We start from the raw sequence: 113,259 nt of genomic DNA, 5'->3' as shown, positions 1-113,259 counted from the left end.
CGATTCCACCGTCGCACGTGCGAGTTCGGGCTCGTCGAGCGTCGACGGATCCCGTCCGCAGAGATGCCCGAGCCGCTGGCGCGCGGCCGGCAGGTCACCACCGCGCAGTGACCGGCCCATCGTCTTCGCCTCGTGGCGCAGGCTGCGCCCGCCCAGCGCCGCCCAGGTGCCGGCGGCGACCAGCGCGGCGCGGGCAACCGGCCGGTGCCGGGTGCCGATGGTGGCGGCCACACCCATCACCACCGGCGCACCGACGCAGAGCGCGGTGAAGACCCCACCGGCCAGTCGGTCCGGACGGTAGAGGCGACGTTCCAGGGCGGCGGCGGCCCGGCCGAACCCGGCCACCGGGTGGCCCCGGCGTGGGTCACCGAACAGTGCGTCCAGCGCGTAACCCGCGACGAGTCCCGTCGCGTTCGCCACCGCACCCGCGTGTCGCACGGCATGTCACCCCCGGGCGGTCAGCCTAGCCGAGCCGAGCACCCGGATCGGCCCGGCGGACCCGCTCCCCCGAGTGCCGCCACGATGGGCTGGCGGGTGACCGGGCACGTTCACCGGCCCGGTCACCTGATCACCAGTGGCGAGGCGCACACCCTCAGGCGCGCGCCGACCACCCAGCCCCAGGGGCCAACCTCCGCACCTCGTCAGACGGGCTGTGGCAGCCGTCCGCGCCCTCGACGACCACGCCCGGTCGCGGCATCGCCCGCCCCCGATTCCTCCGGGCGCACCGCCAACTCGGCCTCGGTCTCGGTGGCATCGGCGGACACCGGGGCCAGTTCGCCGGAGTCGGCGAATTCGCCCAACTCCCCCGTCGACAGCTGGTCGTCGCCCGACGACTCGGACCCGCCCGCCGAACCCGGGTCGAATCCGTCGAGCCGACCTGAGTCGAGGTTGCCGGCGAGACCAGCGTCGAAGCCGGACATGTCGGGCAACTCGAAGTCGTCGTCGACCGGGCGGTGGTCGGGCCGGGCCGGCGCCTCGTCGTCCGGCACCGGCTCGGTCGGTTCCCCGTGCACCCGCCGCTCCGCGTCGGCGTCGGAGACCGTGCTGGTGGTCAGGGTGGGCCGGTTGCGCAGGAACCTCCCGCGCCCCCGGGACAGGTCGTGCCCGACCGCGACGGCCTCCAACTCGTACAGGGTGCGGTGGTTGCCCGCGTCGTCGACCCAGTCACGGGTGTAGAGCCGACCACAGACCACCACCGGGTCGCCGACCATCACCGAGGCGGCGACTCCCTCGGCGAGCTTGCGCCAGCAGTTGACGCGTACCCGCAGGCTGTTGCCGTCGACCCAGCGCCCGCTGTCGCGGTCGAGGCGTCGGGCGGTCGAGGCGACCTTGAAGTTGGCCACCAAGGTGTTGCTCTGGGCGGTGCGGCGCCACTCCGGCGCGGTGAGAACATTTCCGACAATCGTCATATAAGTATCAAACATCGTCCCTCCTTCAAGGTTCGGGGCGTGGCTAAGGCGAGTCGACTCGGCACCGAGCCTGCCGCCCGTAGCTCGCTCCGGACAGCCCAGAAGGCGGCACCTGTGGACGACCGGGCCACCTGTGGACAAACACCTGATCAAGGTCCCTGTGTGGTAGGCCGATCGCCTCTGACCCGCCGACCAGCCGGCCACCGATGATCAATGGGAAGCGGAAATGGTCACGTTCCGGACGGAGCCGACCTGGGTAGGGATCTCTGCAAGCGCACCCGTGAGCACGACGTCGAACGAAAGGTCAGCGATCATGATGATGACCGGCACCCGTTCCACCCGCCTTACCGGGCAGGTGCGGCGATGAGCGCCGTGCAGAACCCCGCCACCGTGGCCAAGTGCCTCCGGCTGGGCGCGGGCTTCTCCGACCGGGAGCGGAACCGCATCGTCGAGCAGTTCACCACGCTCGACGCCCGGCTGGCCGGCTTCCACGCCGACGCCACCGACATGGAGCTGTCGGTGAAGGACCGGGAGGCCAAGGGCCAGAAGGTCACCCTGGAGTGCTGGATCGCCGGCCGGCAACGGGTCGTCGCGACCTCGACCGAGGAGGACCTGCACGCCGCGCTCAACGACGTCCGCGACGACCTGCGTCGCCAGTTGAACGATGCGAAGACCCGGCAGGAGCCCCGCAACAACAAGCACCTGCGGGTCAACGAACCGCCCGGCCCGGCCGCGCCGACCGACGAGTTGGCCGGCGCCGGGACGACCGACGAGAGGTGATCGCGTGGCCGGGCGGTGGAAGGGCCCGGCCGACGCGCCGCCGTGGAGGTGAACGACATGCCCAACGTGCAGCAACCCGAGATGCGCCGCAGCGGAGAGACCCGACTGGTCCAGGACAGTGACGGCCCGATCGAGGGCGGAACGTCCTCGGCCCGACGGGAGCACCGCTCGGTGCCGGTCGACCAGGTGTCGCCGTACGGTCCCGATCGTGGACGGGCCTCGACCTCACACGAGCCCTCCGGCCGAGAGGCCGTGGGCGACTGACAGCGGGTAGCCCTCGTCCGCCGGGTGCGGGCGGGCGGGGGCTACCGCCCGGTAGCCAGCCGCAGTACCGTCGGTGGGGTGGAACCGGACGTGCTTGGCCCGCCCTACGAGCGGCAGATCATCGACCTGGGCGGGGACGACGAGGGTCCGGTGGTGGCGACGCTGGTGCGCCGCAGGTCGGAGCGCCCCACCGGGCGCGCCGTGCTCTACGTGCACGGCTTCGTCGACTATTTCTTCCAGACCCACGTGGCCGACTTCTTCGCCGCGCGTGGCTGGGACTTCTACGCTCTCGACCTGCGCAAGTACGGTCGTAGTCTGCTGCCGCACCAGACCCCGAACTTCTGCCGCGACCTCGGCGACTACTTCCCCGAGCTGGACGCCGCCGCACGGATCATCCGGGACGAGGACGGGCACGACACCCTGCTGGCCATGGGCCACTCCACCGGCGGCCTGATCATCTCACTGTGGGCCAACGACCGCCGTGACGCCGGGCTGGTCGACGGGCTTGTCCTGAACAGCCCCTTCTTCGACCTCAACGCTCCTTGGTTCGTGCGGCGACCCCTCGCGGCCGCCGTCGCACGCCTCGGCCGCAGGGCGCCGCACCGCATCCTCCCGTTCGGGCTCGGCACCGTGTACGGCGAGAGCCTGCACGCCGATCATCGCGGCGAGTGGACGTACGACCTGTCCTGGAAGCCGCTTGCCGGTTTCCCCGTCCGGGCCGGCTGGCTGGACGCCATCCGCACCGGTCAGCGGCGGCTGCGCGCCGGACTGGACATCCCCGTGCCGGTGCTGCTCGCCTGTTCGACCCGGTCGTTCCGAGGCACGAAGTGGCAGGACGCGGCAACCCTGGCCGACGCCGTCCTCGACGTCGAACACATGGTCCGCTGGGCACCCCGGCTCGGCCAGCACGTCACCCTGTCCCGCTTCGACGGCGGCCTGCACGACCTCACGCTCTCCGGCCCCGCCGTACGCGAGAAGGTCTTCGCCGAGGTCGGCCGGTGGGCCGAAGCCTTCCTCGGCGCCGGACCGACGAGCACCCGCCTGGCCCCGCCGCAGCCCCGGCCCCCGGCCGAGGAGCAACAACCGGCGGCGGAAAGCCGCTCCGCCGCGGACGCCTGAACCTCGCCGACACCCCCGTCGCCGGGCCGACCCGCCAGTGACGACGCCGGCCCTCACCACCCGTTCCACCGGCCGACGCCCTGGCGGCGGTACCCTTCTCGCGCGATACCACGTTGCGCCCGTAGCTCAGCGGATAGAGCAGGGGACTTCTAATCCCAAGGCCGCAGGTTCGAATCCTGCCGGGCGCGCCCTCACTCCCCAGCTCAGTGGCTTGCCGGTCCCGGCTGCGTCGATCACCACACCTCCCGTACAGCCATCCGTACAGCCAGGTCAGCCGAAGAGGTGCCTCGCGGCCTCATCGACGGCGGCCCGCTCGATCTCCGGCAGGACGTGGGCGTAGGTGTTCATGGTGAGCCCGATCTGACTGTGACCGAGCACCTTCACTGAGCGTTGTGGCATAGCGAGAGCGAACGTCGTCGGACCTCGGAAGGGCAGCGTTCGGTGGTTCACGCTACGCCGAGGTGGCTCCGCAACCCATGACACTCGCACGGGTAAGTCGTCTAGCTGACAATCGGCGAGGGTGAGGCTGGCGCTTCCGTACGGTGACCTACCGTGCGTCTCCCGACCGTAGCGACTCGAATCGGTCTCGCGGTGGCTTCGATGGTGGCAGGATTCGTCGGAGTCGCCCTGGCCCTCGGCGCGCCTCAACCACCCGATAACGGGCGCGCTACCCCTACGCCCGGACCGACAGCACACTGGTGGCAGGACGTAGACCACCCGCCGCGCGGCGTGTTCGTGAGGGCGCGGGTTGCGCAAGAGAAGGACGCCGATCCGCCGGTTAAGGCAGATGTCGACTACGAGTTGGTCCTGCAGGCGGACGATCCGCTGCTGGCCCTGGTCACCGCAGGGGAGGTATCCGGTCCGGAACTCGTCGACCGCCTAGTTGGGGGCAGGGTAGCCGATGGCGGCATGCCGACCGTAAAGCGAGGTGGCACCGGCCCAGCACGCGTACTAGTGAGTGGAAAAATCTCACCCAACGAAATGACGTTCTCGGCCAGCCGCCTGCGAGTTCCCATTCCATTTGAGGCTGCGCCCCAGGACCTTGAAGATGCGCCGGCGCTGGCGAGCGTGGTGACGCGCCGGTCCCTGACCGTCGAGGTCACGGGCATGGACATCGTGGCGGTATCCGGCACCGAGGTCGTCGAACAAAGTCCGACGATGGTAAGGCTCGAAGGACGGCCGGGCTCCACGAATGTCACCGTCGAGTTAGAACGTCCAAATTCCTATGATGTCGCTCGATCGTACCCTTTTGAAGATCTTGAGATGCCTGAACTCAGTACGATCGTTTTCTCCGGGCTGGCCCTGCTGGCTCCGTGGCTGGCGCTCTTAATGGCCGCCTGGTCGATCCGCAGGGATGGCGGGATTGGGAAGATCATCTGGCTGGGTGCGCTGATAATCACCGTCGGCGGAGCACTCATCCTCGTCGCGGCGAGCATGCTCGACTATTCGACCCTCCCTGTATGGGGTGACCCGCTGAGCGGCATCACCGTCGTGTCGGCCGCTGTATTCGTTGCCAGCAGTGGTCGGGCACTGCGGGGTTTGTCAGCATGGGACAGGTCCTCGTATCGACGGCTCCTCGTCGGGTGCGCGGCACTGACGGCGATCGCGGGATGCGTCGCATGGGGCCAGAACGATCTATGGATTAAGCCGTCGCCAACGGAGTTGCTGGGTTACTTGCTCCTTGTCGTCGCCGCCGCAGTCTTGGCGGCGGTGTACCGGCGACGTTTGGCCCTCCAGGGCGCTGGGGTCGGCTTATCCGCGGCGTCCCTTCTCGCCATATCCCCGGTGCTGACGGAAACCTACCTAGCCGTGGGATCGGTGTCGTTCCTAGCGATGACGCTGACGCTCGGCCTGGTTTGCGTATACATCGCGGAGGCATTGGCTCTCGCACCTCGGCTCCCGCAATACGCGGAGACCACGCGGCGGATGCTGTACGTGACCGGCGCGCTGCTGTTCCTGCCCGTCCTTCAGTTGGCCGCCAGCCCGTACTCGGTCGAGTTGGTGCTCGAAGGTGAGTTTGGCGGTCTCACCGTCGCCCTAGCGATGTTGGGCGTAGCGCTCGTCACGGTGACCGTGGTTCTGGCCCGTCAGCGGGGCCGGCACGCCGAAGGGGTAGGTGACGTTGTCATATGGACCCTCGCGCTGGCGAGCACCCTGGTCGTCGTCGTCGATCTCGGCCACCTCGTGCAGTTCAGCGCCCTCGCCGCAGGGTCGTTCCTGCTGCTCTGGTGGCTGCTGGTCCCGCGCCGCCGGCTAACCAATGGGATTACCCTAGCTAGGGTCAGTCCCTTCACGCACACCGCCCTTGTCAAGGCAGAAATGCGGCGCCGACTGATGGAGCTGAGCGCCCACGACGTGTACCGCTCGGCCCGAGCCTTGCTGCGCGACGGCAGCATTAGCACCCGTGAGTACTACCGGCGACAGCAACGCATCGACGATGCGGCTGCGGCCAGGGGACGGGTGATCGCGGGAGTGCCGGTAAGCGACGCGCTGGCCACGGCGGGGGGCCGGCCGCCGTGGGACGGCGCGCTCGCGGCGATGCTGTATGCCACACCCATGTTCGTGCTCATCGTTGGCTACGAGCTGGGGCTTCCGTCGGTACCGTATGTTTTGATCTTCAACCCACCGTGGCAGGTGGCCCTCATATTGGCGCACATCCTGCGTTGGATCGCGTACGCGGCCATCTTCGGATACTTCTACTCACTGATCCGCGGCCAAACCCCGGTCGCTAAGGCCATGGTCCTCGTCTTGCTCATCCTGCCGGCAGAGCTCCTCTCCGTGCTGTCGATGATCGAGCCGGCGGGGGAATCGGCGGCTGGAAGAGGCATCACCACCGCAGGCGAATTGCTGCTGGCGCTGGGCATTAGGACCGGCCAGGCCCTCGTATTCTGTACCGTCCTCGGCCTCGCGTGGGAGCGGCGGATGGCGATGCTGGCTGGCTATCGCTGGGATCGTCTCCGGAACATCAGGAGCCTGCGTGCGCTCGCGACTCCCGCCGGCACCGTAATCGTTGCCATCGCTACGGCACTGGGAACGGCGTTGGCCAGCACGGCCGTCGCCGCCTTGCTGACCACTGGGCCCAGCGCCTCACCGGCTCCGCAATCGACACCCAATCCATCGCAGAGCCCCACCAAGTAGCGCCCCAATCTGGAGTTTGACCCCACCGCAGGGAACACGATCCACGGCATCGGTTGCCCACGCCACGACGTGTGACGCGTCGGCGCGACATCCGCGTCCTGGCAGAGCGCGCAGTGTCGCTCTGATGTGCCGCCTCGTCGCTGGTCCGACAGTGCGACGGAACGGGGGCATTTCCAGCGATCGTGGCACGCGCGGCACGGCGACGATCACGGCCCTTCAGGGTCTTGAGTTCCTAGATAACGGAGCGTCGCAGCGCGTTGACTGAGCGGGACTGATTGCTGAACCACTTGCAAACCCCACCCGAAAAGCACCGAAGACTTAAGTCGCTGCCATGTGAAATGGCCGAACCTCATCCGGCGGTGACGACTCCGGCCGAGTGCAGTGGGACCCTGAGCGGTCCCTCCGTCTGAATGCGTGGTTGAACTGTCAACACCTTCGAGCAGCGAACGGTATTCCGTCATCCGGGCGAATCGCCGCCAGAGGATAGAATGCCCGAGCACAACGAGTGGCCATAGTGGATCACTGGAGGCGAACTGGTGCTGTGGCGAACGGCGGCGATGTGCGACCCGCGCCAACCGCTCCGGCTGTCCGAGCGGGCCGGCGCGCCGGCGGGTCGGTGTCATCCCCCGCGCGCGGCATCGTCGGCTTGCCGGGCGCCGGCGAGAGCCTGGCCAACGCGGGCCATGTTCGCCGGACTGGTGAGTCTGCTGCTTGCCGGTTGCACCACCGGACCGGAGCTGACCCGACTGGACGGCACCGATCAGATCATCGAGCCGACGGTCAGTAGTGCGGCGCCGCCCGGCCCTGAGTTCGACCTGGCCCGTCGGAGTCTCGCCGGCGCCCAGCTCACCCGGGACGGTAAGTATCAGGCCCAGCTGACCGGCGGCTGGGTGGTCATCTCCACCGCTGGCGGTGCCGAGTTCGACCGGTTCGGCACCGGTGCCGAAGACGCCCGAATCAGCATGGACTTCTCTCCTGACGGGCGATACCTCGCGGTCGGACTACCGGACTCGGTAGTCCTCTACGATTTCACCACGAAGGACCCCAAGGCGCTGCCCCTGCCCGAGGAGGTAAAGCGGCCGGACGGCGCACTCCAGCCGCGCGCCGGCAGGTTACGCTTCTCGGCCGACAGCGGCCATCTGGTGGTCGAACTGTTCGATGAACGGGACAACAGCCGCTACTGGCTCCACGATCTGCACAGTCGCCATGAGATCGTCTCGCCGCTTCCGTCGGGCATCGAGGTCCCGAGTGATCCGGGTGTCATCCTGTACGTGGCAGGGCTGGCCGTGGTCAACGGCGGAAAGCGGGTGGTGATCGCGGGTCAAGAAGGCTTCCTGGTTTGGGTGCCAGACAAGCAGACATTCCAGTGGCGGCTCTGCGCCTGCGGTAGCACGCTGACCAGCACAGTGGACCGGCAGGCTCGGCATGTGGCATTCCTGACCCTGAACGACGAAGTGGTGCTCTGGGATCCGGGCCCTCCCCAGGAGGTTGGACACTGGAAGGTGCCGACCGTGCCCCCTGGAGCCAAACCGGCCGTGAACCCCACCGAGCTGGAGTTCACCGAGGACGGCAGCTGGCTGCTGGCCGGCCCGGAGTACGGCCACGTGTGGTCAGTCCCGGACGGCAAGCTGGCGGGTTCGTGGCAGGGGTCCGGGTCGTGAGCGGCCGCAAACCGAAACGGCGGCGCGGCACCAGCGGTCTGGACCGGAAGAAGGTAGTCCGGGGCGGGCGTTCGACAGCGGCCCAGGACAAACCGGGCGGCGATCAGCCTGTACCGCGGCTGCGCCGGGTGCTGGGATCGTTACATCGGGCCTGGTGGTTCGTGCTGGGCACTGCGGTAGCCGCCCTCCTCGGCGCCGTCGCGAGCATCTACGTTCTCAGGTGGGTTGACCATCTGGACCCACAGGTCGTCGCGGTACACGTCGTGGCGAATCCGGCCACCGTGGACACCTGGGGCACCGCTGAGTTCGCCATGGTGCTGCCGAAGGATGCCCGGCCCTCCGATGATCCACCGGTGGGCTGCGCGGCGCTGATCGACTGGGCGCGCGCCCTCGGCGCGGTCGATCACAAGGTGAGCCGGGTGCGCGTCGTCGTGCAGGGCGCCGGCGACCAGGGGGTGCTGATCGACAACATGCGTGCCCGCGTGATCCGGCGCAGCCAAACTCCGGAACCGGCCGGTGTGCAACTGCGCTGCGGCGGCCAGCAGGGAGCCGCCGAACCACGGGACGTCGAGATGGACCTGGACGCTCCCCAGCCAACCGCCCGCTACCGCACCCTGGTTGAGGGGCGCAGGCCACTCTTCGGGTTCACCCTCGCCAAGGGCGAGACCGAGGTGTTCGACCTGACCGCGTTCACCACCGGCACGGTGGAGTGGAATCTCGAACTCGACCTGGTGGTCGCTGGGAAACGAAAGCGGGTCGAGGTGACCAACCGAGGTCGGAGCTTTGTCACGACGGCAGCACCCGGACCCCGGACCTACCAGGTACCCCCGGGCGGCGACCACTGGATCGAGTGTGCGCAGACCCCCCGCCGGGCCTGCTCGAAGGTCGGTCCGCCGGCACACTTCCGGTACGACGCCTGACGGCTCCTCAGCCTTCAGGGACGGTTCTCCTCCGTTTTGACGACCACCAAGTAGGCCAGCGCTTTGCCGCTGGCCGAAGCGGGCTTGGCGTCAGGAAAGATCGCATCGAGTACTGTCCGTAGATCTCTGTGCGCCCGTACCTGCAGCAGCGCGTTGCAAAGGCCTGGCCGGAGGTTGGCTCAGCCGGCCAACCGCTGACCGCCTCGACAACCAGGATCAACGTCAATCCGGCACTCCCGCGGTTGACGTCGGTAGGCCACACTGCTTGATCTTCAAACCCGCATCCTGAAAGAGTTGTACTGGGGGTGGACCCGCGAACTTGTCCACAACGGAGTGTTGCCAGGTCTGCGGATCTCGGCATGACCAGCGTGATGATCTTCATTTCGACGGCGTGCCGGCGCGAATGCGGCATCCCCAAGAGCTACCGACGCAAGGCCGAAGTCGGAACCCGCCGACCGGCAGAGGGGACACACAACGTGCGAGCAAGCAACAACGGGACGGGAAACAGGGTCGGCACCGCGAAACGGATAGCCGTCACCCTGACCCTTGCGCTCACTTCGACCCTCGGGGTTGTCACGGTCACCGCCTCACCAGCACAGGCGCTGCCGACGAACTGCAACGGCACCCCCGGCACCGCCACCTACGGGGTCATGTGTCGGGGTGGCACCGGCTTCTACCGTGCCTGGACCGAGTGCAAGCACGTGAGCACAGGCAACAAGAAGACCGCCTACGGCAACGGTGTGGGTATCGGGGGGTACTCCAAGGCAAACTGCGGGTCCAACTACCGCATCACCAGCAACCGCGGGGTTACGAAGTCCAACTACCTCCCCCCGAACTGGTAGTCAAGACCGCACAGATGCACCACGACCGACGATCTTCAGCGAGATGCCGGTCGTAACTCTGGATGCTGCCAGTGGCTCTGCCCGAGGATGAACCCGTCGGGCAGAGCCACTGGCACGCTCGGTCAGATCGTCCTCGGCGAGGAACTGCGTCAGTGCAGGAGCGCGAGTAGGCCGTGGCCGTCCTCGGTGCGGGCGTCCGGTCGCAGGTCGGGGTGGGACGGCTCGCGGTCGGTGCGCGGTGAGCGCATCAGGATCGCGGCACCGGCACCAGCCCGACGAGCACAGGCCACGTCGCGGTGCATGCTGTCGCCGACGAACCAGCAGTCGCCGATCGGTACGCCGACGGCGTCCGCCGCCAACCAGGCCAGGCGGGGGTTGGGCTTGCGGAGCCCGGCCTCGTCGCTGTAGAACTCGGCCACGAACAGGTCGGACAGCCCGGCAGCGGCGAGGAAGTCCCGATGCGCCGCGCCGCAGAGCGCGTTGCTGACCACCGCCATCGGCAGACCCGCCTCGGCCGCGGCCCGCAGCGCCTCCGGAATCCCCGGGCGGACCTGCCACTCCGGTCGCCACGCCCACGCGTACGCCAGCGGGGTCGCCGCTTCCTCGACCGCCGTGCGGGCCGGTTCGGGCCAGGTACGGGTCACGAAGTTCGCCCACACCTGCGCGTGCGACAGCTCGATCGGATCATCCGAGCGGCCGACGTCGTCGCGCCACAGCGCGTAGGCCCGGCCGCCCTCGGTCAGGTCGGCGGCGATCTGCTCGGCCGACACCGCACCGCCGACCAGGTCGAACAGCCGAGTCACCAGCTCCGGTGGCGCCGGTGGCTGTCGCGGAGCGTCGGCCAGGACACCGCCGAAGTCCAGCAGGAGCGCGCGAGGTGATCGCAGCATGCCCCCATCCTCGCGTACCTCGGTTGTGCGGACCGGACGGGGAGGGGCATCCGCGCCGCCGGCCAACGTCACCGTCAATCTTGGACAGTTCCCGTCAGCGCTGACAGTCAGCGAAGAACGGAAACTGTCCAGGATTGACTCGACCTGACACCCCGATCCCGGTGGTCAGCTCGGCTGGCAGGGGGTGCCGTTGAGCTGGAAGTCGGTCGGGCGGTCGTTGGCGCCGGAGTACGTGGCCTGGAAGCCGAAGCTCACCGTGCCGTTGGTCGGCAGGCTGCCGTTCCAGGCGGCGTTGCGTGCGGTCACGTTCCTCCCGGACTGCGTGACCTGCGCGTTCCACGCGTTGGTGATCTGCTGGTTGCCGCTGAACGACCAGGTCATGGTCCAGCCGGTCAGGGCGGCACCTCGGTTGGTGACACGTACGTCCGCGGTGAAGCCGGTGTTCCACTGGTTGGCCGTCCAACTCACCGTGCAGGCGGCCGGCCCGGTGGTCGGCGGCGGCGTGGTGGGAGGCGGCGTCGTGGGGGGTGGCGTGGTGGGCGGGGGTGTGGTCGGAGGGGGTGTCGTGGGAGGGGGCGTGGTGGCGTCACGGGGCGGGAAGCGGAGGATGCGGTCGTCGGTGGCGGCCGGGGTGCCTCGGCCGTCCCGGTTGCTTGTGGTGACCCAGAGCCAGCCGTCCGGGCCGTACTCGACGGTGCGCAGGCGACCGTAGCTGCCGGCCAGCTCGGCGGTGGGGGTATCGACGCCTCCGGACCCGTTCAACGGCACGTTCCACAGCCGGTTGCCGCGCAGGCTGGCCACGAAGAGCCGGTTCCCGGCGATTGTCGCACCGCTCGGTGACGCCTCCGCCGGGGTCCAGGTGAGCAGCGGATCCCGGAAGCGTGGATCGTTGGCCCGTCCCTCCACGGTGGGCCAACCGTAGTTGCCGCCGCCGACGATCAGGTTGATCTCGTCCCAGGTGTTCTGACCGAACTCGGTGGCATAAAGCCGGCCCTGGGCGTCCCAGGCCAGCCCCTGCACGTGACGGTGACCGAGGCTGTAGACCGGTGACCCGGCGATCGGGTTGTCCGACGGAACGGTGCCGTCGGGCCGGATGCGCAGGATTTTTCCGTTGCGGCTCTGCGGGTCCTGTGCCGAGGCGGTCTGTCCGGCGTCGCCGACGCCGACATAGAGCATCCCGTCCGGTCCGAACGCTATCCGGCCGCCGTTGTGGATGGCCGCACGGTTCAGCCCGGTGAGGATCGGCTGCTGGGTCTGCGGTGCGGTGAGCCGGAACCGGGCGATCCGGTTGTCGGTCGCGGTGGTGAAGTAGACGTAGATCCAGCCGTCCTGGGCGTAGGTTGGCGATACGGCCAGGCCGAGTAGGCCGCCCTCGCTGACCGGAGTCACGCCGGAGACGGTGACCACGGGCTCCGGCGACTGGCCGGGCCGGACCCGCACCACCTGCCCGGTGGGTCGCTGGGCGACCAGGGCGCTGCCGTCGGGCAGGAAGTCCATCCCCCACGGCACCTGGAGACCGGTGGCGACCGTCTCGGGTCGGGAGAAGTCGAAGTCGCCGACGGCGAGCAGCGCGGGCGGCGCGTCGTTGCCGGCACCGGACGGACGTTCGGCGTTCGGGACCGCGCCGGCCAGGCCGGCGACGCCGACACTGCCGGCGACCAGACCGGCGGTGAGTACGGCCCCGACCGCGAGTCGGATCTTCATGCCACCCCCTAAAATATCTATATCGGTAAATTAGCACGTCGTTTCGAACTCGCTCGGACACACGCCCGCCGTACCCGATCCTCGGCGGAGTTCCACCGCGCCCGAGTTGACCCGGGTTGCCGACCTGCCAGACCCGGCCGACCACCCGACGTTCCGGCTCGACCCGCCCGAGCCCCCCGCGCTGACCTGACGCCGGCTGTCACCGCACCACCGGATATCAGTGGTCCGGGCCGCGCCGCCGACCGTATGGTCACCGGCATGCAGCTGCGCGACGAACTGGTAGCCGATCGGGATGCCGTGCACGAGTTGCACCGGCTGGCCTTCGGTGACCACGGAGAAGTGGTGGCGGCTCTCGTGCGGGCCCTGCGGGACGACGACCCGGAGGCCCTCAGCCTGGTCGCGGAGGAGGACGGCGAGGTCGTGGGGCATGTGCTGTTCACCCACAGCCTCCTCGACGCTCCGCGTCGACTCGTACCGGTGCAGGTGCTCAGCCCGCTCGCGGTCACGCCGGGCCGGCAGCGACGCGGTATCGGGGGCGCTCTGATCAGACACGGGCTGCGCCTCCTGGACGAGCGCGGCGTGCCGGCGGTCTTCCTGGAGGGCAACCCCGGGTACTACGCCCGCTTCGGCTTCGTCGCCGCCGGTGATCTGGGCTTTCGCCGGCCGTCGCTGCGCATTCCGGCACCCGCCTTCCAGGTGGCCAGGCTCTCCGGGTATGAGCCCTGGATGACCGGAACCTTCGTCTACTCGGCCACCTTCTGGCAGCAGGACTGCGTCGGGCTACGCGAGGACGTCACTGGCTGAGCGTGACGAATGGACGACTGAGGGTCGATTTCGACGTCACCCACGGTCATCAGCACCGCTGCCGTGTGTTATTCTCCGGCGTCGATCTCCGCAGCGCGGACCCGGATCGGGTCGTTTGTCGCAAAGGACGCCTTCCCGATGCCGGCCCTGCCCAGCCCGATCACGTCACCTGCCCTGGTGGACCGTCCGGCCGCCGGCGCGTTCGCGTTCATCTTCACCCGGCTGCCGGCGCTGCTGCGGCTCTCCTGCGGCCTGTTCTGCCTCGTGGTGGCGCTCGCCGTGCGTACCCCGCCGGTACGTCCGGAACTGCTGCTGCCGACCGTGGCGGTGCTGACCGGCTGGTCGCTCTGGTACGCGCTGCACGCCTGGCGCGACGGCGTCCGCGCGCCACTCGTCGCCGGCGACGTGGCGCTTACCAGCGCCGCGTGCCTGGCGATTCCGGTCCTGGTCGCACCCGAGGTGCTGCCCGGTGAGGCCAGTTGGATCGCCGTACTGGCCAGCACCACCGTGATCAACGCCCAGGCGACCGCCCCGGCCCGCTTGTCGATTCCGGCCGGGCTGCTGGTGACCGCCGCGTACGCGACGGGTGCGCACACGGCCGGGAACTCGACCGAGGCCAGGGCCCACGCGGCCACCCTGCTGGCCCAGACCGCCTGCACGGCGATGATGACCGCGGTGATGCGCCGACGCATCGCCCGGGCGGACACCGCCTTCGTCGCCGCCCAGCGGGCCGCCCGGGACGCCATGGTCGCCCGGATCGCGCGCGAGGCGGAACGACGGCAGAACCGCGACCTGCACGACACCGTGCTGGCGACGCTCACCATGGTCGGGCAGGGCGCGGTGGGCGGGCCCTCCACCGCGCTACGCGAGCGGTGTGCCGCCGACCTGCGTACCCTCGCCGCCCTGGCGGAGGCGCGCTCGGTGCCGCACGACGCGACCGCCCGGCTGGACGAGCGTCTCCGGGCCGTGCTCGCCCGGCTGCCCGGCCTACCGGTCGCCGCCGACCTACCACCGTGCACGGTGGCGGCGCCGGTCGCGGAGGCCGTCGCGGAGAGCGCATACGCCGCGCTGGTCAATGTGGCGAATCATGCCCGCGGCGCGCGGGCGACGCTGCGACTGCGGCGGTACGCCGGCACCGTCACGGTCGAGGTGGTCGACGACGGTCCCGGTTTCGACCCGGCCACCGTGCCGGCGCACCGGTACGGTCTGCGCGAGTCGGTCCACGGCCGGATGACGACGATCGGCGGACGTGCCGACGTCAACTCCGCACCCGGCCGGGGCACCCGGATCCGGTTGGAGTGGTCCGATGTCGGCTGAGCGGCTGACGGGAAACCCGGGGGCAGGCGAGACGGGGTTCGGGCGGGGGGCCGGCACGGCCACGTTCCTGCCACAGCGGACCAGGCCAGTTCCGGTGCCGGAGCCGAGGGTCGGGCCGGCGTCCGACGAGGTCGGTGCGGTCCGGGCGGCCGCCGCGGTGGCCCGCACCTCCGATCGGGGTGCCCGGATCGTCGCGGTCACCATCGCGCTGGTCTGGCACCTGGCCATCGGGCTGCCCGCGGTGCTTCACGCCGGGTCGACGCTGGCCGTGCCCGAGGTGGTGCTGGGTGGCTGGTTACTCGTGGCGGCGCTCGGCGTGCTCGCCGGGATCCGGTTGCTACGCGACACACCGCTGCCGGCGGCGCCGCTGGCCGGCCTGCTGCTGGTCGTCGACGTGGCGGTCTTCGCCACCGTGGGCCGACCGCACCTGTTCAGCCCGGCGAACTGGGTGTGGGGCACCCTCGCCTGGTTTTTTCTGGTGGTGCTCTGGGGGCGACCGGTGCACCGGCTGCTCGTGCTGCTGGCCGCTCACGCGGCCACCGCACTGACCGCGGTCGTGCTGCACGGCGCGACGGGCGCCGCCGACCTGGCCCGGGCCACGATGGCTCTCTACGGCACGTCGTCGCTGCCGGTGGCGGTCTTCGCCGGTGCGGCGGCGCTTGCCACGCTGTCCCGGCAGCGGGCCGCCACGGCAGCGGCCACGAACGCGACGGTGGCCGAGCGGGAAGCCGCCGAGCGGGCCCGGCACGAGCGGGGCGAGCGGTTGAATCTGGTCGGTCGCGCCGCCAGCGAGGTGCTGACCGAGCTGGCTCGGGGGCGGGCCGACCCGGCCGACCCGGAGGTGCAGCGCCGCTGCGTACGGGCCGCCGCCCAGTTGCGTCGCCTGATCGCCGAGTCCGACGACGTGCCCCATCCGCTGCTGCACGAGCTGCGGGCCGCAGCCGATCTGGCCGAGCGCAACGGCCTACCGATCGACCTGGTCACAATTGGTACACCGCCACCGTTGCCGGTGCGGATTCGCCGGAGCCTGGCGGATCCGCTCACCGCCGGCCTCGCGGACGCAGAGGACTGGGCCCGGTTGACCGTCGTCTCCGGCCCCGACGAGGTGGTGGTCAGTCTCGTCACACCCGACCGGGAGGGCCCGGACACCACCGGGCATCCGGCGGAGGACGACGGGCAGGTGGAGCACCTCTACGAACGGGACGGGAACATCAGATGGACGCAGACGCGCTGGCACCGGTGACGCCGGAGCGGCCTGTCGGTGTGGCTATCGTGGACGACCACCCGGTGGTCATCGACGGGGTGCGCGCCTGGTTGGCCACCGAGCCCCGGTTGACCGTGCTGGCTACCGGCGACGATCCGGACGAGGTGTTGCGAGCGGCGCCGCAGGCCGATGTGGTCCTACTCGACCTGCGGTTGCACGGCCGGCTGGTGCTGGACAAGCTGGCCGAGCTGAGCTCGGCCGGACGCCGTGTGGTGGTCTACTCCGAACACTCCGATCCGGCCACGATGCTGGCCGCGCTGGACGCCGGGGCGGTGGCGTTCCTCGCCAAGCACGAGGGGCGGGAACACTGTGTGGCGACGGTGCTCGACGCGGCGAGTGACCGACCGTACGTCGCACCGGCGCTGGCCGGCGCGATGGTCGGCGATCCCCGGCCGGATCGGCCGGTGCTGTCCGACAAGGAACGTGAGGCGCTGCTGCTGTGGTTCCAGTCGATGTCGAAGGCGTCGGTGGCCCGGCGGATGCGGATCAGCGAGCACACCGTCAAGCAGTACGTCGACCGGGCGAGGATCAAATACACGCGGGCCGGCCGACCGGCCGCCACGAAGGCGGCGCTGCTCGCCCGGGCGATCGAGGACGGACTCGTCCGACCGGAGGAAATTGGTATCTACCGGTCGCGGGCGTCGACCGATCAGCCGACCCCCTAACGGGCGTCATGACAGCAGCGGACGCCTCGGCGAGGCTCGTACGTAGATGCCGTCCGCACCGGAGGTCCCGACGATGCACGATGACGTCTCCCCGTTCTTCATCGCACCGCACCGGTTCGACGCGGCGGACGACGGCACGGGCCCGGTGCTGGACCGGCGGCACGACCTGGTGCCGGAGGGCGGCGAGCAGGTGCTCGATCGTCATCGGGCGGACGTGGCCGGATACCTGCTCGGTCCCAGCGACGCCTACCGTGCCTGGGCGCTGCCCGCACCGGTAGCCGTCACCGTCACCGACCGCCGGATGGCGTATGTGGGCGGCGGAACGCAGCTCGCCCTCGTGGGGGCCGGTCGCCGTGGGGCGGCCCGGCTGCCCGGGCTGGTCAGCGGGCAGATCCGCTGGCAGTGGCCGTCCCGGCTGGAGTTGTTGCCCGCTGCCGGCGGCAACCCGGCGACGTTGCTGGTGGTCTGTGACGCCCTGCGGACGATCCGGCAGCCGGCACTCGCCCTGGTCGGTCCCGACGACCGGATCGGCGCACTCGCCCGGCAGCTGCGCCACGCAGTCGCCACGTTCCGGCTGGTCCGGCCGGAGCTGGTGGACCTGTCCCCGCCCGAGCGGGACGCGCTGGCCCGCCTGACCCGGACCGCATCGCCTTGCGGCGCGGGGCGGGTGCTGCTGCCCGGTGCCCTGCCGGTGGAGTTCCACTCCCGGGACGACTACTACCGGCCGAGGTACGCCGACGCGCCGCCGTACGACGCGGCGTCCGGCCAGCGATAGGCCGCCGGCACCTGAGCGGTAACCCGTGGACCGATCGAACCGAGGTGGTCAGGGAGTCGCGGAACGCCGGTCGTCGGCGTCGAGCACGGCGGCCTCCTGCGGGGTCGGCGCGCTGCCGCCGAGATGCGTTGGCAGCCACCACCGGTCCGTTGGCGTGGCGGGCTGGTCCGGGTACTCCCGCTGAGCCCGGTCGACAAGCGCGCTCAGCCGGGTACGCAGATCCTCGGTCATCGTGGCGGTGTCCGGGTACGCGGTCGGATCCATCGGTTCGCCGACCAGGATGGTGACCGGGGTGTGCCGGCGGGTGAGCGTACGTGGGCGCCCCTTCGTCCACAGCCGTTGGGTTCCCCAGAGCGCGACGGGCAGCACCGGTACCTGCGCCTCGCGGGCCATCCGGGTGGCTCCGCTCTTGAGTTCCTTGACGGTGAAGGAGCGGCTGATCGTCGCCTCGGGAAACACGCCGACCACCTCGCCCGAGCGCAGCGCCGCCACGGCGGCGGCGTACGAGTCGGCGCCGGCACGCCGGTCCACCGGGATGTGTCGCATGCCGCGCATCAGGGGCCCGGACACCCGGTGCCGGAACACCGAATCCTTTGCCATGAACCGGACGAGACGTCGGGATTCGAGGGCGCCCAGGCCGCAGAAGATGAAATCGAGGTAGCTCACGTGATTGCTGGCCAGTACCGCCCCGCCGGTACGGGGAACGTGATGGTCGCCCTCGACGGTGAGCTTCAGGTCGAGGACCCGGAACATCGTCTTGGCGGCGGCGATGACGGGCGGATACACGAGTTCCGGCATCCCGGAACTTTACCCCGAGTAGGTTACGCGCCGGTAGGGACGGTGGTCACCCCGACCTGCGGGGGCGCGGCCGGGTCGCCCGTCGCCCGGTTGGGCGACCCGGCCGCGCCGGTCACCCGGCGAGCGAGTGCAGGTCGACCCGGCCACGTGCGAAGGCGTCCACCAGGCCCCAGCGGCCGGGGATGTCCAGCACCTCGATCCGGCCCATGCCGACGGGCAGTCGCGGCTCGACCGCCAGGTGCCCCTCGTGTGGCTCCAGGCCGAGCATCGTACGCAGCAACAGCAGCGGGGCCCCCGTCGACCACGCCTGCGGACTGCACGCCGTCGGGTACTCCACCGGGAACTTCGTCTGCTCGCGCGGGTAACCGCCGAATGCCTCGGGCAACCGTCCGTCGAAGTACCGGGCGGCATCCAGGATGCCATTGGCGATCATGGCGGCCTCCTCGGCGAAGCCGTACCGGCGCAGACCCCAGGCGCAGAACGAGGTGTCGAAGGGCCAGACCGTGCCGTTGTGGTACCCGATGGGGTTGTAACGCACCTCGCCCTCGGCCAGGGTCCGCACTCCCCAGCCGGTGAACAGCCGCGGTCCGGCCAGGTGGTTGGCGATCTGCTCGGCCCGGTCGCCGTCGACGATCCCGCTCCAGAGCAGGTGGCCGATGTTGGAGCTGAGCACGTCGCACTGCCGTCCGTCCGGATCGAGCGCGAGCGCGTAGTAGCCGCCGTCCTCGACCCACCAGTCCCGGTTGAACCGCTCCTTGAGGGCCGCGGCCTCCCGCTCCAGCTGGTCGGCGTACGCCGGGTCACCCCAGAACTCACGGGCCAGCCGCGCGCCGCGCATCTTCGCGTCGTACGCGTACCCCTGCACCTCGCAGGTGGCCCGGGGAAACGGCGGCAGTGTGCCGTCGCGGTAGGAGATGGAGTCCCAGGAGTCCTTCCAGCACTGGTTCTCCAGGCCGGTGTCGGTGTTACGCCGCTCGTACCAGATGTAGCCGTTGCCGACCAGGTCGGCGTAGTCGTCGATCCACTTGAAGGCTCGGCGGCACTCCTGCTCCAACTCCTTGACCAGCGCGGCGTCGCCGCTCCACTGCTCGTACTCGTCGAGCAGCACCACGAACAGCGGTGTCGAGTCGACCGCTCCGTAGTACGGCGAGTGTGGCTGCTCCTCGAACGCGGCGCTCTCGCCGTACCGCATCTCGTGCAGGATCCGACCGGGATCCTCCTCCCGGAAGTCGTCGAACCGGGTGCCCTGCAGGGCCGCGAGGATCCGCAACGTCGTGGCGCTCATCTCCGGTGTGAACGGCAGTGTCTGCAGACAGGTCAGGATACTGTCCCGGCCGAACATGGTCATGAACCAGGGCAGACCGGCGGCGGGCAGGGTCTGACCACCCAGTGACAGCGGCGAGAAGCGCAACGCCGCCAGGTCGACGATGCACCTGCGGTACGTCGCGGCGAGTTCGTCGTGCTCGCTGTTCACCTTCGGCGCCTTGGCGATCCACTCCTCCAGGTCGTGTTGCAGAGCGAGCCGTTCGTTGCCGTGCACCTGCAACCCGAAGCGCAGGTCCCGACCGCCCGGGCCGAGCGCCAGCGTCTGCACGTCGATGTCCGTGGTCCACTGCTCGTTCGGTTCCAGGTGGATGGAGTACCCGAGGCCGTTGCGGTCGTACCGGGCCGGCACGGACGACGAGATGATCGTTTCGCGCTTGAAGTTGCCGCGGCGGTAGCCCAGGCGGAGTCGGTCCGGCTCGGCCTCGGCATAGATTTCGCCCTTCTTGTTGAGGATCTCGTCCTTGACCTCGAACAGGTCGGCGAAGTCGCAGCCGGCGTCCATCCGGATCTCCAGGTCGACCGCCTTCTCGTCGTGGTTGAGGATGGTGATGTGTTCCCGGAAGCTCCCACCGACCGCCCGCTCCCGGATGATCGACAGTTTCGCGTCGACGTAGTGCGTGGCCAGCCCGGGCACCAGGAAGAAGCGCGACTCGTAGTACTGGAGGTCGTCGTAGGAGAGGGCGTTCAGCCGCTCGCCGTTGACCGTGAGCACCCACTTGGAGAGAAAGCGGGTGTCGATGGAGAACAGGCCGGTCGGTTCGGTAGGTGTCGCCTCGATGTCCCCGGTGGCCTCGCTGACGACGAAGTTGTTGCCGTCGAGAATCCGTACGGTGTGGCTGGGCGCCATCACTGCACCCCCTTCCGGTAGCGCTGCGGTCCCCTGGCGTACGGCGACCCGGGAAAGATCCGTTCGACCTGCACCACCAGGCGGGCGTCACCGGTGACGGTCATGTCCCCCCGGAGCAGCGCCGCCAGTCCGTTCTCGCGGCCGGTGACCAGTTCCTCGAAGAGCGCGGGGCTGGTGCCGACCACCGTGTCGGCCTCCATGTCCTGCCGGCTCACCTGGATGTTCCCTCGATCGATCCGCATCAGCCAGTGCGTGGTCTGCGGCCCCTCGTGCAGGTCGAAGCGCAGGGCTCCGGAGGTCTTCGCCAGCAGAGGTTCGTATCCCTGCTGGTCGAGGTCCTCGAAAAACCGCGTGGTCGCGTCCGCCATCGGGCCCCTCCTCCCGGTCGCTCAGGTCCCGCAGGAGGGGTCCCCGACGCCCGGTGGCTCAACCTCACCCGCTTCGGGTGAGCCCTCGGGGTGGGAGGCGGGCCGGGTGGGACGGTCGCAGGCGCCGGTGTTCCGGACGGCGGCACCACACAGCACGAAGCCGGCTCCCGATGGCTCGGGAACCGGCTTCGCCTCTGCGGAGGCGATCAGTTGTTGGGATCGTCCGCGCTGATGTCGGCCAGCACCGACTGGGGCTCCCGCTCGACCGCCAGATCACCCATGGACACCAGGCCGATCAGCCGGCCGTCCTCCACCACGGGCAACCGCCGCACGGCGTACGTCCGCATCAGGTCGGCGGCGGCGACGGCATCGTCGTACTGACTCACCGTCACCACGTCCTTGGTGGTGATCTGGTTCAGCCGGGTGGTGTCCGGGTCCATGCTCTCCGCCACACCTCGGACCGTGATGTCCCGGTCCGTGACGATGCCGACCACGTTGTCCCCGTCGGTCACCACCACGTCACCGATCGCGGAGTCGCGCATCTCCTGGGCCGCCGCGACGAGCGTGGCGTTGCCGTCCATGGTCACCAACCGGGTCGTCATGAACTCTCCGACAGTTGTCATGGCACCTCCCTCTGGGTGTCGGGCAACCAGGGGTCTACCCGACCGCCACAGTCAGTAACGTGGCCGGTCGCCACCCAGGCGCTCCACGCCCAGCCGGGGCGGTCGGCGGTCGGCGGTCGGCGGTCGGCGGTCGGCGGTCGGCGGTCGGCCACCGTGGCCCCGTGGAAGTCGTCGTCCGGTGTCGGTGCTCAGCCCTCGGCGGCGACCAGCTCGGCGAGCTGCACGGCGTTGAGCGCCGCACCCTTGCGCAGGTTGTCGTTCGAGCAGAACAGCGCCAGGCCGTGCTCGACGGTCTCGTCGGCGCGGATCCGGCCCACGAACGTCGGATCCTGCCCGGCCGCCTGCAACGGCGTCGGCACGTCGGAGAGCGCGACGCCGGGCGCGTCGGTGAGCAGCTCGTACGCCCGCTGCGGGCTGATCGGCCGGGCGAACCGGGCGTTGATCTGGAGCGAGTGACCGGTGAAGACCGGCACCCGTACGCAGGTGCCGGAGACCTTCAGGTCGGGGATCTCCAGGATCTTGCGACTCTCGTTGCGAAGCTTCTGCTCCTCGTCGGTCTCGGCCGACCCGTCGTCGACGATCGAGCCGGCCAGCGGCAGCACGTTGAAGGCGATCGGCTGGGCGAACGAACGGGGGGCGGGAAAGTCCACCGCGCCGCCGTCGAAGGCTAGCCCGGAGGCGGTCTCGGCGACCTTGCGGACCTGCTCGTCCAGCTCGGCGACGCCGGCCAGGCCGGCACCGGAGACCGCCTGGTAGGTGGAGACGACCAGGGCGACCAGCTCCGCCTCGGCGTGCAGCGGACGCAGCACCGGCATGGCGGCCATCGTGGTGCAGTTCGGGTTGGCGATGATGCCCTTGGGTCGGACGGCGGCGGCATGCGGGTTGACCTCGGCCACCACCAACGGCACCTGCGGATCCATCCGGAACGCCGAGGAGTTGTCGATGACGACCGCACCCGCGGCGGCGACCCGTGGCGCCAACTCCTTCGCGGAGCCCTTGCCGGCCGAGAAGAGCACGATGTCCAGCCCGGAGTAGTCCGCGCTGGCTGCGTCCTCGACCGTGATCTCCTCGCCGCGCCACGGGAGCGTACGCCCGGCCGAGCGCGCCGAGGCGAACAGCCGCACCTGGTCCGCCGGGAAGTTCCGCTCCGCCAGCACCTGCCGCATCACGCCACCGACCTGGCCGGTGGCTCCCACAATGCCGATCCTCATGCCCGCGAGGCTACCCAGCCCGGTGCCCGGACCGGGAACGCTTTCCCACCGCCGGGGATCCCACCGGCAGAGCCGAGCCGGTCCGGTCCGGGACAGTCGCCCCTCGCCGGCCGGTTCGGCCGGAAGAACACCGCCGCGCCACCGTCGCCGACCGCAGCATCTCAGCCCGGCCCACCTTCGCCGCGACCGACGTCACACTCCCGGCCGGCGGGGCCGATCAGGCCAGCGGCGGTCAGCTCGCCGACGGGTGGTCGATCAGCTCACCGAGACCGGTGGCCACCAGCTCGTCCCTGATCACCGCGGCGTCTCCCTCCACCACCAGGGTCAGCGACTCCGGGCGCAGGTGGGTGGCGGCGGCCGCCGAGACCTGGGCCACCTGAGCACCGAGCAACTCCTCGCGCAGCCGGGCGTGGTAGTCGTCCGGCAGGTCGTGCACCACAAGCGTGCTCAACGCACCGGCGATGGCCCGTGGGCTCTGCAACTCGACCGAGAGCTGGCCCGCCCGCCAGGACCTTGCCACCGCCAACTCGTCCTCGGTCACCCCACCGGCCCGGGTACGCGCGATCTCGCCGACCGCCTCGACCAGCGCCGGTGCGGTGACGGCGGTCTGCACCCCCGAACTGACCGCGAACCGGCCGAACCGGCGGGAGGAGGCGAAGTCGCCCCGGATGCCGTACGTGTAACCGCGAACCTCCCGGATCAGATGGTTCAGCCGGGAGGTGAACGCCCCGCCGAGCACCGTGCCGGCGAGCGAGATCGGCACATGGTCCGGGTGCGCCCGGTGCGGTCCGGGGTGACCGAGCCGCAGCGTGGACTGCACCGATCCGGGCCGGTCGACGAGGATGATCCGCCGCTCGGCGCGCACCGGCACGTCGATCGGTGCGCCCCGGTCCACCGGCCCGCCGCCGGTCCCGGTGAACGCCGTGGCGGCGAGGGCGTCCAGGTCGAGCCGGTCCAGGTCGCCGGCGACGACGAGGGTGCCCGGACGGATGAACCACTCCGAGTGGAAGACGGTGACGTCCTCCACGTCCAGACCGGCCACCGAGTCGGGGTCGCCGTACATCGGACGGCCCCAGCGGTTGCCGGCGCCGAACAGGTCGGCGCGCAACGCCGCGTCGGCTCGCGGCCCCGGGTTGGCCCAGTCCATCCGCAGTGCGGTCACCTCGTCGTCGCGGACCCGCCGGACGTCGTCCGAGTCGAGCCTCGGGGTGCGCACCGCCTCGGCGAGCAGTTCCACCGCCGCGCCCAGCCGGCCCACCGGCACCTGCACGCTCGCCTGGAAGGTGTCCCAGTCCAGCCCGGTCACCAACTCGGTGCCGAGCGCCTCGATGGCCAGCGCGTACGCGGTGGCGTCGCGTTGGGTGGTGCCCTCCTCCAGCGCCTTGGCCAACACCCCGCCCAGCCCCTCGCGGCCCACCGGTTCACGGCCGGCGCCGGCGTCCAGCAGCAGCATCGCCACGGCGAGGTTCTGACCCGGCAGGTGCGCGGCGACGACCTTGCCACCAGCGACGGAGCGGCGGATCACCTGGGGAAAACGGTACGGGCGGGCCGCACCCGGGCCGGGCCGGTCAGCGATCAGGGTCACTGAGGGCCGCTCACTGCTCGCGCTCACAGCTTCTCCTCGGGAAGGTAGGTCAGGGTCGCCCGGTTGTCGGCGGCGAGCGTGTCGGCCGCCACCTCGGCGATCTCCTCGGCGGTCACCGCGAGCCAGGCCGGTAACCGTTCGGCCACCGTCGCCGGATCACCGAACTGGGTGGCGTACCGGCTCAGCGCGTCCGCCCGGCCGTCCACGGTGGACATCTGCCGCCACCAGGCGGTGGTCAGCAACGCCTTCGCGCGGTCCAGTTCGGCGGCGGTGACCGGCACGCTCGCCAGTTCGTCGACCACCTCGGCGAGCCCGGCGGCCAACCGCTCGCCACTCACGCCCGGGCGGGCGGTGGCGGTGGCGATCAGCGGTGCCGGTGCGTGCGCCAGATCCACCCCGTACGCCCCGACCAGATCGGGCTGGGCGATCCGTTCACCGTCGGCGAGCCGCTGGTAGAGCCGACTGCCCCGACCGCTGCCGAGCACGGTGGCCAGCACGGTCACCACGTCGTAACCGGGGCTGCCGAACGGGTGGGTGCGATGCGCCACGTACACGCGGGGTGCCGGAACCTCGGTGACCACCGTCTCCTCGGCGGGCACTCCGGTGGCCGGCACGACGCGACCGTCGGGCGCCGGGGGGATCTCCGGCCGGGGCGGGATGCCGCCGAAGTACTTCTCGGCCAGGGTGACGACCTCGTCGACGGTGGTGTCGCCGACCACGGTGAGCACGGCGTTGTTCGGCGCGTAGTAGGTCTGGTGGAACGCCTGGAACGTGGCCAGGTCGGCGGCGTTCAGATCGGCCATCGACCCGATGGTGGCGTGATGGTACGGGTGACCCGGCGGATAGAGCAGCGGCAGCAGCCGGAGCCAGGCGTCACCGTAGGGCACGTTCTCGTAGCGCTGCCGGCGTTCGTTCTTGACCACGTCCCGCTGGTTGTCGAGCGTCTCCTGGGTCAACGCCGGCACCAGCCCGCCCATCCGGTCGGCCTCCAGCCAGAGCGCCAGCTCAAGGTGCTCCGCCGGGACCGTCTCGAAGTAGTTGGTGCGGTCCGGGTTGGTGGTGGCGTTCAGCGAGCCACCGGCCCCCTGGACCAGCTTCATGTGCTCGGTCTTCGCGACGTGCGTCGAGCCCTCGAACATCAGGTGCTCGAAGAGATGGGCGAAGCCGGTCTGTCCGACCGGCTCGTGCCGGGAACCCACGTCGTACCAGAGGTTGACCGCGACCGCCGGGGCGGTGCGGTCCTCGCTGACCACCACGCGCAGGCCATTGTCCAGTCGGGTCGTCGAGATCGGCCAGGGGTAACCGCTGTCGGGCATGGCACCGACGCTATCCGATCTTTCGCCCCGGCAGGCCCCGGGACGCCCACCGGCGAGCCGTGCCGACGGGTCGCTGACAGACGCGACGGCGGCCCGTGACGCGGCAGTACCGGAAGGCGGCATCGACGGTACGGCCCTGGGTATGCGGAAGGCATGCCGACGACTCCCTGGCCACAGCCTGCCGTCATCACCGAACGAGCGGCACGGGCCCTGGCCCGTCTCCGCCGGGGCCGGATGCTGCACCCGGCTGGCCGGTCCTTCGCCGGGGAGGTGCTCGTCTGGGGTACGTCCGGTCCGCCGACCGGGGTCCGGCTGCTCGACCGGCCCGGGCACTACCCGGCCATCGTCCGCCTCTCCAAGGGAACGCCCACCCCGGACGCCTGGCCCGACGTGCTCGGCCTGGCGGTGCGGATCCACCGCCAGGCCGGACGTCCGTTCGACCTGCTGGTCAGCTCCAGCGCCGCCGCGCCGGTGCTGCGACACCTGCCGCTGCCCCGTCGCCGGTTCACCGGCACCTACAGCTCGATCATGTCGTACCGGACCGGTCGGCGGCGGCTCTGTTTGGCCGCGCTGGCCGACCCGGAATCACCCGACCTGGGCCACGACCTGGCCGGCCTGTCCACCGCGGTGGCGGCCGGCCGGCCGGGGCTGGTCCTCGCCGTCGCCTCCGCCGCCGGGCCGTGGCGGCCGTTCGGGCAGGTCACCATCGGCGATCAGCTCAGCGCGCGGGACGACGCCGCACTGGCCTTCGACCCGGTGGGCAACATCCCGGAGGAACTGCGGTTGGCCGGCCCCCTGGCCTGGCTGCGCCAGCACACCTACCGAGGCTCCCGCCGCGGGCGTGGCGCCACCGCTCAGTCCGGCGGTTCGACGGGGTTGACGGTCTGATCCGAGGTACGCCGCTCCAGCACCGTGTCGGGGGCGACGTTCTGGTCGGCCTCCCGGGCGTCGGACTCGGCGAGGATCGCGCCGGCCTGGGCATGCGCGTCGTCGCTGCCGGCCGCCGCCTCCTCCGGTAGCAGGTGGGCGCGGGACTCCACCCGCTCCTGGTCGCTTCGCTCGTCAGTCATGCCGCTCCTCATACCCCGCCCCCGTCTCCCGCACTCGGGCAGGGCCGGGCCCCTTCTTGGCGACGGAGGGGCCCGGCCGGTCACCTCGAAGCTCGGCTCAGCGGAACGGCCCGCGCACCTCGTAGGTGATGCCACCGGACGAGGAGCCGGAGGTGCCGCGCTGCGACGAGAAGTACAGCCGGGTGCCGTCCGGCGAGAACGCCGGCCCGCAGATCTCCGAGGAGGACTGGCCGGTGATCCGCAGGAACGGCGCGACCACCCCGGCCGGGGTGATGATGTTGATCTCCATGTTGCCGCCGTCCTCGGCCACGAAGAGGTCGCCCGAGCCGGTGCCGGTGATGTTGTCCACCCCGGTCAGCGGCGCGGAGCCGGAGACCAGCGAGTCGTCGTACGCCAGGTCGATGCGCTGGTTGACCGCGTCGTACGCCCACACCCGGTTGTCGCCCTTGGTGGTGAACCAGCAGGTGCCGTCGTCGTACCAGCAGCCCTCGCCACCGTTGAACCGCTTGGCTCCGGAGACCTGGCTGCGGGTCACCGTCGGGGACCCGTCCGGGTCCGGTACCCGCGCCCAGGTCACCGGGCCGCTGGTGGCGGTCCCCGCGACCAGCACCTCCAGGGTGCCGGCGGAGAGGTTGCCCCAACTGTTCGGCCGGAACCGGTAGAAGCAGCCGTTGCTCTCGTCCTCGGTCAGGTAGATCACCCGGCGGTCCGGGTCGCAGGCGGCGGCCTCGTGCTTGAACCGTCCCATCGCCGGCCGCTGCACCGCGGCGGTGCCGCCCTGCGGGTACGTCTCATAGACGAACCCGCGGCTGACCTCCTCGCAGGAGAGCCAGGTGCCCCACGGCGTGGCTCCTCCGGCGCAGTTCTGGTTGGTGTTCGAGAGGATCCGGTACGCCGAGGCGATGCTGCCATCGGCGTTGAAGCGGACCGCCGAGGCACCGCCGCCCGGGGTGATCTCGGAGTTCGAGACGTAGATCCAGCCCGTGCCGGCGACGAAGCAGGCCCCGCCGTCGGGGGCGTCGTGCCAGGTGTACGACGTCCCGGAGACGGTCCGGCGGGACCGGGCGATCACCCGGCTGGTGAATCCGGTGGGCAACTGGATGCCGTTGGCGTCGGCGCTCCGGAGCGAACCGTACGGGCTGGGGCCGGGCTGGGCGGGTGCGGCCACGGCGGCACCCGCCCACAGGCTGCCGGAGAAGGCGGCGGCACCACCGGCGACGGTGGCGCGCAGAACGGTACGACGATCCATGGGGGACCTCCGGATGATCCGCGTTCGGTGACGCTGGAAGTACCGGGGAGTTTTATCGATGCCGATGAACGCGAGGCGAGGCTTTGTCGACGAGGGGATGAGCGCTCGGGCGCGGTCGGGTACGCTTACCGCCGTGACGCACTCGTATCGATGGTTTAGCCAGCCGGCTCGCAGGCCGGTGACTTCGCCATGATCTGACGTCACCGTTGTCGAGCCGGCCGGGCAGGAGCTTTCGTTCCTGCCCTTTCGCGTACGAGCAGCCGGCTCGACCCGGGCACCGGCCCCGGGTGCGGTCGGCGGAAGGATGCCCACCGTGACGACCCCGGAGAACCACCGGGTCATCGACCAGCGGATCGACCGTGTCGTACCGCTGACGACCCCGGCCCTGCTGCTGCACGAGTTGCCCCTGGACGACGCCCTCACGGCGGCCGTACTGGCCGGCCGGCGGGCGGTCGGCCAGGTGCTCGACCGGACCGACGACCGGTTGCTGGTGGTGGTCGGGCCGTGCTCGGTCCACGACCCCGCCGCTGCCCTCGACTACGCCCAACGGCTCCAGGCGGCGGCCCAGCGGGTCGACGAGGACCTACTCGTCGTGATGCGGGTCTACTTCGAGAAGCCGCGTTCCACCGTGGGTTGGAAGGGCCTGATCAACGATCCGGGGCTGGACGGTTCCGGAGACGTCAACACGGGTCTGCGTCGGGCCCGGGCGCTGCTGCTCGACGTGCTGCGTCTCGGCCTGCCGGTGGGCTGCGAGTTCCTCGACCCGATCACCCCGCAGTACATCGCGGACACCGTCGCGTGGGGGGCGATCGGGGCGCGCACCGTGGAGAGTCAGGTGCATCGCCAGCTCGCCTCCGGGCTGTCCATGCCGATCGGCATGAAGAACCGTCCCGACGGCAGCATCGCCACCGCGGTCGACGCGATCCGGGCCGCCGGCGTGCCGCACGTCTTTCCCGGCATCGACGTCTCCGGCACTCCGGCGATCATGCACACCCGGGGCAACGCGGACGGGCATCTGGTGCTGCGGGGCGGCGGCGGCCGGCCGAACTACGACGCCGCGTCGGTGGCCGGCGCACTGGACCTGCTGCGAGCCGCTGGGCTGCCGGAACGTCTCGTGGTGGACGCCAGTCACGCCAACAGCGGCAAGGACCACCGTAACCAGCCCGCGGTGGCCGCCGACGTGGCCGCGCAGATCGCCGCCGGTCAGCGGGGCATCGTGGGGATCATGCTGGAGAGCTTCCTGGTACCGGGTCGACAGGACCTCGACCCCACCCGCGAACTCACCTACGGCCAGTCGGTCACCGACGCCTGCATCGGCTGGGACACCACCGACGAGGTGCTGGCCGACCTGGCCGCCGCCGTCCGCGCCCGCCGCGCCACCACCTCCCTCCCCACCCCCGCCTAACCTCCCCCTCCCCCTCACCCCTCCCCCCACCTTCGTGTTGATCATGAGGTTAGCGGCAGTGTTCGATCTCCACGGTGCCGCCAACTTCATGATCAACGCGACGGGGCGAGGGGTGAGGGCGAGGGAGGTGGGGTGGGGGGTGGGGGGTGGGGTGGGGGGTGGGGTGGGGGGTGGGGGTGGGGTGTTTTGGCGGGGTGGGGGCGGGTAGGTCACGCGGGTGACCGACGACGTACCCGTGACCGAGGCAGCCACGGCACCCACGACGCAGGCTCGGCTACCCGACGCCATCCTGGCCGACGTGCCCGTGGTCGACACCGCCGGGCTCGATCCGCCCACCACCGACCTGCCCGGCACGGCTGCGGCAGTCGGTGACGAGGTGGAGACCGATGAGGTGGACACCCGTCCGCTCGACGAACTGCTCGACGATCTCTACCACGGTCAGGAGCGGATCAGTCAGGTGGACATCTACCGCCGCGCGGTCGCCGCGGAGCTGCCGGCACAGCTGCTGTCCCGGCTCAACGCGCTGCCGCAGGGCGAGTACGCGGTCGACGAGGTGACCGACCTGCTGGGTGGCTCGGCGGGGTGACCAGCCCGCCGGCACCGGCGACGAGGAGAGGAACACGATGACGCAGCGCGAGGAAGACCAGCACCCCCATCCGCCCGCGCTCGGCCAGCCACCGGAGGGGACGGACACCCTGCCGGAACCCGACTTCGCCAACGAGCACGACCGCACTGCCGTCGACCGGGACATCATCACCGGTGCCGACGAGGACGAGCGGGAGCCGGAGTCGCCCCGCGGCTGGTCCGGAATGCAGCGCTGAACCGCCGTCCCGCCGCTGCCTGAGGCCCCGCGCGACACGCCAGGCAACCTGAGTCGACCGGGCACGTGCCGCCGGCAACCGGTCAGACAGCAGCAACGGCGAGGCCGACCCGCTTCCCGGGTCGGCCTCGCCGTACCTACCGTCAATCCTCCTCGCCACCGCCCTCGGCCGCCTGCTGGGCCACCGCGTACCCCATCTGCAGGAAGTCGGAGGCCGCCACCGCGGTCAGCGCCGTGGCGACGAGCCGGGTCAGTCGCGGCGCGAGCACCAGCCCGCCGGTGAGACCGGTGGCCACCCACACGGCCAGGCAGAACGGGCAGCTGAGCAGCTCGCCGATGGCATGGCGGGTGGAGCTGCCCGAGTCGCGTACCTGCTCCATCACCTCGCCGCTGCCGATCGGCCGGTCGTACCGGGTGAAGGGGGCGCGCAACGGACTGGTCACCGCGTCCTTGGACAGCAGCCGGCTGAGCTTGTGGGTGGCGATGGCGAGCAGCACCACGTCCGACGTGGCGGGTCGCTCGGGCACGCTTCGCCCGGTCACCTTCACCAGGCCGGCGATCGCGCCGGTCACCCCGGCGTAGGTGCCCATCGCCGCCAGGTAGCCACCGAGCGGGCGGTGCTCGTGCGGCGCGTACGCCTGGCGCAACCGCGCCACCTTCTGCTTCAGATCGCTCACCCGGCCTCCTCTTCGGGTCACGCTTCGATTTCGCCGCGGTCCGGCGGCGGGTCCGATCGAATCAGCGCCGGCCGAGTCAGCCGGCCTGCAGGTTGTCGGCCACCTCGCGGGCGAGGCTGTTCAGCGCCTCGTCGGCGAGCCGGTCGACGTTCTCGCCACCCCCGCCGAGTTCCAGCCGGAGCCGCGAACCGCCCGCGTCGACCGGTTCCACGTGCAGTTCGGCCGACCAGTCGGCGCCACGGGCAGTCCAGCGGGCCCGCAGTTGACCGGCGTCGCCCTCCCGGGCCGGGTCACTCGACAGCAACGGCTCGGGCAGCCAGGAGGAGATCCGGTCGGGATCGGTGGCCGTGTTGAACACCACCTCCGGGGGCGCGGACACCCCCCGCTCCGCGTACGCCATCACGCGTCCCGCAGCCGGCTCGGGTCGACCTCGCGCCCCGGGTGACGAGCGAGGTACTCGGTCTCCAACTCGGCGGTGCGCCGCAGGTGATTGGCGAGCGCCGAGTCGGTGGCGTGGCGCAGCGTGTCCAGACGGGTGCGATGCAGACTCTGCATCTCCCGAATGAGATCCTCCTCGCCCAGCTCGGCGGGATCGATGCCGAGCAGGTCGGCTTCGGGTGCGGGGGCCGGTGTCCGGTCGTCGCCCCACTCCGGGATCCGCTGCTCGGGGCTCACCTCCGTACCGCCGGTGGGAAATCCGTCCGGTCGTCCCGATGCCGTCATCTCGCCCCCTCATCCGTCCTGGGCTGGCGTCTGTACGGTTGCCCACCCCGGGTGTGGCCAAACCCCGCCGCACTACGACACCGCGTCGGAGAAGGCGGTCGGTTTCGGTACCCTCGTGGACATGAAGCGGCTCTGGACCCCGGCGTGGATCGCTCGCCACGTGGCCATGGTCGTGCTGGTGACCACTTTTCTCGGTCTGGGTTGGTGGCAGGTCAGCCGGGCCGCAGCGGGTAACGCCATAAGTTGGGGTTACGCCGTGGAGTGGCCGATCTTCGCGGGCTTCGTGGTCTTCGTATGGTGGCGAGAGGTACGCCACACGCTACGCACGGTCATCCCGCCGAACCGGGACCCGGTCGTCCTGGCGTCCGCCGGTCGTCCGGCCGACTCAGCCGAGCCCGACGTCACCGCCTCCGGCTCGGCCGACCCCGCCCGCACCGACCAGCCACGGACTGGGATCCGACGCCCGGTGCGGGTTGCCCGGGTCTCCGCCGGCCCCGGTGAGGACGACGCCGACCTGGTCGCCTACAACCGCTACCTGTCATGGTTGAACGCCAATCCGGGCGCGAGGCCCGGCGACTATCCCGGCTGAGCCGGGCCCGGAAGGACGGACGAGAAGTGCGCGCTGCCCTCACCCGCTACCGCGTGATCGCCTGGGTCGTCGGCGTGGTGCTGATCCTGCTGGTCGTGATCGGCATGCCACTCAAGTACGGCTTCGACAACCCGATCGTGGTGGAGACCGTGGGCCAGGCACACGGCTTCCTCTACATGGTGTACCTGGTCGCCGCGTTCGACCTGTCCCGGCGGGCCGACTGGCCGCTCAAGCGCATGATCCTGGTGATGCTGGCCGGCACCGTACCGTTCGTCTCCTTCTGGGCGGAGCGGCGGGTGAGCGCACTGGTCACGGCCGAGCAGCGGGAGCGGGAGCAGGCGCAGGCGCAGGCGCCCGAGCCGATCGCCGGCTAGCGGCCCGGCCTCATCGTCGCGGTCGCCACGGGTCGACACCGGCCAGCGGGTCCTCCCAGCCGCCGTAGCTGTTCATCTCACGGGCTCGGCGCAGTGCCCGGCTCACCTGGCCGAACTGGTGCTCGTCGTCGCTGCTGAACAGCAGCTCGTCGGTCCCCGCCCGGCGGCCCCACAGCTCGTAGGCCGGTGGCCGCCAGCGGTCACCCGCCGCCGCGAGCAGCACCGGCACCAGGAACACGGCACCGAGCAGAAGGTACGCCCCGGCGGTGAGCCGTTGCAGTCCTCCAGTGAACCCCAGCAGCAGTCCCACCCCGCCGATCACCACCGTCGAGACCAGCACTGCCCGGGTCGCCGCCCGGTCGTGCGGGCCTCGGGTGCTGTGCAGATGGGTCAGCTCGGCGACGCGCCAGCTGCTGCGGCCGACGGTGAACCGGTCGACCGTGACGATGATCCCGGGCCGGGCGTAGAGCAACGTCGGCCCGGTGCCGGCGCCTCGGGGTGTCCGTGGCGTCCGCGTTGTCGCGCCATCAGGATTCACGCCCCCTCCTCCCACGGCTGGTGGCACCGGGTCGGTCTCCGTCGGCCTTGCGCATTGACGCCGGTTGACGGGATTCCCGGTCGCGCGATTCATTGTGGGCCGCCCGCGCCACTCCGGCCGCGACGTTTCCGATGGTCAGGGGCTTGCGAGCGGTCGACGGCGCCGGAAAGAGCCCGTCAAGTCCGGCTTGTCGGTCAAAACGTCCCTGCATCCGACGTCATATGCCGGGAGCGACCAGTCCGACATGTCGCCGATAACCTGCTTGACGCTGGTTGTCGCTGCGTGTTCCGCCACAGCACTCCCAGTGGTCCCGGCTTTCTCTGCGGATGACTCCCGTCCCGTACTAGGTTGGGCAGGTCGGCCCGGCCGGCCGCCGTCCACCCGGACGGCACCGGGCCGTCGCCGTCGCGGAGCCTCATCCGCCCCGCGCCGGCCCCCGGGAGAGGAGCATTCGGGCTCTTGTCGTCCCTGACGCACACGCTGCGAGCCCTGACGGTCGCCGCCCTCACGCTGGCGCTGCTCGTGCCGGCGACGGTGGCCCGGGCCGAACCTTCCCCCGCCGACCTGACCCGGCGGATCGAGAAGGCCTCCGTCGAGTTGGAACGCGTGGTGGAGGCCCACAACGAACTGCGGGAGAAGATAAAGGAGAACCGCGCCGCGGTGGAGCGGTTGCAGGACCGGATCGGCCCGCTGGAGCAGCAGGCCGAACAGAGCCGGGCGGACGTCGGCGAGTTGGCGGTGACCGCGTACAAGACCGGCAACCTCGGCACCGTCGACGCGTTGCTGCACGGCGGTGACTCGACCTCCGTGCTGGACCGGCTCGGCACGCTTGACCACCTGACCCGGCAGCGGCAGTCCACCATCGCCAGCTACACCGCCGACCAGCGGCGGCTGCTCGACGAGAAGACCCGGCTGGACGTCACGCTCAGCCGTCAGGCGGCGCAGTCCCGCGAACTGTCCTCGGCGAAGAAACGGATCGAGCGCGATCTCGCCAAGCTCTACGAGATGCGCCGTCAGGCGTACGGCCGGGCGACCGAACGAGCGACGAACCGGGCCAGCAGCGCCCAGGACGCACCCGCCGTCTCTGGCAAGGCCGGCGTCGCCGTCCGGTACGCCTACGGCGCGCTGGGCAAGCCGTACGCCTGGGGCCAGGACGGGCCGGGCAGCTACGACTGCTCCGGGCTGACCTCGGCTGCGTGGCGGGCGGCGGGCCGGTCCCTGCCGCACAACACCCGGATGCAGTGGGGCGTGGTGGCCCACATCAGTCGCAGTGAGCTGCGCCCCGGCGACCTGGTCTTCTACCGCAGCCTCGGCCATGTGGCCATCTACGTCGGCGACGGGCAGGTCATCCACGCGCCGACCTTCGGCCGCAACGTGGAGAAGCGATCCGTGGACCTGATGTCACCGTACGGTTACGGTCGGGTGCGTTGAGCCGCCGGTCGTGACGTGCCGTTTTCGGCGGCGGCGCAACCGACAACGAAGAACGGCGAACGGCCGGCGTCCGCTGTCGGACGCCGGCCGTTCGCCGTTGTTGTCGCCTGATCAGGCCGCTTGCAGGCCCTCTGCTCGGGCCAGTTCGCGGAGCCGGCCGAGCGCCTGGATCTCCAGCTGCCGGATCCGCTCCCGGGACAGGGAGAACCGCGACGCCACCTCGGTCAGCGAGTGCTCGCGGCCGTCCTCCAGCCCGTACCGGGCCCGCATGATGCCGGCCGAACGGTCGTCCAGGTGGTTGAGCAGCCCTTCGATTCGCTGCCGCTCCAACCCGGTGAGGACGATCTCCTCCGGGGAGGGTGCGTCGCTGTCGGCGACCAGGTCACCGAGGTTGGTGTCGCCGTCGTCGCCGACGGGCGTGTCCAGCGACACGGTGTCCTGCGACCAGCGGACCAGTTCGTTGACCCGCTCGACGGTCACCCCCAGCGCCGCCGCGATCTGCTCCGGCTCCGGGTCGCCGCCCAGCTCACGGGTGAGCTGCCGGGCCACGTTACGCATCCGGTTGACGTCCTCCACCAGGTGCACCGGCAGCCGCACGGTGCGCTCCTGCTGGGCGATCGCCCGGCTGATGGCCTGGCGGATCCACCACGTCGCATAGGTCGAGAACTTGTAGCCACGCTCGTAGTCGAACTTCTCGACCGCCCGGACCAGACCGGTGTTGCCCTCCTGGATGAGGTCCAACATGGGCATGCCGGAGCGGACGTAACGTCGGGCGATCGACACGACCAGTCGCAGGTTGGCGCGGATGAACAGGTCCTTGGCCCGCTCACCGTCGGCGACCAGCCGCTCCAGTTCCTCCCGGGTGACCCCGTCGGGGACGCGGTCCTCACCGAGCAGGTGCTCGGCGTACAGGCCGGCCTCGATGGCCTTGGAGAGGTCGACCTCCTTGGCGGCGTCCAGCAGCGGCGTCCGGGAGATCTCGTGCAGGTAGACTCCGACCAGGTCGCGCTCCTCGGCGACCTCGTCAGTTCGCATTCCGATGTTCTTGTCCACGGTGCCCACGGTCCCCTCGCTCGCGCCGGTTGCCCGGTTCCTTGCCATCCCCACGCCCATCAGCCCTCCCCCGTAACCTCCGCTGTGCCCATCGGTGCTGACATCTACACAACAGATGAGACGTGTCGGGGATTCCATGTCGTGGGTCGAAAGTGTCACGAATGCCTGATAATCCGCTGAGAGCAGCGTCCACGTTTGCTGTCAGCACCCTGCCTGACTGTCGTCGGCAGGCACCCCGTGAGGTCGACGGATCGACGGATCGCCGTCCGTCCCGGTCCATGGCAGCACTGCCCGGCCGATAGTCGCAGCGACCCGGGTCACCGCCGTGCTGCGATCCTGGTCACTGCCTGATACGCGTACGTGGACCGCTCGGTTCATCCACGCCGGTGGTAATACCCCACGCCCTGATGAACAATCCGCGCCCCGGTCCTATGCCCGCCACGGTCGGGCGCCTCGACTGGCTGTCCCGTTGCTGACGCGAGCCGGGGCACCGGCCGCGTACCTGATCAGGGCAGTGGGGACCGGCGACCATCTCCGGTCCGGTGTCCACCGGATGAAGGCGTCCACGGCCCGGCGGACCGACGTCTCCGGATTCGCGCGGAGCAGCGCACTCGCGGCACCGTTGGCCCGGGACGCGGCGACCGCACCGAGGACGTACGGGATGGGCCCGCGCACCGTGTCCCCCCGGGATCTACACGGTTGCCCGCCTCTGCGGCGTCCCGCGCCGCATCGTCCGCCCCGGCCCGTCCGGTCGGTACGCCGGCCCGGACGGGCCGGACGGCCGCCGTGGGTGGGGATGGTGCGGCGCATCGGCTTCGGCCGTCACACTCTCCTCCGGCGGGAGTCCACCCGGTGGGAACGGACCGCCTCGTCGGTCGCCTCCAGCGCCTTGCGGGTTCGAGGCCGGTTACGCAGGGCCACCCCGACGAAGAGGCAGTCGACCACGGTGAGCTGGGTCAGTCGGCTGGCCGTCGCGCCGGACCGGTAGGTGGTCTCGCGCGCGGCGGTGGTGAGGACGTGATCGGCGACCTCGGTGACCGGAGAGCGCGGAAAGTTGGTGAGCACCACCGTCGTGGCGCCCCCGGACCGGGCCTGCCCGAGCACCTCGATCACCTCCGAGGTGGTGCCGGTGTGTGAGATGCCGACGGCGACGTCGCCGCGGGCGAGCAGGGCGGCCGAGGTCAACGCGGTGTGCACGTCGGGGAAGTAGCAGGCGGTGCGGCCGATCCGGTGCAGCTTCTGCTGGAAGTCCGAGGCGACGAGGCCACTCGCACCGGCACCGTAGATGTCGATCCGGTCGGCCCCGACGATCGCGTCCACCACCCGCTCGCAGACCGCTGGGTCGAGCTGATCGGCAGTGTCCTCCACGGCACGGGCGTCGCTGAAGGCGATGGTCGCGATGATCTGGGCCAGGTCGGCGCCGGGCGGGATGTCTCCGCCGACCACCCGCGTGTCCGGCGGCTCGACGCGCCGGGCGGCCTCGGCGGCCAGCCGGAGCCGCAGTTGCGGGTAGCCGTCCATGCCGACCGAACGACAGAACCGGATCACCGTCGCCTCGGAGGTCTCGGCGGCGGTGGCGAGGTCGGTGATGGTCCGGCGGGCGGCGTCGGCCGGGTCGGCGACCACCAGCCGGGCGACCCGCTGCTCGGCCGGCGTCAGCGCCGGAAGCAGACCGCTGATGTGGACGACCAGCCCAGCGGGCCCGGGATTCGCGGAAACCTTCGGGCTCTTCGCCACCTTTGAAACTTACTTTCAGTAATCCGGGAGGGTCAACCGTGACGTGCACCGATGCGGCCGGCCCAGCCTGTCACCCGCCGCTGCCGAACCGCCTCCCCCGCCGGGCCGGGTCCATCCGGTCGGGTGGGGCTCCGCACCCGCCGATCGGGCACCGCACTAACCTCAGGTCATGGCGAATCGCAGTGTGTTGGTCACCGGGGCCACGGGCGGACTGGGCACGGCGGTCAGCGCCGCGTTCGTGGCCGCCGGGTGGCGGGTGGTCGCGCCCCAGCGTCGGCAACCGGACCCGGTGGGTGGACCCGAGGTCAACGCTCCCGTCCGGATCGTCGCGGACCTGACCGACCCGCAGGACGCCGCCCGGGTGGCCGAGGTGGCGGCCCGGGATCCCGAGGCGCCACTACGCGCCGTGGTCAACCTCGTCGGCGGGTACGCCAGCGGCGGTCTGTTGCACGAGACGCCGGTCGAGGACTTCGAACGGATGCTCACGCTCAACCTCCGCCCGACCCACCTGGTCACCCGGGCCGCGCTGCCGCACCTGGTCGCCGCCGGTGGTGGCGCGGTGGTCTGTGTCGCTGCCCGGGCGGCGGTCACGCCCTTCCCGGGAGTCGCCGGCTACGTCACCGCGAAGGCCGCCGTGCTCGGCTTCGCCGCCGCCGTGGCGGTGGAGTACAAGGCGGCCGGGGTCCGCTGCAACACGGTGCTGCCGAGTGTCATCGACACCCCGACGAACCGCGACTCGATGCCGGACGCCGACCACACCCGCTGGGTGGACCCGGCCGAGATCGCCTCGGTGATCCGCTTCCTCGCGTCGGACGAGTCGGCGCCCACCAGCGGCGCGGCCGTACCGGTCTACGGGCGGGCCTGAAGCGGAACCAGTTCCGTCACCGGCGCGGTGTCGGTCGGCTCGCCCGGGGCTGCCAGCCAGGCGTTCAGGTGCCCCCGGATCTCCCGGGCGATCTCCTCGGCCGGGAGATCGGCATTGACCGGCACGAACGTCGGGTACTCCGGCAGGGTGCGGTAGGCCAGGTCGGCGGCGGCCAGGAAGCCAAGGCTCTCGTGGTCGGTGCCCCGGCGCTCGATCCGCCGGTACGCCTCGGTCGGCTCGACGGTCAGCAGGAACGTCACCTGCGGTCGGGGGAAGAGTCGGTAGGCAGCCCGGACCAGCCGCTCCCAGCGATGCCCGCCATGTGCCCGCAGGCTCGCGTACTGGCAGGCCGCGTAGCGGTCCATCACGGCCACCCGCCCGTTGAACAGACCACCGAGCAGTGTCATCGCGATGGCCAGCCAGCGCAGCACGGACTCCATCAGGAGCATTCCGTCCCGTCCGAGGAGACTCTGGGCATCCGGCCGACCGAGTCGGTGTGCCGCCCGGCCGAGCCAGCGCCGCCCACCCGCGTTGCGGTGGTAGGTGGCCGGGAACCCGGCTGCGGTGAGCGCCTCGGCGAGCCGGTACGCCTGGGTGGTCTTGCCTGAGCCGTCGATGCCGATCAGAGCTACGGTGCGGAGCCGGCCCCGGGCACGGCGGACTCCCGTCGAAGCGGGCGCTCCCATCGATCTGGCCACCCTGGAAAGGCTATCCGACGGGTGCACGACGGGTGCACCATAGATCCGGTTTCAGACCTGTTCATCCCGTTGCACGTGCGGCGCAGGTGTGGACGACCGGAATGCCGGGTACCGATCGGAGATCCCACCGGTGGCACCCCCGACGAGGCGACGGGAGAGGCGAGATGGCCGAGCGCGACGACGAGACTCTCCTACACACCCTCAAGAAGGTCGCCGCCGTGTTCAAACAGTCCGAGATCCCATTCGCTCTCGGCGGCAGCTTCGCCGTGTACGCGCACGGAGGGCACTCCAGCGAGCACGACGTCGACTTCCTCATCCGCGAGTCCGACGTCGAAGCCGCGCTGGAGGCGCTGGGGCAGGCCGGCTTCACCGCCGAGCGGCCGCCAGAGGACTGGCTGGTCAAGGTCTACGACGGCGGCCGGATGGTGGACCTGATCCACCGCCCGATCGAGACGCCGGTGACCGAGGAGACCTTCGCCGACACGGTCGTGCGGCCGGTGGACGCCATCCACATGCCGGTGCTGTCGGCCACCCAACTGATGGTGCACAAACTGCTCAGCTTCTCCCAGCACTACTGCGATTTCGCCCGCGGGCTGCCGCTGGCGCGCTCGCTACGTGAGCAGATCGACTGGGAACGGGTACGCAAGGAGACGCAGCACTCGCCGTACGCCGAGTCGTTCCTGGTGCTGCTGGACAGGCTGGACGTCGTGCCGCACTCCGGCACGGCCGACGGGAAGGGGACAACGTGACCGCGCACCTCGACTCCGGCGCCGGTCCGCCCGACGAGTACGTCGAGGCGGAGATCCACCGGCTGCTCACCGAAGATCCGGCCGTCGCCGAACAGGGCATCACCGTGGTCCGCACCGAACGCGCTCTCGTGCTGCACGGCGAGGTCGAGAGCGCACACCGGCGGGAGGAGATCCTGCGCCGGGTGACCGATCGCTTCCCGGACGTCCCGATCACCAGTGACATCGGGGTGATCCGCGTACAGGCGCCCACGGAGATCGAGCAACTGCCCTGAGGGAGGTTCGATGGTTATCCGGATCGCCGCCGTGGGCGACGTGCATCTGGACGAAGACGTGGTCGGCCGGTTCCGGCCGACCCTGGAGCAACTGCCGGGCAGCGTCGACGCGCTGCTCCTCGCCGGCGACCTGACCCGGCACGGCACCGAGGCCGAGGCCCGCTGCGTCGCCCGGGAGTTCGGCGGCCTGGGTGTACCGGTGATCGCCGTGCTCGGCAACCACGATCATCAGTGCGACCAGGTGCCCCAGGTGGTCGGGGCGCTGGAGGAGGCGGGCATCACCGTACTGGAGGGCGACGGGGTGGTGCTGGACTGCCCGGGTGGCCGCCTCGGCGTCGCCGGGGTGAAGGGCTTCGGTGGCGGTTTCGCCGGCCGGTGCGCCAGCGACTTCGGCGAGCCGGAGATGAAGGCGTTCGTACGCACCACGACCGAGAGCGCCGACCGGTTGAGCGAGGCGCTGCGCTCGCTGGACTGCGACGTGCTGGTGGCACTCACCCACTACGCCCCGGTGCCGGACACCCTGGCCGGGGAGCCGTTGGAGATCTACCCGTTCCTCGGCTGCTACCAGCTGGGGCAGGCGGTCGACGCCGCGCCGACCGCGCTCGCCCTGCACGGGCACGCCCACCACGGTTCCGAGCGGGGCACCACCCCGGGAGGAGTACGCGTGCGCAACGTTGCCCACCCGGTGATCAAGCAGGCGTACAGCATCTTCCACCTGGGCGATCACCTTGATCAGGGCGAGGTTTCCGAAGTCGCCGCCGGGGGTATTCAGCAACCATGGAGCTGATTCTCTGGATTCTCGCAGTCGTACTGGTGGTCGCCGGCATCCTCGCGCTGTTCCGCCGGCAGATCCTCTGGGGCATCGTCCTCATCGTTGTCGGGCTGCTCGTCGGCCCGGGTGGGGTAAGCATCTTCAATTGACCTGGCGGCGCAGGGCGTCGCTCACCGGACCCGCCGGGGTCGTCGCGCCCGGTACTCCGTCCTCCCGACAGGAGCTACCGGACGCGGCGACCCCGGCGTGCTTGTCGTCAGTCGGTCGGGGGACCGTGCCCGCCCCTGGTCGCCGCTGACCCGCCCCGCAACAGCACGGCCTGGCACCCCGCCTGCGGCCTTACCAGGGCAGTTCCCCGGCCTCGTCCTGGAAGGTACCGGTCGGGCCGTCGACGCCGAGGGTCGCCAGTCGCACGACCGTTCTGGCGCTTTCCGCCGGAGGTCGTCCGCCGCCGACCGCCGCGGTCAGATCGGTGGCGGTGAAGCCCGGCTCGAGTGCGTTGAACCTGATGGCCGGCTGGGATTTGGCGTACTGGACCGTCAGCATGGTGGCCGCGCGGACAGCGTGGGACGACGATCCGGATCGACCATCCGCAGGTCGGCGAGCTGACCCTGAACCGAGAACGACTGGGCATCGGCGGGGCCGAGCACCTGATGCTCGTCGTGTACCACGCAGACGCCGAGTCAGACGACGCGGACAGGTTGGCCCTGCTTGCCTCGGCGGGCCTACCCACCACGCCCCGGGTCGACAGCTTCGGATAGATCAATAACCGACACGAGGGCGAGGGCGGCTTTCCCGAAGCGGTTGAGCCGGCCACTGGGCTGTCCGGGCCCACTGGAGGTGGCCCTGGGCCCGACGAGGACCGTCCGGAAGGTTTGCCGCCCCCGCTCAGCGGAGAACCACCGACCATGCGGACGAGTGCGGAACAGACCCGACGAAGCGGTGCCGGCCAGTGGTGGGCCCTCGCCGGGTTCGCGGTGGCCGTGCTGGCCGCCGCCGTAATCGGCAACCTGGCCGCGTCGGGCGCCGCCGACCAGTACGCGAACCTCGACCGGCCCGCGTGGTCGCCGCCGTCCTGGCTCTTCGGCCCGGTCTGGACCGTCCTCTACGTGGCGATCGCGGTCGCCGCCTGGCTGGTCTGGCGCCGGGTGGGCTTCGGTGCGGCCCTCGGCGCGTGGGCGGTCCAGCTCGTGCTCAACGCTGCCTGGACGCCGCTCTTCTTCGCCGGTGACCGGTATGGGCTGGCGTTCGCCGAAATCGTCCTGCTGTGGCTGGCGATCGGTGTGACCGTCCTGCTGTTCGCCCGGGCGAGTCGGGTGGCGGCGGCGCTGCTGCTGCCCTACTGGGCGTGGGTGACCTTCGCCGCGGCCCTCAACTACTCGATCTGGCAGCTGAACAGCTGACCGGCCCGGGCCCGACCTGGGCCGCGGTCGGGGACGGCGCCGGCGGTGCCGACCGGCCCGGCAGTGGCGCTCCACTGCCCGCCAGCCAACCTTCGCCGCGGTAAGCCTCCCCACGCCCCGTCGCGGTCGGCGGAAGTATCCGCTGATAGACGGGGCTCTTTCCAGCAGATGGGCGCGGATCCTCGGCTGCTTGCCAGGTTTCCGGATTGTTACTCGCTCGTGTCCCTCCAGGGGTGGACCCCGGGGAGATGCAAGCGCTTACATGTGAAAACGCCCATCGGACCGGCGCCAGGTCAACCGGATGCGATCCCGGCCGGCGCCGGACAGGAAGGAGGACGGCATGGCGGTCTCTGCCAGGCCACGCCAGGCTGTCGCGATCGTTGGCGCGATCGGACTGGCACTCAGCGCCACCGCTTGCGGCACCGGAAGCAGCAGCAACGGCGGGAGCAGCAACGCCGATTCCGCGGAGTGCGCCCCGTACGAGAGCTACCAGGGCCACGAAGGCAAGACGGTAAACATCTACTCGTCGATCCGGGACATCGAGGCCGACCGGCTGGCGGAGTCCTGGAAGCAGTTCGAGGACTGCACCGGCATCACGATCAATCACGAGGGAAGCGGCGAGTTCGAGGCCCAGCTCCCCGTACGGGTCGACGGCGGCAACGCCCCCGACCTGGCCTTCATCCCCCAGCCCGGCCTGCTCGCCCGGTTCGCCGAGCGCAACCAGCTGAAGCCGGCCAGCGCCGATACCAAGGCGATGGCCGAGCAGAACTACTCGCCGGACTGGCTGAAGTACAGCACCGTCAACGGCACCTTCTACGGCGCGCCGCTCGGGTCGAACGTGAAGTCGTTCGTCTGGTACTCGCCGAAGATGTTCCAGGAGAAGGGTTGGACCGTTCCGACCACCTGGGACCAGATGATCCAGCTCAGCGACACGATCGCCGAGAGCGACGTCAAGCCGTGGTGTGCCGGCATCGAGTCCGGTGACGCCACCGGCTGGCCGGCCACCGACTGGATCGAGGACGTAATGCTGCGGACGCAGACCCCCGAGGTCTACGACCAGTGGACCACGCACGAGATCCCCTTCAACGACCCGCGGGTCGCGGAGGCGCTGGACCGGGCCGGCACGATCCTGAAGAACGACAAGTACGTCAACGGTGGCTTCGGTGGGGTGCGCAGCATCGCCACCACCTCCTTCCAGGAGGCGGGCGTGCCGATCACGCAGGGCAAGTGCGCGCTGCACCGGCAGGCGTCCTTCTACGCCAACCAGTGGCCTGAGGGCACCCGGGTGGCCGAGGACGGCGACGTCTTCGCCTTCTACTTCCCGGCCATCGACCCGGCCAAGGGCAAGCCGGTGCTGGGTGGCGGCGAGTTCGTGACGGCCTTCGCTGACCGTCCCGAGGTGCAGGCGGTGCAGACGTACCTCGCCTCCGGCGAGTACGCCAACAGCCGCGCGAAGATCGGCGACTGGGTGTCCGCGAACAACAAGGTCGACCTGGCCAACGTCGCCAACCCGATCGACAAGCTGTCGGTGGAGATCCTCCAGGACGACAGCACGGTCTTCCGGTTCGACGGTTCCGACCTGATGCCCGCCGCCGTCGGCGCCGGGACCTTCTGGAAGGGCATGGTCGACTGGGTCAACGGGCGGGACACCGCCACCGTCCTCCAGGGCATCGAGAGCAGCTGGAAGTAATTCCGGTGGTGGGCCGGTCCGCATTCGCGGGCCGGCCCACCGGCTCTACCGAGGACCCGGGGAGGGTTGATGAACTTCGACTTTGCCGAGCAGACGCCCAAGTTGATGATGCTGCTGTGGGGGCTTGTCGCCTTCGCGGTGGTGGTGGGCGGCTTGCTCGTGCTGCTCGACGCGGTGCCGTCCTACTTCGCACGGCGACGTGAGGCGCAACTCGTGGCCGCGTCCGCAAGTGGGGCGCCGCTGCCCGGGCGGACCAAGTCCCGGGAGGGGCTGTTCGCCACGTTCTTCCTGTTGCCGACGGTACTGCTGCTGCTGATCGGCCTGGTCGTCCCGGCGATCCGGACCACGCTGCTGTCCTTCATGGACGGCGGCAGCCAGAACTTCGTGGGCCTGAACAACTACCGCTGGATGTTCGCCGACGACTCGATCGTGCGGGTGCTGCTCAACACCCTGGTCTGGGTCACCCTGGTTCCGCTTGTCGCGACCTCCATCGGCCTGATCTACGCGGTCATGGTCGACAAGGCCCGGCTGGAGGCGGTGGCGAAGTCGCTGATCTTCATGCCGATGGCGATCTCGTTCGTCGGCGCCAGCATCATCTGGAAGTTCGTGTACGCCTTCCGGGGCGAAGAGCAGGAACAGATCGGTCTGCTCAACCAGATCGTGGTCAGCCTCGGCGGCGAGCCCCGGCAGTGGCTGCTCGACTCGCCGCTGAACACGCTGCTGCTCATCGTGATCATGGTCTGGATCCAGGCCGGTTTCGCGATGGTGGTGCTGTCCGCGGCGATCAAGGCGATTCCGGCCGACATCGTCGAGGCCGCCCGGCTCGACGGGGTGAGCCCGTGGCAGATGTTCTGGCAGATCACCCTGCCCAGCATCCGGCCCGCGCTGATCGTGGTGGTGGTCACCATCTCGATCGCCACGCTGAAGGTCTTCGACATCGTCCGCACCTCGACCAACGGCAACTACGACACCAGCGTGATCGCCAACGAGATGTACAACCAGGCGTTCCGGTACGGCCAGAACGGCCAGGGCTCCGCGCTGGCGGTCTTCCTCTTCGTCCTGGTGATCCCCATCGTGATCTTCCAGATCCGCAACCTCCGCCAGCAGCGACGGGAGGGCTGAGATGACCACCACCACTCCCCCGGTCGCCTCCGGCGCACAGGACACCAGCGGGCGGCCGACGCCGGCGTCGCGGGTCCGCAAGCGACTCAACACCCACACCGCCACGCTTGTCGCCATCGTCATCGCGGTCGTCTGGACCATCCCCACCTTCGGCCTGTTCGTCTCCTCGTTCCGGCCGGAGAACCAGATCAAGACCACCGGCTGGTGGACCTTCTTCCGGGACCCGGAGTTCACCCTCCAGAACTACCAGGAGGTGCTGTTCGGGCAGTCCGCCTCGTCCGGGCAGCTCGCCAGCTACTTCATCAACTCGCTGGTGATCACCCTGCCGTCGGTACTGTTCCCGCTCGCGTTCGCGGCCATGGCCGCGTACGCGCTGGCCTGGATCAACTTCCGGGGCCGGGACTGGGTGTACATCGGCATCTTCGCGCTCCAGATCGTGCCGCTGCAGATGGCCCTGGTGCCGCTGCTGAGCTTCTTCTCGCGCGGAGTCAGCCTGGGCGGCATCACCCTGATGCCCGCCTGGAACCTCGACGGCGCGCAGAACTTCGCCCAGGTGTGGTTCGCGCACACCTGTTTCGCGCTGCCGTTCGCCGTGTACCTGCTACACAACTTCATCTCGCAACTGCCGAAGGATCTGATGGAGGCGGCCCGGGTCGACGGGGCCACGCACCCGAAGATCTTCCGCACCATCGTGCTGCCCCTGGTTGCCCCGGCGTTGGCCGCGTTCGGCATCTTCCAGTTCCTCTGGGTCTGGAACGACCTGCTGGTCGGGCTCATCTTCGCCGGCGGCAGCGACGTCACCGCGCCACTCACGGTCCGCCTCGCCGAGTTGGCCGGCACCCGTGGCAACGAGTGGCAACGGTTGACCGCCGGAGCGTTCGTCTCGATCGTCGTACCGCTGATCGTGTTCCTGTCGTTGCAGCGTTACTTCGTTCGTGGGCTGCTCGCCGGCAGCGTCAAGGGTTGATCCGTCGTGGTGCCGCCGCCACGGGCGGCGGCACCACGCGGGACGTGAGCGGGGTGTCACGTGACGAAGATCGACGATGTCGCCCGGCTGGCCGGCGTCTCCACGGCCACCGTCTCCCGGGCGTTGCGCGGGCTGCCGACGGTGTCGGCCGCGACCCGCAGCCGGGTGCTCGCCGCCGCTGAGCAGTTGCAGTACGCCGTGTCGCCCAGTGCGTCACGGCTGGCCGGCGGCCGGACCGGCACGGTGGCAGTGGTGGTCCCCCGGATCACCCGATGGTTCTTCGGCGTGGTCGTCGAGGCGGCCGAGGATTTCTTCCACCGGGCCGGATACGACCTGCTGCTGCACAACCTGGGTGGGCGGGAACAGAACCGACAGCGCGTCCTGCACGCCGCCCACCTGCACAAGCGAGTGGATGCGATCATGCTGGTCGCGACTCCGCTCCGGGCCACCGACGTGGCCGCGCTGGCGGCGCTGGACCTGCCCGGCGTCACCATCAGCTCCGGTACCACCGTGCCGGGCTGGCCCTGCGTACGCATCGACGACGTGGCGGCGGCGCGGACCGCCACCCGGCACCTGCTGGATCTGGGGCACCGCCGGATCGCGCACATCTCCGGTGATCCCGACGACGAACTCGCCTTCAGCGCCCATCTGGACCGGCGCCGGGGGCATCAGGAGGCGTTGCGCGCGGCCGGGTTGCAGCCGGACCCGAGCCTCGATGTGGAGTCCAGTTTCGACATCGCCGGCGGCACCCGGGCCACCGAGGAACTTCTCCGCAGAGGCGACCCGCCGACGGCCATCTTCGCCGCCTGCGACGAGATGGCGATGGGTGCGCTGACTGCGCTACGCGACGCCGGCCTGCGGGTTCCCCAGGACGTCAGCGTGATCGGCATCGACGACCACGCCCTCTCCGGCGTACTGGGGCTGAGCACAATCGCCCAGCCGGCCGTGGAGCAGGGCCGGTTGGCCGCGCAGTTGCTGCTCGACCCGCTCTGCGGACGGGCGGGCGACGCCAACATGATCAAACCGGATTCGTCGGTGATCCTGAACACTCGGCTGGTCGTGCGTGATTCGACCGCGCCCGCCCGGGCAAACTGAACGGCAGCCAGCACGCCGCCCAGGCCCGCCGGCCCGGACGGCTCGACCATGGGAGTACGCCCTGAACCACGACGCGACGCAGCAGACCCCACCGACCGGCTGGTGGACGGAGGCGGTGATCTACCAGATCTACCCCCGCTCGTTCGCCGACTCGGGTGGCGACGGCATCGGCGACCTGCCCGGGATCACCGCCCGCCTCGACCATTTGGCGGAGTTGGGCGTCGACGCGGTCTGGCTCTCCCCGTTCTATCCGTCGCCCCAGGCCGACGCCGGCTACGACGTGGCCGACTACCGGGACGTCGAGCCGCTGTTCGGCACGCTCGCCGACGCCGACGACCTGATCGCGAAGGCCCACGCCAACGGGCTGCGGGTGATCGTCGACCTGGTGCCCAATCACACCTCCTCGGCGCACGCCTGGTTCCAGGCCGCCCTGGCCGCCGGTGCCGGCAGCGCCGAGCGGGGGCGGTACATCTTCCGCGAGGGTCGCGGACCGGGCGGCGCCGAGCCGCCCAACGACTGGCTGAGCGTCTTCGGTGGCCCCGCCTGGACGCGGGTTCCGGACGGCCAGTGGTACCTGCACCTGTTCGACACCGCCCAGCCCGATCTGAACTGGGACAATCCCGACGTCCGCGCCGAGTTCCTGGACGTGCTGCGGTTCTGGTTGGACCGTGGCGTGGACGGCTTCCGGGTCGACGTGGCGCACGGTCTGGTCAAGCAGGCCGATCTGGCCGACTGGCAGGAACCGCAGGAGATCCTGTCCGGGCAGGAGGCGGACAAGCCCCGCCCGCCGATGTGGGACCAGGACGGCGTACACGAGGTCTACCGTGAGTGGCGGCGGCTGCTGGACGGCTACCCCGGTGAACGGATCCTGGTGGCCGAGGCCTGGGTGGAGCCGGCGGAGCGGTTGGCCCGCTACGTACGCCCCGACGAGATGCACCAGGCGTTCAACTTCGAGTACCTGCTCGCCGCGTGGACGGCCCCCGCCCAGTACGCGGTGATCACGCGATCGCTGGAGGCCACCGACACGGTCGGCGCGCCCACCACCTGGGTGCTCTCCAACCACGACGTGGTGCGGCACGCCTCCCGGCTCGGGCTGCCGATCGGTACGCCCCGACCGAACGGCATCGGTATCGGCGACGAGCAGCCGGACGCCGCCACCGGGCTGCGCCGGGCCCGGGCAGCCACCCTGCTGATGCTGGCCCTGCCCGGCTCGGCCTACCTCTACCAGGGTGAGGAGCTCGGTTTGCCGGAGCACACCACCCTGCCCGACGAAGCCCGGCAGGACCCGACCTGGGAACGCAGCGGGCACACCCAGCGGGGCCGCGACGGGTGCCGGGTGCCGATCCCGTGGGAGGCCGACGCGCCCTCGTACGGCTTCGGACCGACCGACGCGAGCTGGCTGCCGCAGCCGCCGGTCTGGGCCGAGTACGCGCTGGACCGTCAGCGTGGGGTGCCCGGCTCGACGTACGAGCTGTACCGGGAGGCGCTGCGGCTGCGCCGCGCGTACGGACTCGGTCGAGGCACCCTGGAGTGGCTCTCCTCCGCCGACGAGGTGTTGACCTTCCGCAATGGCGACCTGGTGGTGTCCACCAACTTCGGTCCCGCCGCCGCCCCGGTGCCCGAGGGCGAGGTGGTGCACAGCAGCGCCCCGCTGAACGAGGACGGTTCGCTGCCCACCGACGTCACCGCCTGGGTCAAGGTGTAAGGGAAGGCGAATCCTGGTCGGTGACCGCCCGCATGAGGGTGGTCACCGACCAGAGTCCATGTCCCTCGATTGAGCGGGTGGCGGGTCTGGGGACGGTTGCGCGGCGCGAGTGTGGAGTAGGTCGCGGAGGTCGGTGATGTCCTTGGGTGAGGTGCGGGCGGCGAGCCAGTACATGATGCCGGTGGGGATGAAGAAGAGCTGGAAGACAGCCAGCCCGACGGCGTAGTTCAGCGGCGGCGGGAAGGCCAGCCGCAGCCCGTTGAAGGCCACCCCGACCAGGCCGTTGCCGGCCGCCCGCCCCACCCCGTTGACCAGGTTGCCGAGGCTGTAGACGGTGCCCCGATGCTCCGGCGGGTTCACGTCGGCGATCAACGCGAACCAGTTGGGCGAGTTCGCCGAGGTCAGCGCCAGGGCCAGCAGGGCGGCGAGCAGGCTCAACCCGACCGTCGGCTCGCTGACCACGCTGCCCAGCACCGCACCGACCACCGCGCCGGTGCCGGCGCCGTCGGGCACGTCGATGCGCATCGGCACGAAGAACAGCACCAGATAGAACGGAAGCGCGGCGAAGATGCCGACGGAGGCGACCATCGCCCGGCCGGAGGGTGTACGCCGTTGCAGGGCGTCACCGATCAGCCCGCCGACGATGGAGAACACCCCGCCGAGTTGGAACAGGGCGGCGAAGACACTGCCCACCATGATGGCGGTCGCCGCGGTGTATCCCTGGTCCTCGGCCCGCTCTCGGAAGAGCACCGGCAGCCAGACCAGCGAACCGAAGGCGGCCTGTGCGGTGAGTCCCTGGAGGATCAGCCACCGGTTGGTCCGCCGGCCCAGGATGATGGGCAGGTCGGCCCGGCTGATCCGGTAGTCGTAGTCGCCGCCGGCGGCGAGCGCACCGGCCAGGGCCGGCTCGCTCTGGCCGCGCCGGATGTCGTACGTGAACAGGTAGGCCGCCATGGCGACCAGACCGACCACGGTGAGCACCAGGAACGGCCGACGCCAGTCGGCCGCGCCGAGCAGCCCTCCGACGAGGCCGCCGGCCACGGTGCCGATGCCCTGGGAGAGCCCCCAGAAGCTCATCACCAGGCCCCGACGGCGAGGCGTGATGAGGTCGGTGACCACCGAGAAGCCGACCGACCCGACCGCGCCGAGGCCCACCGCGGCGAGCAGTTGCGCGGCGAGGAAAGTGGGATAGTTCCCGGCCAGCCCGCTGCCGCCGGTGCCGGCCGCCCAGATCAGCGTGCCGATCATCAGTAACGGCTTGCGGTCGCTGCGGTCGCCGAAGTACGCCCAACCGACCGCCGCCACCGCGCTGACCAGGAAACTGATCGCGGTGACCAGGCCCAGCATCCGTTGTGGCACGTCGAAGGACTCGGCGATCGCGCCGTACAGCGGTGGCACCAGGCCGATCGCCACGTTGTCCAGGGAGGCGAGCAGCACGAAGACCACGACGCTGTAGTACCGGTGGGTCGCGCCGCCGCCCCACACCGGCCTGGGCCGGCCCGTGGTCAAGGTCATGTGGGCAGCCAACCAGGGCGGGATAACGAGCCGGTCACCGGGTCACGTCCGCGGCCCGGCCACCACTCCGAGCCGCGCGAAGGCCCGAACCGCGCGCAGATCCGAGCCGCGGGCGTGCTGGATTCGTGCTCGCTCCCGGATCGGGTGGCATCCGCCCGACGACGGGGCACCCGATCCGGGAGCGAGCGTGGTCAGCTCCGGGACAACCGGTCCAGATGGCGTTCCCGGGCCTGCGCGTAGCGCTCCCGGATGCCGGGCACCGGTTCGGCGGCGTACTCCTCAGTGCCGGACGGTGTCCAGGACGGCGGCTCCCCCGTGCCCAGAGCCAACCACGCGGCCTGCCGGGCGGCACCGTCGGCGACATACTCACCGGGCGGTGGGACGACCACCGGGCAGCCGAAGACCTGCGCCGCGATGCGACGCACCGCCGCCGAGCGGGCACCGCCGCCGACCAGGATCACCCGGCGTACGGTCGCGCCGTGGGCGGCGAGCGCGTCGAGACCGTCGGCGAGGGCGCAGAGCATCCCCTCCACGGCGGCCCGGGCCAGGTGCGCCGGGGTCGAGGTGCGCAGGGTCAGCCCGTGCACCGCCCCGGTGGCGTCCGGCCGGTTCGGAGTGCGCTCACCCTCCAGGTACGGCACCATGACCAGCCCGTCCGCGCCGGGTGGCGCGGACAGCGCCAGGTCGGCCAACTCGTCCAGACCCACCCGCAGCATCGCCGCGGCGGCGTCCAGCACCCGGGCCGCGTTCAGCGTGCAGACCAGCGGCAGGAACCGGCCGGTCACATCGGCGAAGCCGGCGACGATACCGCTCGGGTCGGCCGCCGGGGTGTCCGCGATGCTGAAGACCGTGCCCGAGGTACCGATCGACACCACCACGTCGCCGGGGCGCGCACCGACGCCGAAGCCGGCGGCGGCGTTGTCGCCCGCGCCGGGCCCGAGCAGCGCCCCGCCGGAGTCCGCAGCGGCCCCGGCACCGGACAGCGCCGCCGGAGCCAACCGGCCAGCGGCCTCGGCCGGGCCGAGCACCGTCGGCACCCGCACCGCCCGGCCGAGCGCCCGCTCCAGCAGGTCCGGCCGGTACTCGCCGGTGGCCGGGGACCAGTAGCCAGTGCCGCTGGCGTCGCTGCGGTCGGTGCGCAGCGCGTCCAGCCCGGGAGCGCCGGCCAGCCGCCAGGTCAGCCAGTCGTGCGGCAGGCAGACCGCCGCCACCCGGTCGGCGTTCGCCGGCTCGTTGCGGGCCAGCCAGCGCAGCTTGGTGACGGTGAAGCTGGCCACCGGCACGCTGCCCACCGCGTCGGCCCAGAACCGGCGCCCGGCCTGCCCCTCGCCCGCCTCCTGGATCAGCTCGGCCGCCGCACCGGCGGACCGGGTGTCGTTCCACAGCAGCGCCGGCCGGACCACCTCCCCGGCCTCGCCGAGGCAGACCATGCCGTGCTGCTGGCCCGCTACGGAGACCGCGGCGACGTCGGTCAGCCCACCGGCGGCGTCGATCGCCGTCTGGAGGGCCGACCACCAGGCTGAGGGGTCGACCTCGGTGCCGTCCGGGTGCGGTGCCCGGCCCTGCCGGACCAGGGCACCGGTCTCCGCGTCCCGGACGACCACCTTGCAGGACTGGGTGGAGGAGTCCACCCCGGCGACGAGCGGCATGTCGACCGCCTCAGCGCGCGCCGAGCAGGTGCTCGACGGCGAGCTGGTTCAACCGGACGAAGCCGAAGCCCTTGGCGGCCACCGCGTCGACGTCGAACTCCTCGAACGCGCTGGTGTCGGCGAGCAGCTCGGCGTAGCCCTCGCCGTCGCCGAGGGTCGGCACGCCCAGTTCGGCGACCTTGCTCGCGGCGAGCGCCTCGGCCACCTCCGGGTCGGCCCGGAACGCCGCCACCCGCTCCTTGAGCAGCAGGTAGGTGCTCATGTTCGCGGCTGCCGAGGCCCAGACCCCGGCGATGTCCTCGGTGCGGGAGGGCTTGTAGTCGAAGTGGCGGGGGCCGTCGTAGCCGGGGCCGCCGGCGGTGCCACCGTTCTCCAGCAGGTCGACCAGGGCAAACGCGTTGAGCAGGTCGCCGTGCCCGAAGACCAGGTCCTGGTCGTACTTGACGCCACGCTGACCGTTGAGGTCGATGTGGAACAGCTTGCCCTGCCAGAGCGCCTGGGCGATGCCGTGGACGAAGTTCAGCCCGGCCATCTGCTCGTGGCCGACCTCCGGGTTCAGCCCGACCCGCTCCGGGTGGGCGAGGGTGGAGATGAACGCCAGGGCGTGCCCGACGGTGGGCAGCAGGATGTCACCGCGCGGCTCGTTCGGCTTCGGCTCCAACGCGAAGCGCAGGTCGTAGCCGCGGTCGATGACGTACTGGCAGAGCAGGTCGACCGCCTCGCGGTAGCGCTCCAGCGCGGCCTGGACGTCCTTGGCGACGTCGTACTCGCCGCCTTCCCGGCCGCCCCACATGACGAAGGTCTTCGCGCCCAGCTCGGCGGCGAGGTCGATGTTGCGCAGCACCTTGCGCAGCGCGTACCGCCGGACGTCGCGGTCGTTGCTGGTGAAGCCGCCGTCCTTGAAGATCGGCTGCTGGAACAGGTCGGTGGTGACCATCGGCACCACCAGGCCGGTCTCGTCGAGCGCCTTGCGGAACCGGGCGATCTGGGCGTCCCGGGTGGCGGCGTCCGCGCCGAACGGCACCAGGTCGTCGTCGTGGAAGGTGACGCCGTACGCGCCCAGTTCGGCGAGTCGGTGCACCGACTCCACCGGGTCCAGCGCGTCTCGGGTGGCGTGGCCGAACGGGTCTCGGCCCTGCCAGCCGACCGTCCAGAGCCCGAAGGAGAACTTGTCGGCAGGGGTGGGACGGGGTGCCATGGCAGACCTCCGGTCGTGTCATCCGCTATTTGTTCAGTGGTTGAATTAAATGACTGTGGTGTGGCAGTGTCAAGGGGTGAAGCCACCCGCAGCCCCGGCCGGCGCGGTGCGGCAGGGCAGCCTGCGTGAGCTGAATCTCGCCCTGGTGCTCGGCCGTATCGCCGCCGCCCGTCGCCCCCCGTCGCGGGCCGCGCTGGCCGCTGACACCGGCCTCACCCGGGCTACCGTCTCGGCGGTGGTGGAGGATCTCGTGGCCGGCCGGCTCGTCACCGAAGCGGACCCGACGCCCCGGGCCGGTGCCGGTCGTCCGGCGCGTGGTCTGATGCTGGCCGGCGACGGTCCGGCCGGCCTGGGGCTGGAGATCAACGTCGACTATCTGGCCGCGTGCGTCGTCGACCTCGCCGGTGAGGTTCGGCACCACACGGTGCATCGGGTCGACCTGCGACCAGTTTCCCCGGTCGACGCGCTCGTTCGGCTCGCCGAGCTGGCCGGCCGGGCCCGGGCCGACGCCGACGCCCAGGGCCTGACTCTGGCCGGTGCGGCCCTGGGGGTGCCCGGTCTGGTCGACGACGCCGGTCGGGTCCGCCTGGCGCCGAACCTGGGCTGGCGGGACGTGCCCGTGCCGGAGCTGCTGGCCGATCGTCCCCCGCTGACCGAGACAGTCGACGGGGTGCCACCCCTGGTGGTGGACAACGAGGCGAACCTCGCCGCGTTGGGCGAACTGCACGCGGGCGCCGCGCCGGGCAGCTTCCTGCACATCTCCGGCGAGGTCGGCATCGGCGCGGGCATCGTCCTGGACGGCGCGCTGTTCCGGGGTACCCGTGGTTGGAGCGGCGAGATCGGTCACATTCCGGTCCGCCCGGACGGGCCGCCCTGCCGGTGCGGCGGCCGTGGATGCCTGGAGCTCTACGCCGGGCAGGAGGCGATCCTCTCGGCCGCCGGCCTGGCCGGAGCGGACCTGCCGGCCGACCGGGCGTCGACCCGGCTGACCCAGCTCGCCACCGCCGAGCACCCTGCCGTGCTGCGCGCCCTGGCCGAGGCCGGTACGGCGATCGGGGTAACCGTGGCGAGCGTGGTCAACCTGCTGGACCTCGACACGGTGGTGCTCGGGGGCGGCTACGCCCCGCTCACCGGCTGGCTTCGGCCACCCGTACTCGCCGAGATCGAACGCCGGGTGCTCACCGCAGCCTGGTCGCCGGTCACCGTCCGGCCGGCCACCCTCGGTGCCACGGCCGCCGCGGTGGGAGCGGCCGGTTCGGTGGTACGCCGGATCATCGCCCGCCCCGGCGGTTGGTTGGCCCGGCTCTGATGCTCTCCACAGGAGTGCCCAGGAACAGCTCGGTACGCTTGCTCCCAGGCAACCAACCGTGACCCCGAGGAGTGCACCGCCGGCATGCGTACTGGTCGACAGCGCCCGGCGCCCGGTGTCCGCCGGTGACCAGCACCCGACCGGGCGCCTTCGCCGGTGCGGCCGGCGAGTGGGCCGACGACGAGCGGCCGGGCCGCGCCGCCACCGAGGTACCGCACACCACGCCTCCCGTGGACTCCGGTCTCGCCCGTGAGCTGCTCGACGGGCTCGACGAGGCGGTGCTGACCAGCGACGACGCCGGGCTGGTGGTGCTGGTCAACACGATGGCCGGGCAGTTGCTGCCGGACATCGTCGTCGGAACCGACCTGGCCGGTTGTCCGCTGCCGGCGCTGGCGGCCGCAAGCGCCACCGGTGCGGATGACTTCGAGGGTGAACACCGCGGTCGGCGGTTGCGGGGAGTCCGCCGCGCTCTGGGGGGCAATCGGTCCGCCTGGTACGTGCGGGACGTCACCGACGAGCACGGTCGCGTGGCGGAACTGCTGGCCGAGCGTAGGCGTACCCGTTTCCTGGCCCGCGCCGGCCGTCGGCTCGGCCTGGCACTGGAACGTGACCAGGCGCTGCGCGCCGTTGCCACCCTGGCCGTGCCCTACCTGGCCGATCTGGCCCTGGTGGTGCACCTGCCACCGACGCCGACCGAGTACCGGCCGCACTGGGTCCGGTACGCCGCCGACGACACCGCACCGGTCACCGGCACGGTCGACTGGGACGTGGTCGCTGCCGTACCCGGCCTCGTCGAGGCCCTCGACGGCGAGACCACCGATCCGCGCCACTGGCCGGCCACCGGGCGGGAAAGGCTCGCCCCGTTGCTCCCGGCGGGCTTCGACCCGCCCGCGACCCTGCTGGTCGGCCCGATGCCCGGAGCCGGTCGGACGGCCGGCGCCCTGGTGCTGCTGCGCCGATCCCAGCGGGCCGGCTTCGACCGCCGCGACGTCGAGCTGGTCCGGGAGCTCGCCGCCCGGGCCGGCACCGCTCTGGCCACCGCGCAGTTGCACGACGAACAGAGCCACCTCGCCCGGGTGCTCCAGGACAGCCTGCTGCCGCCGAGGCTGCCCAAGGTGGCCGGGATGCGCATGGCCGGCGGCTACCGCGCGGCCGGGGGCGGCCTGCGCATCGGTGGCGACTTCTACGATGTCCTGCCGACCGGAGACGGCGCTCTGTTCGCCGTCGGGGACGTCTGCGGCAAGGGCGTCGGTGCGGCCGTGCTCACCGGCCGGGTACGCCAATCGTTGCAGACCCTACGTCTGGTCGAGCAGCAGCCGCGGGAACTGCTCCGGCTGCTCGACCGGGCGCTGCTCGACACTCCGGACACGACCCGACGCGGCCAGTTCACCACCCTGCTGTTGGGCACCGTGCGCGTCGGACCCGAGGGTGGGCTGCGGGTGCGGATCGCCGGTGGCGGACATCCGGCACCCCTCGTGATCCGCGCCGACGGCACGGTGACCGCGATCCGGGTGGGCGGAATGCCGGTCGGTGCGCTGCCCGGCGCCCGGTTCGCCACCGTCGACGTTCGGCTGAGCCCTGGCGAGCTGCTGTTCACTCGTACCGACGGGGTCGCCGAGGCCCGGGGCGGTCCGCGCGGCACAGAGATCTTCGGCGAACAGCGGCTACGCCGGACGCTCGCGGCCGGCGTCGGGCTGCCCCCGGCGACCGTCGTCGACCGCGTACTCCAGGAGGTCGACACGTGGTGTGCCGGGCACCGCCACGACGACATCGCGATGCTGGCGATCGGCCCGGCCGGGAACTGATCCGACGGTCATCCGGCTGAGCGGCACCACCGACGGCGGCGCACCGACGGTGCCCGATCCGGTGCGGTCGTCAGGCCGTCCGGAAGACGGAGGCGTCCCCCGCCGCCCAGCCACGCGACGCCGCCTCGACGGTATCCCTGCCCTCCACCTGTTCCACACGTGGTTCCTCGGCCTGCGGCACGAGCGGCGACACCGGACGCACCACCCGCGCGCGGGCGGCCTCGTCGAAGGCGCGCAGCCCGCGCAGCAGCGCCTCCCGGGCCTCGGGGGTCATGTCGGCCAGGATCGCCGCCAGCTGCTGCCGCCGGTCGTCGCGCAGCTCGGCCAGCAACCGGCGGGCCTCCGCGGTCAGATGCAGCGAGATCTCCCGCCGGTCGGCACGCCCCGGCTCCCGCTCCAGCATCCCGGCGGCCACCAGCCGGTCGCAGAGTCGGCTGGCCGAGGAGAGCAGCATGTCCAGTCCGGCGGCGAGGCGGCGCAGGTTGATCCCGTCCTGCCGTTCGACGAGCATGACGGCGCGAAGCTGGGCGGTGGAGATACGGTTGGCTGCCCGCTCCCGCGCACCGTCCCAGACCGTCAGCAGGGCACCTGCCGCGGTATCCAGCTCGGCAGCCATACTCATCTCGGGTCCCGGTGGACCATGCAGTTCCGCCATGGTGCGCCTGAGCGTACCCCGATTCCGTCGGCGGTTGGGCTTGTGATCAAGGAGAGACCATGACCGAGCCGGTCGACAAGGGCCGCGCGGCCATCACCGCCGCCCCCGTGGACCTCCTCGTGACGCGCGTCGGGGAGCTGTTCGAGCAGGAGTACGGCATCACCGGTACGGAGCTCTTCCAGGTCGACTACCGGCTCGCGGCGCTGCTGCCGCTGGGCGGTGGCGAGGCGGTGACGACGCCCGGACACCCGGCGTGGCGCTGCTTCGACCACCAGAGCCCGACCCACGCCGACGGCGTCGGGTACCTGCCGGTGAGCATGCGTGGGGAACGGCGGGGCGTACTCCGGGTGACGCCGGTCACCGACGTCCTACTGGCCGAGCTGGCGGAGGTCGCCACCGCGCTGGCCCACGAACTGGCCGCCGTCGACGCCGGCACGGACGTGTACCGCGTGGCTCGCCGCAGTCGCCGCCTCACCCTCGCCGCCGAGGTGCAGTGGGAGCTGCTGCCGGGACGCAGCCGGCTCCGTCCCTCCTTCAGCCTCGCCGGTCAGCTGGAGCCGGCGTACGCGGTGCGCGGCGACAGCTTCGACTGGTCCGACGATGGTGAGCGGGTCTGGCTGGCCACGATCAACGGAATGGGCGAGGGGGTCGTCGCGTCGATGCTCACCACCCTCGCCACCTGCGCGTTGCGCAACGCCCGCCGGGCCGGCATTTCCCTGGCCGACCAGGCCGCCCTGGCCGACCAGGCAATATTCGACCTGCACCGGGGTGAGCAGTACGTCGCGACCCTGCTGCTCCAACTGGACCTGCGCACCGGGCTGCTCACCGCCGTCGACGCCGGCTCGCCCCGGCTCGTCCTGCTGCGCGACGGCGAGGTCAGCATCCAGCCGCTGGAGGAGCAGTTCCCGCTCGGCATGTTCGAGGGGACCAACTACCGTGAGCAGTTCGTCCAGCTCCAGCGCGGCGACCGACTGTTCATGATCAGCGATGGGGTGATCGAGGCGACCGGGGGCGCCGAGCGGTACGGCCAGACGGCGCTGGACCGGATGTTGCGCCGCACCACACCGATGTCATCGCTGGACGCGGTCCGCTCCCTCCTCGGCGACCTACGGGCGTTCGTCGCCGGTGATCTCACCGACGACGCCGTCGTGGTCTGCCTGGACTGGCTCGGCCCGCAGCCGTGAACCCCTCCCGAGTCAGTAGGCGCCGCGGCTGTTGACCACCGCGCCGACGGTCTTCCACAGGATCGTCAGGTCGGCGGCCAGTGACCAGTTCTCCACGTAGTAGAGATCGAGCCGGATGCCGTCCTCCCAGCTCAGATCGGACCGTCCGCTGACCTGCCAGAGCCCGGTCATTCCCGGTTTGACCAGCAGCCGGCGGGCGACGTCTCCGTCGTAGCGGGCGACCTCGGAGGGCAGCGGCGGCCGAGGGCCGACCAGGCTCATCTGCCCCAGCAGGACGTTTACCAGTTGCGGCAGCTCGTCCAGCGACCATTTGCGTAACAGTCGGCCGACCCGGGTCACCCGGGGGTCGTCCCGCATCTTGAACAGGAGGCCGTCGGTCTCGTTGCGGGCGGCCAACTCCGCCAGCAGCACGTCCGCGTTGACCACCATGGTGCGGAACTTGAAGACTCCGAACTCCTGGCCACCCTGCCCGACCCGGGTCTGCCGGAACAGCACCGGGCCCCGGCTGTCCAGCTTCACGGCCAACGCGATGGCCGCCAGCAGGGGTAGCAACAGGGCCAGCGCGATCAGCGACATCGACCGGTCGACGAACCCCTTGACCAGTTTGCGGACGCCGCGAAACTCGGGGGCCTCCACGTGGATCAGCGGCAGGCCGGCGACGGGCCGGGTGTGGATGCGCGGGCCGGCCACGTCGGTAAGCGCCGGAGCCAGCACCAGGTCGATGCCGGTGCCCTCCAGTTGCCAGCCGAGCCGACGCAGCCGGGTGGCGGTGAGCTCGCCGCAGGCGGTGACGGCGACCGTGTCCGCGCCGATCGCGGCGGCGGCCTCCGGGATGGCCCGGAACGAGCCGACGACCGGCACGTCGCCGAGCCGCTGGGCGACCGGGGCGAGCAGGGCGTCCGGAATACAGGCACCGACGACCTGGTAGCCGGCGTACGGCTCACGGCGCAGGGTGTGCACCAACTCCAGCACATGGGCGGTGTCACCGACCACCAGCACCTGCCGTGACCAGCCTGATCCCTGCGACCGGGCGCGGTGCAGACGCTTACGGGCAGCGAACCGGGCCACCTCCAGACCGATCGTGCCCACCGCGAAGGTGATGGCCAGGAATCCTCGGGAGACACCGACGTCGGCGACGTAGCCAGCGATCGCGGTGGCGCCGGCCAGCCGCAGACTCGCCATGCTCACCCGTCGGTACTCGTCCGCGCCGTAGCCCACCACCCGGTCGTCGTAGCAGCGCAGCGCCTTCAGCGAGACCAACCAGGCCAGGACGAGCGCCGGCGCGACCAGGACGTACGGCACCGGGCCGCGGGGCGCGGCCTCACCGAACCGGACGGCGTAGCCGACCAGCACCGCCACCGCCAGCACGGCGGCGTCCAGCACGACCAGGGTCCGGACGTACGCCCGCTGGTCGGTGCGCACCGGTCGCCCCGGTGGCGGTGGGTCGTGCGGTCGCGATGACGATCTGACTGGGGTCAACAGCGTCGCCGAGGTCACCAGCCCTCCCACTTCCCCACTTCGCTCGCCGACGGCACGGGCCCGGCCGGATGGGCCGGGTCTGCCGATGCACGACGACATCCTGCCCCGACAACCATGACTACCAATTGCTTCCGACGTATTGCCGTCAGTTTCCAAGGCGTAGGACAACGAGAAAGGGGCCTGTGGTACCGGCGAAACCGGTACCACAGGCCCCTTTTCGGGGTGTCTCAGGTCAGGCGGGTGCCTTCCGCAGCGCGATCGCCCGGAGGAAGATGTCGCCGATCTTGGTGGGGTCGGTGGCGACGAACGCACCGCCACCGGCGCTCTTCGCGATGGTGTCCAACTCCGACTTGCTGACCTCGGTGCCGATGCCGATGATGATCACCTGGATCGGCTGCTCCGGGTCCTTGATCCGCTTCAGCTCGGCGAGCAGGGCCTTCTGGGAGATGCCGTTCGCGTCCTCGTTCTTGCCGTCGGTGAACAGCACGATCGAGTTGACCTTGCCCGGCTCCCAGTTCGCCTGGACGTCCTTGTACGCGGCCAGCAGCGTGTCGTACAACCCGGTGTCGCCGCTCGACGAGACCACCCGGTCCAGGCCCCGCTCCAACTCGCTGCGCTGCCGCGACAGCGGCGCGATCGGCACCAGCTCCCGGTAGTCCCGCGAGCCCACCAGGTTGGTCGAGAAGACCCACAGACCGATCGACCAGGAGTCGTCGAACAGGTTCAGCCCTCGCCGGGCCGCCTCCGTGGTGACCTGCTGTCGGGTCGCCCCGTTTGCGGTCGGCACCTCGGCCTTCATCGAGCCGGAGACGTCGATGACGCAGAGCATCCGGCCGGACAGCGTGGCGATGGACCAGCTGGAGACCGCCCGCTCCACGGCGTCCGGCGCCAGCCCACCGGCGGCGACGCCGCCCTGCGCCGGAGGTGCGACGGAGGCGTCCCCGCCGGCCGGGCTCGGCGCGCCCTGCGGCGCGTTGAAACCGGCACCCCAGTTGCCGTCCGGCGCGCGCAGCGACTGCGCGGCCAGCTTGTCCTTGAACGACGCCGTGGTCAGCGCCTCGAACAGCACCCCGGCGGCGGACGCCTTGGCCGGCTCGATCCCGGGCAACACCGCGTACGGGTAGTCCAGCGGCAGCGGCGCCGGCTTCAGGTAGAGCGCCGCCAACGGCACCGGAGGCTTCCGGGCGTTGTACTGGATGACGTCCTCCTCGGACAGCGCCGCCGCACCGAGGGCGCTGGCCAGGGTGGTGGCGTCGGTGGCCGTCGGGAACTTGGCGAGCAGATCCTGGCGCAGCGCCGAGGCACCCGAGGCCAACGCGCGCAACGCGCCGACGCGCTCCTGCTCGGCGGTCTCGCCACCGGTCGATGCCGCGGCGGTCATCATCGACAACAGGCCGGACAGCCCGGCGGCGTCGCGGGTCGGCTCCACGATGCCGGTTTTCAGCGGCCGGTCACTGTTGAGGCGCGTCAGCAGGTCGGTCCAGCCGAGTTCCTGCTGCGGCCAGCCCAACCGGGTGGCGATCGGCTCCGGCATGGCGACCACCACCGGGCTGCTCGCGATGGACGAGCCGTTGCCGGGCTCGAAGGCCGCCGCGCCGCCGGTCTTGAGTCGGAGCAGCCAGGTCGAGGAGTCCGGGATCCAGACATCCGGGCTCACCGCGGTGCCACTGGCCTGGCCCACCCCGGCCAGGATCGCGCCGTGCTTGGCGGACACCACCGCGGCCACCTCGACCGGGTCGGAGGCGGCGACCGTCACATCGATGCACGTTCCATCGACTGCGGCCCCCTTCTCCTCCCACTCGGTGGCCGCCTCGTCGACCGCCGGGGCGAGCTCGCTCGCCACCGCGACGGACAGCTCGATCTTGCCCGAGCAGTCCTGACCGGCGAGTTGGCGATACCCCACCCACCCACCAGCGGTGACGACGAGTACGCCGACCGCTGCTGCGGCGGCGGCACCGTGAATACTTGAACGCATGCGATGGCGGCCTGCTGACACGCAGACCATCTTGCGTATCCGACCGTTGTACTGCCATGGCCGTTCGGACGAAAGTTACAGAGGAGAAACAGTTTACCCCGATTCCGTAACTTTGAGTGATGAGTCAGCGCCGCAATGTGGATGTATCTATGCCCCAGGCCCACGATCAGGGCAGAACGCAAGTTGGGCTCGCAATCGGCAACGGCTCGCCGACCGCCACCGGCACACCCGTCGCCGGGTCGACCCGGAAAGTGCGCACCATGTCCGCCCGTTCGTCGGCTACGTAGAGGTGTTCCCCGACGAGCGCGAAGTGACGGGGCCACTCGCCGCCGGTCTCCACCTCCGCCACGAGTTCCGGCAGGCCCGCACCGAGGGCGAAGACGGTCACCGTGCCGACGCCCCGGTTGGCGACGTAGAGAAAACGGCCGTCGGGACCGATTCCGATCTCGGACGGCTGCACATGCCCGCCCCGGTCGCTGGCGTCGACCCGGCCCCGCTGGTGCAGCGCCCCGTCGATCAGGTCGTAGGCCAGCACCGAACCGTCCAGCTCACCTGAGACGTAGCAACGCCGCCCGTCGGGGTGCCGGGCCAGGTGCCGGGGGCCCACCCCGGCCGCGGTTCGCACCCGGGGCGCTCGTGGCACCAGACGCCCGGTGGCGCCGTCAAGGTCGTACCGGTAGATCGAGTCGGTGCCCAGGTCGACCGCCAGCAACGGCGACCCGCCCGTGCCCGGCGAGACCATGTGAGCGTGCGCACGCTCCTGGCGGTCGGGGTCGGCCCCGTGCCCCTGGTGCTCCACCACGTCAGTGCGCTCGCCCGGCACTCCGTCGGCGTCGAGCGGGAAGACCGTCAGGCTGCCGCCACCGTAGTTGGCCACGAACAGGTGCCCGCCCTCGGGCGCGACCGCCAGGTGGCACGGCTCCGCACCGCCGGTGGGCCACGAGCCGAGGGGCGACAGGTCACCGTCGGTCCCGACCTGCCACGCGCTGACCTGGCCGTCGGGCAGCTCGTTGACCGCGTACAGCACGGGCCGCGCCGGGTGGCGGGCGAGGAAGGAGGGCGACGCGGTGACCGCGACGGTGCCCAGCGACGTAAGCTCGCCCGTGCGCGGCTCCCGCCGGGCGGCGACGATGCCGGTGCCACGCCCTCCGCTGGGCGCGGTGTACCCGCCGATGTGAACGATCTCGCCCCGACCTGCCACCGGTTGCCGCCCTCCGCTCGTTTCCGTCGAACCCACCTCAGAAGCCTTCCCCCGACACCGGCGGATTAGACCTCCCCACCGCGACCCACCCGCCCGTTGCCACGCCGACCGCCACCCGGCCGGTCAACTCAGGCCGTCGGCACCGGCTCGCCCCGATGCCGGGCGACGTGCTCGACCAGGGAGATCAACACGGTCTTGCCGGACTGCCGGTCCCGGGCGTCGCAGAGCACCATCGGCACGTCCGGGTCCAGATCGAGGGCCCTACGCACGGCCTCCAGGCTGAACCGCCTTGAGTCGTCGAAGCAGTTCACCCCCACCACGAACGGAATGCCCCGCTGCTCGAAGTAGTCGATCGAGGGAAAGCAGTCGGCCAGCCGTCGGGTGTCGGCGAGCACCACTGCACCGAGCGCACCGAACGCCAGCTCGTCCCAGAGAAACCAGAACCGGTCCTGTCCTGGCGTACCGAAGAGATACAGCTGAAGGTCGTCGTTGATGGTGATCCGTCCGAAGTCCATCGCCACCGTGGTGGTCGACTTGGTCTCCACCCCGGAGAGGTCGTCGGTGTCGACGCCCGCACCCGTCAGGATCTCCTCGGTCTGCAACGGCCGGACCTCACTCAACGCGCTCACCAGCGTTGTCTTGCCGGCACCGAAGCCACCCGCGATGAGGATCTTCAGCGCGATGGGAACCCGATGCCCCCGCTGCTCGCCGTCATAACGCACGGAGTCCATCGACCACCGCCTTGAGGATGTCGTTGTCGGGTAGGTACGTGGCGCGCGGCGGCTGGTGCACGGCGACCAGCCCCCGAGACAGCAGATCACCAAGCAGCACCCGGACCACGCCGACCGCCAGGTCCAGGTCGGCGGCGAGTTCCACGACCGGGGTACCGCGGCCGGCCAGTTCCACCAGCAGCCGGTGCTCGGGATGCAGCTCCGGGTAGGCCGCGAGGTCCGGGTCCGGCTTCGCCAGCACGTACGCGACCAGGTCGAATCCGTCCGTGCTGGCACGGACGCGCCCCCCGGTGAGGGTGTACGGCCGCACCACCGGCCCGGCATCGTCGTCGAGCCACTCGTGTCGATGCTCGGGTAAGTCAGTCCGCATCGGTGGCACCCGCCGACGCTCGGGCCGGCGCTTGCAGGTTCTCGCCCACCCGGGTCACCAGCATCGCCATCTCGTACGCCACCAGACCGATGTCCGCGTCGGCGTCGCTGGCGACCGCCAGGCACGCGCCCTGCCCCGCCGCGGTGACGAAGAGGTACGCGGACTCCATCTCCACCACGGTCTGCCGGACCGGTCCACCGGTGAGGTGCCGGCTCGCGCCCCGGGCGAGACTGGACAGGCCGGACGCCAGCGCGCAGAGGTGCTCGGCATCGGCGGCGTCCATGCCGGCGGAGGAGCCCAGCAGGAGCCCGTCCGCCGACAGCACCACGGCGTGCCGCGCGGTCGGTACCCGCTCCAGCAGATCGTCCAGCAACCAGTCGAGATCTGCGTTCTGCCTCGTCGATTGCATCAGGCGTCCCTCTCAGTCGCGGTCGGGGAATCCACCGGTGCGGTGCCCGGCGGGGAGCCGGACGGTACGGTGGTCCGGTCTTGGTCCACCGGGCCTGCCCCGGTCCGGTCGGGAACCTCCACCGATGACCCGGCCTGGTCGGTCGGGCGCACGGCAGCCGCGCCGGCCTGGTGGTTCGGTTCCGCCGAGGTCGGCACGGCCTGGTCGGTCGCGTTCTCGGGTGGGGATCCACCCGGTTCCGGGTTCGAGGTGCGAGCGGCGTCACGCCGGCCCCGCGCGGTGCCCGCCTGTAGCGCCGACATGACCCGACGTGCCTCCTCCGGGCTTCGGGGTGTCGGATCACGGTGCGGCCGGGCCGCCGTCCGGGACGTCACCAGCGGTTGTCGGACGGTCGGACCGTCGATCGCGGCCGTCCGCGTGGGCGGTGCGGTCATCGCCGGCAGTTGAACGGTGGGCGCGTCCAGCCCGCGGCCACCGTTGCGTGGGTGGGCGGCGACCGGTCCGGCCGATGCCTCGACCCCAGGTCCGGGTGAATCGGCCCCGGGTGGCCGCGCCGGTGCGCGCTGGGGTTCCGTCCCGGTCCGGGCGGTGGGCGGGCCAGCGGGAGCCACCTCGGTACCGGACCGGACGACGGTGGCAGCCTCGGTGTCCGGCACTGGCGGCGGGCCCGATGAGTCGGCGGTGGGTGTGGCGGTGGCGGGATCGCGGCGACGGATCCGACGGGGCAGGCCGTCGGCCTCCGCCGGCCCGACCGTCGAACGTCCGCCCGGAGCCCGGACACCCGAGCCGGACGTCGGAGCGCCGGAGGCCGGGCCGTCGGACGATACCGCCGTGCCGCGTTCGACGGTGCGGGTCCGGGGCCGGGGCACCGTGGTCAGCCGCGTCGCCCGGACCAGCCTCCGCTGCTCCGGCGTGGCACCCCGGTCGTCGCCGGCCAGCGCCTCCGGGCCGGGCAACGGCGACGGTTCCTCGGTGATCAGCTCGGTCGGGATGAGCACCACAGCGGTGAGGCCGGTGCCCTCCGACCGACGCAGTCGCACCCGGACGTCGTGCCGGGCGGCCAGTCGCGCCACCACGAACAGCCCCAGCCGGGCGGTCTCGCTGGGATCGAACTCCGGCGACCGGGCCAGCTTCCGGTTCGCCTCCTCGATGGCCGCCTCGCTCATGCCGAGACCCTCGTCGGTGACGGAGAGGGCGTAGCCATGGGCCACGTGCTCGCCGGAGACCTCGACCCGGGAATCGGGTGGTGAGAACGTCGTGGCGTTCTCGATCAGCTCGGCCAGCAGGTGGATGATGTCGCCCACCACCCGGCCGACCGTGCCGGCGGGCTGCACGGTGGTGATGTCGACCCGGTCGTAGGACTCGACCTCGGAGATCGCCCCGCGGATCAGGTCCACCATGGCGACCGGGTTACGCCAGCCCCGTCCCGGTGCGGCACCGGCGAGGATGACCAGATCCTCCGCGTGCCGACGCAGCCGGGTGGCGAGGTGGTCGACGCGGAACAGCTCGGCCAGGTGATCGGGGTCCTCCGCGTCGCGCTCCAGCCGGTCGAGCAGGGCCAACTGCCGGTGCACGAGCCCCTGGCTGCGCCGCGCGATGTTCAGGAAGACGTCGTTGAGGCCGCGTCGCAGGCTCACCTCGACCATGGCCGAACGGATGGCGACCTTGTGTACCTCGGTGAACGCCTGCGCGACCCGGCCGATCTCGTCGGCGCCCCGGTCGGCCACCGATGCCTCCCGCGCCAGGTCGACCTGCTCCCCGTTGCGCAGCCGGTCCACCACCTCCGGCAGGCGCCGTTCGGCATCGGCGAGGGTGCCGCGTACCTGGGTCAACCGTTGCGCGAGGGAGCGGCCGACCCGGACCGCCACCACCAGCGAGAGCACGACGGCGATCAGGCCGAGCAGTCCGGCGGCGGCCAGCCGCACCATGGTCCGTACCGCCATCGGCACGGACCGGTCGGCCAGTCCGTCCGCCTGGGACAGTTCGAATTCCCGCAGCGACTGCTGCACCGTGTCGTAGCTCGTCTGCCACGCCTGCGGGTCGAGCCGGGGACGGGCCGACGGATCCGCCGCCACGATGTCGTCCTGCATCGCCCGCAGCCGACCAAACGCCTCCTGCTCGGTCAGCCGCTGGTACGCGGTCCGGTCCGCCTCGGGCAGGTCGGCCACCGCGGCGTCGGCCAGGAACCGCTGATTGCCGATGCCCTGCACGAGCAGGATGTGCTCACCCTCGGCGAACCTGCCGGCCGTCAGCACACCGGCCAACAGCGCGTCGGTCTGGCCCAGCAGTTCCCGCGAGCGACCGAGGCTGGTCAGCGCCAACGCCTCACGGTTGAGGTCGTGGTCCGGAAGGTTGGCCAGGGCGGTGAAGGTCTGGAAGGCGGAGGCGATCATTCCGCTGTAGAGGCCGACCGCACCGGCGCGGTCGAGATCCCGACGATCGATGAAGCCGCGACCGGCCGGCAGCGCGTCCAGCTCGCCGATGAACCGATCAAGCCGGGCTTCGAGCAGCTCTCCGGCGGCGTCCCGCAACTGCTCCCCGTCGACCCGTCGACGCAACTCGACGATCGCCGCGTCGGTGCGGGCCCGTTGTTCCACCAGGGCCGGTAGCACGCAGTTGGCCGGCGGCTGTCCACACTCGGTGCGGGGCGAGGCGAGATGCACCACGGAGAGCCGTCGTTCCCGTTGCAACTCGGCCACCACGGTCTCACCGGGCCTGCCGAGGTCGTACAGGAGAGTACGGGCGGCGAGCAGGTCGAGCGCCGGCCCGAAGGTGAGCGTGGTCGCGAAGATCCACAGTGCCAGCAGCGCGGTCACCGGCACGACGACCAACGCGGTCAGCTTCGAGCGGATCGGCCAGTCGCGGGTGTTCAATCGGACCTCGCCCGGAAGGGTGGCTGGAAGGGCTCCGGCGCAGCCGGGCAGCGCCGTCACCGGGGCGCACCCCGGTCGTCCCGCCGGGGACGCCGGCTCGGGCGCCTTGGGCAGGATACGTAATCCGCGCCGGTCGCACTACCGTCCGTCGAGACTACCGGTACGTTGCCGAACGTCCCGGTGACGAACCACCTGTCGCGTTCCGCCCCGCCAGCAACCAGGTCGGGCCAGGAAAATGCTCCGGAACGGGATTGGCGATCAGTGCGTGGCGGGAATACCTGCAGGCGAAGGAGGAGCCATGTCGCCCACGCAGATAGTCGTCACCGTCCTCGTCATCCTGGTGGTCGCCGCCATCGCCGCCGCCGTCGTCGTGGCCGGCCGCCGCCGGGCGCTCCGGCAGCGTTTCGGCCCCGAGTACGACCACGTCGTCGCCGAGCAGGACAGCCGCAGCGCCGCCGAGCGCGAGCTGCGGGACCGGGAACGCCGGCACGCCGAACTCGAACTGGTCCCGCTCACCCCCGAATCCCGTGCCCGGTACACCGAGGCATGGGAGGAGCTTCAGGTACGTTTCGTCGACTCCCCCGCCGAGACCGTCGGGCAGGCCGACGAACTGGTCAGCCGGCTCATCGCCGAACGCGGATACCCCACCGGTGAGTTCGACGACCAGATCGCCCATCTTTCCGTCGAGCACGCGCGCACGCTGGGTCATTACCGTGACGCGCACGAGATCCACCTGCGCAACTCCCGGGGCGAGGCCAGCACCGAGGATCTCCGCCAGGCCGTCGTCCACTACCGCGCCCTCTTCAGCGCTCTGCTCGGCGAGCAGCCGCCGGTCGCTGCGGGGACGCCGGAACAGCGCCAGCCCGACGCCGCCCACGACGCCACCAACCGCTGAGGAGATCACCATGCGGCAGGAAGAGCAGCAGCTAAACAACGACCACCCGGAGAACGTCCGTTCCGCCCCGGTGGCGGTGCCGGCCACTGAGGACGATCGGGAGTCGGGCGACGGGGTCGACACCGTCGACGAGCCGACGGACCGCGACCGGTCGGAGGCCGACCGGGGCCGCCCCTGGGACGGCCGCCCCGGCTCCGACAGCGAGCGGGCCGAGTTCCACGAGCCGGGTCCGGTGCCGACCGCCTTCGGCGCCACCACGGTCGGTGGCGCGGTCGCCGCGTCCGCGCTGGCCAGTCCGCGCCCCGAGGACGAGCGCGACCCGCGCGAGGAGGACACCGCCCGACCTGGTGACGGCGCGGTCGACGGGGAGCGGGAGGGACGGCGGGCGGACCCGACGGCCGAGTTCGACCGGACCGACGACGAGGTCGACGACGACTTCGACGACAACGACGGCGAGGCTTCGGCCCCCGCCGACGGGACGGCGGCCGACCGCCTGACCGACGAGCCCGTGGACGTGGACCGGGCGACGGACGACGACACCCGACTGACGACGGTGGACGACGACACGGCGGCGGCGGGCGGGGCCGGTTACGGCAGCGCCACCCCCGCGATGGTCGACCCCGACACGCAGACCTCGGGCGAGGGCACGGCCAGCCCCGGGGCGGCGGTTCCGGCCGGGGCGGCGACGCTGTTCGACGACGCGACCGCACAGGGCTTCCGGGACCGCTGGCGCGATGTCCAGCTGCGCTTCGTGGACGACCCCCGGGCGGCAGCCGGCGAGGCGCAGTCGCTGGTGGAGGAGGCCATGGAGGCGCTCTCGGCCGCGCTGGCCGAGCACCGCAACAAGCTCGGCGGCTGGCAGGAGGCCGGCTCCGCCGACACCGAGCAGCTGCGGGTGGCCGTACGCGAGTACCGGGACTTCCTCGACCGGGTACTCGGCCGCTGATTCGCGGCAGCCCAGCACCACGACCCACCAGAAGGCGGGTGCCCCGGATCCGGGGCACCCGCCTTCGGCGTACCACCGGCAGGCATGGCCACCGGTGAGGCGGGTACGCCCAACAGGGCCGGCGAGCGCCGCGGACAGGAGGGCAGCAGCGATGACGGACCGTGATCGGCAACGACCGCTGGAGGAGCGCCCCGAGGCGGCTGCGGCGGTCGACGACGACAGCACCGTTCCTCAGCTGATGACCGGAGGCGGTCCCGACCGGGACGATCCGGCGTTCGCCGAACCGGATGATCGGACCGGAAGCGGGTCGACCGACGACATCATCGCCGATCCGTACGCCGCCGGGACCGGCGCGACGGGGACCGGCACCGGTGCCGGTGGGGACAACATTCGCACCGGCGCGGAGCAGCCCTGGGAGCCGGAGGACCTGGTGATGGCCCGGGGGCAGGATCTCACCGCCGAGAACATCGAGCGGGCCCGGCGCGAGCTGGACGAGACCGGCCGCGCGGCGGTCGAGAAGACGGTTCCCTGATCCGCCCGCGCCACGGTGCGCCCTCGCCGAGGCGGCGGTAGCCGGTTGCGGCGTACCGAAGTCGTCGGGCGGGTGACGGCAACCGTGACGCAGGCGGCGCGAGGGGCCCCTGGTCCGACCGGTGCGGTCGGACCAGGGGCCCGGGTGACCTGCCGCCGCAGCGCCTCACCTACTGTCGGCGGCGGGTGTGCCTGTGTCCGTCAGGACAGCGGCGGGTACGCGTTGGCCATCAGCTCGGCGAACTGTGCCGAGAACCAGGCACCCGAGATCGGGGCGTCCGGCAGGGCACCGCTCATGCTGTTGCCGTTGCGGTCGTTACCGGTGTAGGTCGGGTCGCACATCCGGTCGAAGCCCTTGCCGTCGTTGTTCGGGATCTCGCGGCTGGAGCCGTCCGACTCGCCCGGGGGCTTGACCCAGACGTAGGCGTCGATGCCGGACGCCGGCGCGGCCTTCGGCCGCTCGCCCATACCCGCACCGGACTGGTTGCACCAGTTGCCCTTGTGGATACGACGGTCGACCCGACCACCGTCCACGTAGGTGTTCACGTTGGTCGTCGGTCCCGCGGCGGTGGGCCGGTTGGGGCCGCCCCAGCCGTTACGGGAGGTGTCGATCAGCATGCCGATGCTGCTGGGGAAGCCCTGCCGGACCAGTTCCTGGCGGAACGCCTGAGCGAAGCTCTGCTCGTCGTTGTACTGGTTCCAGTCGATCCAGTCGGACTGCCGCACGGTCTGCCCGTTCACCGAGTCGGTGACCTTCGCGTACGGCTCGATCAGCGCCGAGTAGTTCGCCGTGTTGGTGATGAACCCGTGCACGTGGTTGACGGTGCTGCCGGAGGCCGTCGCGGCCTCCTTCAGGATCTGGGCGGTCGGGGTGAAGTTGCTGTCCCAGCCGAGCCAGCCGTGGTGTCCGGCGTCGACGTAGTTGTAGACGTTCGAGAACGCGCCCAGCTTGGCCAGGGCGTAGCCGACACCCTGCACGTACGCGCCGTTGGCCTTGACCGTGTCGCACATGACGGTGCCACCCGGGTTGCCGGAGGTGTTGGTCACCAGGTTCGGCAGCGAGTCGACCTCGATGACGTTGATGATCCTGATGTTGCGGTACTTCGCGTCACCCTGGATCGCCGCGATCGGGTCGATGTACTCGGCCTTGTACTTGGGCAGCTCGTCCGCCTGCAGCTCACCGTTGGAGGCGAGCGCCGCGCAGTCGCGGCCGGGCAGGTTGTAGATGACGAACTGGATGTAGTCGGCGCCCTGCTCCAGCGCCTCGTCCAGGTGGTCCCGGATCCCCATCGGACCGTTGGACTGGCTGTTGTCGGTGCCCTCGATCGCCGCGATCCGGTCGATCCAGACCGCGGTCGAAATGTTCGACACCCGGTTGCCACCGCTTACCGACTCGGCCTTGGCCTTCCACTCCGGGTTCACGTAGCCCTGGGCGTTCAGGTACGGGTTGTCCACCCTGGTGCCGGGAGGCGGCGGGCTGGTCGGCGGAGTGCTGGTCGGCGGCGTACTGGTCGGCGGGGTGCTGGTCGGCGGAGTGCTGGTCGGCGGCGTACTGGTCGGCGGGGTGCTGGTCGGCGGCGTGCCGCCGTTGCAGGTCACCCCGTTGACGGTGAACGAGGTGGGCTTCGGGTTGCTGCCGCTCCACGAGCCGTTGAAGCCGATGCTCGTGCTGGCGCCGGTGGCCAGGTTTCCGTTCCACGACTCGTTCTGCGCGGTCACGTTGCGGCCCGACTGGCTCCACCGGGCCGACCAGCCCTGCACGAGACGCTGGTTGGCGTCGGGGAACGTGAAGCCGAGCGTCCAGTTGCTGAGCGCGTCGCCGACGTTCCTGATGGTGACGTTGGCGGTGAAGCCGCCCTGCCAGTCGTTGGTCGTGTACGCGACGTCGCACTGCGTCGCCGCGTGCGCCGCGGTCACCGGTAGCGTCACCAAACCGCCCGCGACCAGCGCGCTCGCGCCGGCCAGCGCGACGGCCCGGCGTCGACCGGACAGCCTTCTCCACACATTCATGCCACTGATCTCCTTGGGCGAGACCGGATCCGCGTACGGCCCGGCACGTGGCCCGAGGGGCGTCCTGCATGGACGACCGCCGGTGCCAACGGGATTCTTCGGGAGCGCCCGACCCGGACGGGCGTTGGTGGTGGTGCGACGACCGGCGTCACCGGTCGGCGGCCAGGTGGTCGTCCGGCGAACCGGATGCCCTCGACACCTGCCTACGCGATGTGGCTCTGCTCACCGCGTGCAGCGATTCTTGCATGGGAGCGCTTCCATGGCAATGGTTCGATATTTTCGAAACCCTACCGGGCAAATGCCCCATCCCCACAGCAACCGTCAGCGGACCACCCTGACCAGCGCCGCGCCACCCACCCCACCAGGTGCCGGACAGGCCGGCACTCTCCGGCCAGGTGGACCAGCAGAACCCGGCAGACCGAACTAATGCCAGAACACGAATTTTTCCCTACATAGGTCATGAAACGGTCTAACGTCGGTTCTGGCTCGGTTGTTGCCGGCCGCAGGACAACAGGGATGGAGTGACACAGGTCATGGCTAAGAAGATGCTGGGGAAGGTTGTTGCGGGTGCTGCCCTCGGCAGCGCTTCTCTGCTGGTGTTCGCGCCGGGGGCCGCGTACGCCGACGGCCAATCGCAGACCGACGAAGGCAAGGTCTTCGCCAAGCCGCACGCGGTCAAGGCCGGCGAAGAGGTCAAGCTCGTGCAGATCTGCACCGAGCCCCAGGAGCACCCCTTCGTCTGGTCCAAGGTCACCGGAAAGGTGAAGCTCGAACCGGCTCGGGGCGGCGACTCGCGTGGCGACCACAAGGACTGGCGCGAGGAGAACGGCGCCGCCGAAGGCGGCACGGACAGCGAGGGCTGGTCCGGCCACGAGCGTTCGCAGCCGGCCGAGGGCGAGTCCGAGGGTGGTTGGGGCGGCGGCGCTGACGTCCGCGACGACTGGAAGGGCGAGGAGCACGGCCAGGACGCAGAGAGTGGCCGCGACTCGAAGGACCACGAGAAGAAGGACCACGAGAAGAAGGACTGGAAGGGCCAGGACGCGAACGGCGAATCCGCCGATGAGGAGTCCACCGGCGGCTGGTCCGGTCGGCACGAGAACGGCTCGGACTCCGCCGAGCACGACTGGTCCGGCAAGGGCGAGCGGTCGGGCGGTTCGGACGAGAGCGACTGGTCCGGCGAGAGCGACTGGTCGGGCGAGAGCGACTGGTCGGGCGGGTCGGACAAGCGCGACTGGTCCGGCGGGAGCGAAGACCGCTCCGGCGAGGCTGACTGGTCCGGCAAGCGCGACTGGGCGGCGGACGAGGCCGACGAGCGCGGCAAGGCCGACAGCTGGGAGCACAAGAAGGACTTCGTCTACTACGGCGAGGCCCGCGTCGCCCGGGACGCCAAGCCCGGCACGTACAAGCTGGAGGGCTCCTGCGGCACGGGCGAGTTGGTCGTCCTGCCGCACGGTGGGGTCGACGGCGGTGACGGTGGCATCGCCACCGGTGCCGACCGTGGCCTGGCCACCGCCGGGGCGAGCCTGGTCGGCGCGGCCGCCCTCGGTGGCCTCGTGCTGATGCGCCGTCGTCGGGCCGATGAGTTCGCGGCCTGACGCGACGACGAGACGGGCCGGCGGCCGTCACGGTGGACCGTGGCGTGCCGTCGGCACCGCCGTCGTCGTCCTGCTCGCCATGATGGGCTCCGGCCTCATCGGCGCCTCGCTGAAGACCACCGACTCCCCGCGCCCACCGCAGCCCGTGGCGGGGACGAGCGATCCGTCCCCGAACGGTCCGTTCGCCGAGACCGACCTCAATGGCGCCCAGCAGGTACCGACGGGACTCCCCCGGGCCACTCCCACCACCATCACCATCCCCCGCATCGGAGTCCGCGCCAGCATCATGACGCTCGGCACCAACCCCGACGGCACCGTCCAGGTGCCCCCGCTCGACCAGGCGCTGCTCGCCGGTTGGTACGAGCCCGGCCCGAGCCCGGGCGAGCCGGGAAACTCGGTGATCGTCGGGCATGTCGACTCGGCCGCGATCGGTCCCGCCGTCTTCTTCTCCCTCGGTGCCCTGCAACCCGGCGACACCGTCACCGTCGACCGGGCCGACGGCCGGGCGGCGACCTTCCGGGTGGACTCGGTGGCCTCGTACCCGAAGGACGCCTTTCCCACCGAGCAGGTGTACGGCCCCAGCGACCGGCCGGGTCTGCGGGTGATCACCTGCGGCGGCCAGTTCGATGAGGCGACCGGCGACTATCCCGACAACGTGATCGTCTTCGCCTCCCTGACGCCCTGACCGGTCACCCCGCCGCCCTCGCTCCGCCGATCATGCAGTTGTGGCACCGAACGAAAGCCGCGTATCCACGCGTTCGGACCGCCACAACTGCATGATCGCGAAGGTGGGTGTGGGTCAGCTGGCGGCGGAGGTGCGGACCAGGGTGCGGATCTGGCGGAGGAGGACCGAGAGGGCCGCGAGGTCCGCCCGGGACTCGTCGAACTCGCCCATCGCCCGTTCGGCGCGGTGGATCGAGGTGGCGTTCGACTGCTCCCACTGCTGTACCCGCTCCTGCGGCGGAAGATCGCCCGGCGTGGAGTCCAGCACCTCCGCGGTGAGCGCGGCGAGTGCGGCATACAGGTCGTACCGCAGCGCCATCCGCGCGAGCGTCTGCCACCGGTCCTCGCGTGGCAGCAGGGAGATCTTCGACAGCAGCGAGTCCACCCGGAACCGGTCGGAGAGCACGAAGTAGACCGAGGCGACCTCGCCGACGTCCCGCCCGGTGCCGGCGGCGGTCTCCACCACGTCCAGCAGACCGAAGCTGTACATCAGCCGGGTACTGCGCTCGGCCAGCTCACGCGGCACCCCACGCTCGGTCATCGAGTCGATGTGCGCCACGATCGAGTCACGCTCACTGCCGTAGAAGAGCGTCTCCATCCGGGGCAGCAGCCGGGTGATCCCGTCCCGCAGTCGGGCGATCTCCGCCGGCACGTCGATCGGCGAGCGGCGGTTGGTCACCAGCCACCGCACGGCCCGGTCGAGCAGCCGCCGGGTGTCGAGATAGACGCTGGTCTGCAACTCCGGATCGATCCGGTTGTCCAGCGCCTCGACCGCGTCCCACAGCTCGCGCAATCCGAAGACCTCGCGGACCACCACGTACGCCCGGATCACGTCCGCCGCCGTCGCGGCGGTCTCCTCGACCACCCGGAAGACGAACGAGATACCACCCCGGTTGATCGCCTCGTTGACCAGCACCGTGGTCACGATGTCGCGGCGCAACCGGTGCCGGTTCATCCGGTCGGCGAACCGTTCCCGCATCGGCGTCGGGAAGTAGTTGACCAGCACGTCACCGGTCCACTCCTCGTCGGGCAGCCCGTCGGTTAGGATCTCCTTCTCCAAGGCGATCTTCACGTACGCCAGCAGCACGGCGAACTCCGACGCGGTCAACCCGGACTCGGTGCGTACCGCCAGCTCCTCGTCCGGCGGCAGCGCCTCCAGCGACCGGTTCAGGACGCCGGCACGCTCCAGCTCCGTGATCATCCGGCGGTGCACCGGAAGCAACGAGGTCGCCTGGGCCTGGGAGTTGTTGATCGCCCGGGCCTGGTCGTAGTTGTCCCGCAGCACCAGCTCCGCGACCTCGTCGGTCATCCGGGCGAGCAGTTCGTCCCGCTCGGGGAGGGCCAGCTCGCCGTCGGCGACCGCGGTGTTCAGCAGGATCTTGATGTTCACCTCGTGGTCGGAGCAGTCCACCCCGGCCGCGTTGTCGATGAAGTCGGTGTACATCCGGCCGCCCGCCTGGGCGTACTCGATCCGACCGTGCTGGGTGAAGCCCAGGTTGCCGCCCTCGCCGACCACCCGGCAGCGCAGGTTGCGACCATCAACCCGGATCGCGTCGTTGGACTTGTCGCCCACCTGGGCGTTGGTCTCGCTGGACGACTTGACGTAGGTGCCGATGCCGCCGTTCCAGAACAGATCGACCGGCGCGGTGAGGATGGCCTTCATCAGCTCCTGTGGGCTGAGCTGGTCGACGGCGTCGTCCAGCCCGAGCACGGCACGGACCTGCGGTGACACCGGCACCGACTTCGCGGTACGCGGGTAGATCCCGCCACCGGCCGAGATCAGCTCGGCGTTGTAGTCCTCCCAGGTGGACCGGGACAGCTCGAACAGCCGCTTCCGTTCGGCGTACGAGGTGGCCGCATCCGGGTCGGGGTCCAGGAAAATGTGCCGGTGGTCGAAGGCGGCCACCAGCCGGATGTGCTCCGACAACAGCATGCCGTTGCCGAAGACGTCACCGGACATGTCGCCGACCCCGACCACGGTGAAGTCCTGGCTCTGGGTGTCGTGCCCCATCTCGCGGAAGTGCCGCTTCACCGACTCCCACGCACCCCGGGCGGTGATGCCCATCTTCTTGTGGTCGTAGCCGGCCGAACCGCCGGAGGCGAACGCGTCGCCCAGCCAGAAGTTGTGCGCCGTCGAAATCTCGTTGGCGATGTCGGAGAAGGTCGCGGTGCCCTTGTCCGCCGCCACCACCATGTACGGGTCGTCGCCGTCGTGCCGGACCACGTCCTCCGGCGGCACGATCTCACCGGCCACGATGTTGTCGGTGACGTCCAGCAGCGCCGAGACGAACTCCTTGTAGCAGATCACGGCCTCGTCGCGGTCACCCGGCTTCTGCTTGAGCACGAAGCCGCCCTTCGCGCCCACCGGCACGATCACGGCGTTCTTCACCATCTGTGCCTTGACCAGGCCGAGCACCTCGGTACGGAAGTCCTCCCGCCGGTCGGACCAGCGCAGGCCGCCCCGGGCCACCGGCCCGAACCGCAGGTGCACACCCTCGAACCGGGGCGAGTACACGAAGATCTCGAACTTCGGTCGCGGCGCGGGCAGCTCGGGTATCGCCTGCGGGTCGAGCTTGAACGCGACGTACGGCTTCGGCCGCCCGCCCACCGGCCGCTGGTAGAAGCTGGTCCGCAGAGTGGCCTGGATCAACGAGAGGTACGACCGCAGGATCCGGTCCTGGTCGAGGCTGGCCACGTCGTCGAGCGCGGCGCGGATCTCGGCCACCAGTTCGGCGCCGCGCCGCTGGCGCTGCTCGGCGTCGACCGGGCCCGGCTCGAACCGCGCCTCGAACAGCTGCACCAGCAACGTGGCCAGGTGCGGGTACGCGATGAAGGTGGACTCCATGTAGTCCTGCGAGAACACCGTGCCGGTCTGACGCAGGTACTTCGCGTACGCCCGCAGCACCACCACCTGGCGCCAGGTCAGCCCGGCGAGCAGCACCAGCTCGCTGAAACGGTCCACCTCGGCTTCGCCCCGCCACGCCGCCGCGAAGGCGTTCTCCACGTGCGGACGCACCTCGGCCAGTTCCTGGTGCCCCTCCGGCAGCCGTAGCCCGAAGTCGTACAGCCAGATCCGGCCGTCGACCCGCTCCACCTCGTACGGGTGCTCGTCGACGACCTTCACGCCGAGCGAGTGCAGCACCGGCAGCACCGCCGAGAGCATCATCGGCTCGCCGTAGCGATACACCTTGAACCGCACGTCCATCGACTCGTCGACGTCCGGACCCCGGCCAACGGCACGCGGCGCCAACTGCTTGCGGAACAGGTGCATCTCCAGCTGGCCGGGCTCCTCCAGCAGCTCCAGCTTGGCCAGGTCCTTCATCGCCTCGTACGGCGTGTGCCCGTCCTTGTAGCCCTCCGGGAACGCGTCGGCGTACCGGCCGAACAGGTGCTTGGCCTGCTCGTCGCCGAGCTTGCGTTCCAGCACCAGCCGGTAGTCGTCGTCCCACAACCGGGTGGCGTCGGCCAACTCCTCGGCGAGCAGGTCGGCGTCGATGTCGCCGGGCGGGCTGGTCGGGTCGGTACGCACGATGAAATGCACCCGGGCCAGCATCGACTCGGTCACCCGGGTGGTGTAGTCCACCCCGACACCGTTCAGCTCGCGCAGCAGGATGTCCTGCATACGCAGCCGGTTCTGGGTGGTGAACCGGTCCCGGGGCAGGTAGATCAGACAGGAGATGAACCGCCCGTACGCGTCCCGGCGCAGGAACACCCGCAACTGCCGGCGGCCGGCCATCCGCAGCACCCCGATGACCGCGTGGTACAGGTCGTCGGTCTTGATCTGGAACAGCTCGTCGCGCGGGTACGTCTCCAGGATCTGCATCAGATCCTTGCCGGAGTGACTGCGCAGGCTCAGCCCGGAACGGTCCAGCACCTCGGCGACCTTGCGTCGGACCACCGGCAGTTCCTGGACACTGGTCCGGTACGCGGCGGTGGAGAACAGGCCCAGGAAGCGCCGCTCGCCCACCACCTCGCCGTTCTCGTCGAAGATCTTGAAGCCGATGTAGTCGAGGTATGCCGAGCGGTGCACGGTGGCCCGCGAGTTCGCCTTGGTGATGATCAGCAGGCGTTTCTCGGTGACCTTCTCGTGCGCCTCGGGTGTCATCGAGGACAGCGCCCGCGCCTCCGGCGAGTCCTGACGCAGAATGCCCAGGCCGGTGCCGAGCACCGCTTCCAGCGCCGGCCCGCCCTCGGCCGAATTCGGCACCAGCCGGTACTCCCGGTACCCGAGGAAGGTGAAGTGGTCGTGGGCGAGCCAGCGCAGCAGTTCGACCGAGTCGGTGATGTCCTTCTCCGGGACCGGTGGCCGGTTGTCACTGGTTCGCGCGGCGGCCAACTCGTCGGCGAGGGCGAGGGCACTCTGGCGCATCTTCGGCCAGTCCTCGACGGCCTCCCGCACGTCGGTCAGCACCCGTTGCAGTTCCCGGCGTAGCTTGTCCCGCTCCTCCGGATCGCGGACCGGGTCGATCTCGATCCGCATCCAGCTTTCCACCAGGTCGCCGGAGATCGCGTCGTCCGGCTCCACGTCGGCGGCGACCTCGACCAGCCGACCCAACGGCTCCCGACGCACCACGACCAGCGGGTGCACCAGCAGGTGCACGTCCAGATGGTGGGTGTTGAGCAGGGCGGTGACCGAGTCGACCAGGAACGGCATGTCGTCGGTGACGATCTCGATGACGCTGTGGTGCTGCTCGGCGTCGGGTGAGTGGATTCGCAGCTTCAACTCACCCGGCACCCGCTGCCGGGCCAGTTCCCGGTGCGCGCGGGCGGCGTCGAGCATCTCCTCGGCGGTGAACCCGATCAGTTCCTCGTCCGGCGCGAACCGCCAGAACCTGCCCACCAGGGTCGCCGCGTCGTGGTCGTCGCCAGCCAGCAACACGGCCTGGGCCACCAGTCGCTCGGCGTTGGGCACCGGCTCGTCGAACTCGGCGTCCTCGACGTCGCCGGCCAGCGCCTCCGGCGGTAGTCCCAGATCGTAGAGGGTGTCGATGCTCGAACCGGTCATCCCGGTCGCACCCGTGTCTAGCCGACCGAAACCGTCCCCGTCGGTCGTGGTGTCGAAACTGTCGTCCCGGCCGGTGTCAACCTGCCGGAGGTCGGGTTCCGGTTTGATCGCCGGACGCCGGTCCATCGGTGCCACTCCCCTCGACCCACAACGCTGTGGGTCACTCTGCCGCCAAGCCTAGGCCGACCGATCGGCTTCTCCGTCAGCGGACCACCGGCCGGACATCCGGATCTCCGACGTCGTCCTTTCACCCGTTGCGGTACGAGGTTCGGCCGGGTTCGGAGTACCCCGCCTGATGTTGTTCATCACACCGTCACGAGACCGTCTTTTCACCTGACCGGGCCCGGCCGGGACAGTGGCTGTCGCCTCGCCGTACTAGCGTGCGGAGCAGCCGACCAGGAGGAAGCACCAGATGTACGTTCCGCGCCGACAACGCCACAGCCGGTCGCCACTGACCGTCGCCGTCGCCTGCCTGGTCTTAGCGACCAGTCTGGTGGCCTGCTCCGGCGAGGACGGCCCGCAGCGCACCGTCGACGCCTTCCTCGACGGCTGGCGCAAGGGCGACCTCAACTCGGTCGGCTTCGTCGACGCGACCGGCGCGAAGATTTCCGCCGCCAACGTCGTCCGGGAGATCCGCGAGCTTTCCGGCGAACTTGTCGACGCTCCGCTCGCGCTGGCCCGTCAGGGCGATCCCGAGGTGGTCCGGGACACCGCCACCGCCAGCATCCGGGCGGAGTGGACGCTGCCGGGCGGGACGAGTTGGGCGTACGACCGGCCGGTGCGACTCACCCAGGGCCAGGACGACCAGTGGCAGGTGATCTGGGAGCCCCAGATCGTCCAGGAACAACTGACCCGGGGCGACCGGTTGGGGCTGCGGCGGGACCGCGCGCCCCGGGCGACCGTGCTCGACGGTGCCGGCGAGCCGATCGTGGCGCCGCGCGACGTGGTCCGGGTGGGGTTGCGGCCGAGCGAGGTGACCGACGTCAAGGCGATGGTCCGCGAGCTGGACGCCGCGTTCCGCGCCATCCGGCCGGCGATCACCCCGCCGGTCGACCTGTCGGACCTCCCCAAACGGCTGAAGGACGCGAAACCGGACGCGTTCGTCGAGGTGGTCACCCTGCGCGACGAGGCGTACCGGCAGATCAAGCCACGCATCTACGACCTGCCGGGGACGAAGTTCCCGACCGACAAGCTGGACCTCGCACCGACCCGCGAGTTCGCCCGGGCGGTGCTCGGCAGCGTCGACCCGGCGTACGCCGAGGACCTCACCAACCATCCAGACCGCTACTCCCCCGGCGACCTCGTCGGTCACGGTGGGTTACAGGGCCGCTGGGACGAACGGCTACGCGGCGTACCGGGGTTGGCCGTCGTCATCAACCGCGCCGGGCCGGACGGCACGGTGGAGCCGACCGGCACCGAGGTGTTCCGCAGTGAGCCCCAGCCCGGCCAGCCGGTTCGTACCACGCTCGACGTGGCCACCCAGAACGCCGCCGACCGGGCGCTGCGCGGGGAACGCCGACGGTCCGCCCTGGTGGCCGTACGGGTCACCGACGGTGCCGTGCTCGCCGCCGCCAACGGCCCCGGTGCCGCCGGGGAGAACCTGGCCTTCACCGCGCAGGTGCCACCCGGCTCCACCTTCAAGATGGTCAGCGCGTTCGGGCTGATCGAACGCGGAGCGGTGACCCCCGACACCACCGTCGCCTGCCCGAAGAGGTTCGTCGTGGACGGACGTTCCTTCAAGAACTCCGATGACTTCGCCCTCGGCGAGGTGCCGTTCCGCACCGACTTCGCCGAGTCGTGCAACACCGCCTTCGCCGCGCTCGCCCCCCAGTTGGGCGCGGATGGTCTGGCCGCCGCCGGACGCACCCTGGGTCTGGAGGGCGAGTGGGGGGACCTGGGCCTCGACGCGTTCACCGGCAAGGTCTCGGCGGGCGGCGGCGCCACCGAACAGGCCGCCGCGGCGATCGGCCAGGGTACGACCGTGGTCAGCCCGCTGGCCATGGCGGCGGCGACCGCAGCGGTGGCCCGGGGCCAGTTCATCCCGCCGAAGCTGCTGTCGGATCCGGCGCCGACCCCGGCAGCCGGGCCGGGACCGCAGTTGAAGCCCGAGGCGGTCGCGGCGGTTCAGGACATGATGCGCGAGGTGGTCACCAGCGGCTCCGGCACGGCGCTGCGGGACGTGCCGGGCGAGCCGGTGCACGGCAAGACCGGCACCGCCGAGTACGACGACAACCCGGAGAACACCCACGCCTGGTTCGTCGGCTGGCAGGGCGAGGTGGCGTTCGCCGTCTTCGTGGAGAAGGGCGGCTCGGGCAGCGGCACCGCGGTACCGATCGCCGAGCGCTTCCTGCGCGCTCTGGCCGACTGAACGCCGCACCCCTTCGCGCCCTGCCGCCTCGGTCCGCCCGCAAGAAAGGCCCAACGGCAACCGCTGGAAAGCGCGGCCAGCCGGAAGCGGTCGTGGGTGGTCAGGCGGCCGGCCCGCCGGTGGCGGTCGCCGGACGAGTGGCCTCCGTCGGGACACCGGCGCCGCCCAGGTCACCATCGGCTACACCGCCATCGGCCGGGTCACAGTCAGTTAGGCCACCTTCGACCAGGTCACCGCCGTCCGCGCCCGCGCCACCGCCGCCCACGCCACCGCCGCCCACGCCACCGCCGCTCGGACGACCGCCGCCCGCTTCACCCCCGGTCGGGCGACCACCGCTCGGGTCATCGTCGTAGACCTGGCCGAGGTCGAGCGGTGCCGGTGCAGCCGCGGGGGCGAGCTGGTCGATGCTCCGGCGCGGGCCGGGGGTGGGGCGGGGCCTCTCCTCGGGACGCAGCCGGGGCGGCGCCGAGCCGGGGGCGGTCACCGGACGCAGGCCGGATACCACGGTGTTGACGATCTCTGCGGCGTACGCGCCATCCGGGTCGTAGTCGGGGTCAAAGACGGTCAGCTCGACACCGAGGCAGTGCGGGGTGTCGACCAGACCGGCGAGCAGAATCTCCAGCTCGGCGAAGGCGATGCCCCCCGGATCGGGTGCGTCGACCGCCGGCATCACGGCGGGGTCGAGCACGTCCACGTCGACGTGCACCCAGTAGCCGGCGCAGTCGGCCAGCTGCTCGTGCGCCCACTGGGCGGTACGCGCCGCGCCCTCGGCGCGAAGCGCCGGCACCGGTCGGGTGATGATCCCGGCGGCCTGCAGGTCGAGCCGGTACTCATCCTGGGCACGGATGCCGAGCACCACCACGTCGACGTCCCGGAAGTAGGGTCGCCGGCCCTCGATGGCCGCCAGGTCGGCCTGGCCCCGACCGGTCACCAGGGCGAGATCCTCACCCGCCGCCGCACCCACGTACGAGGCGTTTCCGGGGTGCCGGAAGTCGGAATGGCCGTCGACGAAGACCAGCCCGATCCGGCCGCCGACCGCCTCACCCAGCCGGTGCATGGCCAGCGCCGAGCCGAGCAGAATCGAGCAGTCACCGCCGAGGACCACCGGGAACTCGCCCCGGTCGATGATCGCGCCGATCCGGTCGGCCAGTGCCGCCGAGTAGCCGGCGATGTCCCGCGCGTGGCAGACACCGTCGCCGGGTCGCCAGTCACCGGCGTCGTAACGGGGCGGGGTCAGGCAACCCGCGTCACGGGCGCGCAACCGGGGCAGCAGCCCCTGGTCCCGTAGCGCACCGGGCGCCTTCCCGCAGCCCGGAACGGAGGTAGGCGTGGGCGGGCGCAGACCGAGGTTGCTCGGGGCGTCGAGGACGGCGATCCGGCGCATCATGGGCCGCCTTCGTTCGCGACTGCGGGGCTCGCAAGCTCACTCCTCGCGCTCACCTGGGCTCCCGTCCTCCGGTGTGGGGAGCGGGCCGGCGACACGCCGGCCCGCGCTGGCGTGGCAGGTACTCAGAACAGGGCGCTGGCCAGGGCCCGGCGGGCCGAGGCGACTGCGGGATCCTCTGGCCCGGCGATGGTGAACAGGCCGACCAGGTGCTGACGGACCTTCTCGCGGTCGTCGCCAGCGGTGCGGCGGACCAGCCCGACCAGGCGCTGGTACGCCTGATCGGCCAGGCCGCTGAGCACCTCGATGTCGGCGGCGAGCAGTTGGGCGTCGACATCGTCCGGGTCGGCCGCCGCAGCGGTGAGCGCGGCCTGCGGATCCGCCCCGGCCACCCGGCGGGCGAGTCCCACCTGGGCCAGCCCGGCCTCGGCCGCAGCGTCCGCCGGGGTTTCGGCGAGGATCTTCCGGTACGCCTGCTCGGCGGCGTCCAGGTCGCCACTCATCAGCGCGTCGTCCGCCTCGTCGAGCCGTGGGTCCTCCGGCTCGGCCACGCTCACCCCGCCGGCCTTGAGCACGGCCTGGATCCACTGGCGAAGCTGCGCCTCGGGTACCACGCCGGAGAAGGCGTCGACGGGCTGCCCGCCGACCACCGCGTACACCATTGGGATGCCCTGGACCCGGAACATCTGCGCGAGCCGCGGGTTGGCGTCCACGTCGACCTTGGCGAGCACCCACGCACCGCCGCCCTCCACCGCCAGCCGTTCCAGCACCGGAGAGAGTTGCTTGCAGGGCTCGCACCACTCAGCCCAGAAGTCGACCACGACCGGTGTGGTCAACGAGCGCTCCAGGACCTCCGACTGGAAGGTCGCCTCGGTCACGTCGACGACGGTGACCCCGCCGACGGCACCACCGGGTGCCCCGGCGGGCGGGCCGGCCTGGACCGGAGCCGGTGTGGAACTGGGGGCAGGGGTGCGCAGCGCGCTGAGGTCGACCGCGCCGCGGGTAAAGATCGACGAGGTGATCCGTGGGTCGCTCATGGTTATCTAGTCTCGCACGCAGTTCGCCGAACTCGGATCAGCCTCGGCCCGCACAGTTGCCACTGTCACCCCTGCCCAGCCGCGCCGGTGGGGCGAAGGTCAGAACCGTGCGGGCTCGCGGTAAACGCCCCATTCGGCGCGCAGCGCGTCGCAGATCTCGCCGAGGGTCGCCTCCGCCCGGACGGCGTCGAGCATCGCCGGGATCATGTTCTCCCCGGTACGGCTCACCGCCACCATCGCCTCGACCGCGGCACGTACCCGGGCGTCGTCCCGACCGTGCTTGCGCTCGGCCAGCATCCGGCGCTGTTCCAGCTCCACCTCGTGCGAGATGCGCAGGATCTCCAGTTCCTTGGCGACCGTACCGGTGTGGCAGTTGACGCCGACGATCTTCTTGTCGCCCTTCTCCAGCGCCTGCTGGTACGCGAACGCGGCCTCGGCGATCTGTCCGGTGAACCAGCCGTCCTCGATGCCGCGCAGGATGCCGGAGGTCATCGGCCCGATCAGGTGCGGGCCGTCGCCGCCGAGCGCGCGGATCCGGGCGAAGATCTCCTCCGCCTCGGCCTCGATCCGGTCGGTGAGCGCCTCGACGTACCAGGAGCCGCCCAGCGGGTCGGCCACGTTTGTCACCCCGATCTCCTCCATCAGCACCTGCTGCGTCCGCAGGGCGATCTCGGCGGACTCGTCGGTGGGCAGGGCGAGGGTCTCGTCCAGGGCGTTGGTGTGCAGCGAGTTGGTGCCACCGAGCACGGCGGCGAGCGCCTCGACGGCGGTGCGTACCACGTTGTTGACCGGCTGCTGCGCGGTCAGCGACACGCCGGCGGTCTGCGTGTGGAACCGCAGCCAGAGCGCCTTCTCGCTGGTGGCGCCGTAGACGTCGCGCAGCCAGCGGGCCCAGATCCGACGGGCGGCACGGAACTTGGCGATCTCCTCGAAGAAGTCGACGTGCGAGTCGAAGAAGAAGCTCAGCCCGGGAGCGAAGACGTTGACGTCGAGCCCGCGCGAGAGCCCCAGCTCGACGTAGCCGAAGCCGTCGGCCAGGGTGTACGCCAGTTCCTGCGCGGCCGTCGAGCCGGCCTCGCGGATGTGGTACCCGGAGACCGACAGCGGCTTGTAGCGCGGGATCTCCGCCGCGCAGTACTCCATCAGGTCGCCGATCAGGCGCAGGTGCGGCTCCGGGTCGAACAGCCACTCCTTCTGCGCGATGTACTCCTTGAAGATGTCGGTCTGCAGCGTCCCGTCCAGGCTCGACAGGTCGGCGCCCTGACGCTCGGCGGCGACCAGGTACATGCAGAACACCGGCACTGCCGGGCCGGAAATGGTCATGCTCGTGGTGACCCCGGCCAGGTCGATGCCGTCGAAGAGCACCTCCATGTCGGCTGCGCTGTCCACCGCCACCCCGCAGTGGCCCACCTCGCCGAGCGACTGCGGGTCGTCGGAGTCGCGCCCCATCAGGGTGGGCATGTCGAAGGCGACCGAGAGGCCGCCGCCACCGGCGCCCAGGATCATCTTGTAGCGCTCGTTGGTCTGCCGGGCGTTGCCGAACCCGGCGAACTGCCGGATGGTCCAGGTCCGTCCCCGGTAGCCAGTCGGGTAGAGGCCCCGCGTGTAGGGGAACTCCCCGGGCCAGCCGATCCGCTCGAAGCCCGGGTACGCGGCGCCCTCCGGCGGACCGTATACCGGCTCGACGGGCATCCCGGAGAGCGTGGTGAAGTCGGCGTCCCGCTTGCGCGCAGAGTCGTAGCGGGCCTGCCAGCGGGCCCGCCCGGCCGCGATGTCGTCGGCGTTCATCCCCGGGCTCCTCCTCGAGTCCTCGACTGCAATCGAGTGTAGAGCCCTTACCTGAACGATCGATAAGGCAGTTCGTACCGACCGGTAACCCGAGCTGCGCGAACTCAGGCGACGGGACCGTCGATGGCCACGTCGTCCACCCGGATGTTGATCTCGTCGACCCGCAGTCCGTACGCCTCGACCGCCCGGGTCACCTCGACCCGCACCGCCGTGGTCACCTCGGGGACCGGATGCCCGGCGTCCGTCACGATCACGAGGTTGATCACGGCACCGCCGTTGGTGACGTGCGCCGAGCAGCCCCGGCGCGCGTCGCCGACCTGGTCGAGCCCCACCCGGTCCAGCACGGCGTTGAAGAACCGGGCGATGTCGCCACCCAGCTCGACCACGCCGGGCACGGCCTTCGCCGCGGCCACCGCGATCTTCTCCACCACCTCGTCCGAGATGTGCGTACGCCCGCCCGCCACCGCGTCTGGCGTCATCGCCAACTCCTGCGTCATCTCGTGGTCCATGCGTCCCCCAGCGGCCGTCGCAGTGTCCGCGCACCCGCGCGGCGGTGCGAGCCTAACCGTCCCCGGCGGTCCGCAGTGGACGCGGTCAGCCGGAGAGCTGAGCGAGCAGGGCGTCGGCTGCGGCGTACGGATCGGTCGCACCGGCCGCCACCTCGGCGGCGAGCGCCGGCAGTTGCGTACCGTCGCGCAGGGAGCCGATCCGGGCGCGGAGCACGCCGAGCGCGATCGCCTCGACCTCGGCGGCGGCCCGCGCCTCGCGCCGACGCCGCAACTCGTCGTGCTCGACCAGCCAGGCGCGGTGCTTGTCGATGGCGGCGGCGACATCGTCGATGCCCTCACCGCGGGCGGCGATCGCCCGCACCACCTGCGGACGCCACTCACCCGGCCCGCGCTCGCCGAGGGCGATCATGCCCTGGATGTCCCGGACGGTGGCGTCGACACCGTCCCGGTCGGCCTTGTTGACCACGAAGACGTCGGCGATCTCCAGGATGCCGGCCTTCACCGCCTGGATCGCGTCGCCCATGCCCGGCGCGAGCAGCACCAGCGTGGTGTCGGCCAGGGAGGCGACCTCGACCTCGGCCTGCCCGACGCCGACGGTTTCCACCAGCACCACGTCGCAGCCGGCGCCCTCCAGCACCCGCACCGCCTGGGGGGTCGCCGCCGACAGCCCGCCGAGGTGCCCCCGGCTGGACATGGAGCGGATGTAGACGCCCGGGTCGGTGGCATGGTCCTGCATCCGCACCCGGTCACCGAGGATCGCACCGCCGGTGAACGGGCTGGACGGGTCGATGGCCAGCACGCCGACCCGGTGGCCGTGGGCCCGCAGCGCCCGGACCAACTCGTTTGTGGTGGTGGACTTGCCCACCCCCGGCGAGCCGGTCAGTCCGACCACCTGGGCCCGTCCGGTGTACGGGGCGAGCGCCGCGGCGATGGCCGGCACGGTCTCGTCGCCCGACTCGACCAGGGTGATCAGCCGGGCGACCGCGCGAGGGTCACCGTCGCGGGCCCGTTCGACAAGCATCGGTACGTCCCGGCTGCGGCGCACCGAACCGGTGGCCGTCGCCGGAACGCGGGTGTTCGACTCGCTCACAGATCGGTTTCGCTGGGGTCGGGAACGTGGATGATCAGTGCGTCACCCTGGCCGCCACCCCCGCACAGCGCTGCCGCGCCGGTGCCGCCACCACGCCGCTTGAGTTCCAGCGCGAGGCTGAGCACCAGCCGGGCGCCGGACATGCCGATCGGGTGGCCGAGCGCGATCGCCCCGCCGTTGACGTTGACCTTGTCCGGACTGATCCCGAGATCACGGGTCGACTGGATACCGACCTGCGCGAAGGCCTCGTTGATCTCGATCAGGTCCAGGTCGGAGACGGCCAGACCGCCCTTGCGCAGGGCGTGCTGGATGGCGTTCGACGGCTGCGAGTGCAGGGAGTTGTCCGGGCCTGCCACGTTGCCGTGCGCACCCACCTCGGCCAGCCAGGCCAGGCCCAGCTCCTTGGCCTTGGCCTTGCTCATCACCACCACGGCGGCGGCCCCGTCGGAGATCGGTGAGGCACTGCCGGCGGTGATGGTGCCGTCGGCGGTGAACGCCGGACGGAGCTTGGCCAGGGACTCGGCGGTGGTGTCCGGCCGGATGCCCTCGTCCTCGCTGATCACCAGCGGGTCACCCTTGCGCTGCGGGATGACCACCGGGGTGATCTCCTCGGCGAAGTGGCCGTTCTTCTGGGCGGCGGCCGCGCGCTGGTGGCTGCTGGCCGCGAACTCGTCCTGCTCCTGACGGGTGATGCTCCGGGTGCTGCCGTGCCGCTCGGTGGACTCCCCCATCGAGCAGCAGTCCCACGCGTCGGTCAGCCCGTCGAGCGCCATGTGGTCCTTGATCACCACGTCGCCGTACTTGTAGCCGCCACGCTGGCCGAGCAGCAGGTGCGGGGCGTTGGTCATCGACTCCATCCCGCCGGCCACCACGATGTCGAACTCACCGGCCCGGATCAGCTGGTCGGCCAGGGCGATCGCGTCGAGCCCGGAGAGGCAGACCTTGTTGATCGTCAGGGCCGGTACGGACATCGGGATGCCCGCCTCGACGGCCGCCTGCCGGGCGGGGATCTGCCCGGTGCCCGCCTGGAGCACCTGCCCCATGATCACGTATTGCACCTGGTCAGGTGCGACTCCCGCCCGTTCGAGCGCGGCGGAGATCGCTATGCCGCCGAGTTTCGTCGCCGGTAGGTCCTTGAGGTTGCCCAGCAGGCGCCCCATCGGGGTCCGCGCGCCGCTGACGATCACCGAAGCCATACCTGCCTCCGAGGGGGTGCCGACCTGTACGCCTTAACGATTGTTCGGCCAGACTAACGTCATGCCTCAGAACTCCCCTGTCGAGCCCGCTGCCGACTATGTCACAGACATCGGGCTGCGCCGCATCGACCATGTCGGGATCGCGGTACCCGACCTCGACGCCGCCATCGACTTCTACCAGCGCACGTTCGGGATGCGCTGCGTGCACAAGGAGATCAACACCGAGCAGGGTGTCCGGGAGGCGATGCTGGCGGTCGGCCCGAGCACCGAAGGCGGTTGCGTGCAACTGCTCGCGCCGCTGACCCCGGAGTCGACGATCGCGAAGTTCCTGGACCGCAACGGCCCGGGCGTTCAGCAGGTGGCGTACACGGTGATCGACATCGACGCGGCCTGCGCGGCGCTGCGCGAACGTGGCGTACGGCTGCTCTACGAGACCCCGAAGCGTGGCACCGCAGATTCACGGATCAACTTCGTGCACCCGAAGGACGCCGGCGGCGTGCTGATCGAGCTGGTGCAACCGGCCGCGTCCCACTGACTCGCCGGCCGGGCACGGCCGCCGCGAGCACGGAGGTGTGCGCTTACCGGAACGAGCATGCACCTCCGCGCAGCGGCCGATGCACTTTTTCACAGGAGGCTTCCGACCCTAGCTACCGTTCAGTAACCTCCGGCCTCACAGGTAGCCCGAAGACGCGGGATGTGGTGGCGGCCGACATGGTGATCGCCGCCGACAAGCGTCGACGATGGCAGCCCCAGGCCCGCCGCTGGCGCGGCGAGAACCGGAGGTCACCGTGCACGACATCCTCGAAGCCATCATGGCGGCGGACGGGTCGGTCAACCCGGCGCGCGAGTTGGCCGGCGTCGCCGGACTGCCGGTACCGGAGAGCTACCGGGGTGTGGTCGTCCGGGCCGAAGAGACCCGGATGTTCGACGGCCTGGCCACCCGGGACAAGGACCCCCGCAAGGCACTGCACCTCCAGGAGGTGCCCACCCCCGAACTCGGCCCGGGCGAGGCACTGGTCGCGGTGATGGCCAGCGCCATCAACTACAACACCGTCTGGACCAGCATCTTCGAGCCACTGTCCACCTTCAGGTTCCTCCAGCGTTACGGCCGCACCTCCGAGTTGGCCCGCCGGCACGACCTGCCGTACCACGTGGTCGGTTCGGACGCGGCGGGGGTGGTGCTACGGGTCGGTGCCGGGGTGAGTCGCTGGCGCCCCGGCGACGAGGTGGTGGCCCACTGCCTGTCGGTCGAGCTGGAGGACGCGGCCGGTCACGACGACACGATGCTCGACCCGCAGCAGCGGATCTGGGGGTTCGAGACCAACTTCGGCGGCCTGGCCGAGCTGGCCGTGGTCAAGGCCAACCAGCTCATGCCCAAGCCGGCACACCTGAGCTGGGAGGAGGCGGCCAGCCCCGGGCTGGTCAACTCGACCGCGTACCGCCAGTTGGTGTCGCACCACGGCGCGAACATGAAGCAGGGCGACGTGGTGCTGATCTGGGGCGCCTCGGGCGGCCTGGGCGGCTACGCCACCCAGATGGCGCTCAACGGTGGCGCCATCCCGGTCTGCGTCGTCTCCTCGCCGGAGAAGGCGGAGCTGTGCCGGCGGATGGGCGCCGAGCTGGTCATCGACCGCTCCGCCGAGGGCTTCCGGTTCTGGTCCGACGAGCAGACCCAGGATCCGGACGAGTGGCGCCGCTTCGGCGAGCGGATCCGGGAACTCACCGGCGGCGAGGACCCGGACATCGTCTTCGAACACCCGGGCCGGGAGACCTTCGGTGCCAGCGTCTACGTCGCCAAGCGCGGCGGCACCGTCGTCACCTGCGCCTCCACCAGCGGCTTCCTGCACCAGTACGACAACCGCTACCTCTGGATGCATCTCAAGCGCATCGTGGGCAGCCACTTCGCCAACTACCGTGAGGCGTGGGAGGCCAACCGGCTGGTGGCGCTGGGGAAGATCCACCCCACGGTGTCGAGGACGTACGCGCTGGAGCAGACCGGCCAGGCCGCGTACGAGGTGCACCGCAACGCCCACCAGGGCAAGGTCGGCGTCCGCTGTCTGGCCCCAGAGGACGGACTCGGCGTACGCGACCCCGAGCTGCGCGCCCGCCACGCCGAGGCCATCAACCGGTTCCGTGGGCGCTGACCTGACGGCCGAGGCACCGATGGCCATTCGGTGATCGCCGATTGGCTTTCCACACGGGCGGCCCGACGCCCATTCGTGCGAGAGGGCGACACCGGAAACAAAGGGCCGTGCGCCACCGCGCCACGGCCCTTTTCCATGTCACGCTCCGTGCCATCCGGCTCGCCCCGGAGCTGGCAAGATCGCATGTCGCGCCGGTGGTCGACCACCACCCGGAGTTGACCATGTAATGCGGACGGCAAAGGGCGGCACGCTCTTGCGAAGCACCCCAGGGAGTCTGCCAGTATGTCCCAATGCCCCAGCAGCAGTCCTCCCCTCTCGCGTTCTTCGATAACGCGAACTCGCAGCCAGATTTCACGGTTGGCCTGCGCGGATACAACACCGGTCAGGTCGACGACTTCATCGGCCGGCTCAACGCAGCGCTGAGCCAGGCCAACAAGGACCGCGCCGACGCCGAGCAGGCGCTCAACGACGCGCAGCGCCGGCTCCGGCAGTCCGAGCAGCGACTCACTGCCCTTGAGCAGAAGCTCACCGACACCAGCAAGCAGCTGGAGGAGAACAGCCGGCCCACGCTGTCCGGCCTCGGCACCCGGGTCGAGCAGATCCTCCGGCTCGCCGAGGAGCAGGCCAACGACCACCGCAACGAGGCCAAGCGCGAGTCGGAGGGCATCCTCTCGGCCGCCCGCCTCGAAGCGCGGGAGATCACCGACAAGGCGCGCGCCGAGGCCGCGGCCATGAAGGCCACCGCCGAGCGCGAGGCGGGCAACGTCCGTACCGCCGCCGAGCGCGAGGCCGCCGAGGTGCGCGTCCAGGCCCGCCGCGAGGCCGACACGCTGCGCGCCGACGCGGATCGGGAGACCAAGCAGCTGCGTACGGTGACCGCCCACGAGGTCGCCGAGCTGAAGTCCACCGTGGAACGCGAGGTGGCCACCCTGCGTGCCACCGCCGAACGCGAGATCACCCAGCAGCGGGCCAAGGCCGCCCGCGAGGCCGAGGAGAAGCGCGCCGAGGCGACGAAGCTGCTCACCGACGCCCGCGACAAGCGCGACAAGGACCTCCAGGCCCTGGAGCTGCAGCTCGCGGAGCGGCGCGAGAAGGCCGAGCGCGAGGAGTCGGAGCGGCACGCCGCCCAGGTCGCGCAGACCCAGAAGCTGGTCAACGAGGCCGAGCAGCGGGCCCGCGCCGCGCAGGACCGGGCCAAGGAGATCGAGCAGCGCGCCGAGGCCCGCCGGGTCGAGTCGGAGCGCACCGCCACCGAGACGGTGGAGAAGGCCAAGGCGCTGTCCGAGCGGACGCTGAGCGAGGCCCGCGCCGAGTCGCAGCGCCTGCTCAACGAGGCCCGCACCGAGGCCGAGCTGACCACCCAGGCGGCGCGCCGCGAGGTCGAGGACCTCACCCGGCAGAAGGACGCCGTCACCTCGCAGCTCGGGCAGATGCTCTCCGGCCTGGCCGGCATCGTTCCGGGCGTGCCGAACAACGCCGCCGCTGCCGGGGCGGACAAGCCGGCGGCCAAGAAGGCGGACGGCGCGGACGGGGCCGACGGGGCGGACGGCAAGGTGGCCGCGGAAACGTCCAGCTGACCAGGTACACCGGGGCATGATCCACGGCGCGGGGTGACATCGGGTGACCGGTGACACCCCGCGCCGCCCTGCGTTTCGCGGGGCCTGGCCGGCTACCAGCGTCGCCTTCCCCGAGCCGTGAAGTAGGTCCCAACAGGGGCGTCCGTATCGCCCCAGGAGGGCCCGATGCGTGTGAGGATGGGAGCATGTCGCACGGCGAGGAACTGTTCGCGCTCGGCGGGGACGTGACCACGGAGCCCAGCTTCGAGTCCGCCCTGCGGGGGTACGAGAAACGACAGGTCGACCGATACGTCGCTCGTGCGGAGCACGAGATCGCCGCGCTCGCGGCCGAACGGGAACAGGCGTACACCCAGATCCACAAGCTGGCCGGTCAGGTCGAGGTGCTGCAACGCGACCTCGCCCAGGTTCGCAAGCAGGTCGGGGTCGTCGACCGGGCCGCCTTCCGGCACCTCGGGCCGCGGGTGGAGCAGATCCTCACGCTGGCCGAGGAGCAGGCCGAGGACATCCTCTCCGCCGCCAACGAGGAGATCGAAGCCCGCCGGGCCGCCGCCGAGCACATCATCGAGGAAGCCCGCGTCGCGGCGGCCACCGCGCTCAAGGATTTCGAGATCGCCCTGGCCGCCCGCCGGGCCGAGGAGGAGCGGCAGGCCGCGGCCCGCCGGGCCGAGTCGGAGGCCGCCGCGAAGTCCGCGAAGGAGGAGGCCGCCCGGCTCCGCAAGTCCGCTCAGGAAGCCCTGGCCCGGGCCCAGCAGGAGGCGACGCAGCTACGGGACGCGGCCAAGGAGATCCACAGCCGGGCCCAGCAGGAGGCGACCAAGCTGCGCGACGCGGCCCGCGAGGCGCTCGCCACCGCCCAGCAGGAGGCGACCCAGCTTCGCGATGCCGCCAAGGAGGTGCACGCAAAGGCCCAGCAGGAGGCGCGCCGGTTGGTCGATCAGGCCACCGAGGCCGGCCGAGCCACCCATGCCAAGGCCCAGCAGGAGGCCAAGCAGATCATCGACGACGCCGCCGAGGCCGGCCGGGCCGCCCGCAACAAGGCCCGCCAGGAGGCCGAGCGGCTGAGCACCCAGGCGACCGAGGCGGCCAAGCGCACCCGCGCCGAGACTGAGGCGTACGCCCAGCGCATGCGCGGCGAGACCGAGGCGTACGTGCAGCACGCTCGGGCACAGGCACAGCAGGAGCTGGGTGCCTGGCGGGCCGGGGTGGAGAAGGAGGTCAACAGCCGACGCGAGGCGGCCGACCGGGAACTGACCGAGCGCAAGGCGACCGCCGAACGCGAGTTCACCGCCCGCCGCGATCAGCTGGAGAAGCAGTACAAGACCCGCAACGCGGAGCTGGACGAGCGGATCCGCACCCGTACCGCCGAGCTGGAGTCCGGCTTCGAGAGCCGCCGGTCCCAGCTGGAGTCGGAGTACACGGCGCGGAAGAACGAGATCGAGCAGGGCGCCGACCAGATCCGCCAGGCCGCCGAGCAGGAGGCCGCCACGGTGCGCGGGCGGGCCGAGGAGCAGGCCGGTGAGCTGCTGCGTCAGGCGGAGACCGAGTCGGCCGCGAAGCGACGCGAGGCCGACGAGTACGTCTCCGCCGTGCGGGGCGAGGCCGACGAGTACGCGGCCGGCACCCACCGCGACGCCGACCAGTACGCCGAAACCACCCGGCGGGAGGCGGACGAGCACGTCACCGCCGTGCGGCGCGAGGCGGACGAGTACGTCGCCGCGTCCCGCCGCCAGTTCGAGGAGTACGCGGCCACCACCCAGCAGCACCTGGCCACCACCCAGCAGCACCTCGCCGCCACGCAGCAGGAGGCGGCGGCCGGCCGGCAGCAGCTCGCCCAGGTGATGCTGGAGATCGCCAAGGCCCAGCAGCAGCTCGCCGACCTGCGGCAGGAGACGTGGAAATCCCGACAGGAGTCCGACGAGCTGGAGCGCAAGCTGCTCGGCCTGCGGCTACAGGCCACGTCAGCGCCCGACGGCTCGGCCGCACCGGCGGTTGCCGGCGCGTCCACCAACGGAGCACGTCCTACCGGCGCCTCAACGAACGGCACTCAACCCTCCGGCGACACGCCGGCGGTCACTCCCTCCGGCGGCGCTGCCAGCCGCCCCGGCGACGACGCCCCGGTAGGGGGCGGCCGAGCCGGTGACCGGCCGAGCGGGGACGATGCCGGGCCGGCGACGAGGCCGGTGGCGGAACCGGTCACCACTGTCGAGGATCCCGCGCCGAGCCGGCCGGTGGCCGAGCCGACAAGCGTCGACGGCGGCACCGCGAGCGAAGGACTGGACGGCGAGCCGACGGTGGCGGCGGTACCCGGCGAGGGCGGCCGAGGCGCCACCCCGACGAAGATCACCAGCACCGGCGAGAACGGCAAGCGCCCGACCAAGCCGACCACCGACGAGCGCAGCGCCAAGCCCAGCAAGGTCACCTCCGACTGACACCTCGCCCCAGATTTGGCCCGAATCACCTACGGCCCACCCCCAACGGCGAGCCGCCGCCCAAGGCGGCTCGCCGTTGTCGAGGACGCTGCCCCACACCCCGCACCCCGCACCCCGCACCCCGCACCCCGCACCCCGCACCCCGCACCCCGCACCCCGCACCCCGCACCCCGCACCCGCGATCTTGCAGTTGTGGTCGGGGCATACCGGGTATTAGTGGACGAATCAGCGACCACAACTGCAAGATCGACGAGTCGGTGGGGGTGGCGGCGGGCGGCGAGGTGGATCGACAGGCCGGTCAGGTTGTGTTCGTACTCCGCCCGCAGTAGTAGTCGCGCCTCCCCGCAGGGCCAGGGCTGCCCGTCGGTGCGGCAGCACCAGGTCGGCCGTAGCGGAGTGTGTGGTGGTCGAGCCGGCACGGCGGCGCGCGCATTTGACACATCAAGCTCCGGCGAGGAGGGCTCCGGACACATCTGGTGTCACCGGAGTGGCACCAGATGCACCCGGAGCGGGTCTGGGTAGGGCCGCTCGCAGGGGGATTGCGAGCGGCCCCCGCCTGAACCCGTCCGCGCCCTCCGGGCAACGAACGAATCCGGCATGGCTGACAGTTTGGTGACGGGACCACTACTGTCGGAAGGCATCGAGGCTGGTGGTGGCCCTGGTGCGTGACCCGGAGGCCGCCGAGGGACGCCGAGTGTTTCTCGGCAGGTGATTGTGGAGGCAGTGTGGAGCAGACGACGGCGGATCTGATCCGGTCACAGCTACGCCGGCTACGCGTCGCCGCCGGGCACAGCCAGGAGGAGTTCGGGAAACTGGTGCACTACTCGGCGTCCATGGTCTCCGCCGTCGAGACCGGCGCCCGGCCGTACGATCGTCAGCTCCTGGCCCGGGCCGACGAGGTGCTGACCTCCGGCGGGCTGCTGGCGTCGCTGCTGCGGATCGCCGAGCGGGAAGGGCAGCCATCCTGGTTCCTGCCCTGGCTCGACGCCGAACGCCAGGCCCGGCAGCTCCGGGTCTTCCAGCCGACGCTGGTCCCAGCGCTGCTTCAGACCGAGGGCTACGCCCGCGCGGTGATCCGCTGCGACGATCTGCTCAGCGACGAGGAGGTGGAGCAGCGGGTCGCCGCGCGGCTGGACCGGCAGGCCATCCTCGACCAGCCCGACCCGCCGCAGCTCATAGCTGTCGTCGACGAGGCCGTCCTGCATCGGCGGGAGGAGCGTCTCCGGACACTCATGGCGCACCAGATCGAGCACCTGATCGCCTACGCTGAGCGCCCGAACGTAAGCGTCCACGTCGTGCCACTCAGCGTCGGGCTGCACGTCGGCCTCTACGGGTCGTTCTCGTTGGCCCGAGGTGTGGACGGTGGCTGGGTGGCGAGCCAGGAGACCCAACTGACCGCGTCACCGACCGACAACGAGGCGAATCTGGCTACCCTGTTGGCGCGCTGGGAGACGGTGCGCAACGAGGCGCTGTCCCGCCAGCAGTCGATCGCACTCCTCAACGAAATGGTGAAGTCATGGCCCTGAACGGCGCGACCTGGCGCACCTCCACCCGCAGCGGCAGCACCGACTGCGTGGAGGTGGCCGACAACCTGCCCGGCGTGGTGGCCGTCCGGGACAGCAAGGACCGGCAGGGTCCGGTGCTCGCGTTCACCCCGTCGACCTGGCGGTCCTTCGTCGACAAGGTCAAGCGGCCATGATTCGCCGCACCGTCGCACGCTGAGCCACCCACGCCCTCAGCTCGACAGCGTGCCGGCACCACAACTCGGGTCGACGCAGGCGGCTCGCCGCCAACGCGCCCGCACCGCCAACTCGGTCGGCGCAGAGGGCTCGCCGGCCGGGGCAGCACGATCCGGCGGCACCGCCGGAGGACCGACGGGGAGACCGGATGGCACAGCACGAGCCCGACGAGGCCGAGCCGAGGCCGGCCGAGCCCGACCAGCACGAGCCGGAACAGCCCGAAGCAGGTCGAGGTGACACGACACAGACCCGCGAGACGACGCCGCCGGGCGCGCCGGCGACAGGCTCCGGCGGGGGTACGAAGAACGCGGTGCCAGCCGGGGAGACCGCAACGGCCGGCGTGGCACAGCGATCGGAGGGGACGGAAAGCAATCGTTTCGGCACCCCCGGGCGTCCGCTGAGGCGCAACAGTTTCCTGGTCGGATTCACCGGCGCGCTCGGCGTGCTGCTCGCGTACGCGGTCTATCTGGGGGTGCGCAACGCTGCCGGGATCCTGGTCCTGGTGGTGATCGCGCTCTTCCTCGCGGTGGGCCTGCACCCGGCGGTGGTCCGGCTGCGATCCTGGGGATTCCCGCGCGGGTTGGCCGTGGCAACAGTCGTGCTGATCGTGCTGGCGCTGCTCGCCGCCGGGGTGCTGGCGCTGGTGCCGCCGATCGTGACCCAGTCCGGGCAGTTCATCGAGCAGCTGCCGAGCTACCTGGAGTCGCTACGCCGAAACGAGACGGTCAACGATCTGGTCGAGCAGTTCGACCTGATGCGTCGCGCCCAGGAGGCGGCCAGCGCGGATGTGGTCGGCCGGGCGTTGGGCGGGGTGCTCGGCGGCGCCCAACTGGTCTTCGGCACCGTCTTCCGGGTGTTGACCGTGCTGGTACTGACCATCTACTTCCTGGTCTACTTCGACCGGCTCCGCAACCTCGGCTACGCGTTGGTGCCGCGCTCCCGTCGCCAGCGGGTGCAACTGATCGGTGACGAGATCCTGACCAAGGTCGGGGCGTACATGGTCGGCGCGCTCGCCATCGCGGTGCTGGCCGGGGCGAGTACCTTCGTGTTCGCGCTGATCGTCGGCCTGCCGTACCCGTTCGCGCTGGCGGTGGTGGTCGCGGTGACCGACCTCATCCCGCAGATCGGTGCCACCCTCGGTGCCGTGATCGTCAGCCTGGTCGGCTTCGCCACCGACCTCTCGGTCGGCATCGCCTGCGTGATCTTCTTCGTGGTCTACCAGCAGGTCGAGAACTACCTCATCTACCCCAAGATCATGCGACGTTCGGTGCAGGTCAACGAGGTCGCGGCGCTGGTGGCCGCGCTGCTCGGGGTGTCGCTGGTGGGGGTGATCGGCGCGCTGATCGCCATCCCGACGGTGGCCGCCATCCAGCTCATCCTCCGTGAGGTGGTCCTCCCCCGCCAGGATGCCCGCTGACCTGCCGACCAGAGCGGATCGGCACCCAGCCTCCGTCGCCCCGACCTTGAGGCGGAGCTCGGTCGGCCCGGCGCTGCGGCGGAGCTCAGTCGGCCCGGCGCTGCGGCGGACCCGACACCGGCGTGTCCGCGAACGCGGCGACCGTCCGGTCCGCGTACGCGCTGGCGTCGCCGGTCTCCATCGGGCCGTCCCAGGTGGTCGGCAACGGCACCGCCACCGCCGGGTTGACCCGCCGGACCACCTCGTCCAGCACCGTCTCGGCGTCGCCGACCCAGAGGTGCTTGGCACCGGGTACGCCGACGACCTCGGCCTGCGGTATCGCCGCGAACTGTTCGCGGGCCTGCTCCGGGCGCAGGTAGTCGTCGAACTCCGGCACCAGCGCGGTAAGCGGCTTGCCCGACTCGGCCCACTGCGCGAGGTCGGACCGGCCGGAGTAACGCAGCGGCGGAGAGAGCAGGATCGCGCCGGTCACCGCCGGGTCGCAGCCGTGGCGCAGCACCAGGTCGGTGCCGAACGACCAACCCAGCAACCACACGTTCGGCAACTCGTGGAACTCGGCGTACTCGATGGCGGCGGCGACGTCGAAGCGCTCACCGACGGCGGAGTCGAAGCTGCCCTCGCTGGTGCCGCGCACACTGCTGGTGCCCCGGGTGTTGAACCTGAGCACGGCCAGGTCGGCCAGGGCGGGCAGGCGCCAGGCCGCCTTGCGGAACACGTGGCTGTCCATCATCCCGCCGTGGGTGGGCAGCGGGTGCAGGCAGACCAGGGTCGCGGCCGGTTCCCGGTCGACCGGGCGGGCCAGCTCGCCGACCAACCGCAGGTCATCCGCGGTGTGCAGCTCGATGTCCTCCCGGTGCCCCGGCAGAATCGAGGAGGCACGGATCGGTGTACTCACCCGCCCATTGTCCCGTGCCACCCACCACCCCGCTTGCCACGTGACCAAGATCGCGAAGGTGACTCAGCGTCGTCAACCGTGACGGGGGGCGCTGCGCCCGCGCTGGATCACCGGGGCCCGCCGGTCGCGGGCGCGCCAGCAGCCGGTGTGCCAGTGCCGCCGGTCGGTCAGGTCGCCCCGGCCGTCCGCCGGCCAGGCCACCACATGCGCCACGCCGGGACGGATCTCCTGGTCGCACCCGGGACAGCGGTACGTCTTGGTGGACGCGCCGCCACTGATGCCGCGCACCTGCCACTCGCCGTCCCGCCACTGTTGGACCGCGGCGACGCCGTGCCGGGCGCGCTCGGTGTCGAGGCGCACCGCGTCGTCACGGCGGGGACGGTTGCGACGGGGACTCACGTCGTCAAGCGTACGGTCGAGCTGCCGGCACCCGGTCAGCGGCGGGTGTGGTCGCGGAAGCCGCGGCCGGTCTTGCGGCCCAGGTAGCCCGCGGTGACCAGGTGCTCCAGCAGCGGCGCCGGGGCGAACCCGGGCTCGCGCAGCTCCAGGTACAGCTCCCGCTGGATGGCCAGCGCCACGTCCAGGCCCACCACGTCGAGCAACTCGAACGGACCCATCGGGTAGCCGCAGCCCAGCTTCATCGCGTGGTCGATGTCGTCGGTGGTGGAGTAGCTGGCCTCCAGCATCCGCACCGCGTCGTTGAGATACGGGAACAGCAGCGCGTTGACGATGAAGCCGGACCGGTCGCCGCAGACCACACCGGTCTTGCCCAGCGTGGCACTGACGGCCTGAGCGGTGGCGATGGTCTCGGCGGAGGTGCGGATCGTCCGGACGATCTCCACCAGCGGCATCGCCGGGGCCGGGTTGAAGAAGTGCAGACCCACCACGTCGGCCGGGCGCTGGGTGGCCATCGCCACCTCGATCACCGGCAGCGAGGAGGTGGTGGTCGCCAACCCCACGCCCGGCTTGCAGATCTCGTCCAGGCTGGCGAAGAGGGCCTTCTTGACGCTGAGTTCCTCGACCACCGCCTCGACCACGAGATCGACGTCGGCCAGGTGCTCCAGCGTCGCCGACCAGTTGATCCGGCCGAGCGCGGCGTCCCGGTCCGCCTCGCTGAGCCTGCCCCGGACCACACCCTTGTTGAGCGAGGTCTGCACCGCCTCGAAGACCTTGGCCGACTGCTCCGCACCCCGGGTCACCGAGACGACCTCGTAGCCGGCCTTGGCGAAGACCTCGATGATCCCGGTGGCCATCGTCCCGGAACCCACGATGCCAACCTTGGTCACGACTGCGGGGCTCGCAAGCTCACTCCTCGCGCTCCCGATGCCAACCTTGGTCACGACTGCGGGGCTCGCAAGCTCACTCCTCGCGCTCCCGATGCCAACCCTGGTCACGGTCGCGTCGGTAAGCGCCGGGTCCGTCGTGGTCGGCGTCTGCTCGTCCGGTACGACCTTCGGCGAGCCGGGCCGCTCGTAGGTGTAGAAACCCCGGCCGGACTTTCGCCCGAGCAGCCCGGCGGTCACCATCTGCTTGAGCAACGGCACCGGGGCGTGCCGCCGGTCCCGGCCGCCGCGCCGGTACATGGTGTCCAGGATCTCGTACGCGGTGTCCAGGCCGATCAGGTCCATCAGCGCGAGCGGCCCCATGGGCAGTCCGCAGCCGAGCTTCATGGCCGCGTCGATGTCCTCACGGGTGGCGTACCGGGATTCGAACATGTCGACGGCGTGGTTGAGGTAGCCGAAGAGCAGTGCGTTGGCGATGAACCCGGCCCGGTCGCTGATGGTGACGTCGACCTTGCCGAGTCGCCCGCAGAGCGCCTCCACGTCGGCCACCACGTCGGCTGAGGTGACCACCGTGCGTACCACCTCGACCAGCTTCATCACCGGCGCCGGGTTGAAGAAGTGAATGCCGACGACCTGGTTGGGGCGCGCGGTGGCCACGGAAATCTCGGTCACGCTCAGCGACGAGGTGTTGGTGGCGAGGATGGCTTCGGGCTTGCAGACCCGGTCCAGCTCGGCGAAGATCCGCTGCTTGAGGTCGAGGTGCTCGGGGACCGCCTCGATCACCAGGTCCACCGAGTGGAGCGCGTCCAGCCCGACGGCGAAGGTGACCCGGGCCAGCAGGGCGTCCCGGTCGGCCTCGGCGAGCTTGCCCCTGGCCACCGCCCGGTCCGTCGAGCCGGTCAGGATCACCCGGCCACGGTCGAGCGCGGCGTCGGATACCTCCACGGCCACCACGTCGATGCCGTTGCGGGCGAAGACCTCGACGATGCCGGCACCCATGGTGCCCAGACCCACCACACCCACGCTGGTGAACTCGCGCGCCACGACCCGGCCTCCCCTGTCCGCAACGACACGGCCCGACATGAACGGCCGCTAAGGTTATGCGCGCGAGTCTGCCACGTGACGCACGGTTGTCGAGGCGCCGTGGCACATGTCACCGATGCCCCGGTTTACCCACTCAGGGGTCGACGGGTGGACAGGGCTGGTCAGACCGGGTCGACCCCGGCGAGGGCGAGCAGCTCCGCGACGAACTCCGCCGGGCGTTCCAGGTGTGGGCTGTGCCCGCAGCCGGGCAGCGTCACTTCCCGGTAGCTGCCGCCAGCCTCGGCGTACCGGTCGAGCACCGCGCGGGTCTGCCCGATCATCGGCTGCGGCGGACACTCCTGCGGCCCGGGCCAGCCGGGCACCACGCCGAGCGCCCCGAGCTGCGCCAGGTCGAACAGCGAGGTGTCCGAGACGATCACGTCGGCGTCACCGCGGATCCAGGTGACCGGCGGCTTGGGCGTCACGGCCACCAGTTCCTCGGCGACCCGGAAGCGCGCGAGCGCGTTGAGCACGCCACGACCACCCGGCGCGCTACCCGGCCAGTTCGGCGAGGCCACCGCGTCGCCAGGGTAGTTGTCCGTCCCGGTGGCCGTGGAGAGCACGCTGTCGAGCAGCAGTTCCTCGTCGTCGCCGAGGCAGGAGGGGTCCGCCACGTACGCGGCCCGCAGCACACTGCGCGGGCTGGTCCGCGCCTCGGCGCTGCGGTCACCAGCGGCGAGTCGGGCGGTGAAGTCGCCGCTCGCCGTGCCCGCGCCGGAGCCGGCGAGGTCGGGCGTGGTCGGGGTGCCGGCCAGGTCGCGGGTGGCTCCGAAGCCGTACGGGGAAACCGGCGCCGCGAGCAGCAACCCGGAAAGCCGGTCGGGATTGTCCGCCAGCAGTCGCATCGCCACTCCTGCACCGAGCGAGTGACCGACCACCACGGGCCGGGCACCTTCGCCGAAGAGCGACGGCTCGTCGAGCAGTGCCGCCACGTCATCGGCGAAGTCGGTCAGGCCGCGGCTGGCGTCGACCGGGGCGGTCTGCGTGGCGCCGTAGCCGCGAAGATCCGGCGCGACCACCCGCAAGGTCTCCGGCAGGCGGCGTACCAGCGGCTCCCAGAAGGCGGCCGAGGAGCAGTTGCCGTGCACGAGCAGCACCGGCACCCCGTCGGCGGGTCCGGCCACCCGGATGGCCTGGGTGATTCCGTTCGCGGTGACGACCTGCTGCTGGGTCTCCATCCGCGGCATGCTGCCACGATCGACACCGCCGGTCCATATGGTCGGCACCCACGGGTCCGGGCCGTCGTGGGTGCCCGACGCCCACGCCTGCCTGGCCGGCGTGGTGACCGAGGCTCGGTCGTCAGCGGCGGACGCCGACCACGGCTGCCGTGTCCGGTGTGCCGGCCTGCCCAGGCACCACCGGCGTCGCGACCGTGTTGGGCAGCGGTCGGATCGGTCGCCGCTCCTGGCGGGGCAGTTCGAAGCTCAGGCCCACCGGGTCCGTCCGGGCCACGCCCGGGTCGAAGAATCTCAGCTCGGTACTGCCGATCCGGATCACGTCGCCGTCGCTGAGGTGGATGACCTCGGTGGCCCGGCGGTCGTTCACCCAGGTGCCGTTGGTGGATCCGAGATCCACCAGGGCGGTCCCCTCGCTGGCCCGCCAGATCTCGACGTGTCGCCGGCTCAGGTGCGGATCGTGCACCACGATGTCGACCGCCGGATCCCGGCCGATCACCTGCGGCCGGCGGAGCAGCCGGAACCGCCGCCCCCGCATCGGCCCGGCGGCCACCGTCAGCAGCGGCATCAGTTGCGGATGTTCCTCCATGGACGTCTCAGCCCCTCCACCCGTGCGACGATCCCGGGTCAGCGTGTCACCACCGGGTGCTCACCTCCACCATCCAGCCGGATGCGTACTGGCAACCGTCCGGGTGCTTTGTGTTCACATCTTCCACGGCTGTCAGTAACGGAACTGTCGAGCCGGACGAGAGGTTCGTCCGATTCAACCGCCCGGACGGCCGGGAGGATTCGCCCGTTTCCCTACCCCTACCGGCGAGTAATTCTCGCGTCTAGACTTCCGCCATGACGGCTGTGCTACCCCCCGGCACCCCAACGGTCCAGGACGACCACCTGATCTCGACCAGCCCGGCCTCCGGCGACGAGGCCGGGCGCGTTCCGGTCGCCGCCGCGGTGGACGTCGAACGTGCCGTCGAGCGGGCCCGCGCCGCCGGCCAGTGGTGGGCGGGGCTCGGCTTCACCGGGCGGCGGGAGCGGCTGCTGCGTTGGCGGCGGCTGCTCGCGCAGCGGATGGAAGAGTTGGCCGGCCTGATGCACGCCGAGGGTGGCAAGCCGGTCGCCGACGCACTCGTCGAGATCGTGACGGCGGTGGAGCACGTGGACTGGGCGGCCCGTAACGCCCGGCGGGTGCTGGGCCCCCGGCGGGTCCGCTCGCGGCTCGTCCTGGCCGAGTTCTCGGCTCACCTGGAGTACCAGCCGCACGGCGTGGTCGGCGTGATCGGCCCGTGGAACTATCCCGTCTTCACCCCCATCGGTTCCATCGCGTACGCACTCGCGGCCGGCAACGCGGTGGTCTTCAAGCCGAGCGAATACACCCCGGTCGTCGGTCAGTGGCTCGTCGACAGCTTCGCCGAGGTGGTGCCCGAGCATTCGGTGCTCACCGCGGTGCACGGCCTCGGTGACGTCGGCGCGGCCCTGTGCCGGGCCGGCGTCGACAAGCTCGCCTTCACCGGCTCCACGGCCACCGCGAAGAAGGTGATGGCGGCCTGCGCCGAGTCGCTGACCCCGGTGCTGCTGGAGGCCGGCGGCAAGGACGCCATGATCGTGGACGCCGACGCCGACCTGGACGCCGCCGCCGAGGCCTGTGTCTGGGGAGCGATGACAAACGCCGGGCAGACCTGCATCGGCATCGAACGCGCCTACGCCGTGGAGCCGGTCTTCGACGCGTTCGTCGACAAGGTGGTCGAGCGCGCGGGGCGGCTCACCGTCGGCCCGGAGGACGCGGACATCGGCCCGATCACCATGCCGAGTCAGCTCGACGTCATCCGGCGACACATCGAGGACGCGGTTGCCCGTGGCGGTCGGGCTGTGCTCGGCGGGCCGGACGCGGTGAAACCGCCGTACGCGTACCCGACCGTGCTGGTCGGGGTGCCGGAGGAGGCTGCCGCCGTACGCGAGGAGACCTTCGGACCCACCCTGACGGTCAACCGGGTCCGCACCGTCGACGAGGCGCTCGCCCGGGCCAACGCCCTGCCGTACGGGCTGGGTGGTTCGGTCTTCGGTCAGCAGCACGCGGTCGCGATCGCCCGGCGGTTGCGCTCCGGCATGGCCTCGGTCAACTCGACGCTCACCTTCGCCGGCATGTCCACCCTGCCGTTCGGCGGGGTCGGCGAGTCCGGCTTCGGCCGGATCCACGGCGCGGACGGGCTGCGCGAGTTCGCCCGGGCCAAGGCCGTCACCCGCCGCCGGGGTCGTTCGCTGCTGCCCTCGACCACGTTCGAGCGCACCCCGGCCGACGTCGCCCGGCTGGTGAAGGCGGTCAAGCTGCTCTACGGCCGGTGACCGCAGCACTCCCTAGAAGAGCGTCAGCTCGTCGCGCTCGATGCCACGCAGCCGGTCGTAGTCGACCACCACGCAGCGGATCCCCCGGTCGGTGGCGAGTACCCGCGCCTGCGGCTTGATCTCCTGCGCGGCGAACACCCCGGCGACCGGGGCGAGCAGCGGATCCCGGTTGAGCAGTTCCAGGTAGCGGGTGAGCTGCTCCACCCCGTCGATCTCGCCCCGGCGCTTCACCTCGACGGCGACCGTGCCCTGGTTGGCGTCCCGGCAGAGCAGGTCGACCGGGCCGATCGCGGTCATGTACTCGCGACGGACGAGGGTGTACCCGTCACCCAGCGCCTCGGGGTTGGCCGCCAGCAACTCCTGGAGGTGGGCCTCCACGCCATCCTTGCGCAGCCCGGGATCGACACCCAGCTCGTACGAGGTGTCCTGGAAGATCTCCTCCAGGGTGATCCGCAGCTCCTCGCCGGCCTTGTTGACCACCCGCCAGACGCCGGGGGCCTCCTCCAGCCGACACGGCGGGCTCATCCAGTTCAACGGCTTGTACGCCCGGTCATCGGCGTGAATGGACACCGATCCGTCCGCCTTCACCATCAGCAGCCGGGTGGCCGGCGGGAGGTGGGCCGAGAGCCGTCCGACATAGTCCACCGAGCATTTCGCAATCACCAACCGCACCCGAGCAGGGTAGCGGAGTCACCGGGCATCGCCACCGAGCGGCACTGGCGTGCCGGTGCCATGCTGTGATGGTGCTCGAAGTGCTCACCGGTACCGGCCTCGCCGCCTCGGCGGGGCTGAACGCCTACATCCCGCTTCTCATCACGGGTGCGCTGGCCCGCTACACAAGCGTCATCGACCTGCCTGGCGGGTGGCAGTGGCTCGGCAACGAGTGGGTGCTGGGCATTCTCGCGGTGCTGCTCGTCGTCGAGGTCGTGGCGGACAAGGTGCCCGTGGTGGACCACGTAAACGACCTGGTGCAGACGGTCGTCCGACCGACGGCCGGCGGGCTGGCGTTCGGGGCCGGGTCCGCGTCCGAGACCGTGACGGTGAGCGATCCGGACAGCTTCTTCGCCAGTGGCGGCCAGTGGTTGCCGGTGCTGGTCGGGGTGCTCATCGCGCTCGGCGTACACCTGCTGAAGTCGACCGCCCGTCCGGTGATCAATGCGGCCACGGCCGGCGTGGGCGCGCCGGTGGCGAGCACCGCCGAGGACGCCACAAGCGTGGCCATGTCGCTCGTCGCGATCATCCTGCCGGTGCTGGTGCTGGTGTTCCTGGTCGGCATCCTGCTCTTCCTCCCGTGGATGCTGCGCCGCCGGGCGGACCGGCGTCGGGAGCGGCAGGCCGCACGCGAGGCGGGCTTCCGCGTCTGACCGCGCACCACTGGCTCGGCCGAAGCGCCACCTCAACCCGCCCTAAAGCCTAAAATTGGGGCAATCAACGGAGGAGGTTGGGTCATGACCGCAGCAATGGAGATGCCCCGGGTCCAGGAGTGTGTGGTCGCCGCCTGCGCGTACAACCACACCGGCGACTGTCACGCCTTCGCCATCACCATCGGCAGCATGGACCACGCCCACTGCCACACCTTCATCGAGATGCCCGCCGTCCGGGCCGGTGCCGACGGACAGATCGCCCAGGTCGGGGCGTGCCAGCGCGCCGACTGCCGGCACAACGAGCAGTTGGAGTGCCAGGCACCGGCGATCCGGGTCGGCCCCGACGCCGACATGGCCGACTGCATGACCTACGACCACCGCTGACGCCCCGCGGGTCCCGGCCCACGCGGCGGAATCCGCGCGTCAGAGGTCGTTCGCCTGCCGGATGACGGTGACCAGCTCATCGATGATGTCGGTGAGGGCGAAGTCCTTCGGGGTGAACACCCGCGCCACCCCGGCCGCGCGCAGGTGCTCGGCGTCCCGGGCAGGAATGATGCCGCCGACCACCACCGGCAGATCCGGCCGGCCGGCGGCCCGCAACCCGTCGAGTACCGCCGGTACCGCCGCCAGGTGCGAGCCGGAGAGCACCGAGAGCCCCACCAGGTCCACGTCCTCCTCCACCGCGGCGGCCACGATCTGCCCGGCGGTGAGGCGGATGCCCTGGTAGACCACCTCGAAGCCGGCGTCGCGGGCGCGTACCGCGATCTGCTCGGCACCGTTGGAGTGCCCGTCCAGGCCGGGCTTGCCCACCAGCAGCCGCAGCCGCCCGCTGCCCAACTCGCGGGCGGTGGCGGCGACCCGGGCGCGGACCTCGGCCAGACCCTCGTCACCGCCGCTCGCGGAACCGCCCGCCAGCCCGGTCGGGGCCCGGTACTCGCCGAAGACCTGGCGCAGAGCCGCCGCCCACTCGCCGGTGGTCACCCCGGCCTGGACGCACTCCAGGGTGGCTGTCATCAGGTTCGTCGTGGTCGCGGCGTCCGCACGCAGCCGGGCCAGCGCCGCGTCCACGGCCGGCGCGTCGCGGTCGGCCCGCCAGGCGCGTACGGCCGCCGAGGCGGCGACCTCGACGGCGGGATCGACCTGCACGACCGCCTCGGCACCGGCGGCGGTCAGCGGTGACGGTTCGGTCTCGGTGAACCGGTTGACGCCGACCACGACGTCGCTGCCGGCCTCGATCCGTCGCCGTCGACCGGCCAGGGAGGTAACCAGGGCGCTCTTGAGGTACCCGGTCTCCACGGCGGCGACCACGCCACCCATCTCCAGCACCGTCGCCAACTCGGCCCGGGCACCGGTGACGATCTCGTCGACCAGCGCGGTCATCACGTGCGAGCCGTCGAACAGGTCCGGGTACTCCAGCAGGTCCGACTCGTACGCGAGCACCTGCTGCATGCGCAGCGACCACTGCTGGTCCCACGGGCGAGGCAGGCCGAGCGCCTCGTTCCAGGCCGGCAGCTGCACCGCCCGCGCCCGCGCCTGGCGGGAGAGGGTGACCCCGAGCATCTCCAGCACGATGCGCTGCACGTTGTTCTCCGGCTGGGCCTCGGTAAGGCCGAGGGAGTTGACCTGCACGCCGTACCGGAAGCGGCGTTGCTTCGGATCCTGCACGCCGTACCGGTCGCGGGTGATCTCGTCCCACAACGCGCCGAACGCGCGCATCTTGGCGATCTCCTCGACGAACCGCACCCCGGCGTTGACGAAGAACGAGATCCGCTGAACCACATCGCCCATCCGCCGCGCCGGCAGTTGGCCGCTCTCACCCACCGTGTCGAGCACCGCCACCGCCGTGGCCAGCGCGAATGCCACTTCCTGCACCGGGGTGGCCCCGGCCTCCTGGAGGTGGTACGAGCAGATGTTCACCGGGTTCCAGCGCGGCATCTCGCGCAGCGTGTACGCGATCACGTCTGCGGTCAGTCGCAGCGAGGCGGCCGGCGGGAAGATGTGCGTTCCCCGGGAGAGGTACTCCTTGATGATGTCGTTCTGGGTGGTGCCCGCGCAGCGGGCCAGTTCGACGCCCTGCTCGGCGGCGACCGTGCCGTAGAGGCCGAGCAGCCACATCGCCGGCGCGTTGATGGTCATCGAGGTGTTCATGTCGGCCAGCGGGATGCCGTCGAAGAGCGCCCGCATGTCGCCCAGGTGCGACACCGGGACGCCGACGCGGCCTACCTCGCCGGTGGCGAGTTCGTGGTCGGGGTCGTACCCGGTCTGGGTGGGCAGGTCGAAGGCGACCGACAGGCCGGTCTGCCCCTTGGCCAGGTTGCGGCGGAAGAGCGCGTTTGTCGCGGCGGCGGAGGAGTGGCCCGCGTACGTGCGCATCACCCACGGGCGGTCGCGCTCCGGCAGCCGGCCCGGGAGTGCCTTCTCGTCCATGGCCGGAGTTTAAGTTACCGTCCAGTAGAACGGGCTGTGCAAAACCACACAGCCACCACCGCCCCCGGTGCGGACGTCGGGTGTCGGCGGGCCGCACACTTGACGGCATGAGTGACGACGTCGCGATCCGCGTCCGAGGGCTGCGCAAGACGTACGGCGACAGTCTCGCGGTCGCCGGCCTGGACCTGGACGTCCACCGGGGCGAGGTGTTCGCCCTGCTCGGGCCGAACGGCGCCGGCAAGACCACCACGGTCGAGATCCTGGAGGGCTACCGGCAGCGCGACGCCGGCGAGGTACGCGTCCTCGACGTCGACCCGGCCAACCCGACGCGCGACTGGCGAGGGCGGGTCGGCATCGTGTTCCAGGGCACCGGGGAGTTCGACGAACTCTGCGTCGCCGAGGTGGTCCACCACTTCGCCGGCTTCTACGCCGACGCCGACGACCCCGACAAGGTGATCGAACGGGTCGGGCTGACCGCCAAGGCCCGCGCCCGTACGCACACCCTCTCCGGTGGCCAGAAACGCCGGCTCGACGTGGCGCTCGGCATCGTCGGCCGCCCGGAACTGCTCTTCCTGGACGAGCCGACCACCGGCTTCGACCCGGAGGCCCGGCGGGAGTTCTGGGAGCTGATCCGCGATCTCGCCGCCGCCGGCACCACAATCGTGCTGACCACCCACTACCTGGACGAGGCCGAGGCGCTCGCCGACCGGGTGGGCGTGATCGCCGGTGGCCGGCTGGTCCAGGTCGCCGCACCGAACCAACTCGGCAACCGGCAGGAGGCGCTGGCCACGGTCTCCTGGCGTACCCCGGACGGCACGCTGGACAGCGCGCAGAGCGCGACGCCGACGGCGCTGGTGGCGGAACTCGCCGCGCGCTTCGACGGTGAGGTGCCCGGCCTGACCGTCACCCGGCCCACCCTCGAAGACATCTACCTGACGATGATCGGACACCGATGACCACCACGACGAAACCGGCGGAGCCGGTCAGCGCGGCAGCCCCGGCCCGTCGGAGCGGCCCGACCGGCCTCGCCCTGCGTCAGGGGCGCCTGGAGATCCGGCAGTTCCTGCGCAGCCGCGAGTCCGTCGTGTTCACGCTGGGCTTCCCCCTCATCATGGTGCTGATCTTCGCGTCGATCTTCGACGAGGAGATCGCGCCCGGGGTGAGCTACACGCAGTACTTCATCACGGGCATGATCGCGACCGGCCTGATGACGGTCAGCTTCCAGAACCTCGGCATCTGGATCCCGATCGAGCGGGACCGGGGTGTGCTCAAGCGCTACCGGGGCACGCCGATGCCGAAATGGGTGTGGTTCGCCGGCAAAGTGATCATGGTGCTGGTGACCGGTGTGGTGATGACCGCGCTGCTGCTCGCGGTTTCGGTGACGCTGTTCGACCTGGACCTGCCGACCACCACCACGGCCTGGTTGACCTTCGGCTGGGTCAGTGCGTTGGGCGTGACCGCCTGCACGCTCTGCGGCATCGCCATCTCGTCGCTGGCCCGGACCGCCCGCAGCGGCTCGGCGGTGGTCACCCCGGTCGCGCTGGTGCTCCAGTTCATCTCCGGGGTGTTCTTCGTCTTCACCAACCTGCCGCCCTGGATGCAGCAGGTGGCGGCGTTGTTTCCGCTCAAGTGGATGTGCCAGGGGCTACGGTCGGTTTTCCTGCCGGAGAGCTTCGGCGCGGACGAGCCCGGCGGCTCGTTCGAGCTGACCCGCGTCGCCCTGGTGCTGGGCGTCTGGTGCGTGATCGGTCTGGTGCTCTGTCTGACCACCTTCCGCTGGACCACCCGCCGCGACGGCTGAGCCACGGGAGGGCCCGGCCGGGCCCTCCCCCCACAGCGGCGTCAGTACGAGTAGAAGCCCTGGCCGGTCTTGCGGCCCAGATCGCCTGCGGTGGCCATGCGCTGCAACAGCTCCGGCGGGAAGAACTTCTCGTCCGCCGTGTCGGTGTAGATGTTGCGGGTCGCGTTCAGCAACACGTCGACACCGGTCAGGTCGACGGTGGCCAGCGGGCCCATCGCGTGCCCGAAGCCGAGCCGGCAGGCGGTGTCCAGGTCCTCGGCGGAGATGACGCCCGCCTCGACCAGCTTGACCGCCTCCATGGCCAGGGCGCAGATCAACCGGGTGGTGACGAAGCCGGCGATGTCGCGGTTCACCACCACGACGGTCTTGCCGATCTCTTCGGCGAAGGACTTCGCCCGCTCCAGGGTGGCGTCGTTGGTCTTGTAGCCGCGCACCAGCTCGCAGAGCTTCATCATCGGCACCGGCGAGAAGAAGTGGGTGCCGACGACCGCCTCCGGACGCTCGGTGGCCGTCGCGATCTGGGTCACCGGGATCGCCGACGTGTTGGTGGCCAGCACCGCGTCCGCCTTGCAGATCTTGTCCAGCGCGCGGAACACCTCGTGCTTGATCTCCAGCTTCTCGAAGACGGCCTCGATCACGATGTCCGCGTCGCCGGCCGCCTCCAGCTCGGTGGTGGGGGTGATCCGCCCGAGCGTCGCCTCGACGTCCTCGTCGGAGAGCTTGCCCTTCTCCGCGAACTTCGCCAGCGACCGCCGGATGCCGTCCAGACCGCGCTTCGTCGCCGTCTCGTCCAGATCCCGCAGCACCACCTGCCACCCCGCCTGGGCGGCCACCTGGGCGATACCCGACCCCATCAAACCGGCACCGACGACCGCGAGTCGACCCGCCATGCTGCTTCTCCCTCGCTGCGAATGAGTGTCTGTCTGCACCCTAGTCGGCGAGCCTGAACGATGAATAAGGCGCTCAGATGGTCAGCTCGGGTTCCTCCGGTGCGGTCGCCCGCTCCACCTCGATGCCGAGCGCCCGCAGGTCGGCCACGAAGTCGGGATAGCCCCGGTCGACGTGGTGCACGTGCGACACCTCGGTCACCCCGTCGGCACAGAGCCCGGCGATGATGAGCCCGGCACCGGCCCGGATGTCGGTCGCGCGGACCGGAGCGCCGGAGAGTCGCTCCCGGCCGCGTACCACCGCGTGATGCCCGTCGGTCTTGATGTCCGCGCCCAGCCGCATCATCTCGTTGGCGAACATGAACCGGCCGTCGAAGATGTTCTCGGTGATCAGGGAGGCGCCCTCGCTGAGCGCCGCGAGCCCGATCGCCATCGGCAGCAGGTCGGTGGCGAAGCCCGGATATGGCAGCGTCACCACGTCCACCGCCCGGGGTCGGTCGTCCATGCGTACCCGGAAGCTGTCCGCCCGGGTCTCCACCATGCCGCCGGCCGTCACCAGCTTGTCGAGCGCGACCTCCAGGAACGCGGGGTCGAGGCCGGTCACGGTGACGTCGCCACGGGTCATCGCCGCGCCGAACGCCCAGGTCCCCGCGACGATCCGGTCCCCCACCGTGGCGTGCCGGACCGGACTCAGCCGGGGTACGCCGACGATGGTGATGGTCGAGCTGCCCTCGCCGTCGATCAGCGCACCCATCCGCTGGAGCATCGTGCAGATGTCGACGATCTCGGGCTCGCGTGCCGCGTTCTCGATCACGGTGGTGCCCTCCGCCAGCACCGCCGCCATGATGAGGTTCTCGGTCGCCCCGACGCTGGGAAAGTCCAGCACGATCTCCGCGCCACGCAGTCCGTCCGAGGCCGAGGCGATCACGAAGCCGTGCTCGCCGGAGATGTCGGCACCCATCCGGGTCAGCCCGGAGATGTGCATGTCCAGACCCCGCGAGCCGATCGCGTCGCCGCCCGGATGGGCCACCCGCACGTACCCGCGTCGGGCCAGCAACGGGCCCAGCACGCAGATCGACGCCCGCAGCCGGCGAACCAGGTCGTAATCGGCCTCGACGCCCGGCTGCTCCGGCACGTCGATGGTGACCGAACGGGACCGGGCCACCCCGCCGACCGCCACCATCGGGTCCACCGGATCGTCGGCGTCGAACCGTACGCCGCAGCCGAGGCGGCGCAGCACCTCACCCATGATGGCGATGTCGGTGATCCGGGGCACGTTGGTGATCACCGTGCGGCCGGGAGCGAGCAGCGCGGCGGCCATCAGCTTCAGCGCCGAGTTCTTCGCACCGACCACGTGCACGGTGCCGGCGAGCCGGGCGCCACCGCGTACCCGGATGACGTCGACGTCGGCGAGCGCGGGGTCACCGGCGTCACCCGGGCCGACGCCCGCAGGCCAACCCGTGCCGGCGTCCGGCCGGGCCGGGATCGTCAGGTCCGGTATCCGTAGGCTGTGCGTCATGGCCGTCCACCTCACGCGCATCTACACCAAGGCCGGCGATGCCGGCATGACCAGGCTGAGCAACAACGAGCAGGTGCCGAAGAACGATCCGCGGATCGCCGCGTACGCCGACGTCGACGAGTGCAACGCCGCGCTCGGCGTGGCACTCGCCCTGGGCCAACTCGACGACGAACTGCGCCGGGTGCTGGGCTCGATCCAGAACGACCTGTTCGACGTGGGCGCCGACCTGTCCACCCCGGTCGAACCGGACCCGAAGTACCCGCCGCTGCGGGTCACGGAGGAGTACGTCGAGCGCCTCGAGGGCTGGTGCGACGAGTACAACGCGCGCCTGAGCAAGCTCGACTCCTTCATCCTCCCCGGCGGCACCGCAGGCGCGGCGCTGCTGCACGCGGCGCGGACGATCGCCCGGCGCGCCGAGCGGTCGGCGTGGGCGCTCATCGCACACGATCCCGACCGGACCAGCCACCTCCCGGCAAAGTATCTCAACCGTCTTTCGGATCTGCTCTTTATCCTGTCAAGAACGGCAAATCCGGACGGAGACGTGCTATGGGTGCCGGGCGGAGGCCGGTGACGCTCGGTGCACTGCACCACGTGGAGGTCTGGATACCCGACCTGACCGCCGCAATGCGTAGCTGGGGCTGGCTGCTCGGCGAGTTGGGCTGGACGTCGTTCCAGCAGTGGCCGGTCGGCCACTCCTGGCGACTCGGCCCGACGTATCTGGTGCTGGAGACGTCACCCGCGCTCACCGGCCGACGTCACGACCGGCGCGCCCCGGGCCTCAACCACCTGGCCTTCCACGCCGGCTCGGCCGCCGCCGTGGACCGGCTGGTCGAGCAGGCACCGGCGTACGGCTGGGAGTTGCTCTTCGCCGACCGGCACCCCCACGCCGGGGGACCCGACACGTACGCCGGGTATCTGGCGGATGGTCAGGGGTACGAGGTCGAGTTGGTGGCCTCGGGCTGAGCTGTCCTGCGCTTCTGGGTGGTTGCGGGTTTGGGCTGGGGCTGGCTTGCTGGGTGGTTGCGGTTTGGGCTGGGGCTGGCTTGCTGGGTGGTTGCGGTTTGGGCTGGGGCTGGCTTGCTGGGTGGTTGCGGTTTGGGCTGGGGCTGGCTTGCTGGG

The 113,259-nt window shown here is 71.0% G+C and carries 104 protein-coding genes and 1 tRNA gene (1 of these 105 only partly in view); 55 read left to right on the top strand and 50 right to left on the bottom strand.

What is annotated here, in order from left to right; genetic code table 11:
• Together AB0J93_RS24465 and AB0J93_RS24460 are read right to left on the bottom strand one after the other, a co-directional pair.
• On the bottom strand, window positions 1-438 hold the 5' portion of the coding sequence (locus tag AB0J93_RS24465) for a cobalamin biosynthesis protein (protein WP_363924653.1). The gene continues 639 nt to the left of window position 1, outside the view; the window shows 438 of its 1,077 coding nt (coding positions 1-438); its start codon is at window positions 436-438; its stop codon lies off the left edge, out of view.
• 203 nt (window positions 439-641) lie between these two features.
• Window positions 642-1,424: a single-stranded DNA-binding protein gene (locus AB0J93_RS24460; protein WP_363924652.1), complete on the bottom strand. Its 783-nt coding sequence runs from the start codon at window positions 1,422-1,424 to the stop codon at window positions 642-644.
• A 348-nt stretch (window positions 1,425-1,772) separates the two neighbouring features.
• Between AB0J93_RS24460 and AB0J93_RS24455 the strand changes: the two genes are divergently transcribed.
• The 4 genes from AB0J93_RS24455 to AB0J93_RS24440 all read left to right on the top strand — a co-directional run bounded on the left by AB0J93_RS24455 (window position 1,773) and on the right by AB0J93_RS24440 (window position 3,760).
• Complete coding sequence (locus tag AB0J93_RS24455; RefSeq protein WP_363924651.1) at window positions 1,773-2,189, top strand: HPF/RaiA family ribosome-associated protein; 417 nt, start codon at window positions 1,773-1,775, stop codon at window positions 2,187-2,189.
• Window positions 2,190-2,246: 57 nt separating this feature from the next.
• Window positions 2,247-2,453, top strand: coding sequence for a hypothetical protein (locus tag AB0J93_RS24450; protein WP_363924650.1), 207 nt, complete (start codon window positions 2,247-2,249; stop codon window positions 2,451-2,453).
• Window positions 2,454-2,531: 78 nt separating this feature from the next.
• A complete protein-coding gene (locus AB0J93_RS24445) occupies window positions 2,532-3,572 on the top strand; it encodes an alpha/beta hydrolase (RefSeq protein WP_363924649.1) in 1,041 nt (346 codons plus the stop codon).
• A 115-nt stretch (window positions 3,573-3,687) separates the two neighbouring features.
• Window positions 3,688-3,760, top strand: a tRNA-Arg gene (locus AB0J93_RS24440).
• Window positions 3,761-3,842: 82 nt separating this feature from the next.
• On the opposite strand, the gene AB0J93_RS24435 is transcribed toward AB0J93_RS24440, so the two are convergent.
• A complete protein-coding gene (locus tag AB0J93_RS24435; protein WP_363924648.1) occupies window positions 3,843-3,971 on the bottom strand; it encodes a hypothetical protein in 129 nt (42 codons plus the stop codon).
• A 201-nt stretch (window positions 3,972-4,172) separates the two neighbouring features.
• Here AB0J93_RS24435 and AB0J93_RS24430 point away from each other — a divergent pair, with 201 nt between their 5' ends.
• From AB0J93_RS24430 to AB0J93_RS24415, 4 genes are all read left to right on the top strand, one after another.
• A complete protein-coding gene (locus AB0J93_RS24430) occupies window positions 4,173-6,710 on the top strand; it encodes a hypothetical protein (RefSeq protein WP_363924647.1) in 2,538 nt (845 codons plus the stop codon).
• 698 nt (window positions 6,711-7,408) lie between these two features.
• A complete protein-coding gene (locus tag AB0J93_RS24425) occupies window positions 7,409-8,371 on the top strand; it encodes a hypothetical protein (protein WP_363924646.1) in 963 nt (320 codons plus the stop codon).
• Window positions 8,368-9,291: a hypothetical protein gene (locus AB0J93_RS24420; RefSeq protein WP_363924645.1), complete on the top strand. Its 924-nt coding sequence runs from the start codon at window positions 8,368-8,370 to the stop codon at window positions 9,289-9,291. The genes AB0J93_RS24425 and AB0J93_RS24420 overlap by 4 nt, the downstream gene beginning before the upstream one ends.
• A gap of 359 nt (window positions 9,292-9,650) precedes the next feature.
• Window positions 9,651-10,133, top strand: coding sequence for a hypothetical protein (locus AB0J93_RS24415; protein WP_363924644.1), 483 nt, complete (start codon window positions 9,651-9,653; stop codon window positions 10,131-10,133).
• A 149-nt stretch (window positions 10,134-10,282) separates the two neighbouring features.
• Here AB0J93_RS24415 and AB0J93_RS24410 read toward each other — a convergent pair whose 3' ends face one another.
• Both AB0J93_RS24410 and AB0J93_RS24405 read right to left on the bottom strand, forming a co-directional pair.
• Entirely contained in the window at window positions 10,283-11,023 is a 741-nt protein-coding gene (locus AB0J93_RS24410; RefSeq protein WP_363924643.1) for an HAD family hydrolase, read from the bottom strand.
• Between the two features lie 165 nt (window positions 11,024-11,188).
• Entirely contained in the window at window positions 11,189-12,727 is a 1,539-nt protein-coding gene (locus AB0J93_RS24405; RefSeq protein WP_363924642.1) for a PQQ-dependent sugar dehydrogenase, read from the bottom strand.
• Between the two features lie 258 nt (window positions 12,728-12,985).
• Between AB0J93_RS24405 and AB0J93_RS24400 the strand changes: the two genes are divergently transcribed.
• The 5 genes from AB0J93_RS24400 to AB0J93_RS24380 all read left to right on the top strand — a co-directional run bounded on the left by AB0J93_RS24400 (window position 12,986) and on the right by AB0J93_RS24380 (window position 17,552).
• Complete coding sequence (locus AB0J93_RS24400; protein ID WP_363924641.1) at window positions 12,986-13,531, top strand: N-acetyltransferase; 546 nt, start codon at window positions 12,986-12,988, stop codon at window positions 13,529-13,531.
• A gap of 138 nt (window positions 13,532-13,669) precedes the next feature.
• Window positions 13,670-14,848, top strand: a complete 1,179-nt coding sequence (locus AB0J93_RS24395) for an ATP-binding protein (RefSeq protein ID WP_363924640.1) — start codon at window positions 13,670-13,672, stop codon at window positions 14,846-14,848.
• 94 nt (window positions 14,849-14,942) lie between these two features.
• Entirely contained in the window at window positions 14,943-16,091 is a 1,149-nt protein-coding gene (locus AB0J93_RS24390) for a hypothetical protein (RefSeq protein ID WP_363924639.1), read from the top strand.
• Entirely contained in the window at window positions 16,064-16,777 is a 714-nt protein-coding gene (locus AB0J93_RS24385; protein WP_363924638.1) for a response regulator transcription factor, read from the top strand. The genes AB0J93_RS24390 and AB0J93_RS24385 overlap by 28 nt, the downstream gene beginning before the upstream one ends.
• Before the next feature lie 73 nt (window positions 16,778-16,850).
• The gene (locus AB0J93_RS24380) at window positions 16,851-17,552 is read left to right on the top strand and encodes a hypothetical protein (RefSeq protein WP_363924637.1); all 702 of its coding nucleotides are present in this window, start codon (window positions 16,851-16,853) and stop codon (window positions 17,550-17,552) included.
• Between the two features lie 48 nt (window positions 17,553-17,600).
• Here the strand turns inward: AB0J93_RS24380 and AB0J93_RS24375 are convergent, their stop codons facing one another.
• From AB0J93_RS24375 to AB0J93_RS24345, 7 genes are all read right to left on the bottom strand, one after another.
• Window positions 17,601-18,350: a lysophospholipid acyltransferase family protein gene (locus AB0J93_RS24375; RefSeq protein ID WP_363924636.1), complete on the bottom strand. Its 750-nt coding sequence runs from the start codon at window positions 18,348-18,350 to the stop codon at window positions 17,601-17,603.
• A 112-nt stretch (window positions 18,351-18,462) separates the two neighbouring features.
• Window positions 18,463-20,523 carry a glycogen debranching N-terminal domain-containing protein gene (locus tag AB0J93_RS24370; protein WP_363924635.1) on the bottom strand — a complete coding sequence of 687 codons (2,061 nt, stop codon included), beginning with the start codon at window positions 20,521-20,523 and terminating at the stop codon, window positions 18,463-18,465.
• Window positions 20,523-20,891: an SCP2 sterol-binding domain-containing protein gene (locus AB0J93_RS24365; RefSeq protein WP_363924634.1), complete on the bottom strand. Its 369-nt coding sequence runs from the start codon at window positions 20,889-20,891 to the stop codon at window positions 20,523-20,525. The genes AB0J93_RS24370 and AB0J93_RS24365 overlap by 1 nt, the downstream gene beginning before the upstream one ends.
• 206 nt (window positions 20,892-21,097) lie before the next feature.
• Window positions 21,098-21,514, bottom strand: a complete 417-nt coding sequence (locus tag AB0J93_RS24360) for a CBS domain-containing protein (protein WP_093410484.1) — start codon at window positions 21,512-21,514, stop codon at window positions 21,098-21,100.
• 188 nt (window positions 21,515-21,702) lie between these two features.
• Window positions 21,703-22,725, bottom strand: coding sequence for an aspartate-semialdehyde dehydrogenase (locus AB0J93_RS24355; protein WP_363924633.1), 1,023 nt, complete (start codon window positions 22,723-22,725; stop codon window positions 21,703-21,705).
• Window positions 22,726-22,957: 232 nt separating this feature from the next.
• Window positions 22,958-24,310 (bottom strand): pitrilysin family protein, encoded by a 1,353-nt coding sequence (locus tag AB0J93_RS24350; RefSeq protein ID WP_363924672.1) that lies wholly within the window; start codon window positions 24,308-24,310, stop codon window positions 22,958-22,960.
• Between the two features lie 23 nt (window positions 24,311-24,333).
• Complete coding sequence (locus AB0J93_RS24345) at window positions 24,334-25,626, bottom strand: pitrilysin family protein (protein ID WP_363924632.1); 1,293 nt, start codon at window positions 25,624-25,626, stop codon at window positions 24,334-24,336.
• A gap of 153 nt (window positions 25,627-25,779) precedes the next feature.
• On the opposite strand from AB0J93_RS24345, the gene AB0J93_RS24340 reads away from it, so the two are divergent.
• Window positions 25,780-26,514, top strand: a complete 735-nt coding sequence (locus tag AB0J93_RS24340; protein ID WP_363924631.1) for a phosphodiesterase — start codon at window positions 25,780-25,782, stop codon at window positions 26,512-26,514.
• Here AB0J93_RS24340 and AB0J93_RS24335 read toward each other — a convergent pair.
• Both AB0J93_RS24335 and AB0J93_RS24330 read right to left on the bottom strand, forming a co-directional pair.
• Window positions 26,481-26,696: a hypothetical protein gene (locus tag AB0J93_RS24335; protein WP_363924630.1), complete on the bottom strand. Its 216-nt coding sequence runs from the start codon at window positions 26,694-26,696 to the stop codon at window positions 26,481-26,483. The two genes, AB0J93_RS24340 and AB0J93_RS24335, sit on opposite strands and share 34 nt — an antisense overlap.
• A gap of 97 nt (window positions 26,697-26,793) precedes the next feature.
• Window positions 26,794-27,945, bottom strand: coding sequence for an alkaline phosphatase PhoX (locus AB0J93_RS24330; RefSeq protein ID WP_363924629.1), 1,152 nt, complete (start codon window positions 27,943-27,945; stop codon window positions 26,794-26,796).
• Window positions 27,946-28,249: 304 nt separating this feature from the next.
• Here AB0J93_RS24330 and AB0J93_RS24325 point away from each other — a divergent pair, with 304 nt between their 5' ends.
• The 3 genes from AB0J93_RS24325 to AB0J93_RS24315 all read left to right on the top strand — a co-directional run bounded on the left by AB0J93_RS24325 (window position 28,250) and on the right by AB0J93_RS24315 (window position 30,171).
• Window positions 28,250-29,350, top strand: a complete 1,101-nt coding sequence (locus tag AB0J93_RS24325; RefSeq protein WP_363924628.1) for a 3-deoxy-7-phosphoheptulonate synthase — start codon at window positions 28,250-28,252, stop codon at window positions 29,348-29,350.
• A 376-nt stretch (window positions 29,351-29,726) separates the two neighbouring features.
• Window positions 29,727-29,936 (top strand): hypothetical protein, encoded by a 210-nt coding sequence (locus AB0J93_RS24320; RefSeq protein WP_363924671.1) that lies wholly within the window; start codon window positions 29,727-29,729, stop codon window positions 29,934-29,936.
• A 37-nt stretch (window positions 29,937-29,973) separates the two neighbouring features.
• Entirely contained in the window at window positions 29,974-30,171 is a 198-nt protein-coding gene (locus tag AB0J93_RS24315; RefSeq protein ID WP_093410663.1) for a hypothetical protein, read from the top strand.
• A 142-nt stretch (window positions 30,172-30,313) separates the two neighbouring features.
• On the opposite strand, the gene AB0J93_RS24310 is transcribed toward AB0J93_RS24315, so the two are convergent.
• The 3 genes from AB0J93_RS24310 to AB0J93_RS24300 all read right to left on the bottom strand — a co-directional run bounded on the left by AB0J93_RS24310 (window position 30,314) and on the right by AB0J93_RS24300 (window position 31,570).
• A complete protein-coding gene (locus tag AB0J93_RS24310) occupies window positions 30,314-30,847 on the bottom strand; it encodes a DUF1360 domain-containing protein (protein ID WP_363924627.1) in 534 nt (177 codons plus the stop codon).
• Between the two features lie 76 nt (window positions 30,848-30,923).
• The gene (locus AB0J93_RS24305; RefSeq protein WP_363924626.1) at window positions 30,924-31,247 is read right to left on the bottom strand and encodes a hypothetical protein; all 324 of its coding nucleotides are present in this window, start codon (window positions 31,245-31,247) and stop codon (window positions 30,924-30,926) included.
• Complete coding sequence (locus tag AB0J93_RS24300) at window positions 31,247-31,570, bottom strand: DUF6158 family protein (RefSeq protein ID WP_363924625.1); 324 nt, start codon at window positions 31,568-31,570, stop codon at window positions 31,247-31,249. The genes AB0J93_RS24305 and AB0J93_RS24300 overlap by 1 nt, the downstream gene beginning before the upstream one ends.
• Before the next feature lie 121 nt (window positions 31,571-31,691).
• Between AB0J93_RS24300 and AB0J93_RS24295 the strand changes: the two genes are divergently transcribed.
• Together AB0J93_RS24295 and AB0J93_RS24290 are read left to right on the top strand one after the other, a co-directional pair.
• Window positions 31,692-32,159 carry a hypothetical protein gene (locus AB0J93_RS24295; RefSeq protein WP_363924624.1) on the top strand — a complete coding sequence of 156 codons (468 nt, stop codon included), beginning with the start codon at window positions 31,692-31,694 and terminating at the stop codon, window positions 32,157-32,159.
• Window positions 32,160-32,185: 26 nt separating this feature from the next.
• Window positions 32,186-32,533 carry a DUF3817 domain-containing protein gene (locus AB0J93_RS24290; protein ID WP_363924623.1) on the top strand — a complete coding sequence of 116 codons (348 nt, stop codon included), beginning with the start codon at window positions 32,186-32,188 and terminating at the stop codon, window positions 32,531-32,533.
• Window positions 32,534-32,543: 10 nt separating this feature from the next.
• Here AB0J93_RS24290 and AB0J93_RS24285 read toward each other — a convergent pair whose 3' ends face one another.
• The gene (locus AB0J93_RS24285) at window positions 32,544-33,071 is read right to left on the bottom strand and encodes a DUF6232 family protein (RefSeq protein ID WP_363924622.1); all 528 of its coding nucleotides are present in this window, start codon (window positions 33,069-33,071) and stop codon (window positions 32,544-32,546) included.
• 459 nt (window positions 33,072-33,530) lie between these two features.
• Between AB0J93_RS24285 and AB0J93_RS24280 the strand changes: the two genes are divergently transcribed.
• Window positions 33,531-34,502, top strand: a complete 972-nt coding sequence (locus tag AB0J93_RS24280; protein ID WP_363924621.1) for an NlpC/P60 family protein — start codon at window positions 33,531-33,533, stop codon at window positions 34,500-34,502.
• Window positions 34,503-34,613: 111 nt separating this feature from the next.
• Here AB0J93_RS24280 and AB0J93_RS24275 read toward each other — a convergent pair whose 3' ends face one another.
• Both AB0J93_RS24275 and AB0J93_RS24270 read right to left on the bottom strand, forming a co-directional pair.
• Window positions 34,614-35,603, bottom strand: coding sequence for a sigma-70 family RNA polymerase sigma factor (locus AB0J93_RS24275; protein ID WP_363924670.1), 990 nt, complete (start codon window positions 35,601-35,603; stop codon window positions 34,614-34,616).
• A 774-nt stretch (window positions 35,604-36,377) separates the two neighbouring features.
• Window positions 36,378-37,292, bottom strand: a complete 915-nt coding sequence (locus AB0J93_RS24270) for a MurR/RpiR family transcriptional regulator (RefSeq protein WP_363924620.1) — start codon at window positions 37,290-37,292, stop codon at window positions 36,378-36,380.
• A gap of 169 nt (window positions 37,293-37,461) precedes the next feature.
• Here AB0J93_RS24270 and AB0J93_RS24265 point away from each other — a divergent pair, with 169 nt between their 5' ends.
• Window positions 37,462-38,157 (top strand): SDR family NAD(P)-dependent oxidoreductase, encoded by a 696-nt coding sequence (locus tag AB0J93_RS24265; protein ID WP_363924619.1) that lies wholly within the window; start codon window positions 37,462-37,464, stop codon window positions 38,155-38,157.
• On the opposite strand, the gene AB0J93_RS24260 is transcribed toward AB0J93_RS24265, so the two are convergent.
• A complete protein-coding gene (locus tag AB0J93_RS24260; RefSeq protein WP_363924669.1) occupies window positions 38,142-38,843 on the bottom strand; it encodes a dTMP kinase in 702 nt (233 codons plus the stop codon). The two genes, AB0J93_RS24265 and AB0J93_RS24260, sit on opposite strands and share 16 nt — an antisense overlap.
• 176 nt (window positions 38,844-39,019) lie before the next feature.
• Between AB0J93_RS24260 and AB0J93_RS24255 the strand changes: the two genes are divergently transcribed.
• Genes AB0J93_RS24255 through AB0J93_RS24240 form a run of 4 tightly spaced genes read left to right on the top strand, consistent with a single transcriptional unit; the run spans window position 39,020 to window position 40,797 of the window.
• Complete coding sequence (locus tag AB0J93_RS24255; protein WP_363924618.1) at window positions 39,020-39,604, top strand: nucleotidyltransferase family protein; 585 nt, start codon at window positions 39,020-39,022, stop codon at window positions 39,602-39,604.
• Complete coding sequence (locus AB0J93_RS24250; protein WP_363924617.1) at window positions 39,601-39,876, top strand: hypothetical protein; 276 nt, start codon at window positions 39,601-39,603, stop codon at window positions 39,874-39,876. Before AB0J93_RS24255 ends, AB0J93_RS24250 begins: the two co-directional genes overlap by 4 nt.
• Window positions 39,877-39,886: 10 nt before the next feature.
• The gene (locus tag AB0J93_RS24245; protein ID WP_363924616.1) at window positions 39,887-40,663 is read left to right on the top strand and encodes a metallophosphoesterase; all 777 of its coding nucleotides are present in this window, start codon (window positions 39,887-39,889) and stop codon (window positions 40,661-40,663) included.
• Window positions 40,654-40,797, top strand: a complete 144-nt coding sequence (locus AB0J93_RS24240) for a GPGG-motif small membrane protein (protein ID WP_007464364.1) — start codon at window positions 40,654-40,656, stop codon at window positions 40,795-40,797. Before AB0J93_RS24245 ends, AB0J93_RS24240 begins: the two co-directional genes overlap by 10 nt.
• A 190-nt stretch (window positions 40,798-40,987) precedes the next feature.
• Here AB0J93_RS24240 and AB0J93_RS24235 read toward each other — a convergent pair whose 3' ends face one another.
• Complete coding sequence (locus AB0J93_RS24235) at window positions 40,988-41,194, bottom strand: hypothetical protein (RefSeq protein ID WP_363924615.1); 207 nt, start codon at window positions 41,192-41,194, stop codon at window positions 40,988-40,990.
• Between AB0J93_RS24235 and AB0J93_RS24230 the strand changes: the two genes are divergently transcribed.
• The 7 genes from AB0J93_RS24230 (at window position 41,170) to AB0J93_RS24200 (ending at window position 48,630) form a co-directional block, all read left to right on the top strand.
• Window positions 41,170-41,409, top strand: coding sequence for a hypothetical protein (locus tag AB0J93_RS24230; protein ID WP_363924668.1), 240 nt, complete (start codon window positions 41,170-41,172; stop codon window positions 41,407-41,409). The genes AB0J93_RS24235 and AB0J93_RS24230 overlap by 25 nt on opposite strands.
• Before the next feature lie 147 nt (window positions 41,410-41,556).
• The gene (locus AB0J93_RS24225) at window positions 41,557-42,051 is read left to right on the top strand and encodes a TspO/MBR family protein (RefSeq protein WP_363924614.1); all 495 of its coding nucleotides are present in this window, start codon (window positions 41,557-41,559) and stop codon (window positions 42,049-42,051) included.
• Window positions 42,052-42,391: 340 nt separating this feature from the next.
• Window positions 42,392-43,741, top strand: coding sequence for an ABC transporter substrate-binding protein (locus tag AB0J93_RS24220; RefSeq protein WP_363924613.1), 1,350 nt, complete (start codon window positions 42,392-42,394; stop codon window positions 43,739-43,741).
• A 69-nt stretch (window positions 43,742-43,810) separates the two neighbouring features.
• Window positions 43,811-44,863, top strand: a complete 1,053-nt coding sequence (locus AB0J93_RS24215; protein ID WP_363924612.1) for a sugar ABC transporter permease — start codon at window positions 43,811-43,813, stop codon at window positions 44,861-44,863.
• 1 nt (window position 44,864) lies between these two features.
• A complete protein-coding gene (locus AB0J93_RS24210; protein ID WP_363924611.1) occupies window positions 44,865-45,830 on the top strand; it encodes a carbohydrate ABC transporter permease in 966 nt (321 codons plus the stop codon).
• A 60-nt stretch (window positions 45,831-45,890) separates the two neighbouring features.
• Window positions 45,891-46,925, top strand: coding sequence for a LacI family DNA-binding transcriptional regulator (locus AB0J93_RS24205; RefSeq protein ID WP_363924610.1), 1,035 nt, complete (start codon window positions 45,891-45,893; stop codon window positions 46,923-46,925).
• 61 nt (window positions 46,926-46,986) lie between these two features.
• Window positions 46,987-48,630: a glycoside hydrolase family 13 protein gene (locus tag AB0J93_RS24200; protein ID WP_363924667.1), complete on the top strand. Its 1,644-nt coding sequence runs from the start codon at window positions 46,987-46,989 to the stop codon at window positions 48,628-48,630.
• 42 nt (window positions 48,631-48,672) lie between these two features.
• Here AB0J93_RS24200 and AB0J93_RS24195 read toward each other — a convergent pair whose 3' ends face one another.
• The 3 genes from AB0J93_RS24195 to xylA form a co-directional block, all read right to left on the bottom strand.
• A complete protein-coding gene (locus AB0J93_RS24195; protein WP_363924609.1) occupies window positions 48,673-50,145 on the bottom strand; it encodes an MFS transporter in 1,473 nt (490 codons plus the stop codon).
• Between the two features lie 191 nt (window positions 50,146-50,336).
• Window positions 50,337-51,794, bottom strand: a complete 1,458-nt coding sequence (gene xylB / locus AB0J93_RS24190) for a xylulokinase (RefSeq protein ID WP_363924608.1) — start codon at window positions 51,792-51,794, stop codon at window positions 50,337-50,339.
• 10 nt (window positions 51,795-51,804) lie between these two features.
• Window positions 51,805-52,992, bottom strand: a complete 1,188-nt coding sequence (gene xylA / locus AB0J93_RS24185) for a xylose isomerase (protein ID WP_363924607.1) — start codon at window positions 52,990-52,992, stop codon at window positions 51,805-51,807.
• 49 nt (window positions 52,993-53,041) lie between these two features.
• Between xylA and AB0J93_RS24180 the strand changes: the two genes are divergently transcribed.
• A complete protein-coding gene (locus AB0J93_RS24180) occupies window positions 53,042-54,301 on the top strand; it encodes an ROK family protein (RefSeq protein ID WP_363924606.1) in 1,260 nt (419 codons plus the stop codon).
• A 125-nt stretch (window positions 54,302-54,426) separates the two neighbouring features.
• Window positions 54,427-56,106, top strand: a complete 1,680-nt coding sequence (locus tag AB0J93_RS24175; RefSeq protein WP_363924605.1) for a GAF domain-containing SpoIIE family protein phosphatase — start codon at window positions 54,427-54,429, stop codon at window positions 56,104-56,106.
• A 70-nt stretch (window positions 56,107-56,176) separates the two neighbouring features.
• Here the strand turns inward: AB0J93_RS24175 and AB0J93_RS24170 are convergent, their stop codons facing one another.
• Window positions 56,177-56,728, bottom strand: a complete 552-nt coding sequence (locus tag AB0J93_RS24170; RefSeq protein WP_363924604.1) for a MarR family transcriptional regulator — start codon at window positions 56,726-56,728, stop codon at window positions 56,177-56,179.
• Between the two features lie 92 nt (window positions 56,729-56,820).
• On the opposite strand from AB0J93_RS24170, the gene AB0J93_RS24165 reads away from it, so the two are divergent.
• Window positions 56,821-57,945, top strand: a complete 1,125-nt coding sequence (locus tag AB0J93_RS24165) for a PP2C family protein-serine/threonine phosphatase (protein WP_363924603.1) — start codon at window positions 56,821-56,823, stop codon at window positions 57,943-57,945.
• Between the two features lie 12 nt (window positions 57,946-57,957).
• Here AB0J93_RS24165 and AB0J93_RS24160 read toward each other — a convergent pair whose 3' ends face one another.
• From AB0J93_RS24160 to AB0J93_RS24130, 7 genes are all read right to left on the bottom strand, one after another.
• Entirely contained in the window at window positions 57,958-59,442 is a 1,485-nt protein-coding gene (locus tag AB0J93_RS24160) for a sugar transferase (protein ID WP_363924602.1), read from the bottom strand.
• 214 nt (window positions 59,443-59,656) lie between these two features.
• The gene (locus AB0J93_RS24155) at window positions 59,657-61,420 is read right to left on the bottom strand and encodes a substrate-binding domain-containing protein (protein WP_363924601.1); all 1,764 of its coding nucleotides are present in this window, start codon (window positions 61,418-61,420) and stop codon (window positions 59,657-59,659) included.
• 145 nt (window positions 61,421-61,565) lie between these two features.
• Entirely contained in the window at window positions 61,566-62,600 is a 1,035-nt protein-coding gene (locus tag AB0J93_RS24150) for a lactonase family protein (protein ID WP_363924600.1), read from the bottom strand.
• Between the two features lie 128 nt (window positions 62,601-62,728).
• Entirely contained in the window at window positions 62,729-63,331 is a 603-nt protein-coding gene (locus AB0J93_RS24145) for an ATP/GTP-binding protein (protein WP_363924599.1), read from the bottom strand.
• On the bottom strand, window positions 63,312-63,701 hold the full coding sequence (locus AB0J93_RS24140) for a DUF742 domain-containing protein (RefSeq protein ID WP_363924598.1): 390 nt from the start codon (window positions 63,699-63,701) through the stop codon (window positions 63,312-63,314). Before AB0J93_RS24140 ends, AB0J93_RS24145 begins: the two co-directional genes overlap by 20 nt.
• A complete protein-coding gene (locus tag AB0J93_RS24135; RefSeq protein ID WP_363924597.1) occupies window positions 63,691-64,110 on the bottom strand; it encodes a roadblock/LC7 domain-containing protein in 420 nt (139 codons plus the stop codon). The genes AB0J93_RS24140 and AB0J93_RS24135 overlap by 11 nt, the downstream gene beginning before the upstream one ends.
• Complete coding sequence (locus AB0J93_RS24130) at window positions 64,110-66,983, bottom strand: nitrate- and nitrite sensing domain-containing protein (protein ID WP_363924666.1); 2,874 nt, start codon at window positions 66,981-66,983, stop codon at window positions 64,110-64,112. Before AB0J93_RS24130 ends, AB0J93_RS24135 begins: the two co-directional genes overlap by 1 nt.
• Before the next feature lie 298 nt (window positions 66,984-67,281).
• Between AB0J93_RS24130 and AB0J93_RS24125 the strand changes: the two genes are divergently transcribed.
• The 3 genes from AB0J93_RS24125 to AB0J93_RS24115 all read left to right on the top strand — a co-directional run bounded on the left by AB0J93_RS24125 (window position 67,282) and on the right by AB0J93_RS24115 (window position 69,356).
• Window positions 67,282-67,878, top strand: coding sequence for a hypothetical protein (locus AB0J93_RS24125; protein ID WP_363924596.1), 597 nt, complete (start codon window positions 67,282-67,284; stop codon window positions 67,876-67,878).
• A 10-nt stretch (window positions 67,879-67,888) separates the two neighbouring features.
• The gene (locus AB0J93_RS24120) at window positions 67,889-68,824 is read left to right on the top strand and encodes a hypothetical protein (protein WP_363924595.1); all 936 of its coding nucleotides are present in this window, start codon (window positions 67,889-67,891) and stop codon (window positions 68,822-68,824) included.
• A gap of 151 nt (window positions 68,825-68,975) precedes the next feature.
• The gene (locus tag AB0J93_RS24115; protein WP_363924594.1) at window positions 68,976-69,356 is read left to right on the top strand and encodes a hypothetical protein; all 381 of its coding nucleotides are present in this window, start codon (window positions 68,976-68,978) and stop codon (window positions 69,354-69,356) included.
• 200 nt (window positions 69,357-69,556) lie between these two features.
• On the opposite strand, the gene AB0J93_RS24110 is transcribed toward AB0J93_RS24115, so the two are convergent.
• A complete protein-coding gene (locus tag AB0J93_RS24110; RefSeq protein WP_363924593.1) occupies window positions 69,557-71,365 on the bottom strand; it encodes a glycoside hydrolase family 6 protein in 1,809 nt (602 codons plus the stop codon).
• A gap of 533 nt (window positions 71,366-71,898) precedes the next feature.
• On the opposite strand from AB0J93_RS24110, the gene AB0J93_RS24105 reads away from it, so the two are divergent.
• Both AB0J93_RS24105 and AB0J93_RS24100 read left to right on the top strand, forming a co-directional pair.
• Window positions 71,899-72,960, top strand: coding sequence for a hypothetical protein (locus tag AB0J93_RS24105; protein WP_363924592.1), 1,062 nt, complete (start codon window positions 71,899-71,901; stop codon window positions 72,958-72,960).
• Window positions 72,944-73,645: a class F sortase gene (locus AB0J93_RS24100; protein ID WP_363924591.1), complete on the top strand. Its 702-nt coding sequence runs from the start codon at window positions 72,944-72,946 to the stop codon at window positions 73,643-73,645. The genes AB0J93_RS24105 and AB0J93_RS24100 overlap by 17 nt, the downstream gene beginning before the upstream one ends.
• A gap of 114 nt (window positions 73,646-73,759) precedes the next feature.
• Here AB0J93_RS24100 and AB0J93_RS24095 read toward each other — a convergent pair whose 3' ends face one another.
• Entirely contained in the window at window positions 73,760-78,814 is a 5,055-nt protein-coding gene (locus AB0J93_RS24095; protein WP_363924590.1) for an NAD-glutamate dehydrogenase, read from the bottom strand.
• A gap of 286 nt (window positions 78,815-79,100) precedes the next feature.
• On the opposite strand from AB0J93_RS24095, the gene AB0J93_RS24090 reads away from it, so the two are divergent.
• Window positions 79,101-81,056: a penicillin-binding transpeptidase domain-containing protein gene (locus tag AB0J93_RS24090; RefSeq protein ID WP_363924589.1), complete on the top strand. Its 1,956-nt coding sequence runs from the start codon at window positions 79,101-79,103 to the stop codon at window positions 81,054-81,056.
• Between the two features lie 100 nt (window positions 81,057-81,156).
• Here AB0J93_RS24090 and AB0J93_RS24085 read toward each other — a convergent pair whose 3' ends face one another.
• The 6 genes from AB0J93_RS24085 to AB0J93_RS24060 form a co-directional block, all read right to left on the bottom strand.
• On the bottom strand, window positions 81,157-82,443 hold the full coding sequence (locus AB0J93_RS24085; protein WP_363924588.1) for an arginase family protein: 1,287 nt from the start codon (window positions 82,441-82,443) through the stop codon (window positions 81,157-81,159).
• 122 nt (window positions 82,444-82,565) lie between these two features.
• Window positions 82,566-83,477, bottom strand: a complete 912-nt coding sequence (locus AB0J93_RS24080; protein ID WP_363924587.1) for a tetratricopeptide repeat protein — start codon at window positions 83,475-83,477, stop codon at window positions 82,566-82,568.
• Window positions 83,478-83,576: 99 nt separating this feature from the next.
• Window positions 83,577-85,265, bottom strand: coding sequence for a methylmalonyl-CoA mutase family protein (locus tag AB0J93_RS24075; protein ID WP_363924586.1), 1,689 nt, complete (start codon window positions 85,263-85,265; stop codon window positions 83,577-83,579).
• 104 nt (window positions 85,266-85,369) lie between these two features.
• On the bottom strand, window positions 85,370-85,762 hold the full coding sequence (locus tag AB0J93_RS24070) for an Asp23/Gls24 family envelope stress response protein (RefSeq protein WP_363924585.1): 393 nt from the start codon (window positions 85,760-85,762) through the stop codon (window positions 85,370-85,372).
• Window positions 85,763-85,859: 97 nt separating this feature from the next.
• Window positions 85,860-86,795 (bottom strand): methylmalonyl Co-A mutase-associated GTPase MeaB, encoded by a 936-nt coding sequence (gene meaB, locus AB0J93_RS24065; RefSeq protein ID WP_363924665.1) that lies wholly within the window; start codon window positions 86,793-86,795, stop codon window positions 85,860-85,862.
• A gap of 65 nt (window positions 86,796-86,860) precedes the next feature.
• Window positions 86,861-88,060 (bottom strand): acetyl-CoA C-acetyltransferase, encoded by a 1,200-nt coding sequence (locus AB0J93_RS24060; protein ID WP_363924584.1) that lies wholly within the window; start codon window positions 88,058-88,060, stop codon window positions 86,861-86,863.
• A 61-nt stretch (window positions 88,061-88,121) separates the two neighbouring features.
• Here AB0J93_RS24060 and mce point away from each other — a divergent pair, with 61 nt between their 5' ends.
• The 7 genes from mce to AB0J93_RS24025 all read left to right on the top strand — a co-directional run bounded on the left by mce (window position 88,122) and on the right by AB0J93_RS24025 (window position 97,366).
• Window positions 88,122-88,595 carry a methylmalonyl-CoA epimerase gene (mce, locus tag AB0J93_RS24055; RefSeq protein WP_363924583.1) on the top strand — a complete coding sequence of 158 codons (474 nt, stop codon included), beginning with the start codon at window positions 88,122-88,124 and terminating at the stop codon, window positions 88,593-88,595.
• Between the two features lie 253 nt (window positions 88,596-88,848).
• The gene (ccrA, locus tag AB0J93_RS24050) at window positions 88,849-90,204 is read left to right on the top strand and encodes a crotonyl-CoA carboxylase/reductase (protein WP_363924664.1); all 1,356 of its coding nucleotides are present in this window, start codon (window positions 88,849-88,851) and stop codon (window positions 90,202-90,204) included.
• A 290-nt stretch (window positions 90,205-90,494) separates the two neighbouring features.
• Window positions 90,495-91,781 carry a DivIVA domain-containing protein gene (locus tag AB0J93_RS24045; protein WP_363924582.1) on the top strand — a complete coding sequence of 429 codons (1,287 nt, stop codon included), beginning with the start codon at window positions 90,495-90,497 and terminating at the stop codon, window positions 91,779-91,781.
• Between the two features lie 185 nt (window positions 91,782-91,966).
• Window positions 91,967-94,210, top strand: coding sequence for a hypothetical protein (locus AB0J93_RS24040; protein WP_363924581.1), 2,244 nt, complete (start codon window positions 91,967-91,969; stop codon window positions 94,208-94,210).
• A 725-nt stretch (window positions 94,211-94,935) separates the two neighbouring features.
• A complete protein-coding gene (locus tag AB0J93_RS24035; RefSeq protein WP_363924580.1) occupies window positions 94,936-95,736 on the top strand; it encodes a helix-turn-helix transcriptional regulator in 801 nt (266 codons plus the stop codon).
• Window positions 95,727-95,909 (top strand): DUF397 domain-containing protein, encoded by a 183-nt coding sequence (locus AB0J93_RS24030; protein WP_093410611.1) that lies wholly within the window; start codon window positions 95,727-95,729, stop codon window positions 95,907-95,909. The genes AB0J93_RS24035 and AB0J93_RS24030 overlap by 10 nt, the downstream gene beginning before the upstream one ends.
• 188 nt (window positions 95,910-96,097) lie before the next feature.
• Window positions 96,098-97,366 (top strand): AI-2E family transporter, encoded by a 1,269-nt coding sequence (locus tag AB0J93_RS24025; protein ID WP_363924579.1) that lies wholly within the window; start codon window positions 96,098-96,100, stop codon window positions 97,364-97,366.
• Window positions 97,367-97,451: 85 nt separating this feature from the next.
• Here the strand turns inward: AB0J93_RS24025 and AB0J93_RS24020 are convergent, their stop codons facing one another.
• From AB0J93_RS24020 to AB0J93_RS24000, 5 genes are all read right to left on the bottom strand, one after another.
• Window positions 97,452-98,261 carry an alpha/beta hydrolase gene (locus AB0J93_RS24020; RefSeq protein ID WP_363924578.1) on the bottom strand — a complete coding sequence of 270 codons (810 nt, stop codon included), beginning with the start codon at window positions 98,259-98,261 and terminating at the stop codon, window positions 97,452-97,454.
• Window positions 98,262-98,333: 72 nt separating this feature from the next.
• Window positions 98,334-98,621 carry a hypothetical protein gene (locus AB0J93_RS24015; RefSeq protein ID WP_363924663.1) on the bottom strand — a complete coding sequence of 96 codons (288 nt, stop codon included), beginning with the start codon at window positions 98,619-98,621 and terminating at the stop codon, window positions 98,334-98,336.
• A 74-nt stretch (window positions 98,622-98,695) separates the two neighbouring features.
• Window positions 98,696-100,588, bottom strand: coding sequence for a 3-hydroxybutyryl-CoA dehydrogenase (locus tag AB0J93_RS24010; protein ID WP_363924577.1), 1,893 nt, complete (start codon window positions 100,586-100,588; stop codon window positions 98,696-98,698).
• Between the two features lie 161 nt (window positions 100,589-100,749).
• Complete coding sequence (locus AB0J93_RS24005; protein ID WP_363924576.1) at window positions 100,750-101,805, bottom strand: alpha/beta hydrolase; 1,056 nt, start codon at window positions 101,803-101,805, stop codon at window positions 100,750-100,752.
• A 121-nt stretch (window positions 101,806-101,926) separates the two neighbouring features.
• Complete coding sequence (locus AB0J93_RS24000; protein WP_363924575.1) at window positions 101,927-102,391, bottom strand: FHA domain-containing protein; 465 nt, start codon at window positions 102,389-102,391, stop codon at window positions 101,927-101,929.
• 254 nt (window positions 102,392-102,645) lie between these two features.
• On the opposite strand from AB0J93_RS24000, the gene AB0J93_RS23995 reads away from it, so the two are divergent.
• Window positions 102,646-104,142, top strand: coding sequence for an aldehyde dehydrogenase family protein (locus tag AB0J93_RS23995; protein WP_363924574.1), 1,497 nt, complete (start codon window positions 102,646-102,648; stop codon window positions 104,140-104,142).
• A gap of 12 nt (window positions 104,143-104,154) precedes the next feature.
• Here AB0J93_RS23995 and nucS read toward each other — a convergent pair whose 3' ends face one another.
• Window positions 104,155-104,814 carry an endonuclease NucS gene (nucS, locus tag AB0J93_RS23990; protein ID WP_363924573.1) on the bottom strand — a complete coding sequence of 220 codons (660 nt, stop codon included), beginning with the start codon at window positions 104,812-104,814 and terminating at the stop codon, window positions 104,155-104,157.
• 71 nt (window positions 104,815-104,885) lie between these two features.
• Between nucS and AB0J93_RS23985 the strand changes: the two genes are divergently transcribed.
• On the top strand, window positions 104,886-105,506 hold the full coding sequence (locus AB0J93_RS23985; protein ID WP_363924662.1) for a DUF4126 domain-containing protein: 621 nt from the start codon (window positions 104,886-104,888) through the stop codon (window positions 105,504-105,506).
• Window positions 105,507-105,590: 84 nt separating this feature from the next.
• The gene (locus tag AB0J93_RS23980; RefSeq protein ID WP_363924572.1) at window positions 105,591-105,890 is read left to right on the top strand and encodes a DUF1540 domain-containing protein; all 300 of its coding nucleotides are present in this window, start codon (window positions 105,591-105,593) and stop codon (window positions 105,888-105,890) included.
• Window positions 105,891-105,929: 39 nt separating this feature from the next.
• On the opposite strand, the gene AB0J93_RS23975 is transcribed toward AB0J93_RS23980, so the two are convergent.
• Window positions 105,930-107,933, bottom strand: coding sequence for a protein meaA (locus AB0J93_RS23975; protein WP_363924571.1), 2,004 nt, complete (start codon window positions 107,931-107,933; stop codon window positions 105,930-105,932).
• Between the two features lie 107 nt (window positions 107,934-108,040).
• Between AB0J93_RS23975 and AB0J93_RS23970 the strand changes: the two genes are divergently transcribed.
• Window positions 108,041-108,889, top strand: a complete 849-nt coding sequence (locus AB0J93_RS23970) for an ABC transporter ATP-binding protein (RefSeq protein WP_363924570.1) — start codon at window positions 108,041-108,043, stop codon at window positions 108,887-108,889.
• On the top strand, window positions 108,886-109,734 hold the full coding sequence (locus AB0J93_RS23965) for an ABC transporter permease (protein WP_363924569.1): 849 nt from the start codon (window positions 108,886-108,888) through the stop codon (window positions 109,732-109,734). Before AB0J93_RS23970 ends, AB0J93_RS23965 begins: the two co-directional genes overlap by 4 nt.
• A 41-nt stretch (window positions 109,735-109,775) precedes the next feature.
• Here AB0J93_RS23965 and AB0J93_RS23960 read toward each other — a convergent pair whose 3' ends face one another.
• Together AB0J93_RS23960 and murA are read right to left on the bottom strand one after the other, a co-directional pair.
• Window positions 109,776-110,624, bottom strand: a complete 849-nt coding sequence (locus AB0J93_RS23960; RefSeq protein WP_363924568.1) for a 3-hydroxyacyl-CoA dehydrogenase family protein — start codon at window positions 110,622-110,624, stop codon at window positions 109,776-109,778.
• A gap of 73 nt (window positions 110,625-110,697) precedes the next feature.
• The gene (gene murA, locus AB0J93_RS23955; protein WP_363924567.1) at window positions 110,698-112,140 is read right to left on the bottom strand and encodes a UDP-N-acetylglucosamine 1-carboxyvinyltransferase; all 1,443 of its coding nucleotides are present in this window, start codon (window positions 112,138-112,140) and stop codon (window positions 110,698-110,700) included.
• On the opposite strand from murA, the gene AB0J93_RS23950 reads away from it, so the two are divergent.
• Both AB0J93_RS23950 and AB0J93_RS23945 read left to right on the top strand, forming a co-directional pair.
• Complete coding sequence (locus AB0J93_RS23950; protein WP_204010555.1) at window positions 112,139-112,711, top strand: cob(I)yrinic acid a,c-diamide adenosyltransferase; 573 nt, start codon at window positions 112,139-112,141, stop codon at window positions 112,709-112,711. The two genes, murA and AB0J93_RS23950, sit on opposite strands and share 2 nt — an antisense overlap.
• Window positions 112,687-113,103, top strand: a complete 417-nt coding sequence (locus AB0J93_RS23945; protein ID WP_363924566.1) for a VOC family protein — start codon at window positions 112,687-112,689, stop codon at window positions 113,101-113,103. Before AB0J93_RS23950 ends, AB0J93_RS23945 begins: the two co-directional genes overlap by 25 nt.
• Window positions 113,104-113,259 lie beyond the last annotated feature (156 nt).

This window comes from Micromonospora sp. NPDC049374, from assembly GCF_040677165.1.
Classification (GTDB): Bacteria; Actinomycetota; Actinomycetes; order Mycobacteriales; family Micromonosporaceae; genus Micromonospora.
Note: the sequence above shows the minus strand (reverse complement) of the source record. Positions and strands in the feature narration are given on the sequence as shown.

Bases quoted from the DNA above. Each gene is read 5' to 3' on its own strand.
- AB0J93_RS24460 (WP_363924652.1), bottom strand. From the start codon at position 1,424: ATGTTTGATACTTATATGACGATTGTCGGAAATGTTCTCACCGCGCCG.
- AB0J93_RS24455 (WP_363924651.1), top strand. From the start codon at position 1,773: ATGAGCGCCGTGCAGAACCCCGCCACCGTGGCCAAGTGCCTCCGGCTG.
- AB0J93_RS24450 (WP_363924650.1), top strand. From the start codon at position 2,247: ATGCCCAACGTGCAGCAACCCGAGATGCGCCGCAGCGGAGAGACCCGA.
- AB0J93_RS24435 (WP_363924648.1), bottom strand. From the start codon at position 3,971: ATGCCACAACGCTCAGTGAAGGTGCTCGGTCACAGTCAGATCGGGCTC.
- AB0J93_RS24430 (WP_363924647.1), top strand. From the start codon at position 4,173: ATGGTGGCAGGATTCGTCGGAGTCGCCCTGGCCCTCGGCGCGCCTCAA.
- AB0J93_RS24415 (WP_363924644.1), top strand. From the start codon at position 9,651: ATGACCAGCGTGATGATCTTCATTTCGACGGCGTGCCGGCGCGAATGC.
- AB0J93_RS24410 (WP_363924643.1), bottom strand. From the start codon at position 11,023: ATGCTGCGATCACCTCGCGCGCTCCTGCTGGACTTCGGCGGTGTCCTG.
- AB0J93_RS24405 (WP_363924642.1), bottom strand. From the start codon at position 12,727: ATGAAGATCCGACTCGCGGTCGGGGCCGTACTCACCGCCGGTCTGGTC.
- AB0J93_RS24400 (WP_363924641.1), top strand. From the start codon at position 12,986: ATGCAGCTGCGCGACGAACTGGTAGCCGATCGGGATGCCGTGCACGAG.
- AB0J93_RS24395 (WP_363924640.1), top strand. From the start codon at position 13,670: ATGCCGGCCCTGCCCAGCCCGATCACGTCACCTGCCCTGGTGGACCGT.
- AB0J93_RS24385 (WP_363924638.1), top strand. From the start codon at position 16,064: ATGGACGCAGACGCGCTGGCACCGGTGACGCCGGAGCGGCCTGTCGGT.
- AB0J93_RS24380 (WP_363924637.1), top strand. From the start codon at position 16,851: ATGCACGATGACGTCTCCCCGTTCTTCATCGCACCGCACCGGTTCGAC.
- AB0J93_RS24375 (WP_363924636.1), bottom strand. From the start codon at position 18,350: ATGCCGGAACTCGTGTATCCGCCCGTCATCGCCGCCGCCAAGACGATG.
- AB0J93_RS24370 (WP_363924635.1), bottom strand. From the start codon at position 20,523: ATGGCGCCCAGCCACACCGTACGGATTCTCGACGGCAACAACTTCGTC.
- AB0J93_RS24365 (WP_363924634.1), bottom strand. From the start codon at position 20,891: ATGGCGGACGCGACCACGCGGTTTTTCGAGGACCTCGACCAGCAGGGA.
- AB0J93_RS24360 (WP_093410484.1), bottom strand. From the start codon at position 21,514: ATGACAACTGTCGGAGAGTTCATGACGACCCGGTTGGTGACCATGGAC.
- AB0J93_RS24355 (WP_363924633.1), bottom strand. From the start codon at position 22,725: ATGAGGATCGGCATTGTGGGAGCCACCGGCCAGGTCGGTGGCGTGATG.
- AB0J93_RS24345 (WP_363924632.1), bottom strand. From the start codon at position 25,626: ATGCCCGACAGCGGTTACCCCTGGCCGATCTCGACGACCCGACTGGAC.
- AB0J93_RS24340 (WP_363924631.1), top strand. From the start codon at position 25,780: ATGCCGACGACTCCCTGGCCACAGCCTGCCGTCATCACCGAACGAGCG.
- AB0J93_RS24335 (WP_363924630.1), bottom strand. From the start codon at position 26,696: ATGACTGACGAGCGAAGCGACCAGGAGCGGGTGGAGTCCCGCGCCCAC.
- AB0J93_RS24330 (WP_363924629.1), bottom strand. From the start codon at position 27,945: ATGGATCGTCGTACCGTTCTGCGCGCCACCGTCGCCGGTGGTGCCGCC.
- AB0J93_RS24325 (WP_363924628.1), top strand. From the start codon at position 28,250: ATGCCCACCGTGACGACCCCGGAGAACCACCGGGTCATCGACCAGCGG.
- AB0J93_RS24315 (WP_093410663.1), top strand. From the start codon at position 29,974: ATGACGCAGCGCGAGGAAGACCAGCACCCCCATCCGCCCGCGCTCGGC.
- AB0J93_RS24305 (WP_363924626.1), bottom strand. From the start codon at position 31,247: ATGGCGTACGCGGAGCGGGGGGTGTCCGCGCCCCCGGAGGTGGTGTTC.
- AB0J93_RS24300 (WP_363924625.1), bottom strand. From the start codon at position 31,570: ATGACGGCATCGGGACGACCGGACGGATTTCCCACCGGCGGTACGGAG.
- AB0J93_RS24295 (WP_363924624.1), top strand. From the start codon at position 31,692: ATGAAGCGGCTCTGGACCCCGGCGTGGATCGCTCGCCACGTGGCCATG.
- AB0J93_RS24275 (WP_363924670.1), bottom strand. From the start codon at position 35,603: ATGGCAAGGAACCGGGCAACCGGCGCGAGCGAGGGGACCGTGGGCACC.
- AB0J93_RS24265 (WP_363924619.1), top strand. From the start codon at position 37,462: ATGGCGAATCGCAGTGTGTTGGTCACCGGGGCCACGGGCGGACTGGGC.
- AB0J93_RS24260 (WP_363924669.1), bottom strand. From the start codon at position 38,843: ATGGGAGCGCCCGCTTCGACGGGAGTCCGCCGTGCCCGGGGCCGGCTC.
- AB0J93_RS24255 (WP_363924618.1), top strand. From the start codon at position 39,020: ATGGCCGAGCGCGACGACGAGACTCTCCTACACACCCTCAAGAAGGTC.
- AB0J93_RS24245 (WP_363924616.1), top strand. From the start codon at position 39,887: ATGGTTATCCGGATCGCCGCCGTGGGCGACGTGCATCTGGACGAAGAC.
- AB0J93_RS24240 (WP_007464364.1), top strand. From the start codon at position 40,654: ATGGAGCTGATTCTCTGGATTCTCGCAGTCGTACTGGTGGTCGCCGGC.
- AB0J93_RS24235 (WP_363924615.1), bottom strand. From the start codon at position 41,194: ATGCTGACGGTCCAGTACGCCAAATCCCAGCCGGCCATCAGGTTCAAC.
- AB0J93_RS24225 (WP_363924614.1), top strand. From the start codon at position 41,557: ATGCGGACGAGTGCGGAACAGACCCGACGAAGCGGTGCCGGCCAGTGG.
- AB0J93_RS24220 (WP_363924613.1), top strand. From the start codon at position 42,392: ATGGCGGTCTCTGCCAGGCCACGCCAGGCTGTCGCGATCGTTGGCGCG.
- AB0J93_RS24215 (WP_363924612.1), top strand. From the start codon at position 43,811: ATGAACTTCGACTTTGCCGAGCAGACGCCCAAGTTGATGATGCTGCTG.
- AB0J93_RS24210 (WP_363924611.1), top strand. From the start codon at position 44,865: ATGACCACCACCACTCCCCCGGTCGCCTCCGGCGCACAGGACACCAGC.
- AB0J93_RS24195 (WP_363924609.1), bottom strand. From the start codon at position 50,145: ATGACCTTGACCACGGGCCGGCCCAGGCCGGTGTGGGGCGGCGGCGCG.
- xylB (WP_363924608.1), bottom strand. From the start codon at position 51,794: ATGCCGCTCGTCGCCGGGGTGGACTCCTCCACCCAGTCCTGCAAGGTG.
- xylA (WP_363924607.1), bottom strand. From the start codon at position 52,992: ATGGCACCCCGTCCCACCCCTGCCGACAAGTTCTCCTTCGGGCTCTGG.
- AB0J93_RS24180 (WP_363924606.1), top strand. From the start codon at position 53,042: ATGACTGTGGTGTGGCAGTGTCAAGGGGTGAAGCCACCCGCAGCCCCG.
- AB0J93_RS24170 (WP_363924604.1), bottom strand. From the start codon at position 56,728: ATGAGTATGGCTGCCGAGCTGGATACCGCGGCAGGTGCCCTGCTGACG.
- AB0J93_RS24165 (WP_363924603.1), top strand. From the start codon at position 56,821: ATGACCGAGCCGGTCGACAAGGGCCGCGCGGCCATCACCGCCGCCCCC.
- AB0J93_RS24145 (WP_363924599.1), bottom strand. From the start codon at position 63,331: ATGGACTCCGTGCGTTATGACGGCGAGCAGCGGGGGCATCGGGTTCCC.
- AB0J93_RS24140 (WP_363924598.1), bottom strand. From the start codon at position 63,701: ATGCGGACTGACTTACCCGAGCATCGACACGAGTGGCTCGACGACGAT.
- AB0J93_RS24135 (WP_363924597.1), bottom strand. From the start codon at position 64,110: ATGCAATCGACGAGGCAGAACGCAGATCTCGACTGGTTGCTGGACGAT.
- AB0J93_RS24125 (WP_363924596.1), top strand. From the start codon at position 67,282: ATGTCGCCCACGCAGATAGTCGTCACCGTCCTCGTCATCCTGGTGGTC.
- AB0J93_RS24120 (WP_363924595.1), top strand. From the start codon at position 67,889: ATGCGGCAGGAAGAGCAGCAGCTAAACAACGACCACCCGGAGAACGTC.
- AB0J93_RS24115 (WP_363924594.1), top strand. From the start codon at position 68,976: ATGACGGACCGTGATCGGCAACGACCGCTGGAGGAGCGCCCCGAGGCG.
- AB0J93_RS24110 (WP_363924593.1), bottom strand. From the start codon at position 71,365: ATGAATGTGTGGAGAAGGCTGTCCGGTCGACGCCGGGCCGTCGCGCTG.
- AB0J93_RS24105 (WP_363924592.1), top strand. From the start codon at position 71,899: ATGGCTAAGAAGATGCTGGGGAAGGTTGTTGCGGGTGCTGCCCTCGGC.
- AB0J93_RS24100 (WP_363924591.1), top strand. From the start codon at position 72,944: ATGAGTTCGCGGCCTGACGCGACGACGAGACGGGCCGGCGGCCGTCAC.
- AB0J93_RS24095 (WP_363924590.1), bottom strand. From the start codon at position 78,814: ATGGACCGGCGTCCGGCGATCAAACCGGAACCCGACCTCCGGCAGGTT.
- AB0J93_RS24090 (WP_363924589.1), top strand. From the start codon at position 79,101: ATGTACGTTCCGCGCCGACAACGCCACAGCCGGTCGCCACTGACCGTC.
- AB0J93_RS24085 (WP_363924588.1), bottom strand. From the start codon at position 82,443: ATGATGCGCCGGATCGCCGTCCTCGACGCCCCGAGCAACCTCGGTCTG.
- AB0J93_RS24080 (WP_363924587.1), bottom strand. From the start codon at position 83,477: ATGAGCGACCCACGGATCACCTCGTCGATCTTTACCCGCGGCGCGGTC.
- AB0J93_RS24075 (WP_363924586.1), bottom strand. From the start codon at position 85,265: ATGAACGCCGACGACATCGCGGCCGGGCGGGCCCGCTGGCAGGCCCGC.
- AB0J93_RS24070 (WP_363924585.1), bottom strand. From the start codon at position 85,762: ATGACGCAGGAGTTGGCGATGACGCCAGACGCGGTGGCGGGCGGGCGT.
- meaB (WP_363924665.1), bottom strand. From the start codon at position 86,795: ATGCTTGTCGAACGGGCCCGCGACGGTGACCCTCGCGCGGTCGCCCGG.
- AB0J93_RS24060 (WP_363924584.1), bottom strand. From the start codon at position 88,060: ATGGCTTCGGTGATCGTCAGCGGCGCGCGGACCCCGATGGGGCGCCTG.
- mce (WP_363924583.1), top strand. From the start codon at position 88,122: ATGCCTCAGAACTCCCCTGTCGAGCCCGCTGCCGACTATGTCACAGAC.
- AB0J93_RS24045 (WP_363924582.1), top strand. From the start codon at position 90,495: ATGCCCCAGCAGCAGTCCTCCCCTCTCGCGTTCTTCGATAACGCGAAC.
- AB0J93_RS24040 (WP_363924581.1), top strand. From the start codon at position 91,967: ATGTCGCACGGCGAGGAACTGTTCGCGCTCGGCGGGGACGTGACCACG.
- AB0J93_RS24030 (WP_093410611.1), top strand. From the start codon at position 95,727: ATGGCCCTGAACGGCGCGACCTGGCGCACCTCCACCCGCAGCGGCAGC.
- AB0J93_RS24025 (WP_363924579.1), top strand. From the start codon at position 96,098: ATGGCACAGCACGAGCCCGACGAGGCCGAGCCGAGGCCGGCCGAGCCC.
- AB0J93_RS24005 (WP_363924576.1), bottom strand. From the start codon at position 101,805: ATGGAGACCCAGCAGCAGGTCGTCACCGCGAACGGAATCACCCAGGCC.
- AB0J93_RS24000 (WP_363924575.1), bottom strand. From the start codon at position 102,391: ATGGAGGAACATCCGCAACTGATGCCGCTGCTGACGGTGGCCGCCGGG.
- AB0J93_RS23995 (WP_363924574.1), top strand. From the start codon at position 102,646: ATGACGGCTGTGCTACCCCCCGGCACCCCAACGGTCCAGGACGACCAC.
- AB0J93_RS23980 (WP_363924572.1), top strand. From the start codon at position 105,591: ATGACCGCAGCAATGGAGATGCCCCGGGTCCAGGAGTGTGTGGTCGCC.
- AB0J93_RS23975 (WP_363924571.1), bottom strand. From the start codon at position 107,933: ATGGACGAGAAGGCACTCCCGGGCCGGCTGCCGGAGCGCGACCGCCCG.
- AB0J93_RS23970 (WP_363924570.1), top strand. From the start codon at position 108,041: ATGAGTGACGACGTCGCGATCCGCGTCCGAGGGCTGCGCAAGACGTAC.
- AB0J93_RS23965 (WP_363924569.1), top strand. From the start codon at position 108,886: ATGACCACCACGACGAAACCGGCGGAGCCGGTCAGCGCGGCAGCCCCG.
- AB0J93_RS23960 (WP_363924568.1), bottom strand. From the start codon at position 110,624: ATGGCGGGTCGACTCGCGGTCGTCGGTGCCGGTTTGATGGGGTCGGGT.
- AB0J93_RS23950 (WP_204010555.1), top strand. From the start codon at position 112,139: ATGGCCGTCCACCTCACGCGCATCTACACCAAGGCCGGCGATGCCGGC.
- murA (WP_363924567.1), bottom strand. From the start codon at position 112,140: ATGACGCACAGCCTACGGATACCGGACCTGACGATCCCGGCCCGGCCG.
- AB0J93_RS23945 (WP_363924566.1), top strand. From the start codon at position 112,687: ATGGGTGCCGGGCGGAGGCCGGTGACGCTCGGTGCACTGCACCACGTG.